At 69.0% G+C, this 110276-nt stretch carries 99 protein-coding genes and 18 pseudogenes; 58 read left to right on the forward strand and 59 right to left on the reverse strand.

The window, feature by feature from the left end:
• Positions 1–304 precede the first annotated feature (304 nt).
• Positions 305–682: a VOC family protein gene (locus tag IG62_RS0125480; protein WP_030807749.1), complete on the forward strand. Its 378-nt coding sequence runs from the start codon at positions 305–307 to the stop codon at positions 680–682.
• 165 nt (positions 683–847) lie between these two features.
• Here the strand turns inward: IG62_RS0125480 and IG62_RS48990 are convergent.
• Positions 848–1147 (reverse strand): annotated as a pseudogene (locus IG62_RS48990) (GNAT family N-acetyltransferase); the annotation flags it as partial.
• 172 nt (positions 1148–1319) lie between these two features.
• Here IG62_RS48990 and IG62_RS0125490 point away from each other — a divergent pair.
• Both IG62_RS0125490 and IG62_RS45105 read left to right on the forward strand, forming a co-directional pair.
• The gene (locus IG62_RS0125490; protein WP_030807754.1) at positions 1320–3005 is read left to right on the forward strand and encodes a ribonuclease J; all 1686 of its coding nucleotides are present in this window, start codon (positions 1320–1322) and stop codon (positions 3003–3005) included.
• A gap of 13 nt (positions 3006–3018) precedes the next feature.
• Positions 3019–3497, forward strand: a pseudogene (locus IG62_RS45105) (IS5 family transposase); the annotation flags it as partial.
• 467 nt (positions 3498–3964) lie between these two features.
• Here IG62_RS45105 and IG62_RS0125500 read toward each other — a convergent pair.
• Together IG62_RS0125500 and IG62_RS49650 are read right to left on the reverse strand one after the other, a co-directional pair.
• Positions 3965–4168, reverse strand: coding sequence for a cold-shock protein (locus IG62_RS0125500; protein WP_003973099.1), 204 nt, complete (start codon positions 4166–4168; stop codon positions 3965–3967).
• Positions 4169–5238: 1070 nt separating this feature from the next.
• Positions 5239–5769 carry an ALF repeat-containing protein gene (locus IG62_RS49650; RefSeq protein WP_267887915.1) on the reverse strand — a complete coding sequence of 177 codons (531 nt, stop codon included), beginning with the start codon at positions 5767–5769 and terminating at the stop codon, positions 5239–5241.
• Between the two features lie 6 nt (positions 5770–5775).
• Here IG62_RS49650 and IG62_RS0125510 point away from each other — a divergent pair, with 6 nt between their 5' ends.
• Both IG62_RS0125510 and IG62_RS0125515 read left to right on the forward strand, forming a co-directional pair.
• Positions 5776–6669 (forward strand): methyltransferase domain-containing protein, encoded by an 894-nt coding sequence (locus IG62_RS0125510; protein WP_078872229.1) that lies wholly within the window; start codon positions 5776–5778, stop codon positions 6667–6669.
• A gap of 803 nt (positions 6670–7472) precedes the next feature.
• A pseudogene (locus IG62_RS0125515) lies at positions 7473–7862 on the forward strand (IS701 family transposase); the annotation flags it as partial.
• 94 nt (positions 7863–7956) lie between these two features.
• Here IG62_RS0125515 and IG62_RS0125520 read toward each other — a convergent pair.
• Both IG62_RS0125520 and IG62_RS0125525 read right to left on the reverse strand, forming a co-directional pair.
• Positions 7957–8346 carry a cupin domain-containing protein gene (locus IG62_RS0125520; protein WP_030807769.1) on the reverse strand — a complete coding sequence of 130 codons (390 nt, stop codon included), beginning with the start codon at positions 8344–8346 and terminating at the stop codon, positions 7957–7959.
• Positions 8347–8401: 55 nt separating this feature from the next.
• Complete coding sequence (locus IG62_RS0125525; RefSeq protein WP_030807773.1) at positions 8402–9307, reverse strand: alpha/beta hydrolase; 906 nt, start codon at positions 9305–9307, stop codon at positions 8402–8404.
• Between the two features lie 225 nt (positions 9308–9532).
• Here IG62_RS0125525 and IG62_RS0125530 point away from each other — a divergent pair, with 225 nt between their 5' ends.
• Positions 9533–10201 carry a TetR/AcrR family transcriptional regulator C-terminal domain-containing protein gene (locus tag IG62_RS0125530; RefSeq protein ID WP_063755393.1) on the forward strand — a complete coding sequence of 223 codons (669 nt, stop codon included), beginning with the start codon at positions 9533–9535 and terminating at the stop codon, positions 10199–10201.
• Between the two features lie 195 nt (positions 10202–10396).
• Complete coding sequence (locus IG62_RS43400; protein ID WP_234326742.1) at positions 10397–10684, forward strand: transposase; 288 nt, start codon at positions 10397–10399, stop codon at positions 10682–10684.
• Positions 10685–10944: 260 nt separating this feature from the next.
• Here IG62_RS43400 and IG62_RS0125540 read toward each other — a convergent pair whose 3' ends face one another.
• The 5 genes and pseudogenes from IG62_RS0125540 to IG62_RS50245 all read right to left on the reverse strand — a co-directional run.
• Positions 10945–11934: a glycine betaine ABC transporter substrate-binding protein gene (locus tag IG62_RS0125540; protein WP_030807779.1), complete on the reverse strand. Its 990-nt coding sequence runs from the start codon at positions 11932–11934 to the stop codon at positions 10945–10947.
• Positions 11934–12263 (reverse strand): annotated as a pseudogene (locus IG62_RS46570) (ABC transporter permease subunit); the annotation flags it as partial. The pseudogene IG62_RS46570 and the gene IG62_RS0125540, both read right to left, overlap by 1 nt.
• A gap of 58 nt (positions 12264–12321) precedes the next feature.
• Positions 12322–12492: pseudogene (locus IG62_RS49915) on the reverse strand (polyamine ABC transporter ATP-binding protein); the annotation flags it as partial.
• A gap of 298 nt (positions 12493–12790) precedes the next feature.
• A pseudogene (locus tag IG62_RS50240) lies at positions 12791–12925 on the reverse strand (ABC transporter permease); the annotation flags it as partial.
• Positions 12926–12987: 62 nt separating this feature from the next.
• Positions 12988–13119 (reverse strand): annotated as a pseudogene (locus tag IG62_RS50245) (DUF6086 family protein); the annotation flags it as partial.
• A gap of 597 nt (positions 13120–13716) precedes the next feature.
• On the opposite strand from IG62_RS50245, the gene IG62_RS0125550 reads away from it, so the two are divergent.
• The gene (locus tag IG62_RS0125550) at positions 13717–14346 is read left to right on the forward strand and encodes a class I SAM-dependent methyltransferase (RefSeq protein ID WP_030807782.1); all 630 of its coding nucleotides are present in this window, start codon (positions 13717–13719) and stop codon (positions 14344–14346) included.
• A gap of 31 nt (positions 14347–14377) precedes the next feature.
• Here IG62_RS0125550 and IG62_RS45130 read toward each other — a convergent pair.
• A pseudogene (locus IG62_RS45130) lies at positions 14378–14632 on the reverse strand (ATP-binding protein); the annotation flags it as partial.
• Positions 14633–15467: 835 nt separating this feature from the next.
• Between IG62_RS45130 and IG62_RS0125560 the strand changes: the two are divergent.
• The 5 genes from IG62_RS0125560 to IG62_RS47380 all read left to right on the forward strand — a co-directional run bounded on the left by IG62_RS0125560 (position 15468) and on the right by IG62_RS47380 (position 22051).
• Positions 15468–17447, forward strand: coding sequence for a hypothetical protein (locus IG62_RS0125560; protein WP_051798566.1), 1980 nt, complete (start codon positions 15468–15470; stop codon positions 17445–17447).
• A 37-nt stretch (positions 17448–17484) separates the two neighbouring features.
• The gene (locus IG62_RS0125565; protein WP_030807789.1) at positions 17485–19032 is read left to right on the forward strand and encodes an ABC transporter substrate-binding protein; all 1548 of its coding nucleotides are present in this window, start codon (positions 17485–17487) and stop codon (positions 19030–19032) included.
• A gap of 15 nt (positions 19033–19047) precedes the next feature.
• The gene (locus IG62_RS49005; protein WP_234326731.1) at positions 19048–19578 is read left to right on the forward strand and encodes an NUDIX domain-containing protein; all 531 of its coding nucleotides are present in this window, start codon (positions 19048–19050) and stop codon (positions 19576–19578) included.
• Positions 19579–19737: 159 nt separating this feature from the next.
• The gene (locus IG62_RS0125575) at positions 19738–21153 is read left to right on the forward strand and encodes a DEAD/DEAH box helicase (protein WP_030807792.1); all 1416 of its coding nucleotides are present in this window, start codon (positions 19738–19740) and stop codon (positions 21151–21153) included.
• A 742-nt stretch (positions 21154–21895) separates the two neighbouring features.
• Complete coding sequence (locus IG62_RS47380) at positions 21896–22051, forward strand: hypothetical protein (RefSeq protein WP_158795103.1); 156 nt, start codon at positions 21896–21898, stop codon at positions 22049–22051.
• 141 nt (positions 22052–22192) lie between these two features.
• Here IG62_RS47380 and IG62_RS0125585 read toward each other — a convergent pair whose 3' ends face one another.
• Positions 22193–22654 (reverse strand): MarR family winged helix-turn-helix transcriptional regulator, encoded by a 462-nt coding sequence (locus IG62_RS0125585; RefSeq protein WP_030807795.1) that lies wholly within the window; start codon positions 22652–22654, stop codon positions 22193–22195.
• 78 nt (positions 22655–22732) lie between these two features.
• Here IG62_RS0125585 and IG62_RS0125590 point away from each other — a divergent pair, with 78 nt between their 5' ends.
• Positions 22733–23104, forward strand: a complete 372-nt coding sequence (locus IG62_RS0125590) for a VOC family protein (protein WP_030807798.1) — start codon at positions 22733–22735, stop codon at positions 23102–23104.
• 271 nt (positions 23105–23375) lie between these two features.
• Here the strand turns inward: IG62_RS0125590 and IG62_RS0125595 are convergent, their stop codons facing one another.
• Positions 23376–23789, reverse strand: coding sequence for a hypothetical protein (locus IG62_RS0125595; RefSeq protein ID WP_030807801.1), 414 nt, complete (start codon positions 23787–23789; stop codon positions 23376–23378).
• Between the two features lie 648 nt (positions 23790–24437).
• Between IG62_RS0125595 and IG62_RS0125600 the strand changes: the two genes are divergently transcribed.
• The gene (locus IG62_RS0125600) at positions 24438–24944 is read left to right on the forward strand and encodes a DinB family protein (protein ID WP_030807805.1); all 507 of its coding nucleotides are present in this window, start codon (positions 24438–24440) and stop codon (positions 24942–24944) included.
• A gap of 15 nt (positions 24945–24959) precedes the next feature.
• Here IG62_RS0125600 and IG62_RS46580 read toward each other — a convergent pair.
• The 3 genes and pseudogenes from IG62_RS46580 to IG62_RS47935 all read right to left on the reverse strand — a co-directional run.
• Positions 24960–25818 (reverse strand): annotated as a pseudogene (locus IG62_RS46580) (IS5 family transposase).
• A gap of 25 nt (positions 25819–25843) precedes the next feature.
• Entirely contained in the window at positions 25844–26629 is a 786-nt protein-coding gene (locus IG62_RS42265) for a DUF4253 domain-containing protein (RefSeq protein ID WP_030807814.1), read from the reverse strand.
• 109 nt (positions 26630–26738) lie between these two features.
• Positions 26739–26958 (reverse strand): annotated as a pseudogene (locus IG62_RS47935) (IS5/IS1182 family transposase); the annotation flags it as partial.
• Positions 26959–26966: 8 nt separating this feature from the next.
• On the opposite strand from IG62_RS47935, the gene IG62_RS47385 reads away from it, so the two are divergent.
• Both IG62_RS47385 and IG62_RS0125630 read left to right on the forward strand, forming a co-directional pair.
• Complete coding sequence (locus IG62_RS47385) at positions 26967–27119, forward strand: hypothetical protein (RefSeq protein ID WP_158795104.1); 153 nt, start codon at positions 26967–26969, stop codon at positions 27117–27119.
• A 584-nt stretch (positions 27120–27703) separates the two neighbouring features.
• Positions 27704–29176 carry an IPT/TIG domain-containing protein gene (locus IG62_RS0125630; protein ID WP_234326744.1) on the forward strand — a complete coding sequence of 491 codons (1473 nt, stop codon included), beginning with the start codon at positions 27704–27706 and terminating at the stop codon, positions 29174–29176.
• A gap of 242 nt (positions 29177–29418) precedes the next feature.
• Here IG62_RS0125630 and IG62_RS0125635 read toward each other — a convergent pair whose 3' ends face one another.
• The 7 genes from IG62_RS0125635 to dnaE form a co-directional block, all read right to left on the reverse strand.
• Positions 29419–31254, reverse strand: a complete 1836-nt coding sequence (locus IG62_RS0125635; RefSeq protein WP_030807820.1) for an ABC transporter ATP-binding protein — start codon at positions 31252–31254, stop codon at positions 29419–29421.
• A 47-nt stretch (positions 31255–31301) separates the two neighbouring features.
• Entirely contained in the window at positions 31302–31736 is a 435-nt protein-coding gene (locus IG62_RS0125640; protein WP_030807823.1) for a lasso peptide biosynthesis B2 protein, read from the reverse strand.
• A complete protein-coding gene (locus tag IG62_RS0125645) occupies positions 31733–31987 on the reverse strand; it encodes a lasso peptide biosynthesis PqqD family chaperone (protein WP_030807826.1) in 255 nt (84 codons plus the stop codon). The genes IG62_RS0125640 and IG62_RS0125645 overlap by 4 nt, the downstream gene beginning before the upstream one ends.
• 39 nt (positions 31988–32026) lie before the next feature.
• Complete coding sequence (locus IG62_RS0125650; RefSeq protein WP_051798570.1) at positions 32027–33904, reverse strand: lasso peptide isopeptide bond-forming cyclase; 1878 nt, start codon at positions 33902–33904, stop codon at positions 32027–32029.
• 34 nt (positions 33905–33938) lie between these two features.
• The gene (locus IG62_RS46590; RefSeq protein WP_107053056.1) at positions 33939–34049 is read right to left on the reverse strand and encodes a keywimysin-related RiPP; all 111 of its coding nucleotides are present in this window, start codon (positions 34047–34049) and stop codon (positions 33939–33941) included.
• 252 nt (positions 34050–34301) lie between these two features.
• Positions 34302–34430: a hypothetical protein gene (locus tag IG62_RS49655; RefSeq protein WP_267887916.1), complete on the reverse strand. Its 129-nt coding sequence runs from the start codon at positions 34428–34430 to the stop codon at positions 34302–34304.
• 570 nt (positions 34431–35000) lie between these two features.
• Positions 35001–38600 carry a DNA polymerase III subunit alpha gene (gene dnaE, locus IG62_RS0125660; RefSeq protein WP_030807832.1) on the reverse strand — a complete coding sequence of 1200 codons (3600 nt, stop codon included), beginning with the start codon at positions 38598–38600 and terminating at the stop codon, positions 35001–35003.
• A 345-nt stretch (positions 38601–38945) separates the two neighbouring features.
• On the opposite strand from dnaE, the gene IG62_RS47390 reads away from it, so the two are divergent.
• On the forward strand, positions 38946–39332 hold the full coding sequence (locus tag IG62_RS47390; protein ID WP_158795105.1) for a WD40 repeat domain-containing protein: 387 nt from the start codon (positions 38946–38948) through the stop codon (positions 39330–39332).
• 75 nt (positions 39333–39407) lie between these two features.
• On the opposite strand, the gene IG62_RS0125665 is transcribed toward IG62_RS47390, so the two are convergent.
• Complete coding sequence (locus tag IG62_RS0125665) at positions 39408–39698, reverse strand: hypothetical protein (protein ID WP_158795106.1); 291 nt, start codon at positions 39696–39698, stop codon at positions 39408–39410.
• Positions 39695–40309, reverse strand: coding sequence for a ParA family protein (locus IG62_RS0125670; protein ID WP_078872233.1), 615 nt, complete (start codon positions 40307–40309; stop codon positions 39695–39697). The genes IG62_RS0125665 and IG62_RS0125670 overlap by 4 nt, the downstream gene beginning before the upstream one ends.
• Before the next feature lie 595 nt (positions 40310–40904).
• Here IG62_RS0125670 and IG62_RS45150 point away from each other — a divergent pair.
• Together IG62_RS45150 and IG62_RS0125675 are read left to right on the forward strand one after the other, a co-directional pair.
• A complete protein-coding gene (locus tag IG62_RS45150; protein ID WP_267887917.1) occupies positions 40905–41243 on the forward strand; it encodes an ATP-binding cassette domain-containing protein in 339 nt (112 codons plus the stop codon).
• A 163-nt stretch (positions 41244–41406) separates the two neighbouring features.
• The gene (locus IG62_RS0125675; RefSeq protein ID WP_030807842.1) at positions 41407–43311 is read left to right on the forward strand and encodes a glycoside hydrolase family 5 protein; all 1905 of its coding nucleotides are present in this window, start codon (positions 41407–41409) and stop codon (positions 43309–43311) included.
• A 423-nt stretch (positions 43312–43734) separates the two neighbouring features.
• Here IG62_RS0125675 and IG62_RS0125680 read toward each other — a convergent pair whose 3' ends face one another.
• The gene (locus IG62_RS0125680; RefSeq protein ID WP_158795107.1) at positions 43735–44853 is read right to left on the reverse strand and encodes a hypothetical protein; all 1119 of its coding nucleotides are present in this window, start codon (positions 44851–44853) and stop codon (positions 43735–43737) included.
• A gap of 316 nt (positions 44854–45169) precedes the next feature.
• Between IG62_RS0125680 and IG62_RS0125685 the strand changes: the two genes are divergently transcribed.
• Both IG62_RS0125685 and IG62_RS49920 read left to right on the forward strand, forming a co-directional pair.
• Positions 45170–46189 (forward strand): hypothetical protein, encoded by a 1020-nt coding sequence (locus IG62_RS0125685; protein ID WP_030807848.1) that lies wholly within the window; start codon positions 45170–45172, stop codon positions 46187–46189.
• Positions 46190–46210: 21 nt separating this feature from the next.
• Positions 46211–46547: pseudogene (locus IG62_RS49920) on the forward strand (helix-turn-helix domain-containing protein); the annotation flags it as partial.
• A 12-nt stretch (positions 46548–46559) separates the two neighbouring features.
• On the opposite strand, the gene IG62_RS0125690 reads toward IG62_RS49920, so the two are convergent.
• The gene (locus IG62_RS0125690; RefSeq protein WP_030807851.1) at positions 46560–47123 is read right to left on the reverse strand and encodes an RICIN domain-containing protein; all 564 of its coding nucleotides are present in this window, start codon (positions 47121–47123) and stop codon (positions 46560–46562) included.
• Positions 47124–47283: 160 nt separating this feature from the next.
• Here IG62_RS0125690 and IG62_RS0125695 point away from each other — a divergent pair, with 160 nt between their 5' ends.
• Both IG62_RS0125695 and IG62_RS45160 read left to right on the forward strand, forming a co-directional pair.
• On the forward strand, positions 47284–48285 hold the full coding sequence (locus IG62_RS0125695; protein WP_158795109.1) for an ArsR/SmtB family transcription factor: 1002 nt from the start codon (positions 47284–47286) through the stop codon (positions 48283–48285).
• A gap of 148 nt (positions 48286–48433) precedes the next feature.
• Positions 48434–48747 (forward strand): annotated as a pseudogene (locus IG62_RS45160) (TetR/AcrR family transcriptional regulator); the annotation flags it as partial.
• A 471-nt stretch (positions 48748–49218) separates the two neighbouring features.
• On the opposite strand, the gene IG62_RS0125710 reads toward IG62_RS45160, so the two are convergent.
• Entirely contained in the window at positions 49219–49797 is a 579-nt protein-coding gene (locus tag IG62_RS0125710) for a dienelactone hydrolase family protein (protein ID WP_030807855.1), read from the reverse strand.
• A 408-nt stretch (positions 49798–50205) separates the two neighbouring features.
• Here IG62_RS0125710 and IG62_RS0125715 point away from each other — a divergent pair, with 408 nt between their 5' ends.
• Positions 50206–50880, forward strand: coding sequence for a hypothetical protein (locus tag IG62_RS0125715; protein WP_030807858.1), 675 nt, complete (start codon positions 50206–50208; stop codon positions 50878–50880).
• Positions 50881–51006: 126 nt separating this feature from the next.
• Here IG62_RS0125715 and IG62_RS50250 read toward each other — a convergent pair whose 3' ends face one another.
• A complete protein-coding gene (locus tag IG62_RS50250; RefSeq protein ID WP_158795110.1) occupies positions 51007–51183 on the reverse strand; it encodes a hypothetical protein in 177 nt (58 codons plus the stop codon).
• A gap of 152 nt (positions 51184–51335) precedes the next feature.
• Between IG62_RS50250 and IG62_RS42275 the strand changes: the two genes are divergently transcribed.
• Positions 51336–51572, forward strand: coding sequence for a hypothetical protein (locus tag IG62_RS42275; protein WP_267887918.1), 237 nt, complete (start codon positions 51336–51338; stop codon positions 51570–51572).
• Between the two features lie 149 nt (positions 51573–51721).
• Here IG62_RS42275 and IG62_RS49930 read toward each other — a convergent pair.
• A pseudogene (locus IG62_RS49930) lies at positions 51722–51993 on the reverse strand (transposase); the annotation flags it as partial.
• A gap of 464 nt (positions 51994–52457) precedes the next feature.
• Between IG62_RS49930 and IG62_RS0125730 the strand changes: the two are divergent.
• Positions 52458–52844, forward strand: coding sequence for a hypothetical protein (locus tag IG62_RS0125730; RefSeq protein ID WP_158795111.1), 387 nt, complete (start codon positions 52458–52460; stop codon positions 52842–52844).
• 110 nt (positions 52845–52954) lie between these two features.
• Positions 52955–54883 (forward strand): tetratricopeptide repeat protein, encoded by a 1929-nt coding sequence (locus IG62_RS0125735; protein ID WP_051798574.1) that lies wholly within the window; start codon positions 52955–52957, stop codon positions 54881–54883.
• Between the two features lie 449 nt (positions 54884–55332).
• On the opposite strand, the gene IG62_RS0125740 is transcribed toward IG62_RS0125735, so the two are convergent.
• Entirely contained in the window at positions 55333–56706 is a 1374-nt protein-coding gene (locus IG62_RS0125740) for an FAD-dependent oxidoreductase (RefSeq protein WP_030807870.1), read from the reverse strand.
• Positions 56707–56768: 62 nt separating this feature from the next.
• Positions 56769–57011 (reverse strand): transposase, encoded by a 243-nt coding sequence (locus IG62_RS0125745; protein ID WP_234326733.1) that lies wholly within the window; start codon positions 57009–57011, stop codon positions 56769–56771.
• A gap of 237 nt (positions 57012–57248) precedes the next feature.
• Here IG62_RS0125745 and IG62_RS0125750 point away from each other — a divergent pair, with 237 nt between their 5' ends.
• From IG62_RS0125750 to IG62_RS43415, 5 genes are all read left to right on the forward strand, one after another.
• Positions 57249–58067: an SAM-dependent methyltransferase gene (locus tag IG62_RS0125750; protein WP_030807876.1), complete on the forward strand. Its 819-nt coding sequence runs from the start codon at positions 57249–57251 to the stop codon at positions 58065–58067.
• A 69-nt stretch (positions 58068–58136) separates the two neighbouring features.
• Positions 58137–59918, forward strand: a complete 1782-nt coding sequence (locus tag IG62_RS0125755; protein WP_030807878.1) for a hypothetical protein — start codon at positions 58137–58139, stop codon at positions 59916–59918.
• Between the two features lie 753 nt (positions 59919–60671).
• Positions 60672–61097 (forward strand): hypothetical protein, encoded by a 426-nt coding sequence (locus IG62_RS43410; RefSeq protein WP_158795112.1) that lies wholly within the window; start codon positions 60672–60674, stop codon positions 61095–61097.
• Positions 61094–62278: a hypothetical protein gene (locus tag IG62_RS0125765; RefSeq protein ID WP_051798578.1), complete on the forward strand. Its 1185-nt coding sequence runs from the start codon at positions 61094–61096 to the stop codon at positions 62276–62278. Before IG62_RS43410 ends, IG62_RS0125765 begins: the two co-directional genes overlap by 4 nt.
• Before the next feature lie 38 nt (positions 62279–62316).
• Positions 62317–64266, forward strand: a complete 1950-nt coding sequence (locus tag IG62_RS43415) for a hypothetical protein (protein WP_051798580.1) — start codon at positions 62317–62319, stop codon at positions 64264–64266.
• 357 nt (positions 64267–64623) lie between these two features.
• Here IG62_RS43415 and IG62_RS0125775 read toward each other — a convergent pair whose 3' ends face one another.
• Entirely contained in the window at positions 64624–65286 is a 663-nt protein-coding gene (locus IG62_RS0125775; protein ID WP_030807891.1) for a hypothetical protein, read from the reverse strand.
• A 259-nt stretch (positions 65287–65545) separates the two neighbouring features.
• Here IG62_RS0125775 and IG62_RS0125780 point away from each other — a divergent pair, with 259 nt between their 5' ends.
• Together IG62_RS0125780 and IG62_RS43420 are read left to right on the forward strand one after the other, a co-directional pair.
• The gene (locus IG62_RS0125780) at positions 65546–65839 is read left to right on the forward strand and encodes a hypothetical protein (RefSeq protein ID WP_030807894.1); all 294 of its coding nucleotides are present in this window, start codon (positions 65546–65548) and stop codon (positions 65837–65839) included.
• 327 nt (positions 65840–66166) lie between these two features.
• On the forward strand, positions 66167–66556 hold the full coding sequence (locus IG62_RS43420) for a nuclear transport factor 2 family protein (RefSeq protein ID WP_158795113.1): 390 nt from the start codon (positions 66167–66169) through the stop codon (positions 66554–66556).
• A 332-nt stretch (positions 66557–66888) separates the two neighbouring features.
• On the opposite strand, the pseudogene IG62_RS50255 reads toward IG62_RS43420, so the two are convergent.
• Both IG62_RS50255 and IG62_RS50260 read right to left on the reverse strand, forming a co-directional pair.
• Positions 66889–66984, reverse strand: a pseudogene (locus tag IG62_RS50255) (NAD-binding protein); the annotation flags it as partial.
• A complete protein-coding gene (locus IG62_RS50260) occupies positions 66975–67256 on the reverse strand; it encodes a hypothetical protein (RefSeq protein ID WP_030807899.1) in 282 nt (93 codons plus the stop codon). The pseudogene IG62_RS50255 and the gene IG62_RS50260, both read right to left, overlap by 10 nt.
• Between IG62_RS50260 and IG62_RS49025 the strand changes: the two genes are divergently transcribed.
• Positions 67188–67631 (forward strand): hypothetical protein, encoded by a 444-nt coding sequence (locus IG62_RS49025; protein ID WP_420711107.1) that lies wholly within the window; start codon positions 67188–67190, stop codon positions 67629–67631. The genes IG62_RS50260 and IG62_RS49025 overlap by 69 nt on opposite strands.
• A 145-nt stretch (positions 67632–67776) precedes the next feature.
• Here IG62_RS49025 and IG62_RS0125795 read toward each other — a convergent pair whose 3' ends face one another.
• Positions 67777–68904, reverse strand: a complete 1128-nt coding sequence (locus tag IG62_RS0125795; RefSeq protein WP_030807902.1) for an NADH:flavin oxidoreductase — start codon at positions 68902–68904, stop codon at positions 67777–67779.
• A 701-nt stretch (positions 68905–69605) separates the two neighbouring features.
• Positions 69606–70115, reverse strand: coding sequence for an IS5 family transposase (locus IG62_RS50265; RefSeq protein ID WP_107053060.1), 510 nt, complete (start codon positions 70113–70115; stop codon positions 69606–69608).
• A gap of 431 nt (positions 70116–70546) precedes the next feature.
• Here IG62_RS50265 and IG62_RS0125805 point away from each other — a divergent pair, with 431 nt between their 5' ends.
• Complete coding sequence (locus tag IG62_RS0125805) at positions 70547–71548, forward strand: DUF1259 domain-containing protein (protein WP_030807904.1); 1002 nt, start codon at positions 70547–70549, stop codon at positions 71546–71548.
• A gap of 175 nt (positions 71549–71723) precedes the next feature.
• On the opposite strand, the gene IG62_RS43425 is transcribed toward IG62_RS0125805, so the two are convergent.
• A complete protein-coding gene (locus IG62_RS43425; protein ID WP_078872236.1) occupies positions 71724–72125 on the reverse strand; it encodes an oxygenase MpaB family protein in 402 nt (133 codons plus the stop codon).
• Between the two features lie 33 nt (positions 72126–72158).
• Here IG62_RS43425 and IG62_RS0125815 point away from each other — a divergent pair.
• Both IG62_RS0125815 and IG62_RS0125820 read left to right on the forward strand, forming a co-directional pair.
• Positions 72159–72347 (forward strand): annotated as a pseudogene (locus IG62_RS0125815) (IS5/IS1182 family transposase); the annotation flags it as partial.
• 53 nt (positions 72348–72400) lie between these two features.
• The gene (locus IG62_RS0125820) at positions 72401–72925 is read left to right on the forward strand and encodes an AAA family ATPase (RefSeq protein WP_030807907.1); all 525 of its coding nucleotides are present in this window, start codon (positions 72401–72403) and stop codon (positions 72923–72925) included.
• Between the two features lie 219 nt (positions 72926–73144).
• Here the strand turns inward: IG62_RS0125820 and panD are convergent, their stop codons facing one another.
• A complete protein-coding gene (gene panD / locus IG62_RS0125825) occupies positions 73145–73573 on the reverse strand; it encodes an aspartate 1-decarboxylase (RefSeq protein ID WP_030807909.1) in 429 nt (142 codons plus the stop codon).
• 1131 nt (positions 73574–74704) lie between these two features.
• Here panD and IG62_RS0125830 point away from each other — a divergent pair.
• The 3 genes from IG62_RS0125830 to IG62_RS0125840 all read left to right on the forward strand — a co-directional run bounded on the left by IG62_RS0125830 (position 74705) and on the right by IG62_RS0125840 (position 77154).
• Positions 74705–75067: a DUF488 domain-containing protein gene (locus IG62_RS0125830; protein ID WP_030807912.1), complete on the forward strand. Its 363-nt coding sequence runs from the start codon at positions 74705–74707 to the stop codon at positions 75065–75067.
• A gap of 490 nt (positions 75068–75557) precedes the next feature.
• Entirely contained in the window at positions 75558–76271 is a 714-nt protein-coding gene (gene folE / locus IG62_RS0125835; protein WP_158795115.1) for a GTP cyclohydrolase I, read from the forward strand.
• Between the two features lie 43 nt (positions 76272–76314).
• Positions 76315–77154 carry a RibD family protein gene (locus IG62_RS0125840; protein WP_051798587.1) on the forward strand — a complete coding sequence of 280 codons (840 nt, stop codon included), beginning with the start codon at positions 76315–76317 and terminating at the stop codon, positions 77152–77154.
• Between the two features lie 167 nt (positions 77155–77321).
• Here the strand turns inward: IG62_RS0125840 and IG62_RS49035 are convergent.
• A pseudogene (locus IG62_RS49035) lies at positions 77322–77521 on the reverse strand (IS481 family transposase); the annotation flags it as partial.
• Positions 77522–78450: 929 nt separating this feature from the next.
• On the opposite strand from IG62_RS49035, the gene IG62_RS49935 reads away from it, so the two are divergent.
• Positions 78451–79188, forward strand: coding sequence for a PP2C family protein-serine/threonine phosphatase (locus tag IG62_RS49935; RefSeq protein ID WP_324604646.1), 738 nt, complete (start codon positions 78451–78453; stop codon positions 79186–79188).
• A gap of 602 nt (positions 79189–79790) precedes the next feature.
• Here IG62_RS49935 and IG62_RS47400 read toward each other — a convergent pair.
• Positions 79791–79991 carry a hypothetical protein gene (locus IG62_RS47400; RefSeq protein WP_158795116.1) on the reverse strand — a complete coding sequence of 67 codons (201 nt, stop codon included), beginning with the start codon at positions 79989–79991 and terminating at the stop codon, positions 79791–79793.
• A gap of 586 nt (positions 79992–80577) precedes the next feature.
• On the opposite strand from IG62_RS47400, the gene IG62_RS0125860 reads away from it, so the two are divergent.
• From IG62_RS0125860 to IG62_RS0125870, 3 genes are all read left to right on the forward strand, one after another.
• Positions 80578–81402, forward strand: a complete 825-nt coding sequence (locus IG62_RS0125860; protein ID WP_030807920.1) for a M55 family metallopeptidase — start codon at positions 80578–80580, stop codon at positions 81400–81402.
• A 144-nt stretch (positions 81403–81546) separates the two neighbouring features.
• Positions 81547–83958 (forward strand): hypothetical protein, encoded by a 2412-nt coding sequence (locus tag IG62_RS0125865; RefSeq protein WP_158795117.1) that lies wholly within the window; start codon positions 81547–81549, stop codon positions 83956–83958.
• A complete protein-coding gene (locus tag IG62_RS0125870) occupies positions 83946–84206 on the forward strand; it encodes a hypothetical protein (RefSeq protein WP_030807925.1) in 261 nt (86 codons plus the stop codon). The genes IG62_RS0125865 and IG62_RS0125870 overlap by 13 nt, the downstream gene beginning before the upstream one ends.
• 24 nt (positions 84207–84230) lie before the next feature.
• Here the strand turns inward: IG62_RS0125870 and IG62_RS0125875 are convergent, their stop codons facing one another.
• The 4 genes from IG62_RS0125875 to IG62_RS45200 form a co-directional block, all read right to left on the reverse strand.
• Entirely contained in the window at positions 84231–84515 is a 285-nt protein-coding gene (locus IG62_RS0125875; protein WP_030807929.1) for a putative quinol monooxygenase, read from the reverse strand.
• A 156-nt stretch (positions 84516–84671) separates the two neighbouring features.
• Complete coding sequence (locus IG62_RS0125880) at positions 84672–85259, reverse strand: DUF2867 domain-containing protein (protein ID WP_030807932.1); 588 nt, start codon at positions 85257–85259, stop codon at positions 84672–84674.
• Between the two features lie 74 nt (positions 85260–85333).
• A complete protein-coding gene (locus tag IG62_RS0125885) occupies positions 85334–86122 on the reverse strand; it encodes a TetR/AcrR family transcriptional regulator (protein WP_078872239.1) in 789 nt (262 codons plus the stop codon).
• Between the two features lie 97 nt (positions 86123–86219).
• Positions 86220–86474, reverse strand: coding sequence for a hypothetical protein (locus IG62_RS45200; RefSeq protein WP_234326734.1), 255 nt, complete (start codon positions 86472–86474; stop codon positions 86220–86222).
• Between the two features lie 84 nt (positions 86475–86558).
• On the opposite strand from IG62_RS45200, the pseudogene IG62_RS50270 reads away from it, so the two are divergent.
• A pseudogene (locus IG62_RS50270) lies at positions 86559–86669 on the forward strand (IS5/IS1182 family transposase); the annotation flags it as partial.
• Between the two features lie 13 nt (positions 86670–86682).
• Here the strand turns inward: IG62_RS50270 and IG62_RS0125900 are convergent.
• Complete coding sequence (locus tag IG62_RS0125900; RefSeq protein WP_030807941.1) at positions 86683–87114, reverse strand: hypothetical protein; 432 nt, start codon at positions 87112–87114, stop codon at positions 86683–86685.
• Positions 87115–87389: 275 nt separating this feature from the next.
• Here IG62_RS0125900 and IG62_RS0125905 point away from each other — a divergent pair, with 275 nt between their 5' ends.
• Positions 87390–88034 (forward strand): LysE family translocator, encoded by a 645-nt coding sequence (locus IG62_RS0125905; RefSeq protein ID WP_030807944.1) that lies wholly within the window; start codon positions 87390–87392, stop codon positions 88032–88034.
• A gap of 48 nt (positions 88035–88082) precedes the next feature.
• Here the strand turns inward: IG62_RS0125905 and IG62_RS0125910 are convergent, their stop codons facing one another.
• The 5 genes from IG62_RS0125910 to IG62_RS0125930 form a co-directional block, all read right to left on the reverse strand.
• Entirely contained in the window at positions 88083–88715 is a 633-nt protein-coding gene (locus IG62_RS0125910; protein ID WP_234326735.1) for a hypothetical protein, read from the reverse strand.
• Positions 88712–89734 carry a hypothetical protein gene (locus IG62_RS42295; protein WP_051798589.1) on the reverse strand — a complete coding sequence of 341 codons (1023 nt, stop codon included), beginning with the start codon at positions 89732–89734 and terminating at the stop codon, positions 88712–88714. Before IG62_RS42295 ends, IG62_RS0125910 begins: the two co-directional genes overlap by 4 nt.
• A gap of 328 nt (positions 89735–90062) precedes the next feature.
• Positions 90063–90866, reverse strand: a complete 804-nt coding sequence (locus IG62_RS0125920; protein ID WP_234326736.1) for an ABC transporter ATP-binding protein — start codon at positions 90864–90866, stop codon at positions 90063–90065.
• Positions 90863–91855 (reverse strand): zf-HC2 domain-containing protein, encoded by a 993-nt coding sequence (locus tag IG62_RS0125925; RefSeq protein WP_051798590.1) that lies wholly within the window; start codon positions 91853–91855, stop codon positions 90863–90865. Before IG62_RS0125925 ends, IG62_RS0125920 begins: the two co-directional genes overlap by 4 nt.
• The gene (locus tag IG62_RS0125930) at positions 91852–92421 is read right to left on the reverse strand and encodes an RNA polymerase sigma factor (protein ID WP_030807953.1); all 570 of its coding nucleotides are present in this window, start codon (positions 92419–92421) and stop codon (positions 91852–91854) included. The genes IG62_RS0125925 and IG62_RS0125930 overlap by 4 nt, the downstream gene beginning before the upstream one ends.
• Positions 92422–92599: 178 nt before the next feature.
• Between IG62_RS0125930 and IG62_RS47405 the strand changes: the two genes are divergently transcribed.
• Both IG62_RS47405 and IG62_RS0125935 read left to right on the forward strand, forming a co-directional pair.
• Complete coding sequence (locus IG62_RS47405; RefSeq protein ID WP_158795118.1) at positions 92600–92749, forward strand: hypothetical protein; 150 nt, start codon at positions 92600–92602, stop codon at positions 92747–92749.
• A 352-nt stretch (positions 92750–93101) separates the two neighbouring features.
• Positions 93102–94040, forward strand: a complete 939-nt coding sequence (locus IG62_RS0125935) for a DUF5996 family protein (protein ID WP_030807955.1) — start codon at positions 93102–93104, stop codon at positions 94038–94040.
• A gap of 21 nt (positions 94041–94061) precedes the next feature.
• Here the strand turns inward: IG62_RS0125935 and IG62_RS0125940 are convergent, their stop codons facing one another.
• Both IG62_RS0125940 and IG62_RS0125945 read right to left on the reverse strand, forming a co-directional pair.
• The gene (locus tag IG62_RS0125940; protein ID WP_030807958.1) at positions 94062–94535 is read right to left on the reverse strand and encodes a VOC family protein; all 474 of its coding nucleotides are present in this window, start codon (positions 94533–94535) and stop codon (positions 94062–94064) included.
• Between the two features lie 428 nt (positions 94536–94963).
• The gene (locus IG62_RS0125945; protein ID WP_030807987.1) at positions 94964–95476 is read right to left on the reverse strand and encodes an Lrp/AsnC family transcriptional regulator; all 513 of its coding nucleotides are present in this window, start codon (positions 95474–95476) and stop codon (positions 94964–94966) included.
• 60 nt (positions 95477–95536) lie between these two features.
• On the opposite strand from IG62_RS0125945, the gene IG62_RS0125950 reads away from it, so the two are divergent.
• Positions 95537–96802 carry a trans-sulfuration enzyme family protein gene (locus IG62_RS0125950; protein ID WP_234326737.1) on the forward strand — a complete coding sequence of 422 codons (1266 nt, stop codon included), beginning with the start codon at positions 95537–95539 and terminating at the stop codon, positions 96800–96802.
• A 77-nt stretch (positions 96803–96879) separates the two neighbouring features.
• Positions 96880–97167: a hypothetical protein gene (locus tag IG62_RS42300; protein WP_030807962.1), complete on the forward strand. Its 288-nt coding sequence runs from the start codon at positions 96880–96882 to the stop codon at positions 97165–97167.
• Positions 97168–97254: 87 nt separating this feature from the next.
• On the opposite strand, the gene IG62_RS0125960 is transcribed toward IG62_RS42300, so the two are convergent.
• Positions 97255–98550 carry an MFS transporter gene (locus IG62_RS0125960; RefSeq protein WP_030807964.1) on the reverse strand — a complete coding sequence of 432 codons (1296 nt, stop codon included), beginning with the start codon at positions 98548–98550 and terminating at the stop codon, positions 97255–97257.
• Positions 98474–99085: an ArsR/SmtB family transcription factor gene (locus tag IG62_RS0125965; RefSeq protein ID WP_234326738.1), complete on the reverse strand. Its 612-nt coding sequence runs from the start codon at positions 99083–99085 to the stop codon at positions 98474–98476. Before IG62_RS0125965 ends, IG62_RS0125960 begins: the two co-directional genes overlap by 77 nt.
• Before the next feature lie 21 nt (positions 99086–99106).
• On the opposite strand from IG62_RS0125965, the gene IG62_RS49045 reads away from it, so the two are divergent.
• The gene (locus tag IG62_RS49045; RefSeq protein ID WP_234326739.1) at positions 99107–99595 is read left to right on the forward strand and encodes a hypothetical protein; all 489 of its coding nucleotides are present in this window, start codon (positions 99107–99109) and stop codon (positions 99593–99595) included.
• Positions 99596–99817: 222 nt separating this feature from the next.
• Here the strand turns inward: IG62_RS49045 and IG62_RS0125970 are convergent, their stop codons facing one another.
• The gene (locus IG62_RS0125970; RefSeq protein ID WP_030807970.1) at positions 99818–100471 is read right to left on the reverse strand and encodes a DUF7691 family protein; all 654 of its coding nucleotides are present in this window, start codon (positions 100469–100471) and stop codon (positions 99818–99820) included.
• Between the two features lie 529 nt (positions 100472–101000).
• Here IG62_RS0125970 and IG62_RS0125980 point away from each other — a divergent pair.
• The gene (locus IG62_RS0125980) at positions 101001–102347 is read left to right on the forward strand and encodes an MATE family efflux transporter (RefSeq protein ID WP_234326740.1); all 1347 of its coding nucleotides are present in this window, start codon (positions 101001–101003) and stop codon (positions 102345–102347) included.
• A 90-nt stretch (positions 102348–102437) separates the two neighbouring features.
• Here the strand turns inward: IG62_RS0125980 and IG62_RS0125985 are convergent, their stop codons facing one another.
• The gene (locus tag IG62_RS0125985) at positions 102438–105842 is read right to left on the reverse strand and encodes a non-ribosomal peptide synthetase (protein WP_051798592.1); all 3405 of its coding nucleotides are present in this window, start codon (positions 105840–105842) and stop codon (positions 102438–102440) included.
• Positions 105843–106438: 596 nt separating this feature from the next.
• Positions 106439–106597: a hypothetical protein gene (locus IG62_RS49050; protein WP_234326741.1), complete on the reverse strand. Its 159-nt coding sequence runs from the start codon at positions 106595–106597 to the stop codon at positions 106439–106441.
• On the opposite strand from IG62_RS49050, the gene IG62_RS49055 reads away from it, so the two are divergent.
• The 4 genes from IG62_RS49055 (at position 106568) to IG62_RS0126005 (ending at position 109940) form a co-directional block, all read left to right on the forward strand.
• Positions 106568–106819, forward strand: a complete 252-nt coding sequence (locus IG62_RS49055) for an NUDIX hydrolase (RefSeq protein WP_234326745.1) — start codon at positions 106568–106570, stop codon at positions 106817–106819. The two genes, IG62_RS49050 and IG62_RS49055, sit on opposite strands and share 30 nt — an antisense overlap.
• A gap of 434 nt (positions 106820–107253) precedes the next feature.
• Positions 107254–107520, forward strand: coding sequence for a hypothetical protein (locus IG62_RS49060; protein ID WP_234326746.1), 267 nt, complete (start codon positions 107254–107256; stop codon positions 107518–107520).
• Positions 107521–108350: 830 nt separating this feature from the next.
• Entirely contained in the window at positions 108351–109433 is a 1083-nt protein-coding gene (locus tag IG62_RS0126000) for a hypothetical protein (protein WP_030807979.1), read from the forward strand.
• Between the two features lie 51 nt (positions 109434–109484).
• On the forward strand, positions 109485–109940 hold the full coding sequence (locus IG62_RS0126005) for a VOC family protein (protein ID WP_030807981.1): 456 nt from the start codon (positions 109485–109487) through the stop codon (positions 109938–109940).
• 169 nt (positions 109941–110109) lie between these two features.
• Here IG62_RS0126005 and IG62_RS50275 read toward each other — a convergent pair.
• Positions 110110–110274: pseudogene (locus IG62_RS50275) on the reverse strand (hypothetical protein); the annotation flags it as partial.
• Positions 110275–110276: the final 2 nt, after the last annotated feature.

Consider the following 110276-nt stretch of genomic DNA (forward strand, 5'->3'; position numbering starts at 1 on the left):
CGCTGAACGGTCCTATCCAGGACGGCTCCGACGCCGTGATCACACCAGACACAGCCAGATCATCTCACCCATGACCAGCAGTTACGGGACAACCCTTAGTGCCCTGCATCCAGTTCGAAAACATCTGGCTGCGGACCAAGCGTAAGAATGCCGACGGCATGATTGTCGGTGGCACGGGGCAGGGTCTGATACCTGTACTTCCCGGCACGTCCCGGCTCGTCAAACGCTGGGCACTAGGGTCGGTCTCTGCGATCTTGGGCGTCGGGGGCAGGGTCCACTCCCGGCGGCCGCTTAGGATCGGCTCATGATCGCTGACCTGCAGTGTGTGGTGCTGGACTGTTCCGATCCGTCGGAACTCGCCGAGTTCTACCAGTCGCTGCTCGGTGGGGCCGTGAATCAGCAAGATCGGCGATGGTCACTCGGCGACGGCTGGGCGACGTTGCACACGCCGTCCGGCCTCGTTCTCGCCTTTCAGCAGGTAGCGGACTACCGGCCGCCCGTGTGGCCCGAACCGTCCCGGCCCCAGCAGTTCCATCTGGACTTCGGTGTCCCGGACTTGGACCAGGCCCAAGAGGAGGTGCTGGCCCTGGGGGCGACGGTATTGGATGACGGTTCTGGCAGGCGGGGCTGGCGTATCTATGCCGACCCGGCAGGGCATCCGTTCTGCCTCGCCCGGCACTGAGGGCGGATCGCCCGCTCAGCAGCTCACGTACGCGATCACGACCGGAGCCAGACCAGGAGGGCAGCAGCGGTCACGGTGCCGAGGTAGACGTATCCACGCTTGTCATAGCAAGTGGCGACGGCCCGGATCCTTCTGGCAGACCCCCGTGGAGGAAGGCGCCGCCCGCCGTCCAATACCGCGTCCTTGCACTTCGTCGGCGACGAACAGCAGGTCGAGCTCCGGTGGAGCGAGGACGAGCGAGTAGAACCCGAGGACCCGGCCTCCGTGCTCGTCGGCGCCGACGGCCACAAAGGCGCGGTGGGCCTCGATGTCATCAGGACCGACCCGTTAGCCCGCGACGGCGGCTGCGTACTTGCCCTCGTAGGCGCGTGAGCCACGCACGAGCCGCGTGAGCCGTTTGGCATCCCGCGCGACGGCCCTCCGTATCGTGATCGGCCGGCTGATCGGGGAAGTGCGTGAACTCATCGGAAAAGTATGTCGCATCGAGGTCCCGTCAGTATGTTCCTCGGCGGGCCTCGCCGTCTCACCCGCTAGCAAGGTCATCCCGGCAGCCGCTGTGGGGTGCCCCGCTCCGTCGGGCGGAGAGATCACACACGCAATGGATCATCTCGTTCCGCTCTCCGGGTACCGTCAAGGTATGAGTCATCCGCACCCCGAATTGAAAGCCGCGCCACCCCTTCCCGAAGGAGGGCTACGGGTCATCGCCCTGGGCGGCCTGGGCGAGATCGGCCGCAACATGACCGTCTTCGAGCACGCCGGCAAACTGCTCATCGTCGACTGCGGCGTGCTCTTCCCCGAGGAGACCCAACCCGGCGTGGACGTCATCCTGCCGGACTTCACCTCCATCCGGGACCGGCTGGACGACATCGTGGCCGTCGTCCTCACCCACGGCCACGAGGACCACATCGGCGGCGTGCCGTACCTGCTGCGTGAGCGGTCCGACATTCCCGTCGTCGGCTCCAAGCTGACGCTGGCGTTCCTGGAGGCCAAGCTCAAGGAACACGGGATCCGGCCGCGCACGGTGCGGGTGCGGGAGGACGACCGGCGCGGCTTCGGGCCCTTCGACTGCGAGTTCGTGGCGGTCAACCACTCCATCCCGGACAGCCTCGCGGTCGCGATCCGCACCGGTGCCGGGATGGTGCTGCACACCGGCGACTTCAAGATGGACCAGTTTCCTCTTGACGATCGCATCACCGACCTGCGCGCCTTCGCCCGCCTCGGCGAGGAGGGCGTGGACCTGTTCCTGACCGACTCCACCAACGCCGAAGTGCCCGGCTTCACCACCTCCGAGCGGGAGTTGAACCCGGCGATCGAGCAGGTGTTGCGGACCGCGCCGCGCCGGGTCATCGTCTCCAGCTTCGCCAGCCATGTGCACCGCATCCAGCAGGTTTTGGACGCCGCCCATCAGCACGGCCGCAAGGTCGCCTTCGTCGGCCGGTCCATGGTCCGCAACATGGGCATCGCCCGTGACCTGGGCTATCTGAAGGTCCCGTCCGGTCTCGTCGTCAGCACGAAGGAGCTGGAGAAACTCCCCGATCACAAGATCACTCTGGTGTGCACCGGCTCCCAGGGCGAACCGATGGCCGCGCTGTCGCGGATGGCCACCCGCGACCACATGATCCGCATCGGCAAGGGGGACACCGTCCTGCTCGCCAGCTCGCTCATCCCCGGCAACGAGAACGCCATCTACCGGGTGATCAACGGACTCACCCGATGGGGCGCCCACGTGGTCCACAAGGGCAACGCCAAGGTGCACGTATCCGGGCACGCCAGCGCCGGCGAACTCGTCTACTGCTACAACATCGTCAAGCCGCGTAACGTCATGCCCGTGCACGGCGAATGGCGCCACCTGCGGGCCAACGCCGACCTCGCCATCCGCACCGGCGTCGACCCCGACCGGGTCGTCATCGCCGAGGACGGCGTCGTCGTCGACCTCGTCGACGGGCGCGCGTCGATCACCGGCAAGGTCCCCGCCGGCAACGTCTACGTGGACGGCATGGAAGTCGGCGGCGCCACCGAAGCGTCCCTCAAGGACCGCCTCACCCTCGCGGAGGAAGGCGTGGTCACGGTGGTGGCGATCGTGGACGCGGACACCGGCGCCCTCGCCGAGGCCCCCGACTTCCTGGCCCGCGGCTTCGTCCACGACGACACCACCTTCGAGCCGGTCATCCCCGTCATCGAGAAGACCCTGGCGACAGCGGCCGAGGAAGGCGTCGGGGACCCGCGCCAACTCGAACAGCTCCTCGCCCGCGCCGTGGCGAACTGGGCGTTCCGCACCTACCGCCGCAAGCCCCTCATCATCCCCGTCATCATCGACGCCTGAGCCACGGCCCGGCAGCACGACCTCCGGTGCTCACCAGCACGCCACTGGGGCCCGTCAAAAGGGGCCCCGGCCGGCGAGCTGGCCGACCATGCCCTCGGACGCTCTCGCGGCGGACTGACCACCAAGATCCACCTCGCCGCCGACAGCCGCTGCACGCCGCTGGCCTTCGTCCTCACGCCCGGCCAGGCCGGTGACGCACCCGCATTCGAGCAGGTCATGACCCGCTTACGGGCGCCCCGGCCAATCGGCCGGCCCCGAATCACGCCGGACGTGGTCCTGGCGGACAAGGCCTACTCGTCCCGGGCGATCCGCCGTCATCTGCGACGACGCGGAATCCGGGCGGTGATCCCGCAGCCCTCCGACCAGGCCGCCAACCGCAAGCGGCTTGGCCGGCTCGGCGGCCGACCACCGTCCTTCGACCGCGAGGCCTACAAGAAGCGGAACACTGCCGAGCGGTGCATCAACAAGCTCAAGGTGCGACACGAAGTCGCACACGTTAAGCGGGAAAGCCACGAAGGAAGGAGGGATGTGCTGACCCCGGATTAGTGTCCGTATCCCTTCCCGCGCTCACATGCGTCGCCGGTAACGGCGGGGTGCGAAGCTGAGTGTTCAAGCCCACGAGTTTTCCGACCACCGGGGAACAACAGCCGAGGGAAAAGCTGGACGGGTGAACCGCGTGAACCCTCTATGGACCGGCGGCAAAAGAAAGCAGATCTGGCTGGAGGAAATCTCCGGGAGCGCAGATGCTGAAATGAGTGTCGCGATGGGGACTTGAGATCCGAGCGTCGGCCGCGGTGCAGCTCTTCAGGATTCGCCTGGCTCCTCAAGGAGCAGCTGCGCGTGGTTGGACTGCGGATTCCTCCGCGTCGTCCCGCGGGTGAATCCGCTGCGGGAGATGCGTGCAGCTGGGGCCCGCACCCCGAAGGATGCGGGCCCCAGCTACAGATTGTGCGTGAGCGTCAGGCGGGAACGATGTTCTCGGCCGTCGGGCCCTTCTGGCCCTGCGCGATGTCGAAGTTGACCTTCTGACCTTCGAGCAGCTCACGGAAGCCCTGCGCAGCAATGTTCGAGTAGTGGGCGAACACGTCCGCGCCGCCACCGTCCTGCTCGATAAAGCCGAAGCCCTTTTCCGCGTTGAACCACTTCACGGTACCAGCAGCCATGTCACATCTCCTTTGGGGCAGTACATCGGAATCCGCACCGTACGGACACCGTGTCGCCGCGATGATTACCCCGCCCGGAAAATGACCGGATTCACAAAAGTGCTCCCGACCGACAGAAGCCGGGTCGGGGGCACTCGAAGTTTTGGGAACCACAACTGCAACTGAGATCGACAGTAGCACGCTGGAACAGCCTGCGCACGTTACATAATTCCCCTCCGCCCATTGCAGCAAAAACTCTTCCTGCATCATCCGTCAAACTCTCACCTCGCGGGAACAGATATTGCTTCACTCAGGTGCGATGTTTCGGAAAGAGCGGTGTCGTCAGCCGCACCCCGGGCCGCGAGGGCGGAAATCACCTACGCGGCTGTGCGCAAGATCGCCTTCAGGAGGCGCCCCCATCAGTTCGTCCCGGCGTGCCGGCGCTGCATCACGACTCCTCCCACTGACCGCCTGAGGACCTGCATCAGCGACGGGTTGCCACGTCGGGCCGTCCAATGGGCCGTTTTGGCCGCACGCTCCTGTTGAACCAGCAATCACCGCAGCAGTCTCGACGGAATCATGCTTGCGCCCCCCGCCTATGGGCAGCTACCGAATCCCGTCTGTGTCGAAAGCGTGAACGTCCACGAACACACCTCCCGGGCGACGAGCCACTGAGCCAGGTAGCGGCCCAAGCCGGTCGCCCGCTCAACAGCCAGCCCTGGACGCTGCGCGCCGTCGTAACCCACCGCGCACAGAGGATTCGCCAGGCCATCCCGGCGGGCGCCTGTTCGGCCGCCTTGGCTGATTCACCGGCGTGCTTCGCTGCTTCTTCCGCGGCTGCCGCGGCGTTGTCGGCATGCGTGGCCGCAGAGTCCGCAGCTTCGCGTGCTTCGTCGGCGGCGTTGGCGGACCTGCTGGCCAGAGCCTCGGCGGCGTTGGCCGCGCGGTCCGCCTCGTTGGCGTGCCGGCGGGTCTCCGCGGCCGCCGCCTTCGCCTCACTGGAGTGGACGCCTGCGGCCTCTGCGTAGGAGTTGGCCTCATCGGCCGCGTCCGCCGCGGCGTTGGCGTTGCTGCTGGCGCTGCGAGAAGCCTTAGCGGCCGCGCCCGCGGCCAGCGAGGCGGCACCGGCCTGCTTGGCCGCCTGCGCGGAGTCCCGTTCCGGCCAGGGTGGCCTGCTCGGTCAGCTGGGCGATGGTGGCATGTTCCTGGTCGCGATTTCGCGCGACGAACTGCCCCACTTCGAGAAATTCGGCGATGTCGTCGGGCGTGCCCTTGAGCGCGACCTTGCCGGCCGCCTTGACCGCCGGGCCGCCCGAGTTGACGAGCTGCGAGACCTCGACCTCGTTGTCCGTCGCGCGCGCCGTGTACTGCCCCTCCGCGAGGAACTTCGCACGGTCCTCGGGGGTACCTTTCAAAGCTGCCTTGCCGGCGTCCTTGACCTCGTTGCCCTGCTGGCTCCGCTGGCCCCCGACTTTAGGTCGTGATCGAAGGCGTCCGGTACGAAGTCGAACCCGCCATAGCCAACAGTCCGGCCAGCGCGCTGTCACGCGCCTGGTGCGCCGGCTGTGTGAGACATCCCTCTCCCGGCGTCGTGGCGCTGGTGGCCTGGGAAGGTTGACCATGTAGTCATGACCTCCTCGCCCCGCCCGCCGCACGTCGATGGCCGACCGGATCCGAGAGACGGGACTACCGCGCTCGGTGCAGAGTCCGCTCCCGCCCGCGGGTACCTGCTGGACAACGCGCGCGCCGAGGCGGGCGAGCGATTCGTTTGGCTGGCCGAGCTGTTCGACGGTATGACGCGCGGGCACTTCGATCGACTGGGGGTCAGGGCCGGCTCGCGGTGCTGGGAAGTGGGGGCCGGTGGCCCCGGCATCCCGGAGGCGCTCGCGGCGGCCGTCGGTCCGACCGGGCACGTGCTGGCCACGGACATCGACCCGTCGTGGCTGAAGGCAGGCGACGGGTACGAGGTGCGCCAGCACGACGTCGCCGCTGATCCGCCCCCGGAGCCGGGGACGTTCGATCTGGTGCACGCCCGGCTCGTGCTGGTCCATGTACCCGACCGGGCTCGCGCGTTGGCCACGATGACGGCAGCCCTACGGCCCGGCGGCTGGCTGCTGATCGAGGACGCCGATACCGCTCTGCAGCCACTGGCATGCCTGGACGACAGCGGCCCTGCGCAGCGGCGGGCCAACCGGCTGCGCGACGCGGTCCGGGAGCTGCTGGCACGCCGCGGCGCGGACCTGCGCTACGGCCGGACACTGCCGCGGGCCCTGCGTGAGGCCGGCTTGGTAGATGTCGCCGCGGCGGGCTCTTTCCCGGTTGGCGGGCCGGCCTGCGACCGGCTGGAGGCGGCGACCATCCGGCACGTGCGCGGCGAGCTGCTCGCGGCCGGCCTGACCAACGACGCCGAAATCGACGCACACCTGGCCGCCATCGACGCGGGCGAACTCGACCTGACACTCGCGCCACTGATCTCGGCCTGGGGACGCCGTCCAGCCGAGCAGCCTCCGACACTCGGTTAGGTGCGAAGCGGTCAGCTCGGCCGCACCTCTCCGGAGAGCATCCAAGGGCCATCGTACGTGCGCCTCTGCCGACCGCGCCGCAGCCCATCTGGTACGGGCAGACCAGGTGAGCGGTGCGGCGGCACCGTATGGCAGCGGGTGGGGAAGTGATCAACCACCGGGCGGAGATTCGTGATCGACCTTGAGCGAGACGTCGGGACGCATTCCAGCCCGTAGCACAGCCCCCTCGTACGCGCGCGGCAGACGCGACCACTTTGACCTCGGGGTGTACAACGGGCCCCCAGATTCTCGCGGATGGTCTGAAACATGGCCTCTTCCCGCTCATTCATCGGTGCTGGCGGCAGAGGCAGCGATCGGAACACGTCAGCGCTGACGGGCTGAGACCGCTCAGTCCGAATGTCGGCCACCATGGTATGTCCGGCCGTAACCCATCCGTCGGCCGCCACAACCACCGGATCCCGTCCGGGGCCGATCCCGGCCGTGCAGTCGAACGAGCCGTCCATCGGCATCCAGCCGCCGTCTGTGGCAGCGTTCAACAGCTGGCTCAGAATCCGCTTCTTCGCCAAGAGCGCGCGCACAGCAGCTTCGTCCGTCGTTCTCTCGGTGGCGAACTGGCCACGACGTCCGCGATCGTGGGCAGGAGACGCAACCGGTCTTCCGGGCCGGCGACATCCTTGTCCATCGGCGAGGGGAACGCTGCGCCATCCCCGAAGTCCTTGATGTTGGCGCTGACGAAGTACACCGACTGGGCCTCCGCCCGCCTGCCGGCCATCGACGTCTTCGACGGCGACGCACCGACGCACGAGCGGTGGATGCTGGCCCGCCGCAGCCTGGCCAGGCCGGACGAGATCCCCTACTACATGGCTTACGCGCCCAACGGCACCACGGTCGGCGACTTGGTGCGGGTCGCCGGCTCACGATGGGCGATCGAGCAAGCCTTCCAGGCGGCAAAGAATGAATGCGGCCTGGACCAGTACGAAGTCCGCCGATATCCGGGCTGCTACCGGCACATCACCCTGGCCATGCTCGCCCATGCCTTCCTGGCCGCCCTTGCGGCCAGGGCCTCCGAAAAGGGGGCCGCAGAAATGACACCACCAGCACCATCCCCCTCACCATGGCAGAGGTCCGGCGACTCCTGGACGTTCTCCTTCCCCGCCCCGAGCCCCGCAACGGCCCCACCGCACACGCCCTGAGCTGGTCTCACTGGCGCAGACGTCACCAGGCCGCCGCCCGGCACTGCCACTACCGAAGAAGAACCAGCTCAGGCAACGATTTCTCACTGGAGTGCTAGTTGCGGGTCCGCTCCTCAAGGCGGCTGCCTTGTGGCAGGGTGACGCTCAGGATGTCGCCGGGGGCGAGGAGTTCGATGCGGTGCCAGCGTCCGCGCGGCACGATGGCCGCCTTTCCGGCTGCCAACTCGACCTCCTCCTGCTCTGCTTCTGCCTCCAAGGGCCGGAAGCAGAGGCGTATCCGGCCGGTGAGGCAGGATACGACCTCGTCCGCATGGGGGTGGATTTCCCAATGATCGGCGTGGAGGTCGGCGTCGGTGGCCACGTGGAACGCCATCACCTGCCAGCTGTCCCGGTCGGGGTCGAAGGTCGGCTGCTCGGCGTGCACCTGGCCGTCGGGGCGAAGGTGCAGAAAGGACTCGAAGAGATCGATCGTGGTGATGGACATGTTGGGTTTCTCCTTCACTCGGTAAACGTTTGTTCCTGGTTCCTGGCCGGTTGCTTCAGGCCAGGGCGCGGCGCAGGACTGCGGCGAGTTCATCGATCTGCCGCCGGGACACCTCGGCGGACACCGCCGCTTGTGACCCGTGGAAGGTGCCGGCCCACTGGTGCAGGTCGACGGGAACGCCTGCCTGAAGCAGCCGCAGCGCGTAGTCGATGGCTTCGTCGCGGTTGGGGTCGAACTGCGCGGTGGCGATGTGGGCGGCCGGCAGGCCGCACAGGTCCGTGGCCCGTGCTGGGGCGGCGTATGGCGAGACGGGCGCCGCGTTCGTTTTCGGGCCCAGGTAGTGCCGCCATGATGCGGCGACCTTCTCGCGCGTCATGAACGGAGTTGCGGTGAAGTGTCGGGCAGACCACGACTGCTGACGGTCGTCGAGCGCGGGCTGGTTGAGCAGTTGGAAGCGAATCGGTGGGCCCTGCCGGTCGCGTGCCTGCAGTGCGGCGGCGGCAGCAAGTGTCGCGCCGGCGCCGTGGCCGCCGACGGCGATCCGCGCCGGGTCGATGCCCAGTTCGGCGGCGTGGTCTGTTGCCCAGGTCAGCGCGGTAAAGGTATCGTCCAGGGCAGCCGGATAGGGGTGCTCGGGGGCCCGGCGGTAGCCCACTGAGATCACCACGGCGCCGGAGCCGTGGGCGATCCGGACGGCCCATGGGTGCTCGGTGTCCAGATCGCCCATGACGAATCCGCCGCCGTGCAGCCAGAGGATCGCACCCCGGGCCCCGCGCGGGCGGTAGATCCGCACCGGCACCGGCGGATCGCCGTCCACCGTGTGTTCTTCGATCTCCAAGCCGGTGGTGTCGGGGGCGGGCGCGGTTGCGGCCAGTCGGGCGAGGCTGTTGCGCGCGGCGACGGGATCGCTCAGGTCCGCCCGGGGGAATGCCGGGACAGCGGCTTCCAATTCGGGATCCAGGCCGGATAACCGTGCACTGGCCACTGCATCGGGATCGTCGGGCAGTCGGGTTCGACGCTCGATCGGCTGGTTCATTGGGGCCCCTCCTTGAAGAAGCTGACACACAAGAAAGTGAACGACGTTCACGGTGAACGATGTTCACGCTAGGGATAGGGTGGACCTCTGTCAAGCGGAAGGCGACCACCGAGCACCGGTAATCGCCTACGAGAAGAAGGGATCGTGCGCATGCTGCGCCGGGCCAATGTGGTAGCTGGAGCCCTCGACCTCCTCGATGCCGAGGGGCTCGACGGCCTGACCATGCGTAAGCTCGGCGTCGCGCTCGACGTCCAAGCTGGTGCGCTCTACCGCCACTTCCCCAACAAGGAGGCACTTCTGGACGCGATGGCCGACCAACTGCTGGAACGGGTCGACGCGCCGCTACCGCCCCACCTGCCATGGGTCGATCAGCTGGAGCTTCTGGGTGAGCGGCTGCACACAGCGCTGCTGAGCCGCCGCGACGGCGCTCGGGTGGTCTCCGGAACCTTCGCCCCCGGACCGCACACGATGGCCGTGAGCCGGCGTGCGGCGCAGGTCCTCGCCGAGGCCGGATTCCCGCCGGAGCGTGCCTGGGAGATCACCTTCGCGGTGTTCTACTTCATCCTCGGCCACACCATCGAGGAACAGGCCCAGTACCGCATGCCGGCCGGTGACAACTGGACGGCACGCCTGGCGGCCGCCGGGCTGGACACCCACGACCCACTGGCAACGGGACTAAGGACACTGGCCGCCGCTGACCCCGGCGAGCGGTTCTCCTACGGCCTGCGCGTCTTCCTCGCCGGGATTCAGCAGCACGCGCCCGAGGATGCAGCCGGAGCGAGCACTGCAGAGAACTCCCCTGAATTCCCGCTCAGTTGACAGACGTTCTTTGAGGCGGCACTGCTCGCGTACCTCTTCCTTGGCCATACGCCCCTACACCCGCGGTCGACCCGGCGTGGCGGCACGGGCTGGACCTGCATCCACCACGAGTGGCTGCCCAAGCAGCGGTTCGACGACGCAGACACCCCATTCGCCTTCGACAACGGATACGAGGAGGTCCTGGCGTTGGAGACGATGCGTGACCGTTTGGACCAGCGCATCACCAGAGCGGCCGCCCGTCCCGAATGGTCCCCGACCGTCCGCCGACTGGCCTGCCTGCGCGGAATCGACACACTCTCCGCGTTCGGCCTGGCCGTTGAGGTCGGTGACTGGCACCGGTTCACCGGCGCGACCATCTGCGCCTGCCTCGGGCTGGTGCCCAGCGAGCACTCCTCCGGCCCGAACCGGTTCCAGGGGCCGATCACCAAGACCGGCAACAGCCACGCGAGGCGCCTGCTGGTGGAAGCATCCTGGCAGCGGTAACGTTCAGTAGCGCGCGAGGGCAGCAGGGCAGTGGGGATCTCGCGGCCGACGTCGGCCGGGAAGCTGGCGGAGCCGATCCCCGCACCCCTGACGTGAGCCACCGTTCCTCGGCAGCGGACGATTACCCGATTGTGCGCACGAGCTTCGGTTGCGACCCGTCTCGCCCGAGTGGGCGCCCCAGCAGTACGCCAGTATCAGCGTCTACGCAAGCGGCCGGGCGCTCTCCTCCTGCTCCTCGGACGCTCGTGCGAATCCGTCTGTCAGCCTTCCCGGATGAAGCCCTCCCGCACCAGCCAGTCCTTCGCCACCTCGTGCGGGTCCTCCCCGTCCACGTCCACCCGCGCGTTCAGCCGCTGGGCCTCCGCCCCCGTAAGCCGCTTGGTGATCGGGGTGAGGAGGTCGGCGATGGCGGGGTACTTCCTCATTGTGGCGCTGTTCATCTCGGGTGCCGCGTTGTAGTTGGGGAAGAAGTGCCGGTCGTCCTCCAGCACCTTCAGCTTGAGTGCGGGAATGCGGCCGTCGGTGGTGGCCGCCACACCGAGAGCGCAGGCCGCGCCCTCGGCGACCTGGGTGTAGACGACGCCGTCGTCCATCTTTTTGAAGTTCCCGCGCCGGAGGGCGAACCCGTACGTCTTCGCCACGCCCGGCAGGCCGTCCTCGCGCACCGAGAACTCGCTTCCGCCGCAGATCGTCGCCGCGCCCGGGTCTTTCTTCGTCAGACGTGCCACGTCGGAGAGTGTGCGCAGCCGGTACTTCTGCGCATTCGCCTGGTTCGCGACCAGCGCGTAGGTGTTGTTGAGCGGGGCGGCGGGCAGCCAGGTGATGCCGTTGCGGCGGTCCTCCTCGCGTACGGCCTCCCACTGCTCGTGCGGGTCGACGACCCGCTTGGTGTGACCGAGGTAGGTGATCCAGGCCGTGCCGGTGTACTCGTACATCCCGTCCGCCGCACCGGACTTGACCGCCTCGCGGGCACCGATCGAGCCCTGGATGTTCGTCCGGTCCAGGACTTCCGCGCCGGCCGCTTTGAAGACCAGTCCCATGATCTGGCCAAGGATGATCTGCTCGGTGAACTCCTTTGAGGTCACGGTCAGTTGGGCGCCCTTAAGCGGTCGGCCCTTCCCGATGGAGCCGGGCTGCACCGAGTCGGCCAGCGGGCTGCCGCTGGTCAGTCCGCAGCCGCTCAGCCCTGCGGCGGCGAGCAGCAGGGCGCCCGCGCCCGCAACGGCCGTCCGTACCTGGGCCAGGCGCATCAGTCCACCTCCAGGCCGCGTGGGCGTTGCAGCAACTCGACGAGCGTCCCCAGCCAGTCCGTGATCAGCGCCATGGCTACCGTCAGTACGGAGCCGAGCACCAGCACCGGCATGCGCTGGACGGTGAAGCCGGAGGAACCCAGGTCCCGGAGTCCTCCTCCTACGCCGAAGGTGGCCGCCGTCGTGGTGCCGACGTTCAGCACGAGCGCGGTCCGTACGCCCGCCAGGATCAGCGGGACGGCCAGGGGCAGTTCGCCCCGGAACAGCATCAGCAGTGGTGACATCCCGATGCCGCGCGCCGCCTCCACGAGTGCCGGGCCGGTGGCCTGCCACGGTGTTGCTCATCTCCTCGACCCGGTCCCGCGCCCTCGCGCGGGGCTGGCCGGCCATCTTCGGTACGAGCCCGATGTTCTCGGTGACGGTCATGTTCGGGAAGAGCCCCGTGGCCTGGATGGCGTAGCCGATGGTGCGGCGGAGCGCCACGGGTTTGATGCCGGTGACGTCCTCACCGCCGATGGTGGGCTGCCCCGAGGTCGGCTCGACCAGCCAGTTGATCATCTTCAGGGTGGTGCTCTTGCCGCAGCCCGAGGGCCCCACAGGGATCACGGTTTCGTCGGCCGCGTCGTCCCGGGTCACGCCCTCCACGGCCGGGGCTTGGCTGTCCGGATAGTTTTTAGTGAGGTTGTCCAGCCGGATACGCGCGCTGGCGGCGGCCGGCCGGTCGGGCCCGGCCGATCGGGCGGATCGGGTGGATCCGCCGGGGCCCGCGGTGCCGGACGTTGGGGAGGTCGGTTCGACGATTTCGGCAGAGTCAGCCACGGATCCCCCGTGAGATGGTGAGCCGTCCGATCAATACCTACCCGGCGTCGAACGGCTGGGCTGGGACGACGATTCCGAGTGTCCCCGACAGTACTTCGTTGAGCGTGTTCGCACTGCCCAGGCTGGAGATCCCGCGGAAGATCTGGTTGCCGAGCCCGGGCCCTGAGACAAAGGGCACTCGTCAGCCTGCATGGCTCCGATGCCGGACGGCATACGCAGTTCGGCTTGATAGACGCCCACCTGGCTCATAAACAACCGGGAGACCCCGTTGGACGGGTTCCACAGGGTCTGGTCATCCAGGTCGTAGTACTGAATCAATGAGGCCTCCTCCTGCTGGTCATACCCCGGCCAGCGCCGTGAGCACATGACATTATGGTCAGTCAGCCCTGCACGGAAGCGGGCCAGAACAGTCAGGTTCTGGCTCAACTTCTACGGAGCGCGAACCCCGTGTGACGGTTGCTCTTGGTGATGGCTCTGAGGGGTCGCCCGAAAACAGCCGTCCGCGGCCAGGTCGTGGCTGGCAGTTCTGCGCGGTGAACGAGGTCATGCTCCGCCTGGAGGAACTGCTGTTTCTGTCCGCCCCAGAGACCGCGGTGGCGTCGGGGGAAGACCACGACGAGGCGATCCGCATGAGGCGATCCGCATGGGGATCAGATGCCGGACCGCCGGCGCTCTGTGTCCTGGATGTGCTGCCTGGTCGAGCCGCGTGCACGGCTCCTATCTGCGGTTTCCCGCTGATCGGCCCAGTGCGGGGCGGCGCGTGGTGCTGTGCCTGCACATCCGGTGGTTCGCCTGCGCGGATCCCTCGTGCGAACGGCGAACCTTCGCCGAACAGGTCCCGGTGTCGGCGTATGAGCTGAAGTGCAGAGCCGCGTACAGATGAATGTGCAGAGCTGTTACGGCCTGTCCCCGGCACGGGGCCGGAGAAGCTGCGAACGTGCGCGGATGCTAGCTTCCTTCCCCGTGACGGAGTACCAGGACGAGTCCAGGGTGGCCTACGACGGGGTCGTTGAGCTGTATGCGTCGCTGTTCGCTGATCGGTTGGAGACGCAGCCGTTCTCACGGAACATGATCGGCACCTTCGCCGAGCTGGTGCGCGGGACGGGGAACCCGCGGGCAGCGGACGTTGGGTGCGGTCCTGGACATCTCACGGCCATGCTGCACGACCTGGGGCTGGACGCCTTCGGGCTCGACCTCTCCCCCGGCATGGTCGACCACGCCCGGCGGGCCCATCCGGCGCTGCGGTTCGACGAGGCGCGGATGGAGGACCTGCCGGTCGAGGACGGCGCGCTCGGCGGCGTGCTGGCCCACTACTCGATGATCCATACCCCGCCTGAAGAATTGCCCGCGCTGCTCGCCGAGCAGGTGCGTGTCCTGGCACCGGGCGGCCTGCTGCTGGTCTCGTTCTTCGCGACCGACGGACCGGAGCCGGTCCGCTTCGACCACAAGGTGACTCCCGCCTATAGCTGGCCGGCGGACCGGTTCGCCGAGTTGCTGGCCGAGGCCGGGCTCGCCACATTCGCCCGGCTGCTCCACGACCCGGCCTCCGAGCGGGGTTTCCTCGACGCCCACTTGCTGGCCCGCCGCCACTAGAGAGTGCCCCGTGGTCTTTGGGCGGCAGCGCCTAAGCGACTTCGGTCTCTCGCTCGATGGCCTTGAGGCGGTTCTTCAGGCGGTAGCTGGGGCCGTTGATGGAGATCACGTCGCAGTGGCGCACGAGGCGGTCGAGGATGGCGGTGGCCAGGACCTCGTCGCCGAACGCCTGTCCCCATTCGCTGAAGGCTCTTGTTCGAGGTCAGGATGATCGAGCCCTTCTCGTAACGCTTCCAGATCACCTGGAAGTCAGGTTCGCCTCGGTTCGTTCCAGCGGCCGACCGCCCGCGGATGCCTCGCCAGCAGCGTCCCGCCGTCCGTGCCAGGGCAGTGGAGTGCAGCATGGCCTGCGACTTCGTGGCACGGATCTCGACCAGCTGGCGGGGACGAACCTTGCGGGCGGACACCGAGTAGAAGTTGCCGCCGAAGGCGACCAGGCCGTCCTTGCCGACCGGCCGCAAGTGCCGCTCGGCGGCAGTCGGGCACCGGAGTCGACCGCTGGGCTCGCTGGCGCACCACCCACCAGCCGACCAGACGTCTTTCGCAGCCCCTGCCAGGACTGGCCAACGGCCAGCCCACAGGGCCCGAAGTGCACGCTCAACGGACGTCTCACCCCGAAAGCGAGCGTCTGCCCAGGCTGTGCCGCGTCGAGGAATTGATTCGGCTCACATTCCGCACCCTCAAAGAGGGAGGGCCGTAGCGTTCGTACATCACTCTCCTAGCATCCCGTCGACTATGGCAGCTGACTGCTGACACCACCGCCGAGGCGACAGGCGGCCGGTTGCACGGGACGATCGCGTACGCCGTAGGCGATGTGGTGCGCCTTCCAATGAAGTGGTGACTGAGTGATAACGGACCCGGACCGTTGCCGCTCTCAGTCGACAAGATCAGCCTTGTCGTCCAGCGACACGACCGACATCAGATGGCGTGAAACCACATTCTCGATGTGCCGCTGGAGGGGGCCCTAATAGGGCGACACAGCCTGAGCTCAAGGGCAGTTCGCTCGGCGGCACCTTGGGTGAACCGGTGGCACGTTGCGCGTACGCGTGCCAACCTTCTGTAATCAGCCAGCGCTCATGGCGCTGGCCGGAACAGGGGGATGAGCCGTGGCGGAGCGTCCGTTGGGCATTCAGGGGATCGAGGCCCTCTACGAGGAGTGCCGCACCCGCGTACAGGACAACAGGACTACGCCGACGGGGCCCGGGCTCCCCGCGGTCGTCCTGGTCGGACCGCACGGCAGCGGCAAGACCAGCACCCTGAAATGGCTCGGCTACCTCGGCTCGCGGCGTCCCCATGTGTACTTCGACTTCGGCTCCGCCGCGCGCCGCCCCCATGAGGTCGCCGGCCGCCTCGCCTACGGGCTGTCCCACCGTCTTCCTCGGCAGGCCCCGCTGCTCTTCCCGCGGCTGACGCTCGGCCTGTTCGTGGTGGCGCCCGAGCTGTTCCTCAACCCGACGGACCCCGAGCGGGCCAGGAAGCAGCTGCGCCAGGCGCTGCGCGGGCCCCAGGAACCCCAGCCCGCGGCCGAGCGGGTCGTCGCGGTCGCCGGGCTGCTGCAGGACCTCAACCTCCTCCGGATCCCCGGCATCAGCCTGCTGGCCAGCCTCATCCGGCAGCCGCCCAGCATGCCGCTGCGGGTGACCCGGCACACCGGATTCGCCTGGTACGCCGGTCCGCTGGCCGCGATGGACGCCCTGGTCGAACTCAACCAGCTCAGCAAGAGCGAGGATCCGGTGGACCGGGCCGAGGTGGACCGGCGGCTGTGCCAGGCGTTCCTGGCCGATCTGCGCGGCGAGTACGCACGACGCCAACGCGACCGCAACTGCGTCGCGTTGCTGGACAACATCGATGCTCCCGGCGGGCGGGAGTTTCTCGACCTGCTGATGGAACTCCGGGACGCCGCCGGCGAGCCTGATCCGCTGCTCGCCGTGGCCGCGGCCTCGAACGTCGGCCGGGTGCCGGGAATGTTCGCGAACGGACCGGCGGGCGTTCAGCTCCGCTTCCCCGAACAGGCCGGCTACACCGACTGGTCACGGTCCGTCCCCGACCCGCCGCCGAACCGCTCCTGGCGCTGGTACTGCGTCCAGCTGCGCGGTCTCACGGCCGGGGAGACCGCCCAGCTCGGTACGAACATCACCGCGCGGCTGCCGGATGCACCACTGCTCGCCCACCGGTTGACCGACGGGCATCCCTGGAGCGTCCGGCAGCTGCTGACCGCCTCGGCCCGCATCGTGGGCCGCGAGCGGCCGGAGGCGCTGTTGCGCGCGGTGCTCTCCAGCACCACACCGGCCGCGGCGGACGCCGACGAGGGACCGTCGCTGGAGGCGGAGGCGCGGGAGTATCTGCTCCGCGATCTGACCGACGACCAGCGTCGTGCGCTCGTCGAGTGCTGTGCCGCCCGCGAGTTCGACGCGGCGTGCGACGCGGGGCTCCTCGAGCGCTTCCAGCTGCACACCCGCGATTCGCTGGCCCGGGTCGTCGCGACCCGATTATGGCTGACCGACCCCGTCTCCCAGGATGCCGAGACCCGTGGCGGCCGCGGCTCCGGATATCTGGAACGGGTCCACCCGAACCCGTTGCGGGGCAGCTCGGTGCTGCACCCGTGGCTCCGCCTGCTGCTGTTGCGGGAGCTCGCCGCCAGCCCGGACCGCTGGAACGCCGTCCACGGAAAGCTGCGGACCTGGCACATCGAGCACGGCCACCCGCTGGAAGTGCTGTACCACTCACTGGCGCTGCACCGGGTGGACGATGCCATCGAGCACCTCGCCCAGCGCCTGGTCGAACTCTCCGACACCAATGTCTGGCTGTACGAGCTGTACACCATCACCGCCGCACCGCTGCGGGAACCGGTGCTGCCGGAGCAGTCCGCCACGCTGCGGGCGGAGGAACTGGCCGCGGAGCTCGCGCCGCGCGCGTTCGCGGCGCACACGCCCCTGACCCTGCTGGTGCTCTCGCTGTGGCTGGCGGCCGATCCACGCAATCGGCTGCCCGGCGCGAACCCCGAGCTCAACCGCACCATCAACGCGATGTTCCAGGACCTGGCCATGCGCTCCGTTCCCACCCGGATCGGGCTCATGCACGAGGCCGCGAAGTACGTGTGAGCGCACCGGAGCATTTCCTCCCCTAGGAGCTGGCACCATGCATCTGACCCCGCAACCGGCCGACCCACTGCCCCCGTGGTGGAAGGGGTGGCAGGGTCTCGGCGCCCTGGCGCTCTCCCTCATCCTCCTCGCCGGCGGACTGTGGTACTTCTGGCCCGCCGAGGAGGACACCAGCTGCGCGGCGGGCGTTCCCGGGCTGCACTGGGCCGGCGAGGGCACGCAGCGCGAGTGCGTCGGCCTCATGGACGAGACGGCGTACACCTTCGATCCGCAGCTCAAGGGGATCACCGACCGGATCGTGCAGGAGAACCAACGGGTCCGTCAGCAGTGGGAGAAGCCCGACAAGGGCAAGAGCCGCGTCCCCTACGTCAAGGTCGCCGTCCTGACGCCCATGACGGACAGCGACACCAGCGCGCTGCCCATGAAGGAAATACTCACCAGCCTGGAAGGCTCCTTCATCGCGCAGTGCCGGGCGAACGGCTGCCCTCAGCTGCCCGCGGCCAGGTCCCTCGGCATCCAGGGCAAGACCCCGCAGATCGAGCTTGTCCTGGCCAACGAGGGCCGCGACGAAACCCATTGGCAGCCGGTGGTGAAACAGCTGTCCGAGCTGACCAAGGGCGAGCATCCGCTGGTCGCGGTCACGGGTATGGGCGTCAGCATCCCGGAGACCCAGGCGGCGGCCGACGAACTCAGCCGACTGAAGATCCCCACGATCGGCGCGGTGCTGACCGCCACCGATCTCAACTCGCCACGTCTGTTCAAGGTGTCCCCGTCCAACGTCGACTACGCCAAGGCACTCCGGCGCTTCCTGACCGGATCCCCGCTGGCGAAGCAGCGCGGCTACCTCGTCTTCGACAGCCGGGACGACAACTACGTAAAAACCCTGCGCAAGGCGTTCGACGACGTATTCGGCGACTACATCGGACGGCGGCGCGCTTCGTTCGTCGGCACGACGGGGCACAAAGCCGCCGGCATTCCGAAGCTCTTCCAACGTGCCGTCAACAACATCTGTCTGACCAAGACGCAATTGATCTTCTACGCCGGGCGCGACCGCGATCTCGCCGACTTCGTCCGCGCCCTGTCCACGCGCAGCCAATGCGGTCACGACAAGCCGATCACCGTCATGACCGGGGCGACCGGCACGTTCGCCCAGGGCTCGTCGGTGCGGGGTCTGCTCCATGCCAACAAGATCACCGTTGTCGACGTCTCGGCGACCAGTCCCGACCAGTGGACCAGCGGCGTCCACGCCCCAGCCGGCTTCAAGCCCTTCCTCCAGGCCCTGCGGGATTTGAAGTTCGATGACTCGGTGATGGACGATGGATACGCGATCATGCACCACGACGCCGTACTGACCGCGGTCTGGGCCACCCGCAATGTCACCGGTCAGACGGCCAGCGAGGCGCCCGACGTCCAGGACGTGTACAACGAACTCACGAACCTGCACGACGCGAGCACCGTCCCTGCGGCGAGCGGAGAGCTCAGCTTCGACGACGCGTCCAACGGCTGGCCGCACAACAAGCCGATTCCCGTGATCCAACTCCCCGATCCCCTCAAGGATCCCGAGCCGCCCTACCTGGTGCCGTGACGGGCGGGGTGGTCGATGAACAGCGAGGTGCCGGGCCGGGTGGCGGCCTCGGCCCCGGAGCTGCTGGCGGTTGCCCAGCGCTTCCATGCCGAGAGGCTCCCCGGCCGGATGTCCATCCGGATCACCCGGCAGCTGCCCACCTGCTACCTGAGCTTGGTCGACGCCGATACCGAGACCGGAGTCTGTCGCACGGCCCCGTTCGGCTTGCCCGTCACCTGGGGGTGCACGCAGCTGTTCGCCCTGGCCTCGGGACGCGCCGCGGTGTTGCGCGCCCGGTTCCGACGGATGGAGAGGGGTGGGTCCTTGCCCCAGAGGGTCACCAAGGACGAGGTGCTCTGTTACGTCGTGCGCGACGGAAAGCTGCTGGTGTTCCGGCACACCGACTTCAGCTACGAGGAGGTGGGCATCCAGGTTCCGGCCGGCAGCCTCCGGGAGGGCGAGACGCCCGAGGCGGCGGCGCTGCGCGAGGCTGGCGAGACCGGCCTAATGGCATCAGCCCGTACCGGTTCGACCTCCGGCGCCGCCACGTCTTCCACCCGGAGCTGAACGAGAGTCTGTGTCGCGTCACCGACCACTTTGTGTTAGCCTCAAACTTTTGGACGGCTGTGACGGCTGGCAAGTCCGCCAGTCCGGTTCCCATTGTTCGTCGGCTGCTCATTTCCTGCCGGGCCTTCCTCGGTACGTTCCGCATACGGAAGGCTCTTCATGAACCACCCGGACCACCTCGCCACCTCGCACGGCGACCTCGACCAGCCCGTGCCCCTTCCCCCGACGGTGCCCCCGGTCGCCTCCTTCGCTGACCTGAAGTTGCCGGCCGAGGTGCTGCGAACGCTCACCGAGCGCGGCGTGCGTGAGCCCTTCCCGATCCAGGCAGCCACCTTGCCCAACGCCCTCGCGGGACGCGACGTCCTGGGGCGCGGGCGCACCGGATCGGGCAAAACCCTCGCCTTCGGCCTGCCACTGCTGGCACGGACGGCCGGGCGGCGCGCCGAGCCGAAGCAGCCCCTCGCCCTGATCCTGGTGCCAACCCGGGAGCTGGCCCAACAGGTCACCGAAGCACTCGCCCCGTATGCCGAGGCGCTCCGGCTGCGGATGGCCACGGTCGTCGGCGGCATGTCGATCGGCCGGCAGGCCGCTGCGCTGCGCGCCGGAGCCGAGGTCGTCGTCGCCACCCCCGGCCGCCTGCACGACCTCATCGAGCGCAAGGCCTGTCACCTGGGGCGGGTTCGGATCACCGTCCTCGACGAGGCTGACCAGATGTGCGACATGGGCTTCCTGCCACAAGTCACCGAGGTGCTCGACCAGGTGCTCCGCGACGGCCAGCGGATGCTGTTCTCCGCCACCCTGGACCGCGACGTCGAGCACCTGGTCCGGCGCTACCTCCATGACCCCGTCGTCCACTCGGTCGACGCGTCCGCGGGCGCGGTCACGACCATGGACCACCATGTGCTGATCGTCCATGGCCCCGACCGGTATGCCGTCGTCACGGAGATCGCCGCCCGCGACGGCCGCGTACTGCTGTTCCTGGATACCAAGCACGCGGTTGACCAGCTCACCCGGCACCTGCGGGTCAGCGGGGTGCATGCCGCGGCCCTGCACAGCGGGAAGTCCCAGCCGCAGCGCACCCGGACCCTCGCGCAGTTCAAGAACGGCCAGATCACCGTCCTGGTGGCGACCAATGTCGCGGCCCGTGGCCTGCACGTCGACGACCTCGATCTCGTGGTCAACGTCGATCCGCCCACCGATCCCAAGGACTATGTGCACCGCGCGGGCCGCACCGCCCGGGCCGGTGAGTCCGGCCGCGTCGTCACCCTGGTCCTCTCGGGCCAGCGCAGCGAGATGAGCCGCCTGATGGCCGAGGCCGGCATCGAGCCGACGACCACCAAGGTGCGCTCGGGTGAGGCGGAGCTGAGCCGGATCACCGGGGCCAAGGCCCCCTCCGGCACCCCGCTCGACGGTGGGCCCGCCGCACGCCGGGTCAAGAACACCAATGCCCCTTTCCGCGGCCTGGGCACCAGCAAGGACGCCTCCCGCGGCACCGGCGGCAAGTCCCGCAAGGCCAGCGAGGCCCGTAAGCTCGCCGAGGCCCGCAAGGCGGCCCGGGTGCGCCGCGGCGGCTGAGAGCCGGCCCTGATAGCCGGATATTCCTGATCACATGATCGATAGCCACCAGCCCTGCCTGCAGCCCTCCTGTGAGTACGCCTACGAGAGGAACGCCCTCGGGGCGTGCCCGGTCGCGAGTGGGTACCCGCCGAGGCAAGAGCCGAGAAGGGACTGCGCCCAGGAGTGCGTGGTCAAGGACCCAGAACTCTCGCGCGACCGCGTGTGGGCACTGGGGATCGTGCCCGCCATCCGCCCGGCGCAGCACTCGCCGCGGAACCGGACCAGACACCTACAGGTGGGGCTGTTGAGCGCACCTTCGCTTGGCTCCCGGATTCCCACGCTCCGCATCCGCCGAGCAACAGGAGCCGACCGCCGAACCGCGCGACAGCGCCCCTGACGCACGGTGCCCGCCCACCACGTGGGACACCTCCTTCCGAGGCGGTGTCTCCCACCCGTGCCATTGACGTACCAGATACAGCGGCAAACAACGGCCAGCAAGGGACAGAGAGGCGACCAGGCGCACCCGCCCCACATGCGATGTCTTCCCTGGCCAGGAAGGCCCAGTCCCCGAAACCGCGCTCACTGGTGCGGAATTCCGTGCCCATTAGGTCGGCGGGAAGGACTCCGCTGAGAACCGCGCCCGTGACCGGCGAGGCTTCCGCAACACCTTTATGTTCGGCGTCGGAGAGCTGACGACGCACACGGCCGGTCTGCCTCGCGGTCTCCGCAGTTCGGCGAGTTTCACCTGGTTCGCCCCGCGGTGCCGACCGCGCTGGTGCATGCACCGCAGGGCGTCGTCGCCGGGTCGGCATCGGCGGCGACGCCGTACGGGCTGTTGGGGCGCGTCGGCGCTGCGGACAGGGTCGTGGTCGGCATCGAGCAGCGGGCTCTTATCGAGGTCGATGGTCAGATGTGACTGGGCGTTTTGATCGGCCAGTTGAGCGCGTGGGCGGGAGGGGCTGCACGGATCGGAAGCGCGCAGATCACGCTGCGGTGACGGCCGCCCAGGTGCCGCTCTGCTCACGGCGATGCTCGGGCTTACCGCCGCTTTGGCGGATCAGTCCTCCAGGGCTACGGCGATTCGGTCGAGATCGGTGAGGAGCGCCGTGACGCGCTGGGGTGGGATCGCCTCGACCATGCGCTGTTCGACGGCGTACACAGCGTCCTGGACCGCGGCGAGACGTGCCTGGCCCTCTTCGGTGAGGCGAGCGGGCCGGGCCCGGCCGTGGTCGGCGGTGGCGGGGCGGGTGATCAGCCCTGCTTCCTGCAGGCCCCGCAGGACGACGTTCCCGGACTGTCGGGTGACGAACGTCGCGCGGGCGAGGTCGGCGTTCGACATGCCGGGGTGCTGGGCCAGGAGTTCGAGGGTGGCGTACTGCGGCACGGTCAGTCCGTGCTCGCGCAGCACTTTGTCCATGGCGCCGCGCAGGGCGGCCTGGGCGCGTTTGAGCAGGTACCCCACATGGTGGGTGACATCGTCCGCCGGGCGGAACGGCTCCGTCGAGACACTCTTCTTCATGTCAGCATTTTGACATGAAGGACGCGGCGCCCTAACCTTCCATGTCAAAGTCCTGACATCAAACAGTGAGGGAAGCTCATGCCTGTTGCCATCGACGGCCCCGACTTCATCGCCCTGCAGGTCCACGACGTGGAAGCTGCCGCGGCCTTCTGCGAGCAGCACCTGGGGCTGCGTCGAGCCGCGGTCTCACCCCCGCACGCGATCGTGTTCGACACCGAGCCGATCCCGTTCGCCGTCCGCGCGCTCCTCCCGGGCGTCAGCCTCGCCGACACCGCGCAACCGGGCCTCGGCGTGGTGCTCTGGTTCCGCACCCCCGACGCCCGTCAGCTCCACGACCAGCTGGTTGCCGCCGGCATCAAGATCGTCGAACCCATAACCAACAGCCCCTTCGGGCCGAAGTTCTCCTTCGAGGGCCCCGAGGGCTACACACTCACCGCACACGGAGGCTGATCGAAACCGCCGATCCTGCCGAACTCCCCCGCCCAGGCGGCACCCGACGCGGCGGCGGACGCCGTTCGCGGGGGCGACTTTTCGCGCCAGACGACACCAACACCGCGAGTAGTCCGAACTCTCGGCACACGCACCTGATGTCGCGCCACTCATTCAGGCACCACCTGGCACGAAAAGTCGCACGAGGCGCCCATGAGCCATGCCCAACCAGCCCAACACAACGCTCACCAGCCAACCAAAACGCGTCAGCCCATGTCCGCGCGCCTGTGTCTCAGTTCCGTGGCACGTCCTCAGAAACGACATCAGCAGCCATCCGTTCTGCCCACTCGCGCTGAGTCACGGCGTGCTCCATGCGGCTGGCGATGTCCTTCTTGGAATCCGGGCCCAGGGTCTCCGGGATCTTGTCGAAGGTGTCGGGAAGGACGTCGAGCAGGCCCCAGACCTGTTCGCCGGTCCTGACCCGTAGCAACACCGGGCATCTCCACTGTGGCGACACCTCGGGACGGTGGCGGAGCTGATGCACGACTGTGGGGAACAGGTAGTGGGTCGCCTCTGCGGCCAGATGCTCCTGGAGCCAGTCGACCGGGAGCCGCTGGCTGAAGCCGCATGTGGCGGCCTCTTGTTCCAGGGCGAGGAGCTGGTCGGTGTCGACAGCGCGGACCGTGCGGGGAAGAGCTGGGGCCATCCCGAGATGATGGCAGGCGGGTGCCTTGCCACTGCTCAAGGGCTGGATACGAAGCCAGTGGAGAGGTCCAGCTCGAAGGGTGAACCGGGGTGCGTCGGTCTCCATCCTCGGGCCAGGGCGATGCGGAGGTGGTTCGCGACGTCAGCAGGCCGGACCGGGGCGGCCTGCCTGCTGAGCCAGTTACCGGGGTGTGGTTGATCAGTGATGACCACCAGAATTGCCCCGTGTTGCTCAGCGCGCTCGGCGGCGTAGGTGCAAGGCGACCAGCACAGTGCCTGACTGTAGGTCGGCCGCCGACGGAGTCGCCACCGGTAGGTCACCCCGTCCACGACGATGCGTCGGCTCCCCCTCTTCCCCAGTGCCACTGCCCCTCCTCGGCTCCAGTTGGAGGTTAGCGCCCTGGTGATGTCGGCTGCCGGGCATCTTGATCACACTGGACTGCCGGGACGGACTTCCGGATGTTCAGCGACCATGCGTTTGCCGGGACATCGCACTCATGCATCCAGGGCCTGTCCGGCGGATCATGCCGGGCAGGCCACCGGTGCTGAATCGGTGTGCGACCCGCTGGAGAAGGAGCTGGGCGGAGCAGGTTGGGTCCGTCGATAAATACCTCGACATCGGTCGCGGTGATCGGGGACGCTTCGCGCGATGACCAGAATCGACGACACGCCGCCCTCGTGGGACGAACGCACCCAGCTCACCACGTTTCTCGACTACGCACGTGACACCGCCCGCGCCAAATGCGATGGCGTCTCTGCGGAGAACGCACGCAAGGCGCTCCTGCCGGGCTCACCACTGATGACCATGAGCGGAGTGATCAACCACCTCCGCTGGGTCGAGTACTACTGGTTCCAAGTGGTCTTCCTCGGCGAGGAGGACCGGGGCCCTTGGACCAAGGAGGACCCCGATCGCGAGATGCGTATCGCCGTCGACTTCCCGCTCACCCAGTTGCTCGACGAATACGCCGAACAGAGCGCCCACTACCGCGAACTGGTCGCCGGGAGCGGCCTGGACAAGCAGGCCCGGCGAGCCGTCCGCAACGGCCTCCACGTCGACCTGCGCTGGATCCTCCTCCACCTCACCGAGGAGACGGCCCGCCACAACGGCCACCTGGACATCCTGCGCGAGATGCTCGACGGCACGACCGGCGACTAGGCCGTTTCGTTTGGATCACCGGGCGGACCAGAGGAAGATACCTGCGATGTGGAGTCCGGCCAGGTAGATGGTCGCGGTCTTCTCGTAGCGGGTGGCGATGCCTCGCCACTGTTTCAGACGGTTGATGCACCGTTCGACGGTGTTGCGCTGCTTGTATGCCTCGCGGTCGAAGGCGGGTGGCCTGCCGCCGCGGCTTCCGCGACGAAGCCGATTACCCTTCTGGTCGGCCGGAATGGGGATCACCGCGCGGATCCCGCGCTTGCGCAAGTGCTCGCGGTTCGCGCGGGAGGAGTACGCCTTGTCGGCCAGGACCAGTTCCGGCCTGGTGCGGGGCCGTCCTCGTCGTCGAGGAATGCGCAGGCGGGCCATCACCTGCGTGAAGGCGGGTGCGTCGCCGGCCTGTCCGGCGGTGAGATGGAAGGCCAGAGGCCGGCACTGGGCATCGGACGCGAGATGGATCTTCGTGGTCAGTCCGCCGCGGGACCTGCCGATGGCGTGGTCGTCCGGCTCGCCGGCCGGGGCCCCTTTTTGCGGGCTCCGGCCGCGTGCTGGTGAGCGCGCACAATGGTGGAGTCCACCGAGACGGCCCAGGTGAGGTCGTCATCGGCATCCGCCTGCGCCATCAGCGTGGTGAACACGCGCTCCCACGTGCCGTCGATGGCCCACCTCCGCAGTCGGTTATAGACCCCGCGCCAGTTGCCGTACTTCTCCGGCAGATGGACCCACTGCGATCCGGTCTGGAACTTCCAGGCGATTGCGTCGATCACTTCACGGTGATCCCGCCATCGGCCCCCACGCCTCGGCGTGTCCGGTCCGGGGGCAACGGCTCGATCCGCGCCCACTGCGCTTCAGTCAACGGCACACCCAAACCAATGAAAGAGGCAGCCCCGCCGTCATGCCTAATCCCACCAGAACGACCAGGAAGCCTGGTTCACAAGGTCCGTCGCGTACTCGGGGAACGGCGTGGGCGGGTCATCGACGATGTTGTCCGCAGTCGACAGCACGTGCTCCAAAGCGAGCAGGTTCGCGTGATGTGCTTCAACAGGGGGTCTCGCGACAGAGACATGCAGCTCACTGCGGAACACCGCAACGATCTGGGCACCGAAGCGGTCCTCCCAGCTCCGCAGGAGAGCACACAGTAGGGGGAGCGGTGCCTCCGCAGACCAGCCGATCAATGCCAGAGCATCGCTGCCACGATCGGCAGGGACGAGCACGAGGCGGCACTCGTCCAGCCCGAACTGCCCGGTCTCAATGAGCCAGGTGAGCAGGCTTGCCGCGGCCTCGTCTGGCGTGGGGGCTGCGGACGTAGCTGGCATCTGCGGTGCCAGGCCCGGCCACTGTTCGAAGGGCGGTCCGGGGTCGTGTGGCCACGGCTCACTTCCTTCGGGCACCGGCGCCGGCGTCGGGTCCGTCCAGAACGGCAGCCGCCTACGGCGGTACTCGGCGAAGTCCGCAGCCAGCACCTCCTCCAGGCGGACGGCGTCGACATGTTCCAGGCTGACCGGTCTTCCCATGGCGTCGGGCCAGCACAGGAGCGGAACCAGGCCGTGTTCGCTCTGATCACTGAGCAGGCGGGGCCATAGCTGTTGAACGTTCTGCGGGAATTCGTCAGAGACCCACATACGCGCAGGACCACGAGACAGGAACCGGCCGGGAGGCAGACCATCGGGTAGGGCAAAAGACATGGTCGCACCATAGACCGCGGTACCGACAATGCAGCCGTCCGCAGCATCGAGGGACGTCTCCGCTATCAGTGATCCAAACGAAACTGCCTAGATCCGGCGGAGACCATGGGCGGAGCCAGAGTCGGATCGCGGCGACGGCGACGGTGGTCGTGGAAGATGCAGCCGCACCTGTCGAACCTCGTGGCCACGGCCCGGGAGTTCTTCAACGCGTTGATCGTCCGCTCGACTTCGTTCCTTCACTTGTAGATCGTCTTGTCGAAGCCTGCGGGTCGGCCGCCCTTGCTGCTCCTTCGTTGGCGGTTGGCCCGCTGGTTCTTCGGTTCGGTCCGAGGTCGTCGTGAACGCACAGGCGCCGCCGACCCGAGCGGCGGCAACCGCTTCCGTGTGGGGGCAGCAGCACCCGTACCGCTGGAACGGCGCCAACGTGATGCTGACCGCGCTGGACCTGACCCGCCGCCTCTACCTGATCAAGCCGCCGCCGAAGCACTGACGTACCAAGCCTGGTCACCGGGGGCAGCCGCGTGCTCCACCTCTCGCTGAAGGAGGCGCCACTGCACCAGTACCTCGGCGCGGTCGCCCCCGGTGCCCTCGGCGGCACGCGATCCCGCGGGGCTTGCACATAATTGCGAAGTCGCAGGTCAGAGCCTCGATTGAGTGACTCCCTGGAACGCCTCGCCTCTTCCCGAATTCGGGAACAAGTGGGCCGTCCTCGCAGGTCGGCGAAGTAGCAGTGCGTTCCTGATGACGTAGCACCTTCTGATCTCAACGCTGGGCCAATTGCCAAGAGCACCGCGCAGAGAGGCGGCGTGGAGGAAAGCCTCAGTATCACCTGGCTCGGCGAACCGGCCCCCACGTATAGCCAAGGGCCAACAAGGTGAACCTGGTCAACCTGACGGCAGGAAAGGCGCCGGACGTCGCAGAGGGGAGGTCTGATTGTGCGCGACCCCATCGGACGGTCGGTTCGGCACAGAGCTGCCCTGATGCTGCCGAAAGGCCGTCCCGCCTCCGCACCGGCGAAACATCCAAGGAGCAGGAACGACGATGGCACCCGATCCGACAATCGCCCAGGTGACCATGACCCTGGCCGCCTTTGCAGCCACCGGAGCCACCCCGCGTCCGTCCGGGGAAACCCTGGAGCAGCAGACCCAACGAATCATCACCGGCATCGACGCGCAACTGAGCGATCGCAGCCTTGCGACGCAGGGCGCGTGGGAGCTGGTGTGGCTCGCCCTGAGCCAGGCCAACGCCAATATGGCCTACCTCGCACGGAGCACCAACGGCTCGAACGAGTTCGCCGTGGTCGCTCGCGGAACGGACGCCGATCTGACCGACATCCTCGAGGACCTCGACGTCGGCACGGTCGTCCCGTTCCCCGAAAGCGGATCGCCGAAGCCCATCACCGTTTCCAAGGGAGCGATGGATGCTTTCCAACGGGTTGTCAAAGCCCGCTCGATCGCCTCGCCCTCCCCGAACGTCACGCTCGCTCAGGCGCTGGCCGTCGCGCTCAAGGCGGCGCCCTCCTCGCCGCAGCCGACCGTCTATCTGACCGGTCACAGCCTGGGCGGTTGCATCGCCACCATGCTCGCGCCGTACCTGCAGGCACAGACCTTGCCGAAGCAGCCGAGGTTCGCGGTGATCACCTATGCCGCTCCCACCGCCGGCACGCAGAGCTTCGTCAACTACTTCAACTCCGTGCCGTGGATCCTCAACGAGCGCCAGAACAACGCCTACGACCTGGTACCGCACGCGTGGGCCGATCTCGACACCACCGCCGGCTGGTACCCGAGCCCGGGACCGCAGGCGACCGACGAAGTGAAGCTGCTCATCGGGACGATCTCCAAGCGCACCAAGGGCAACGTCTACGTCCAGCCCGGCACGCTCTACCCGATGAACACCGGTTACACGAGCCTTGCCAAGAACCTGGTCAACAAGACCACCCAGGACTTCCTCGGCCAGGTCGCCTTCCAGCACGCCAACTCCACCTACCTGGACCTGGTGGGGGCGCCTGCCGTCCCCTCGCCGCCGGTGGTGACCGACATGAGCCCCACCTTCGGCGCCGCAGGCGACACGGTGACCATCAACGGCAAGGATTTCAGTCAGGACAGCAAGGTCGACTTCGGCCACTTCGCCTGCGCCGACCGCGACACCGTCATCGACCCCTCCGGCCTCAAGATCACCACCAAGGTCCCCAACGGAACGGGCGTCGTCCCCGTCCGCGTCACCAACACCCTCGGCACCTCCCCGGCCGTCGCCATGGGGCAGTTCGCCTACGGCGGACCCGCACCGGTGGTGGTCAGTTCGGTCAGCCCGACCAGCGGAAAGGTCGGCACCCCGGTCACCATCAACGGCTCGGGCTTCGCCAAGGGCGCCACCGTGCACTTCAAGGACAAGGCATCCGACTCGGTCACGTTCGTCTCGACCGGCCAGATCACCGCAACCGCGCCCGGTCAGCTCGACGTCCAACAGACCGTGAACGTCACCGTGACGGTCGGCAAGGCCACCTCTCCCACCAGTCCGGACGACGAGTTCACCTACACCGGACGGTAGCGCCCGCACGCCCCGTTCCCGTAGTGACCCTTCGAGCAGCCCAGGCCCTGGCCGCCGACCGGTCGAACCGTGCCCGGGCGAGGGATCGTCGCAGGGCCGTTCGCCCTGCGGCGATCAGGCCACGGAGCTGTGCGGCACGGCGAGCAGCGCCCGGCGACCAGGCGCCCGGAGCCCCCGGAGAGACGTGCTTGTGCCGGCCGCGCGCCATCGGTGTGGGGCACGCGAAGCCGCACCCCCTGCCGTCACCGTGGGCCGGGCGGGGCAGGGGGTACGGCCACGGCGGGCGGCGTCGCGCCGGTCGTGCGCAGCATCTGGCCGGCGGCCAGGCGGCGGTAGACAGGGCTGGTGGTGAGCAGCTCCTCGTGGTGCCCGGCGGCAGCGGTACGGCCGTCTTCGAGCACCACGATCCGGTCGGCGTGCTGCACCGTGGAGAGCCGGTGCGCGATCACCAGCACTGCGCACTCCTGGGCGACGTCCTTCATCACCCGGGTCAGCGCGGCCTCGTTGAGGGCGTCCAGGTGCGCGGTCGGCTCGTCGAGCAGGAGCAGTGACGGCCGTGCGAGCAGGGCACGGGCCAGGGCGACCCGTTGCCGTTCACCGCCCGACAGGGTGTTGCCGCGTTCACCGAGCACGCCGGACAGCCCTCCGGGCAGCCGTGCCACCACTTCCTCCAACTGGGTGAGTTCGACGACCCACCGCACCTCGTCGTCGTCGGCACCAGGGACCGCGTAGGTGAGGTTGTCCCGCAGGGTCCCGTGCACGACGTGGGTGTTCTGGTCGACGACGGCGATACGGGCCCGGCACTCCGCGCGGCCGAGGTCGGAGGCGGGCCGGCCGTCGAACAGCAGGGTCCCGGCGTCCGGTTCGTAGAACCTGGCCACCAGCGCGAAGAGCGTGCTCTTGCCCGCCCCCGACCGGCCGACCAGGGCGACCTGCCGGCGGTGCGGGACGTCGAAGGAGACCCCACGCAGCACCGGGCGGTGCGGGTGGTAGCCGAAGTGGACGTCACGCAGGACGAGCGCGGGCGCCGCGTCGCTCCCGGATCGCTCCGCCCGCCGCGATGCACGCGCACCCACGGCCGTCTCCTCCCGCTCAACGGGTTCCACGGGCAAGGTCAGCACCTGCTCGATCCGCTGGTAGGCCCCCATGCCACGTTGGATCTGGCCGACCGCCCGAAACGCCGAGGACAGTGGCAGGACCAGATAGGACGCGTACAGGAGAAAGGCCACCAGGTCGCCGAGCGAGTTGGCCCGGCCGTTCACCCGCAGACCGCCGATGACCAGGACGAGCAGGAACGAACCCTGGACGGCGAGTTCGACCGCCGGACTCATCATCGACGCCAGTTTCGCGGTCCGCACGCCCGCGCGGTACGCCGATTCGACCCGCTCCCCGATGCGCCGCGCCTCGCGGTCCTCGGCGCGGTGCACCCGCACCATCGGCAGGGCGCCGAGTGCGCGCTCCAGGTCGGCGCAGATCGCGCCGACGGAGTTCTGCATGCGCTCCGAGGCCGCCCGGATGCCCTTCAACAGCGAGGCCACCACGCCCGACGCGGCGGCGATGGTCACTGCGACCAGGAGCAGCAACAACGGGTCGAGCCACACCATGAGCACGAGCGCGCCCGTCCCGACGAGCGCACCGGACACCAGGTCCGACAGCGCCTGGGCCACCACCTCCCGCAGCAGGGTGGTGTCGGCGGTGACCCGGGAGATCAGATCACCACTGCGGTGCCGGTCGTACTCCCTCATCTCCAGCCGCAGCAGCCGCGCCACCAGGCCGTGGCGCAGTCCGCGCACCACGCCCTCCCCGGTGCGTTCCAGCAGGAAGCGTCCCACCGCGCCGGTCGCGGCTTCGGCCCCGAAGAGCGCGGTGAGCAGCACCAACAGCGGCCAGGGGACGGACCCTTGACCGCTCCCGTCCACGATGTGCTTCGCGACGAGCGGCTGGACCAGCCCGAGTCCGGAGCCGACCATGGTGAGCGCGGTCGCGACGGCGATCGAGGATCGGTGGCCCGCGGTGAGCCGGACCAGGGTGACCACCGCGGCCCGCGTGGACCCGCCGCCGCCGGGCGGGGCAGGCATCTCCCCGCTGCGGACCTCCTCGCTGGTTCCCTCTCCGCTGGTTCCGGTCATGCGTCCGTCCGGCTCACCGGCCCGACGGCCATGAGGCGGGTGAAGTAGCCGTCCGGTACCCCCTCGGCCACCGGGCGGCCCTCCGCCTCGATCCAGGCGTGCGCGGTGAACGGGGGCACCACCCGCACTCCGGTGCACCACGTGGGCCAGGTTCCGCGCAGTCGGCAGAGCAGGGCGGCACCCAGCGAGCGCGGCAGACAGCCGCGAGGGCCGGCGCACCGCAGGCTCGCCGCACACATCGCGTCCCGCGCCTCCACCGCCTGGGCGGTGGAGGCCGGAGTTGCGCCGCGGCGGACGAGGGCGAGGACCACCCGGAGCCGGCGCGGCGGCAGGAGGGTCAGTGCCAGGGCGGGCAGCAGGACGGTGCGAGCGGCCAGCCGTCGGGTCAAGGGGACGCCGGCCGGCCGGTCCAGTGCGCTCGGGGTCGTCATGCGGCCAGCCCGGACGCCCGCAGTTCCTGCACCAGGGCCGCGACGTCCTGTGCCGCCTGTGCCCGGTCGATGTCGAACCGCGCGACCAGTGCGTCGACGGCGTCCCCTTCCTCGCCGCCGTCCAGCAGGGACCTGATCACCAACGTGCCGGTGGGGTTGAGCTCCCAGTAGTCCCCGCTGCGCTCGTCGAGAAGTACGGTGCCGTAGTCGGTCTCCGCCGTGGAGACATCGGCGTTGAACCGCAGTGCCATGGTGAGAACCTTTCCGTCGTGGCCCGGTGAGAAGGCGCACTAAGAGGCGGGCGAGACCGCGTCGTTGAGGGGGCGTGTTCCGGCGGTACGGGCGAGACCGCGCAGCCACACTTCGCAGGCGATGGTCGAGTACAGGATCGCGTCGCGCAGTCCGGGTGCGGAGGGGCGTCGGGCCAACTGCCGCAGCGCGTCGCCGTCCACCAGACCGAGCTGTTCCAGTCGGGAGTCCTCCCAGAGCGCCATCAGGTCGCCGCGGTGTTCCCGCAGCCCGTTCGAGGCGTCCATCGAGGCCTCGGCCTTGTTGCCGCGGCGCAGGCACACCTCAGGTACGACGCCCTGCATGGCGGCGGCCAGCAGGGGTTTGTAGCGCCAGGGCGTTACGCGCTCGGCGGGGCGGACCGCAAGGCATGCCTCGATCACCCGGTCGTCGAAGAAGGGCGACGCCATGGGAACCCCGGCTCTTGCGGCCATCCGGTCCCACTGCCGGATGATGCGGGTGCAGGAACGGATTTGTTCCAGGTCGGTGTGCAGCCCACGGTCCCGGTGCAGGGGCGTGGCCTGCCCGGCCGCCGCGCGCAACGCCTCCCCGGCCATCCGTTCCGCGTCAGGACTCACCCAGTCGAACAGCCGGGGCGCCATGCCCCACCCCAGACTGCTGGCCACGGACGGCGGTTGGGGACCACGCAGCCGACTGCCGGCGTCGGCCAGCCACTTTCCGTACGGCCGGGAATCGGCCAGCGCGCGTACCGTGCCGCCGAGTGGCCACTCCCACAGGGCCCGGAACCCGCGCAGCTGGCGCAGGGCGAAGAGCGGCCGTGTCCGCAGCAACCGGTGGTAGTAGGCCTCGGAGCACCACGCCACGTGGTCGCCGCCGATACCGGTCAGATGCAGCCGGCTGCCCCGTTCGGCCAGCCCCGGCAGGTGGTGCAGTACCCGGGACCGGTCCATCACGCCGATGGTCGGTTCGTCCAGCAGATCGTCGATGTCGAGCAGGCCGGTGTAGACCAGCGGTGAGTCATCGGCGTCCCAGATGACGTGTTCGAGGTCGGGGAGAAAGCCGGCGGCCTGTTCCGCCCAGTGCAGGTCGGTGTCTGCGGGATCGCGTCCGGGCCAGGTACTGGCCACCACCCGGGCCGACGACCGTGCGGCCAGGAAACAGATGGAGGTGGAGTCCAGCCCGCCGGAAAGATCGCAACTGACCACGCCACCCTGCCGGGTGCGGGCATCCACGGCCGTGGCCAGCGCTTCCCGTACGGCGGGTGCGCCGTCGGCGAGCGAGCGCGTGGGCTCGGGCGGCGTCCACCAGCGGGACCGCCGTACGGTCCGCCCGTCCGCCGCGACGATCAACGCGTCCTGTGGCGATACGGCCGTGACCCCCGGAAACATCGGCGCCTCGAACAACGGATGAGGAACCGGCCACAACAGCCGAACGGCCAGTTGTGCCGCGTCCGGACCGGAGCCGAGCGCGTCCGCGAGGACGTCCGCGCTGGTGGCCGCGACCTGGATGCCGTCGACGGCGGCGTGGAACACCAGCCGGAGACCCGACGCCGTGCCCTGCACCCTGAGCTGCCCGTCGAGCGCGCCGACGAGATGGAAGCTTCCGGGAAGTGTGCGCGCCAGTTGGTCCAGCTCGGCAAGGTCCCTCAACTTGCCGGCGTGCCACCGAAGTTCGGCGGAATCGATCGGGCAGCATCCGACGACGGCGAGTGCCGCACGGCCGGCGCGTGCGGTGACGATCTCGTCGTCATGCCAGTGACCGACCAGCCAGGGCCGGCCCGAGTCATGGGTCAGGATGCGCGTTCCTGGACGGGAGAAGGAGCAGGAGCGGGCCACGGCGGCCGCATCCGCGCGGTCGGGAAAGACCGCGAAATGCGCGTCGCCGGGGCCCGGTCCCTTGCTCTGGTGCGAGTCAGCCATGGATTCGATGCAACGATCCGTCAGCTGTCCGCGGTCAGTTCTTGCTCAGGATCAGCCGGTCGTTTCCGGAGCTGCTGAGGAGTCCGGTCTTCTTCCGGAACGTCCCCAGCCGGACGAGGGTCGGTGCTTCGTATGCCTTCTTCATGACGTCTCCTCCGTCTTGCTTGCGGCCGCCTCCCTGGTACGGCCGTGAACCGGACACGCCGGCCCACGGCCGTCCCGGCGTCCAGGCCCATCGGGAGCCTGGACGAGGAGGCGGGGCGTTCGCAGACGAAGCTAGTTGCGGGCCGGTGGCCCTCTGCAACCCCCGAAAGGTAAGTATGATTTTCGGCTTAACGACAAGATGGTGGGTGCATCGAACCGCCCTGTTCATCGCTTCGTAAAAAGTGAATCCAAGTCAGCGAGTAAATTCCGCGGCAACGAAACGTTTTGAACTGGCTTCCGGAACCCGACCCTCGATCCGGTCGGAGAGAGGGCGCACGGTAGCCAAAGGTGCGCCGGCGGCCGCGCCCTCCTCGATCTCCACCGTGAAAAAGTGGCCAACGGACACCGGTGCAGTTCTCTCTCGGCCGAGGCAACTTGGTGGCTCAAGCGGGGCAGAGATGACCTCAACCGCCGGACGTATCGGCAAAGCTCAGCCCCACAGGACGAGTTGAGGCCTTTCCGTAGCGGCTCTCGGCGGTGGGACGCCGCAGCGCCGCTGCGCACCCATGATCTGCGCGACGCGGCGGAGGTGCCTGCCCCGCCTCTGGCCCTCACACATGCGCTGCACCGGCGCATGCAGGGTCTTCCCTGAAGCTCGTTCATTGAGCTGTTGACTCGCCGGCCCCGACGACACCCCTAAGACCCGGCGACCACACGCGGAAGTGTGGGTTCGGTGGAGGGATGTCCCACTGCCTTGATCACCTGTGGTGGCCAAGGTGGCGCGGCGGACCCGCAACACGTTCGATCCCGGTGTCGTTGGACCCGTGTGACGATCACCGCGATGACCGATGCGCTGGAGCGCGACCCCCGCGTGCTCGTCGCCGCATACAAGGCCGCGTCGCACCGGAACGACCGACGCCCGGGGAGGAGTGGGAGGGAGCGCCTCTCTCTGTCACGCCATGCCCTGCCAGGCATCTGGGCCGAAGCTGCCCTTGATGTCAGAGGCGATCGTGGTCGCATTCACAGTGGATCGCAGTTGGTAGACGATGGTCTTCTGCACCCCTCGCACCGACAGGTGGACCGGATTCTCCCCCGGGTGTGCCCCCACGATCCGCCTGAGTTCCTTGAGCGCGGGCTCGTTGATGCGGTGGTAGGGGAACTTGAGCAGGACGGGCGCTGCGCCAGTTCGCTCCGCCGAGGCGACGTCGAGCACCTGCATCTCCTGACCGAAGATGCTGATCGTGCCGTCACGGTCGTTGATGCGGCCCTGCACGGACACCACGCTGTCTTCGACCAGAGCGCCCATGACGAGCTGGTAGGCAGCGGGGAAGAACAGGACCTCCATCGTGCCGTCACGGTCGGCGAGGTTGACGATCGCCCACGCACTGCCTTGTTTGGTCATCTTCTGTTGGACGCTGGTGATCAGACCCGACAGGCGCACGATGCCCTCGGTGCGGCCGGAGGCCAGTAGCTCAGGAATGGTGATGTCCCGGTTGGCCGAGAGGATGTGCTCGGTGCCATCCAGAGGATGCGCAGAGACGTACATCCCGAGCATCTCACGCTCGGTGGAGAGCAGCTGCTTGCGCGGCCACTCGCTGTCGTCGATGCTGAGGTCGATGCCGAACCCGGCCGAGTCATCACCGCCTTCCCCACCAAGCCCCGCGAACAGGTCGTCCTGCCCGTAGGCGGCAGCCTTCTTCAACGGCACCACCGCGTCGATGGCCGTCTCGTGGATCGCAGTCAAGCCCTTGCGGGTGTTGCCGAGCGAATCGAAGGCTCCGGCCTTGATGAGCGATTCGACCGCCCGCTTGTTGAGCGCCGGCAGATCGGCCTTGTCGAGGAAGTCGGCGAACGAACTGAACTTCCCCTTGGTCTTGCGGGCCGAGACGATCGCCTCGATGACGTTGTCGCCGACGTTGCGGACCGACCTCAGGCCGAAGCGCACGTCGTCGCCGACGGCCGCGAACTCCGCGACGGACTCGTTGGCGTCGGGCTGAAGGACGGTGACGCCGAGCTTGCGGGCGTCTGCCAGGTAGATGCCGGCCTTGTCCTTGTCGTCTCCGACGGATGTCAGGAGGGCGGCCATGTACTCGGCCGGGTAGTTCGCCTTTAGGTAGGCGGTCCAGTAGCTGACCAAGCCGTATCCGGCGGTGTGACTTTTGTTGAAGGCGTACCCGGAGAAGGGCAACATGACGTCCCAGATGGCCTTGATGGCCTCTTCCGAGTAGTCGTTGGCCTTCATGCCGCCGTGGAACTTCTCCCACTCCGCGGCCAGCACCTCGGGCTTCTTCTTGCCCATCGCGCGGCGCAGCATGTCGGCGCCGCCGAGCGTGTACCCGGCGAGGGTCCGGGCGATGGCCATGATCTGCTCTTGGAAGATGAGCAGGTGGTGGGTGGAGCCCAGGATCGGGTCGAGGACTTCCTTCAACTCCGGGTGGATCGGGTCGGGCTCCTGCTTACCGTTCTGCCTCAACGCGTAGTTGGTGTGCGCGTTGGCGGCCATCGGGCCGGGCCGGTACAGGGCGAGGGCCGCCGCGATGTCCTCGAACCGGGACGGCTCCATGAGCTTCAGCAGGGCGCGCATGCCGCCGCCGTCGAGCTGGAAGACACCGAAGGTGTCGCCCCGGCCGAGGAGTTCGAAGGTCTTCTTGTCATCGAGGGGGATGACGACCGTTTCTGTGTCGCCGTCCATCGGATCGACGCAGGCGAGCTTGACCCCGCGGTTCTCGCGGATGTTGTGGATGGCGTGGTCGATGACGCCCAGGTTCCGCAGGCCCAGGAAGTCCATCTTGACCAACCCCATGTTTTCGCAACTGGGGTAGTCAAATCCGGTGATCTTGACGCCGTCCTTGGCCCGCATGTGCAGCGGGATGCGCTCGGTCAGCTTGGTCTTGGACAGGATGACCGCGGCTGCGTGCACACCGGTACCACGCGTCAGGCCCTCGACACCTTTGGCGGTGTCGATGACCTTCTGGACGTCCGGCTCGTTCTCGTACATCTGCCGGATCTCGCCGCACTCGCCGTACCGCGGGTGCTCGGGATCGAAGATTCCATCCAGAGGGATCGACTTGCCCATGATGTCTTCGGGCAGGGCCTTCGTGATCCGCTCCCCGTGCTGGAACGGGTAGCCGAGGATGCGCGAGCTGTCCTTGATCGCGTTCTTGGCCTTGATCTTGCCGAACGTGTTCACCATGGCGGTGTAGGCATCACCGTATTTCTCGGTGACGTAGCGCACCATCTTGTCGCGCTGGCGGTCGTCGAAGTCGAGGTCGACATCCGGCGGGTTGATGCGCTCAGGGTTGAGGAACCGCTCGAAAAGCAAGCCGTGCTCCAGCGGGCACAGCTCCGTGATGCGGGTCGCGTACGCCACGATCGAGCCGGTGGCCGAGCCACGGCCCGGACCGACCGGCACTCCGTTCTCGCGTGCGTACTTGCAGATATCCGCGACGACGAGGAAGTAGGAGGAGAAACCCATCGGACCGATGACCGACATCTCGGTCTCGAACCGCTCCATGACCTCGGCCGGGGTCGGGGCGCCGTAGCGCCTGGCGAGACCCTTCAGGCACTCCTTGCGCAGCCATGACTCCTGTGTCTCCCCCTCCGGCACGTCGGGGAACTGCGGCATCTCATCGACGTTGTCGAAGACCTCGTCGTACGACTCGACGCGCTCCGCGATCAGCAGCGTGTTGTCGCACGCCTCAGCCAACTCGGAGAACAGCCCGCGCATCTCGGTAGCGGTCTTGAGGTAGTAGTCGTTGCCCGAGAAGCGGAACCGTTTCTCGTCGGCCTTGTTCTTGCCGACACCGATGCACAGCAGATTGTCGTGCGCGTCTGCCTGGTCCGCGTGGATGTAGTGCGCGTCATTGGTGGCCAGGAGCGGGATGCTCAGCTCGTTGGCCAGTCGCATCAGGCCGTCCCGGACCTGCCGCTCGATGGACAGGCCGTGGTCCATCAGCTCCAGGAAGTAGTTCGCCCGGCCGAAAATGTCCTGGTAGGCGGAGGCGACCTCGCGCGCCTTGTCGTACTGGTTCAGGCGCAGCCGGGTCTGGATCGCGCCGGAGGGGCATCCGGTCGTCGCGATGATGCCCTCGGCGTGCTCGCTGATCAGTTCCATGTCCATCCGCGGCTTGCCGGCCGGGAACTGGCCGGTGTACGACGCCTCGGTGGACAGGTAGAAGAGATTGCGCAGACCCTGGACGTTCTCGGCCCACATGGTCATGTGGGTGAAGCGGCCCCCACCCGAGACGTCCTTCGATCCCTCTCCGTCGTCGGACATGGCGCGCTGCCCGCCAGGGCCCCAGAACTCCTGCTTGCGGTTGCGGCGCGAGGAAGGAGCGACGTACGCCTCGATCCCGATGATCGGCTTGACGTTCTCGAAGCCCTTGGACACCTGGTGGAACTCATACGCACCGAACATGTTGCCGTGGTCGGACATCGCCACTGCCGGCATGCCCTGACGGTCCACTTCAGCGAACATCGGCTTCAGCTTCTGGGCACCATCGAGCATCGAGTATTCGGTGTGATTGTGCAGGTGAACAAAGCTGTCGGACACCGGTCAGGCACCTCCGAGGCAGGTCACGGGAAGCCCCTCACCCTACCCCTCCGCCCCATCTCAAACGCCGAGGCGAGGAACTCAACGCACCGACGACAAAGGCCAGTTGGTGGCCCTTTGGGGCGTCCAGCGACCCCCATAATCGTTTCTGTGTCTCTTCATACGTGAGGTCGCCGACGCCTCGGACGGGCTGCCGCGCTCCACACGAGGATGGCGCTGTCGTCTGCGGCTGGAGCCCACTTGGAACCCGGGCCGGATCCTTCCTGGCGGGAAACCTGTATGCGGACGACTGCCCCGAGGGCTGGCGGCCTGGAGGGCGCGGTAGCGAGTGCCCTGCCCCGGCGCATGGACAGCCACGCACGACAGCGCCTCGCAGTCTTCGCCGGTACACCACGCGATATCAGCGGTCCCCCAGAGCCCGTCTCGGCGCTCTCCTTCTCCCCCGACGCCCACACGCCGGCAGTAGTCGGAACACGCGGCACAACTCAACTGTGGGATGTCACTTCCAATGCCCAACACGGTCACGTCGCACCCGGCGCTGGCGACACCATCCTCGCGCCGGCCCTCAGCCCCGACAACCAGACTCTGTACTCGGCCGGAGACCACGTCACACTGCAGAAAGCCGACGAGATCCTCGACAAAGTCGCCGCATACCGCCACCGAATCTCCGGCTCAGATCACGAACTCATTCACCGGAGGTCCGAGGGGTCTTTGCATGACGTCGATGTGTGACACCTCGGCGGGACACCGTCCACCACGGCGTGAGCTGTGGCGGGGCGAACCAACGGTTCACCCTGAGCCACTTGGTCAGCGGCCCGAATCCGGGTCCTCACGCGGGACGGACGCAGCCCGGTCTCCGGGCCGAGAGATACAGCCGGCGGTGACGGCCATGGTACGCAGGAGGGTCGTGCCGGCGAGTACGACCGAGGTGACCGGCCGTCCCAGCCATCGCATCAGATCGCCTCGCAGGTGGGGATCGACCTCGACGGTCACCCGGAGGTATCTGTTCTGCAGCGTGGTGACATTGGCGGAACGGGGCGACGAGACGTCCTGCCCGCGCCGCAATGCAGCACGGTAGCTCTCCTTGCGCTGGCTCATACCTCATCCTGACGCTTGATCAGTTCCTCTGCGAAGTCCATGTATGCCGAGCCCTTGGCCTGGACCGGGTTCCCGAAGGACTGGGCGTACAGGTCGAGCCGAGCAATGTGGGTGTTCAGCACCTCGAAACCCCGCTCGGTCAGCGCCTCGCGAGCGTCCGCATCGGGCCCGGTGCGCGTGGCATCGGGTCGGTTGGTGCGATTGAGCAGGACCGCCGTACGGGCCGGCTCGGCGCGCAGGGACTGCACGTCCGCCATCTCGCCGAGGATGGGCGCCATCCGGTCCAGTTCGATGGGGGCAGGAGTCACGGGCACGATCCACTCACTGGCGTACCTCATGATGCTGCGGGCGATGCGGGGATGGTCCTCCAGCTGAGGCGCATCGAGCACGACGGCCTGCCGGTTTCCGAGGAAGTCGTTCACGCGACGGTGGACGTCCCCCACCGGCAAGGCGATCACCGGAAACGGAAAGCCATCGGCCAGCTCGCTCCAGCGCAGCGCGGAGGCGGCCGGGTCGCCATCGACCAGCAGCGGCGACAGTCCCGACTCATGAAGCGCGTGGGCCAGCCACACAGCACTCGTCGTCTTTCCGACGCCCGGCTTGAGGTTCACAAAAGCGCAGCTCAAAGACACAAGAACCGACAATAAGGGGCACTATTGCTCATTCTCGGTCGGCGCGAGGGTGTGGCTTCGTGGTTCACCCGCAAGCAGTGAGAAACGTCGGCCCCCCGTGGCGCTCGCGGCTGACCGTGTGCACCACCGGTTGCATCTCGTCGGAATGGTTGCAGACGCCGTGGGGGGCTCCGTCTCAGTCCGGGATGGCGGCACCAACAAGGTCGGCTGTGACGAAGCACGCCGTTACCGCACAGTCCTGACGGTCCTCGCGGTGTTGGTCGCTGCCACCGGACTCGAGTGGGTCTCTTCCAGCCTGGAAGGCGTTCACCGGCACAAAGGCGAATGAGGCGCAGCCGGCATTCCTCCTCCCCCGCGCCCCGGACCAAGCCCTCAATGAAGGACTCGGCCGTGTCTCCCCGACCCGCCGGGAAAGTATCCGCTCCCCGGCGCGAGGCCCTGGCCCTGCCGCCAGCGGCTGCGCCTGCAGGCCCGGCGAGCGACGACATCGCCGACGACCTCAAAGAGGCGTACTGTCGCGCCACAAGATGTCAGCTACACCTCCCCCGGCAAGGACGCCCCAGCGCTCGATGGCATCTCCTTGAGCCTGAGTGCCGGCGAGACCGTTGCCTTCGTCGGCCGCAACCGGTCGGGGAAGAGCACCTGTTCACGGTTGCTCGCCGGTCCTGGCGTGGAGCAGGGCCCCAATGTCCTGGAAGGGGCGGAGCCGCCAAGGGGCGCGGGCCCATGCGCCGCACGGAAGGCGGCTCCGCAAAATCCCTCGGACACGCCAGCCGCGGCCGTCCCGCAGCACTGCAGCCACGGCAGCCCCAAGGAAATCACTCCGTGTGGCGGCTGCTCTACGGCCCTCAAAGGGCTGGTGGGCTTCGCGTGCCGCGGAAGATATGGGCGGATGCCCTACGTCCCGGGCTGATCCGTGCTACGCAGTCCCAGGGCCGCACCACGTCGGTGCCTTCCCGAGCCGGGGCAGCACCACCGCTCCACCACCCGCCACCCCTTCACGTATCTTCCCATCGGGCCGCGGCGTTCGGTGACTGCGTGCCCACGCTACGGCCCACGAACCTCGGAGGGACCCTATGAGAAGACCCCTGCTGCCGGCGATACTCGTCGGGGCGCTGTTACTCGGAGTGCTCGGCGCGTCCGAAGCAGGCGCGTCGACGGCCCCGCGCCCCGCCCCGCCGTCGGTCGGCAAGCCGAAAGCCCTCATCGATTCGTGGCGTCCACCCCTCAGCACCCGGGGCCGCTACATCGTCGACGCCGACGGCAATCGCTTCAAGCTCAAGTCGGCCAACTGGCATGGTGCCCAGGGCTCCTGGAACGGATCCGGAGACATCACCGACCCGGCGAACCACCACGACGGCGAGAAGTCCGACCAGATGCCGCTCGGCCTGGACCGCGCTCCGATACCGAAGATCCTCGCTGGATTCCACGAACTCGGCATCAACAGCATCCGGCTGCCGTTCTCGAACGAGATGCTGCACGACAAGCGCCCCGTCCCCGACTCCTCAGTCGCCGCCAACCCTCAACTGCGCGGCAAGACCCCGCTCCAGGTCCTCGACGCGGTGGTCGACGCCACCACCGCGGAAGGCTTCGCGGTGGTGCTCAACAACCACACCAACACGTCGCGTTTCTGCTGCGGCCTGGACGGCAACGAACGCTGGAACACCAGTCAGTCCACCGCTCGATGGGAGGACGACTGGATCTCGCTCGCCCGCCGCTATAAGGGCAACAAGCGCGTCGTCGGAGCCGACCTCTACAACGAGGTCCGCCGGACCGTCACTGACGACGCCAACTGGAACTGGGGTGACAGCCACGACTGGTGGGCTGCCTCCCAGCACCTCGGCGACCGTCTGCTCATCGAGGCCAATCCCGATCTGCTGGTGGTCGTCGAGGGAATCAACTGGCAAGGAATCCCGGCCGACGGACTGTTCCACTGGCGGCCGACGCTCGAACCGGTACGCACTCTGTCGCACACCCTCGTCGCCTCGAACAAGCTGGTGTACTCGGCGCATTTCTACGGCTACACGGGACCGAACCACACCGGCGCGACCGGAATGGGCGAGACCCACGACCCGCGCTACCAGGAACTCTCCCGCGAGGATCTCTTCGCGACCCTGCAGCGCCAGGCGTTCTACGTCACCGAGGCCGGACGCCACTACACCGCGCCTCTGTGGATCAGCGAGTTCGGCATCGGCAGGGAAGAGACGAACCCGCAGGCCCGAGCCTGGTTCGGTAACTTCGTCGACTACCTGATCGACCAGGACACCGACTTCGCCTTCTGGCCCCTGGTCGGATGGACCGGCCACGGAACCTGGCCGCTGATCAACTTCGACACCGCCGGACGGCGTTCCGGCATCCTGGACGGCGGTGACTGGCGCACGGCCGACTGGAAGCGTCTGGTGGGCGCGCCCCAGAAGACGGGGCAGATCGCCGACTCCGACACCTGGGACATGCTGAACCTCGACCACGCCGACGCGGTCCAGTCGGCGCGGGTACGGAAGCATGGGGACTGGGACCCGGGAGCACGCAAGGGGGTCTGCCCCGACGGACAGCGCCTCATCGGTCTGGCACACCGTGACGGGCGTGGCCTGTGTACCGACGCCGGAGCCGCCGGGCTCGCCGGGCCCGACCCGGTGCTGAGCGTCGTGCACGACGAACGCCATGTCCAGCAGGGCGACTGGGCGCGTGGCTACACCAAGTACCAGTGCGGGCCCGGCCAGTTCATGATCGGCTACAGCGTGCGCGGCCAAGCGGTCTCGGGCGTGTTGTGCGCCGAGGCGAGCAGTGCACTCAGCACGGACGGCCGTACCGTCTGGTTCGACCGAAGCGACGACCGCCCGGCCGGGGGCCCGGGCGGCGAGTTCGCGCAGGGCACCTACAAGGGTCAGTGCCGAACCGACGAGTTCGCGGCTGGCATCGCCTTCACCCACGCGTGGGTGAAGGGCGGGACACCGGACGCCCTGCTGTGCCGCAAGCTCTGACCGATACCACTACCACCCGCGGGCGATTCGAGCACCTCGGACCCGCTTCACCCGGATGCAGAGGACCGTCTGCTCTCCGACCACCGGCGTGAGGCGGGTCGACCGGCGTGAGGCGGGTCGACCGGTCAGGGATCGTGGACGGCGCCTTGGTCCCGGTCCAGGACGGGCCACCTGGGCGGCGACCTCGTCATCCCGGGTGAGGTCAGCGACGGCCTGGATCTTCTCATCCGACTGTGCCGGGACGGCCCACCCGCTGCCCGACGACCCGCTTCGCGGCGTCCGCCGCCGGGCGCACGACGAAGCTGCGGCACCTCGCAGCGTCGTCGGTCGCTCGCATACGCCCGGTATGACGACGCCCCTCCGCCTTGCGTTGCACCGCAGCTCACTTCGCGCGCTGATCCACCGGGGATGGCAGTACAGCCCTTAGCCCAGAGCGCATGTCCAGATCACGGGGTGCGGAGCGCCGGCGCCGTCGTATGGATCGCCGTCGTAGGCCCAACCTCCGGCCCTGGCCTCGTCATTGATGGCCTCGGCGCCGGCCGGGCCATCGGGGGCGAGGCTGGGGAGGGCTCGAACGGGGCCGGAGCCCGGCCAGATCTGGGCCTGGTCGATGGGGGTGGTCGGCGGGATGCCGTGCGGGAACATCGCGGTGCCGACGGCCACGCCGCTGCTGGGGCTGATGTCGTTGAGCCAGCCCTTGCCTTCGTGAGCGGGGAGCCCCCGTATCTGGACGCCTTCCTTGGTGTAGGGGGCGTCCCAGTAGGTCTCGGCAGCCAGGTCCTGGTGGTGGTAGGTGCGTTCACCGACGACGCGTCCGTGGTTGTCGATGGCGGACGGGTACCAGTCCGTGTCGGTGTTGATCTCGATGGGCTTGAGATCCCGTCCCGGACCTGTGGTGCCACCGGGCCAGACCAGCCCGACGCTGCCGCTCACCTCGCTCACGCCGTCCCAGTACCAGGAGTATCCGATCACCGTGCCACGGGAGTTGATGCCGCGTATACGTACATGGGTGTGCCCGGGTTTGACGGTGAGGGTCCGGGTGAGGGTGGCGCCGGTCCAGAGATAGGCGGTGTCCGAACTGTCGTTGCCGCCCGCGACGGTCCCGAGGTCGTTGACGTCGGCGGCATAGGTCCCGCCGGGGAGGATGCGTACAGCCGAGGCACCGGCACGGTAGCTGAAGGCGGCGACACCCACCGGGCCCCGGATGCTGCCCACCATGAGGCCGCGGTGGTTGACGGCGGCGACCGAGCCGCTGTCGTACCCGGACGGGAGCGGGACGCGGTGCACGGCGCTTCCCGTCCAGTAGGCGGGCAGCCCCGCGGACTGCCCGACGGACAGGCCGCCGGTGCCGAAGTCGTTGACGCTCTCGCTGCCCCAGGATCCGGCGCCGGTGCCCGGCAGCCGGTCGAGGACATGAAGGGCAGGGGTACAGCGGGATGCCGGACCGGGGCCTTCCGCGGCGGTCGCCGGGAGCACCGTGGTGAGCAGCGCTCCCAGTGCGAGTGCGGTGGCGGCCATGGCTCGGCTGCGGCCTGGTCTCATGGAGGAGCCCCCTTCGTCACGACGGGTTCGGTCCCGCCGGCCGCTCATCATCGGCTGCCGGTACCGGCGGACGAGGATGTTCCATGCGCAATGGCCTGATCACGCCGAAGTGAGAGGTCGTTTCCCTTGGTGAGCGTCCAAGCGCGTTTCCGGAAGTTCTGGAAGTTCTGTCGGTAACTGGGCAGGAACCAGGGGCTGGTCAGTCGGCTCCTCAGCTCGACCGGCCGGCCGCGGTGGGGCCTTGACGCTGACGCAGCGGCAGCTTGGACGATGACGCCGTACGGCAGACACAGTCACCCCGCTGGAGGCATTCGTCATGTTGCGCGGCAAGGGCATCCATTACGACACCGGCACCTTTCCCAACGGCGACACGTCGCGCCCCGTCTTCGACGTGCGGGACGTCGAACGGGACATGCGTGTCGTCGCGGAGGATCTGCACTGCACCGCTGTCCGTATCACCGGGGGCGATCCGGACCGTATCGAGACCACGGCGCGGTCCGCGGCGGAGGCGGGCCTGGAGGTCTGGTTCTCGCCGTTTCCCTGCGAGCTGTCGAACGCCGAGATGCTGCCGCTGTTCACCGACTGCGCCGAGCGGGCGGAGCGGCTGCGGCGCGACGGCGCCGAGGTCGTCCTCGTCACTGGCTGCGAACTCAGCGTGTTCGCCCGCGGCTACCTGCCCGGGGACACACTGAACGAGCGCATTCCGGTCCTGGCGGGCCCCGGCCGCGAAGCCGCGCTCCAGGGCATCCCCGACAAGGTCAACGCCTTCCTGGGGCAGGTCGTCGACACCGTGCGGCCCCTCTTCGGCGGCCATGTGAGCTACGCCTCCTGCCCTCTGGACGGCGTGGCCTGGGCCCCGTTCGACATCGTCGGCCTGGACGCCTTCCGTAGCCTGCGCAACGCGGCCACCTTCCGCACCGACCTGCGCAAGGAATGCGGCCACGGCAAGCCCGTCGCCATCATGGAGGCCGGCTGCTGCACCTACCGGGGAGCGGGAGAGCACGGCGGCGCCGGCTGGTACATGGCGAGGGAGGCCGACGGCGTCACCCTCAAACCCGGCCTGGTACGCGACGAGGGCGAGCAGGTCCGCTACCTCGACGATCTCATGACCGTCTTCGAGGGTGAGGGCGTCGATTCCGTCTTCTGGTTCAGCTTCGCCGGATTCAGCACACCCCACCGGACATCCGGACCGGACGAGGACCTCGCCTCCTACGGCATCGTCAAAGTCCTGGACGAGCACAGCGGCTATCCCACCGACCAGCGCGCCTACCCCGACATGCCCTGGGAACCGAAGCAAGCGTTCCACGCACTCGCCACCCGCTACAGGGCCCACTGAGCTTCTTCGAAGTGGTCACCGATACTGGTGGAGTACGACCCGGCCACGGTGCGCCGCTGGATCGGCCGCTTCCATGCCTGCGGGCTGACCGGTCTGGCCGACCGGCCCCGCAGCGGGCGGCCGAGGCCGGGCGGCCGGCGGCTGCCCGCGCGGACCGCCGCGATGCTCGCACGGCCGGGGCCCTGGACGGTGTCCCGCCTGCACGTCCTGCACCGGCCTGCACCGGCATCTGCGGCGGCCGCGTGTCAGCCGACGCACGCTGTACCGGCGGGTGCGGCAGGTGGCCGTCGGGCGGCGGCCCAAGCTCGTTGCTCGCAGATGCCCCGCCTGCCGCTGCCCGGTCCCCGACCTCGTTGAGGAGCGCCCTCTGTCAGCCCTGCATGCTCCAGATCTGCCAGTCGTCGGTGTGCCAGGGACAGGTGACAGTGCCGCGGCCGTAGCCGAACATCAGGTTTCCCTGACCGGCGTCGAGACACGCGGGATTGTTGCTCACCCCGTATGGGTTGAAGAACTGGAAGCTGTTGCCGGGGTTGGGGGCAGTGTTGCCGACCCAGGTCAAGTTCCACTGGTCATCGGGTTTCGTGTAGTCACAGGAGCCAGTCCGGAGCTGGTCCCACTGTCCGTCCCACACCGTGTAGTGGTCCCACCTCATGCACTGGCCGGTCGCTACGGACTGGATCTGCACCCGCGCGTAGTAGTTGTTCACGTCGGAGTCGTAGGAGAGCACGTTCCATCGCTGGTTCGAGCTGCCGTTGCAGGACCCGAGATTGACGGCGACGTTGGCGCCGTTACCTTGCAGGCACAGACCGGTGTGGTGGTTGATGAGCTGGACATTGCGCTGGTAGGTGTTCGCGTGCGCGGTGCCGGTGCTTGCGGCCAAGGCTATGGTCGCGACGACCGCTGCGGTGAGCGCGGACTTGATCTTGGTCTTCACGGGAGCTTCTCCTATCGACCGACTGTCCGTCAGGTCCTGGGATGCTGGTGCCCGTGGTCCGCCGAGTGGCATCGGGCACGGAATCCAGGGAATCGGATGACATGTCCGCGGTCGAATGATTCGATTTTTTTCGAAGACGATCCCGTTACGGGGGCTGTTCATGATCCGGATCAATCTGGGCGCGCATGGTTTGGGCAGAGTCCGGTTCGCCATGTCGCCTCTGGACGCGGCCAAGGATCTGCTCTTCGCCCTCGCCCGGTCCCCACGTGTGCTCAGGGCGGGCTGGCGGAAACAGGCGGTAGAGGCCCTGTCGGAACGACAGTTAGGGCTCCTGGCTGTTGTCGCCGGCGGGGGGCCGGGCGGTTACGCTCCCGACTTCCTGCGGCCAGAGCCCGCGGGATTTCAGGCGGACCTGGACACTGCCTTGCACCAGGTGGCTACTACTCCGAGCGAGCGGATCCGTTACGAGTTGACGGCGGCCATCGGCGGCCACTCATGGGGCCAGACCGTGGGCCAGAGGCCGCCTCAGCTGCTCCTGACGGCTATGGACCGGGGCGAGGAGTATGTGGCGCAGCGTATCGCTGTGGAGCTGGAGCAGTTCTGGTGTGCCGTCCTGGCGCCCCACTGGCCCAGCATGCGGGCCCGGTTGGAAGGCGATGTCGCCGCCTGGGCCTCCGTGATCGCCCGGCACGGAATCGCGGACACCGTCAACCGGTTGGCCCCCAACCTGGAGTGGCACGACGGCACCCTGAAAGTCCATTCACTCGCCACCAGTTCCCACCGTCTGAGTCTCGATGCCGACGCCGCGATCCTCGTACCCAGCGTCTTCGCGGGGCGGGCGATCTTCTGTGCCGCCGAGCCCCCGGGCGCGCCGGCTCCCCGCACACCACTGATCGTCTATCCGGCTGCGCAGAACGACTGTCTGCCGCCCTCGCGCGGTGACGAGCTGATCGGCACGACACGCATAAAGTTGCTGGCCGAGCTCGCCCAGCCCCGCACCACGGGAGAGCTCGCCCAGCGTCTTTACCTCAGTCCTGCGACCATCTCCTACCACCTGCAGATCCTCCACCGCGCAGGGCTCGTGCAACGCACCCGCCGATCCCGAACCGTCCTCTACCAGAGGCTCGCGACGAAGCCTCGCCTCGCCGACGGTCTCGAATGACCACGATGGGGTCATCGGGTGTCGAGTCGGCCACAGCGGGCGCGCCGGAGTGGCACCAGTCGGCGAAGCCCTCGGCCACGCGCCTCACACCCGACCAGGCCGCCCGGCAGATCGCAGAGACTGTCCAAGAGGGCAAGCCCGCGGGCTCTGGGACGCGGTCACCACCCGCCGGCTCGCCGAGCGCATCGAATACAGCCAGCCCGTCCTCTACAGCCACTTCCGCGGCAAGCGCGAGATCATCGGCGCCAGGAGGACACCCCGGAACCTCTCAAGGACGCCTTCGCCGCGCTGCTGGAGAGCCTGGGCGAGGTCGCCGGGGACGGCGTCCACCCGGCGCTGTTCACCGAGGTGTTCTGGGCTTCCCTGCACGGCCTGGCGACCCTGACCCGGGCGGGACGGCTGCCGCCGGAGGACATCGAGCCGAGGGTGGAACTGCTGGTGGACCGGCTCGCCATGGTCTGACACACCATCCCAGCGGGCACGCAGCCGGGGCCCTCGGGCCCCGCCGCTGCCTGCCTACCTGCCTTCCTGCCTGCCTGCCTGCCTGCCTGCGGCAACGCTTCCGGTCACTCGCGTGCACACGGCGCAGCCGCAGATCGCCGGGCCCGTACCCCAGACGGGCACCCACCCCGGAAGCTGCAATGCTCATTGCTCACGACCCGATACGCGCCCTAACGCCGCGTCATTCGCCGGTGCCCTCGCCGTCCTCGCCGTCCTCGTCGTCGGCGGCGAGCACGACGGCCGCCGAGGAGTCCAGCCCGCTGGACAGGTCAGCCCCCACCGCCCCGCCAGCGGAGCGGACACAGAGCTGGACGGCGTCGGTGAGCGCCCCCCGAACCGCTCGGCACCTTCCGCCGTTGCTGTCGCTCGTCCTGGTGGTCCCGAGGGGCGGGCAGGGGGACACGCTCAGGTTGTTGATCCCGGTTCGGTTGGCTATTTGATGTGGTCGAGGAAGCCAAGCACTCGGTGGGTGGCCTGCGTTGCAGCGTGCTTGTCGTGCGACGGCAAGCTGCTGTCGGTGAACAGATGCCTGTCGCCGGAGTAGAGGAACAGCTCAGCAGCCGCCGCCGTATCGACGAGCGCGCGGGCCGCGTCCACATCACCCTCGCCGGAGAAGAACGGGTCTGCCTCCATGCCGTGGACCTGGACTGGGACGTCCTGGGGCCAGGCAGCGCCGAACTCCGAGACCGGGACGCATGCCTCCAGCAACAACGCGCCCTTCGCGCCCGGGCGGGTCTGGGCCAGCTTCTGCGCCGGCAGGACGCCAAGTGAGAACCCGAGGTAGACGAGCTCCGCAGGTAGTCCCTCGGCGACGGCGGTTCCGCGCGCGATGACCGTGCCGAACCCGACCCTCTCGGCGTAGTCGATGCCCTCCTCAAGGCTGTCGAATACCTGCCCCTCGAAGAGGTCTGGGGCATGGACGGTGTGTCCGGCCCGTCGCAGCTGCTCGGCGAACTCTCGGACGCCAGCGGTCAGTCCGTGCCCGTGGTGGAAAACCAGCACCTCAGCCATGTCGCTCCCCTCGTGCCGCGGTGCCCGGGCGGCGCCGCAGTCCGAGTATGACCCGCAGCACTGACAACCACGGATCCCCGGCCTGGCAGGGTCAGGTCGTTGATCCAGGATCAGCGATCTGCGCTTCGAGGTCGACCATGCGGCGGTCCTGAAAGCACAGGTTGGCGCGGGCGACCTTGAGCCGCTCGTCGAGGATGCGGATATCGGCGGTGACCTGGCGGACCGTTTGTTTTTGTTTGAGTGGGCGTTAAGTCCGATTCTCGTTGCAGCGGTAGGCACGCCTGAGCAGCCCACCGCCAACGGAGTGCGGACCCCGGCCCGCCGTCCGACCGTTCGATCCGATCGCGAGCGGCAGCGGCCTTCTCGAACCGTGGTGCGGCGGTCGGGCGCGCACGTTACCGTGCCCGGATGACATTCGGCGATCATGCCCAGTCGGCCCCCCGCACGAACGACGCCTGGGCCGACGCGCTGGCCCGCGCGGTGCAGCTCGCGGTCGCCACGCTGCGGTCGGCTCCCTCGGAGGCGGAGGTGTGGGACGCGAAGGCCGGTTCGCTGGAGTGGACGTGCTGGGAGACGGCCGAGCACCTGGCGGACGACCTGTTCTTCTACGGCATGCAGATCGCGACGCCCGGACTGCCTGCCGGCACCTATGTCCCCCTCGCGATGCGCCGCCGACGGCCCGAAGGGCCGGTCAAGATACTCCAGGCCGAGCGGGAGCCGGGCCCGTCCGGGCTGCTGACGGTCCTGGAGGCGTGCGGTGCGATGCAGGTCTCCCTGACTCGCACCACTCCCCCGTCGGCCCGCGCCCACCACGCCATGGGTGCCTCGGACCCGGCCGGTTTCGCGGCGATGGGCATCGTCGAGACCCTTCTCCACACGTACGACATCGCAGCCGGTCTCGGCTTGGAGTTCACCGCCCCCGACGACCTGTGTGTGCTGGTCCTCGGACGGCTCTTCCCGCATGTGGAGCGCGACGAGGAGCCGTGGCCGACGTTGCTGTGGGCGACCGGGCGGGGTGAACTCGCGGGGCGGGAGCGGCTGGAGAAGTGGCGCTGGTACGGGGAGGTGCGTGAGGCGGAGTGAAGCTCGCTCCCGATCAGAGCCCCGCCTGGCTGGGCCCTCCTCAGCGGACGCCAAGTCCGATCTTCCTCGGTTCGTGATCGCTCGATCGTGGTACTGATCGTCACGTCGGCAACCTGTTGGACATGTTCATGCCGAGATGCGAGGCGTGGAGCGACAGCCGTACCCCAGCGACATGTCGGACCAGCAATGGGTGTTGATCGCGCCGATGATCACAGCCTGGAAGCAGGACCGGGTGAAGCGGTCGGCGACCGGCGACCCCGGGGCGGCATGGTCCGGGCACGCCTCGGCCGTTGAGATCAGCATGTGGACTTCGAACGGACCATGGCCTGGCTCGCCGGCTGCTGCCGCCTCACCGCCGCTACGAACAGAGAGCCGAGCACTTCCTCGCATTCACCAGGATCGCTTGCACTCTCCTCTGCTACCGCAGACTCACCAAAACGAGACGACTTCTCAGCTTGAGCTTTCACCTCCACCCGGTTACCAGGAGGCGCTGGGTGTTCAAACACTTCCACCACCCGATCGTCGGCCCGCTCACCCTCAACTACGAATCCCTCACCCTGCCCGCCGACCCGGACCAGCGGCTGAGTGTCTACACCGCCGAGGCAGGCTCCAGCTCCGAAGAGGCGCTTCAGCTACTGGCCGCGTGGATACGACAGCCCGAGACCTCGCACGGGCAAGACCCAGATCATTAGACGCCCGCTGGTCCGCGAGGAGCGGGCGGCCATAGTGGCTGCGCCACATGAGCCGGGATGGCGTTGGAGCAGTGCGACCTCCCCATTCGTGCCGCGCAGGCAACTCCCAACACGCAGTCAGAGGTTAAGACCTGAGCTGAGCTTGGCGTTCATCCGCGGCGGGTTTGGTGTTCTTTGATCGACCCGGCGCGATGGACCGTCTTGCCGACGTCGTGGCGCTTGGCCTGATGCTTGTTCTTCGATCCGAGAGGCCGGCCCGGGCCCGGCGTGGACGGTTGCGGTGCGGCCGCCGGACGGGCCGCCGTCGCGTGAGTGTTGCGAAACCCTCGGCGGACGCGGGCGGGAGTGAGGCGGCGGGGTCCGACGGGGCGTTCCCAGGGGCGGCGCAGGTCCTCGCGAGGGGACGGGCGAGGTGGAGCTGAGTAACGCTCGTCCCGTAGGCGCAGCGCCCGCTTGCCGAGGCCACCGCAGTCCACCTCACCGCGGAGGAACAGGAGTCCGTACACGACGACCTTGAGCGCCTCAGGCAGCTGCTGGGCTGAGGGTTGGGAAGGTGCTGGTCGCAGCCGCTCGTTGAGGACTGCGACCAACACGGTCGCCTCCTGGCGGACGGCGAGCTTGTTGTATCGCGTCGCCACGGCTCGGTGGCGCTTGAGACGACTGATCCCGCACTCGACGGCATGGGTCGGGCGCCGGGGCAGTCGCGGCTCGGGGAACCTGCCCGGCGGCCCCCTACCGGCTATGGGCGACCACGTACGTCGCCTGCCTGAGCGACCACCGAGGAACACAGCCCCGGCCCGCTCCCCCGGGCCATTCCGCCGCAGAGGAGCATTGAATTAGCCGGATCACGGTGTCGAATCCCGTACGTGGAGTCAAGATGGGGTCATGGCAGGGTGGCGGCGCTACTTGTGGTGGGCATCGGCAGTTCTGGGCGGGGCGGTGGCAGTGGGCCTGACCGTACTGGCGGTGGTGGGTGATCTGGACACTGCGGGTCAGGTGGCGAGTGTCGTGGGTGCGATGACGGGTCTGGCCGCGCTGGGCCTGTCAGTACATGCCGCGCTCCGGCCCGCGCCGTCGCCCGGCCCGCCCGTGCGCGCACAGGGCGGTTCGAACGCCGCCGGTGGCAGCATCCGCAGCGCCTCGGCACGGGACACCGGTACGGTCCCGGCCGGGCCGGACGCGGGTGGCGGTAATGGCGGGATCTCGGCGAGCGGCGGCTCGAACGCGGCCGGTGGTGACATCGACGGCTCGACCGCACACAGAGGTGGGTGATGATGCTCTTCGGTCGCCGCAGACGCGGCGCGGCAGGGCAGGGGAAGCCGGACGCGACTGCGGACCCGGGTCAGTCCCCGGCCCCGGACCCGACAGGGGTCACGGCAAGCTTGGGCTCGAACGCCGCGGGCCGGGACGTCGTCAACTCCGTCGCCCAGAACATCTTCATGGAGAACGGCGTCGTACTGCCGCCCGAGGCGTGCGGCCCGATCACGGAGGTGCAGGCTCCGGCAGGCCTGTGCAATGTGCCAAGAACGGGACTGTTCGTCGGCCGCACCGACGCCCTCGACCGCCTGGACACTGAATTCGCCGCCCCGGGCGGCGTTGTGGTCCAGGCCGTGCACGGGCTCGGCGGCATCGGCAAGTCGGCCCTCGCCGCGCAGTGGGCCGTCCACCACCACACCGGCAACCCGCGCTGGTGGATCACCGCCGACAGCAGGGCGGCCGTCGACTCCGGCCTCGCCGACCTGGCCCGCGCCCTGCAACCGGCTCTCGCGGGCCTGCCCGGCCTGCCCGCGCAGATGCTCACGGAGCGGGCGGTGCAGTGGCTGACGTCCCACGACGACTGGCTCCTCGTCCTGGACAACGTCGAACAGCCCGACGACATCCGCCCGTTGCTGGACCGGGTCGCGACGGGCCGATTTCTGATCACCACCCGTCGCGCCACCGGCTGGCACGGCCTGGCCGCGCCTGTACGGCTGGATGTCCTCTCCGACGAGGAGGCCACGGAGCTGTTTCTCCGCGTCCTGCACCACGCGGGCCGCACGGAGACCGACGGCAGCGCCGAACTCTGCGCAGAACTCGGTCACTTGCCCCTGGCCGTGGAACAGGCCGCCGCGTACTGCGCCGAAACCGGCACCGCACCCCGCGCCTACGCGGAGATGCTCGCCTCCTGGCCGGCGGAGATGTTCGCGTCCACCGCCGAGGGTGGTGACTCCGCGCGCACGGTGGCGCGGATCTGGCGCCTCACCTTGGACCGTCTGGCGGACACCCCGCTCGCGGCGGAGATCCTCCGCATCCTCGCCTGGTACGCCCCGCATGGCATCCCCCGCGCGCTCCTCGACGGCCTGGCCCCGCCTCCCTTACTCACCAGGGCTCTCGGCCGTTTGATCGCGTACAGCATGGTCACGGACAACGGCGACGGCACCCTCACCGTCCACCGCCTGGTCCAGGCCTTGGCCCGTACACCGGATCCGGACGATCCACACCGGCTGGCCGACGACGTGGAGAGCGCACGCGACCGGGCAGCCACCGGTCTCAAGAAGGCGTTCCCCAGCGACATCCGGTCCGCCGAGACGTGGCTGTCGTACCGGACGCTGATGCCCCACGTCGAAGCACTCGCCGAAAACGTGGCCATCAAGGACGACAGCGAAGCGACGGCCGGTCTCTTCGGGAAGGCCGGAATGGTTGCCGGGGCTCAGTCGGGGCCCACCGGACGTTCCGAGTGGTGGCTGCGGCGTGCCGTCATCCACTTCGCGCGGCAGTCGGGTGAGGAGTACCCGGACCTGGGCCGGGCCGGTGCCCGCATGGCGGCGGGTGATCTGATCGGGGCGATCCCACTCCTCGAAAAAGTGACGAGCCACCGGATACGAAGCCTGGGCGAGGACCACCCCGCTGCGCTGAACCTCCGCACCAAACAAGCCCTCGCCTACGCGGTGAAGGGTGACATGGACAGGGCGGTACAACTCTTCGAGAGCGTGCTGTCCGATCGTGTGCGGCTCGTGGGCGAGAGCCATCCCGACACTCTGAAGTCCCGCAACAACCTCGCCGTCGCCCACCTGCAGGCCGGGGACACGGCGCGGGCCATCCCACTCCTCGAGAGCCTGCTGGCCGACAGGATGCGGGAACTGGGTGAGGACCATGCCGACACCGTGAGCACCCTCAGTAATCTGGGGTACGCCTATCTGGAGGCCGGTGACACGGACCGGGCTGTCCCGCTCCTGGAGAGTGCGGTGGCGGCGCTCACACAGATGCTGGGTGAGGACCACCCAAGGACGGAACTCGCACGGGAGGACCTGCTACGCGCCCGAGCCGGCTGAATCCCCCGCCCGGTGAAGCCGGCGGCCGTCCAGATGTGGCCCCGGGTGAACCATCGTGCCCTCCCACCGCCATGGCGCCGCACGCCCGTTACGGATCCCACGCGTGGCCTCGCTCAAAGCACCGGTGGACCGCGACGCCTACAAGAGCGTCCACCCCTACTGCACCGCCTTCCTCGCCGATAACGTGCGCACCGCCGGGGTGCGGGTGCGGCCGGGGGCTCACCGGTGGGTGGCCGATGTCGAGACGGGGGTGAGGGTGAGGGAAGGTCGATACGACTCCACGCGTAGCCGATGAGCATGTGCCGGCATCCATCGCCCGAACCATTCATCGACGTTGATTGTCGACGCGAGTTGTCGACAGTGCTCACCTGCGGGTTCGTGAACACCAGGGTGAGTGTCGGCAGACGTTGCCGACACTGAGCGTCGGAGGTGAGGTACCAGGCAAGCGCTCAGCCTGGAATGAGTGCCTCCCACTGCTCGCGAGTCGGGCCGTCGTGCGTTGGCGAGAAGTCCGGGTGGTCGGCCAGCCAGTCGGTAACGGCTCGGTCCACTTCGTCGGTGCCGTAGGCATCGTCGGCCGGTTGCAGGAGATGGCGTACCTGGGCACGGGCTCGCATGACGACGGGATCATCGAAGGCGCAGGCAGCCAGGGCGGCAGCCCGTCGATCCGACGGTGGCGAACTCTCTCCCAGGCGTTGCTCGTTGGCGCGGTCGGCCGTCACCTGCGCGTCGAACAACGGGCGGAGGGTCTGTGCTGTCCAGGCGTGGTAGCCGATGGGATCCGCGGCGACCTGGTCGACATGGGCAGCAAGGTGCTGGGCGGCGCGCAGGCCGAGGGCAGCGCCATGGCCCGAGGTGGGGTTGGTGTGGATGAGGCTGTCCCCGGCGTTGACCAGGCCAGTGACGACAGGTCCGTCATCGTCGACGAGGGAAGTCCAGCGATTGTCCAGGCCGGCCATCGCCAGGACGTCTGACTCTGGTTCGGGCGCCAGGCCGAGCCAGGCAGCGGTGGCGGGGAAGCGGCGGGCGACGGCCTCGAACACGGCAGGGTTGGTGAGCGCCCCTCGGGTCGGATCACCCGTGGAGAGCACCAGGTGCGCCGCGAAGATGTCGTTGTCGGAAGGGAAGACGCCGGCCAGCGCGAACGGTGCGGCCGAGCCGGTCTTCACCCGCCCGGGGTCACGCGGGCCGTCGGCACGCAGGCGGTACCAGCGGCACAGATAAGCGATCCCGGTGCGGTGGCTGTCGACCACGGGCGGGCGGCAGCCGGCCGCGGTCAGCCAGGCGGGCACGGGCGAGCGGCGGCCGGCCGCGTCGACGACGAGGTCCGCCCGGTGGACTTCCGCGCCCACCTGCACGCCGGTGACCCTGGGTGGACGGCCCTCCCGGAGGGTGAGGGCGCGTACCCGGCAGCCTTGCCGCACTTCGATGGTGGGTTCCCGCCGAATGGCCGCGGTCAGGGCGGACTCCAACACGATGCGGCGGGTGCGCAGGGTCACCAAGTCCTCATCGCCGGCCCGGTGCGGCGGATGCTCATCGAACCAGTCGAAATCGTGGTGTTCCCGGGCTCCGCGTGCCAGCAGGTCCATGTAGACATCAGGGGTCTCGTTGCGCAACACGGTGCGGACGGGCGCGAGAAGCGAGTGGGGATGGTTGGCCTGCGGGACTCGGGGCCTGTCCCAGTGGAAGAAGTCCCGGTTCAGGTCGTCTCCGGCCTGCCGTGCGTCCTGCTCGAACAACGTGACCGTATGGCCCCGTCGGCCAAGCATGAGCGCCGTCCCCAGCCCGCTGATACCCCCACCGATCACCGCAACCCGCGCCACCGATCTCCCCTTCGCGTCGTGTTGCGGAATGAGCCTACTGCTGGACCATCTGCAGTTCGAAGTCAGCGTCGTCCGTCGCAGTGCGGGGGGCGGGGCACGGCGGTGGCCGGTACCAGGTCCAGCCGCTTGTCCATGTCCAGGCGGAAGGTGCCGTACGGGTGGACGTTGGACCAGAACATAGCGGTCAGCCCGCGCCGGTCCTCGTCGGTGAGCTTCTTTGCCCATACTGGTTCGGCCAGCACCTGCTGGAGCAGCGGTGTGCTGACGTGCACGAGTGCGGACTGCAGCAGGCGCAGCGCGAGCATCGACCACCGCCACCCGCGGCCGCCACCACCTGAGCGCCCGGGCGCCGAGCTGGACAGCGCAGAAGAACCTCTTTATCCGCATGCTGGGCCAGCTCCACCACTGCCTCCTGCAGCGAAAGCTGTTCGATGAAGGCACAGCCTTCCCCGTCGCGCTCGCGGTTGCTGCTTGACGAGTTGAAGCCCTGAGGCGTCTACGATGGCCGCCAGACAACCCCCGCCGACAGAAAGGAAGTTGTGATGGCCGAGGGTTTTCCCGACGTGGACCAGTCGAAGCCGAGCATCGCCCGGGTCTACGACTATCTCCTCGGCGGCAAGGACAACTATGCCGTGGACCGCGTCATCGGGGACACCTTCACACACGACCTGCCTGGCTCAGTGGCCATCGCGCACGCCAACCGGCAGAACCTCATCCGCGCCGTGCGGGAGATCGCCCTCGCGGGCATCGAGCAGTTCGTCGACATGGGCAGCGGGCTACCGACCGCAGACAACGTCCACCAGGTCGCCCAGCACCACGCCCCCGGCGCCCGAGTGATCTACGTCGACAGCGACCCCATCGTCCTCGCCCATGGCCGCGCCCTACTTGAGGACAACGGGCACACCCGCGTCATCCAGGCCGACGTCCGCGACCCGCAGAGCATCCGGGAGCACCCGGAGATCACCAGCCTGATTGACTTCGATCGACCCGTGGCCGTGATCCACAGCGCCGTCTTGCACCACATCAACGACGATGAGGGCCCCCACTCGATCGTCCGCTACTGGCAGGAGCAAGTCGCCTCAGGCAGTTACTTTTTCATCTCCCACTTCCGCAGCGGCGGCAATCCGGAGACCGCCGAGGCCGAGGCGTTGCTCCAAGCCACCTTCGGCCGCGGACGGTGGCGGACAGACGAGGAGATCCGCGACCTCTTCGGCGATCTGGAGATACTGGAGCCAGGTATCGTGCCGAGCTCCCTGTGGCGGCCCGATACGGCGGAGCATCAGAGCCGCATCGGGCCGGCAGAGCACGAGCTGACGGTCTGGGAACGGCTCATCGTGGGGGGCCTGGCAAGGAAGCCCTGACAGAGCGCCGCGCGGTACTACGGGAAAGGGCGGGCAGAGGAAGGATCGGACACCCCCTAAGGTGCGTCCATGGGGGAAATCGATCAGGAGACCGTGGGGTTCGACTGGCATTCGGTGGTCTACCGGGATTTCGACGTCGAACTCGACGCTCCGGGGGACCGCAGCAGTGCTGCGCTCGAGGTACTGGAAGATGACCTGGGGGTGCCCGACGCCGCGGAGGGCTTCCACCTGTGCGGCGAGTGGGCGCAGCGGCTGTCCAACGTGATCGGCATGGGCCTGTCCGCACTGTTGGAACGGCTCTCCCACCCGGACCTGACGGTGCGCCGGATTCTGCCGGTGGTCCTGGCCTACGCGGACGCGCTGCCCGACGACGTGGTGCCGGCGCTGCTCCACCACAGCGAGAGCGACCCGGACGCGCCGGTCCGGCTCGGGCTGCTGCTGGCTTCGGGCCGGTACGCCGACGACCCTCGGGTGGGCGACCACCTGCGGCGCCGTATGCGGGAGGGAGACCCGGCCGAGGCGCTGGGGGCCGCCCTCGGTCTGGCCCTGCCGCCGGTCCCGGTCACCGACGACGAGGTGGTCGAAGCGCTGACCCTGTGCGCCGATGAACAGGCCGGTGCGGCCCTGGCGGAGCTGGCCTGGTGCGACCCGCAGTGGAACCGCGAACCGTTGCCGCGCAGCGCCGTGGACCGGATCGACGGCTGGCTGTGGCGCACCCCTTATGTGCGGGGCCGCTGGCTGGCGCGCATGCTGCCGAGGCTGCGGGAGGGGCGGCTCGACGCCTCGGTCGCACCGGTGCTGATCAAGGCGGCGGACCGGCTGTTCAAGGAAGACAGCTGCTACGCGGACCACGCGGCCGCCGTCGCGGACCTACTCGGGCATCCCGACGCCGCGGTGCGGCGGGCAGCCGTGCGCACCCGCCACCTCTTCGCCCACGACGGCTACGCCGGCGCCCTGCTGGGCGTCTTGGACGACCCGGACCTGTACACCCAGGCCCTGATCTCGCTGCTCCGGCGCGAGGACCCCAGATGCCTGCCGAGCCTGCGGGAGAGGATCCGGCAGGGCACCCTCGACTGCGGGCTGCTGCACTATGCGGAAAACTTCGCCGACGAGCTGTGGCCCGCCATCGGGGCGCGCATCGCGGAGGAGGACATTCCGGCCGCCGAAATCACCGCGTTGCTGACCCGGGTCCGCCGCTGGTACGCGGTCGGAGACCGGATCGCCATGCCGGTGGCCACCGCGCTGGAGCGGCTGAACGCCCGCATCGAAGCCGGGAAGGACCCCGAGTCCGACGATCACGCTGCTGCCCGCGAGGCCGCCGCGTTCCTGCGCGACTGGCGCGCCCGGGCGGCCGACGAGCAGAGCTTGGAGGGCAGACTCGCGCGCATGCGCCACATCGTCGGGCTCTCCCACGCGAAGGACCACGACGTCGTACGCAGGGAGCTGGACGCCCTGACGCGCCGACTCGGCCCCGACCACACCCCGCACCCCAACGATCCGCGCTACGACATCAGGGCCTGCGAGTGGATTGGCGCACGGCCGCACGCGGCCCAGCCCGCCGTCCCCACACTGCGCGAGCTGCGGGACAGTGCGGCGGCGCCCGGCGCGCTGCGGGCCGCCGCCGCCCACGCACTGTGGAAGATCACCGGCGACGCCGACGGCGCACTGCCCGTCCTGGTCGAGCAGATCCGCCACGCCCCCTTGCTCGTACTGGACTATCTCGGGTCCTTCGGGGCGGCGGCCCGACCCGCGCTGCCCGCGCTCCGCCTGTGTGCCGACGACGGCGACAGCAACTTCGCCCTCCTCGCCCGGAACGCGGTCCGGAGGATCGAAGAGGCCTCCGTGCACTGAACACAAGCCCTTGCACCGGCGGCGTCTGCTGGGCGAGTTCGCGACGGGTCGCCTCGGACGGCACCGTCGTGGAGAGGTGCTTTCCGTGCTCGGTGAAGGTCCTGGGTGAGGGTGTCGATCCGATGCCGCGCACCCCCTGGCCAGATACGCAAAGGCACCTGGCACCTGGCACCTGGCACCTGGCCAGAAACCTGCCTGACAAGCAGTGCTGCCGCTGCCCCCTCCTCCCCAGCGAGGGAGGAGGGAATTTCTTCACCAGTTCGGGAGAAGGTTCGAGCAGAGCACAGCGAGCGTGGGCAACACGCGCAGCAGCAAGCTAGGCGATCAGGTGCCTGATCCGGCTGCCGATTCCTGGCAGTCGCTGCGCTGGGATGCGCAGCACGAGAGAGCCCCGCGGCGAGTGAGCGGCACCGCCGGCCCTCGGCGAGCGTCAGGTAACACAGTGGGACCTTGCCACTCACCGAAAGGTGGCTTCCTACAAAGGACTGGGCATGTATGGGGACGACTACCCCGAGGTCAGCGTTGAGTCACGTGTGGAGAGCGCGTGCTGCCGGGCCCGACGGCGCCGCTGTTTCTCCTCCGGCACCGCCGCGTAGCCACCGTCCGGCGGCCCGATGGTTCGGTAATTTCCTGATGAAGAGTCAAACACCCTACACGCGGGGCGCGTCGGTGCCATCGTGGACAGGGACATGAGCCGGCCGGAATTGGGGGGTGGCCGTGGATCGGTTCGGTAGGTGGCTGGTGGCGGTCACCGTGACGGCAGTTGCTTTCGCAGCGGGCACGGGGCTCTGCGGAGCGCTGCTGCTGCCGGTGGTGCAGGACCCGGCTGTGCGGTGGACGGTGGCGTGCGGGGCAGGAGCGGCGCTGGCCGCACTGGCGGCCATGTGGGGCTACGGCTACGCCGGCAGCGCAGGTGCCACCCCGGGTCCGGGCGGGCAGCCGACCGTGCAGGCGTCCGGGGCACGCGCGGTGGCCATCCACGGCAGCAACGCCGGTGCCGTCACCACCGGCGACGTGCATGTTCCGCCCGCCCCTGGGCCGCCCGGCCACTCGACCCCGGCGTCGCAGGGAATGCCCGGGGCCGCTCCCATCGCCTCGGGAGAGCGGGCCATCGCCATCGGCGGCGACAACGACGGTCCGCTGTCAACGGGCGACACCCGGAACGAAACGCCAAGATGAGACCGCTGTTTCGCAAGCGGCGGCGGTCCGGCAAGCGGTCCGTCTTCATCGGCGGCAACAACTCCGGCTACATCACCACCGGGGACACCAGAGTCGAGATGCCTCCCGTCGTGCGCATGCCGTTGGTCGTGCTGCTCGTCTCCGTCCTGGGTGTCGGTGCGGGCTGGCTCTACTTCGACTGGCTCTCACCGAAGCTCGCGCCGAATTACCGCACCCAGTTCCTGATCGACACGGCGGACGGCCCCGACCCCAAGGGCATCGCGGCGATCTCCACGTCACTGCGTAAGACGGTCGGGAACTCGGGCGATCATGACGCGCTCGCCCTGCGCACTTTCGGCGGCGAGTGCGGTGCCTCCGACAACACGTCGCAGGTGGTCGGCTTCGACGTCGGCAACCAGCAGAAGATCACCCAGGAAGCGGGCCGGGTCCGGGCGGACGGCAAGCCGACGCTGATGCGCGGAATCGTCCAAGCCGTCGAGGACTTCTCCCAGCCGTTCGATCGCAAGGCCCGCCAGGTCAACCGGATTATTGTGGTGACGCGGCACGGTGTCGACGCCTGCGAGGACGACGTCTCCTTCGTCGAGAAGGAGATTCGCGAGCGGGTCGGTGCGGCCGGACTGTCCCTGCAATTCCGGGTGATCGGTTACCAGGTGCCGGAGGGGCAGCACCGCACTCTCGACCGGATGGCCACGGCCGCCAAAGCTCCGCCGCCGGTGTACGTGAAGAACGCGCCCGACCTCACCAGGACCCTCGACGGGTTCTCCAACGTGGAACCGGTCCTCAAGGGAGCCCAGCGGATCGTCAGCACGCTCAACTCCACAGTCAACCAGGTCAACACGGCCGTCCGGGCGACCGAGGAGGGGCATCTGGACGCCGCCGACAGCACTCTGCGGCAGGCTCGGCAAGCGGTCAACAGCACCGGCCCGGAGTTCGACGACCTGACCGGCCGGACCAAGAGCGCGGATGCCCAGCACGTGCACGACAGGGTAGTCCGGCTGCGGGAGAAACAGAGGCAGGTCGTTGACGCAGCCTTCCAGCTGCTCAGCACCGCGCGGGCCGGCACGCCGCTGGATCCGCGGAGGAAAGCGTTCCAGCGGGCCGCCGCACACTACAACGACGAGGTGAACGGCATGAACAAGCTCCTCGCCACCCTTCGCCGAAAGCTGGCCGAGCCCTCATGAGGGGCAGCTCCCTCCCGGGGCGCAGGCGATGGCCTCGCGTGCTGCTGATCGGGGGCGCCGTTGTCACGCTGCTGACCGGCGTCGCCGCCTTCCTGGTCCTCCGGGCCGTCCCGGACTACCGGACCGCCTTCCTCGTCGACACCTCACTGGCCAAGAACGACACGGACCTTCCCGATACCGCGGACGCCGTCGGCTCGGCCGCGCAGAACGCCGCCGACGAAGACTCCCTGTCGTTGCGCCGCTTCGGCGGCAGCTGCGGCGACCAGGGGAACACCGCGTCGGTCGTAGGCCCGGGCACGGGACATGCGCAGAAGATCAACACGTCCGTGCACGCGCTGTCGGCGTCCGGGAAGCCCACCCTGGAGAGCGGACTCCTCGCCGGGATCGACGACTTCTCCGGCTACTACCCGTTCCGCGGGAGAAAGCGGAATCGAATCATCGTGGTGACCTCGCACGGCATCGATGCCTGCACGGCAGATCAGACCGCGCTCAAGCAGGCAGTCGGCCGGCGGGCCAAGGACAGCGGAGTGCAGCTGGACTTCCGGTTTGTCGGCTACAAGGTCCCACGGAAGGAACAGCAGCCGCTCGCCCAGCTGGCCGAGGCCACGAAGGCCCCCAAGGTCCAGTTCGTCTCCACACCGACGGAGCTCACCGCAACCCTCAACAAACTCGCCCTGCCCGAGTCCCCAGAGGTCCAGCCCGTCGACGTCCCCTCCCCGACGGCAACGTCGCCGTCCAGTCCCGCCGCGTGGCTCCGTTTGTCCACCTCGACATTGAAGGCGGGCGGCACCTGCACGGCGAAGGCAGGCGGGATGGAGCCGGGCGAGCCGGTTGTTCTCACCTGGACCGGCCCGTCGAGTGGCAGCATCGGGACGTTCACCGCGGGACGGTCCGGGGAAATCACGACCCGGTTCCACCAGCCGGGCAAGCCGGGTTCCTACACCCTCCGGGCCCAGGGGACACGTTCCGGCCGGAAGGCGTCGGCGCCGTTGCGGGTCCTCCCGGCCGACCTCACCACGCCTCACACCACACCCCAGCTGACCCTCAACCCCTCCACCCTCAAGGCCGGCCAGCCCACCACAGCCACGGCTTCCGGCTTCCAGCCGGGGGAAACCGTCGATATCTACCTGGGCCCCTGGGGGCACAGCGGCAGCTACGCCCACGAGCGGGCAAACAGCTCAGGAGTCGCGGTCGGCCGCGTGGGAGAGGGGTGGGGGCTCGCGGAACCCGGTGGCACCTACGGCGTCACCGCTGTGGGCGCCGCGTCCGGCCGCCAGGCCCATGCCGAGCTTCGGTACGAGAAAGAGAAGCAGAGCGGCCCTGTGAGCGCGCACGCCAGCCCCGACCCGGCCACGCCCGGCCGGACGGTCACGGTGACCGGCACCGGCTTCGCACCGCACCGTGCAGTACCGCTCCACGCTGTTCGCCGACGCGACTACCGCAGCAGACGACGGTTCCATCGAGTTCACCGCCTCCATCCCTCAGGGCACCGCTGCAGGCAGGTACACCATCCGCGTCTACCAGATCGCCTCGGGAACCGACCTCGTGATCCCCCTCGAAGTGCAGCCGGCCACCCCAAGTCATCCGCCCACTCCCCCACCGACCGACGCCTCGCCGTCAGGAACTCCTCCCGGAACGATCAGTCAGCCCCGCGCGAGGGTCAGGTCCCGGCTTCGGTCGCCGCGCACCCGGTAGACGCTCTCCTGCACACTCCGGTAGTGGTGCCCGGCGGGAGCGGAGGTGAGCCGATCTTCGAGGGATCGGTTTTGTCCCAGCAGAACGCATTTTGCTCCGCCATCGCATCGTCGATTCGGGCGCGCGTGCTCACCACGCGAGCTAGGGACTCTCGTTTGGATCATCGGGCGGACCAGAGGAAGATGCGGGCGATGCGAAGTCCGGCCAGGCAGATGGTGGCGGTCTTCTCGGAGCGGGTGGCGATGCCTCGGCCTGCATGCCTGAAGTGCAATTTCTGCGCTACCCAGACGTGAGCGTATGGGTAGCGCGAGACGACAACGGGGTCTTCACGTCCGGCCAGATCGGACGCGATACGGACGGGACCGTCCCCTCCGATATCGCTGCCCGAATGCATGTGGCCATCGAGTCCCTGCGGACGATCACAGGGGTTACGCCCCTGACCATGCCTGCCCGCGCCCCACCCAACCCCACCCCTGTGATGAGGATTCCTGCAATTCCCCAGGGCTGCTCGCGTTCCCCACTTGGTTGCGCGGTGAACGAAGGTGCCGGATTCGCCCGCCAGTTGAGGGTTCGGACGGCTGCTCCCAGTCAAGGGCGCCTACGGCGTCAGGTATCCGCTCTGACCGCCGGTACGGAGTGGCATTGCCCCTCTACCGCTCGGCGGTGCCGTCCTCACCGTCAATCTCGTAGATCCGCCCTTGAAGCCGTTCACCGGCCCAGTCCAGCCCGACGCCCAGGTCAAACCAGTGCCGGTCCTTGCGGAGTTCGGGCTGTGAGAGGTTCACCGCCGCCCAGGAGAACACCCCCAGGAGGATGGAACGCCCGTGCTTCGTTGTGCGCACGGACAACGCAAACGGCGCGGCGAGTGCCGCGCGGGTGACCACCATGACTTGCTCGTCCTGAGAATGTCGACGCCCACCCGTGAGAAACCGGGGCGTTTCGAGGATCTTGACCCACTCGACCACTGCGTCTGCCACCTGGGCGCGCAAGGACTCTTCGATGCCCTTCCGGACGGCGATCGCGGGATCATCGCCGAGCCAGCCAAGCCAGTGATCAGGACCAGTGAGCTTGCGGAAGTCGTCCTGTGGCACCCCGTGACGGAGATTCTCCTGGTACTCACCTGTCAGTTTCCCGCTGCTGTCCACCAACCACGCGCCGCGGATCGCCTCGGGAGGTACGTAGCCGTTCGGGTCGTCGATATACGTCGGGTCGATCTCGGCGACACTGCCACCGGGATTCTCCGCAGCCGCAGCCAGTAGCGCCGGCTCGTTCGGTATGCCCTTACGTCGGCTTCGCGAGCCAAAACGCCCCACGTTCCCACCCCCACCGTTGCCAGCCAGTTGACCGCGATTGTGCCGCACCCGGTCAGGACCGCATGACGGGGAGTGGGGGACGGCGACGGGTGGGTGAGGAATCTCAGCGAGCAGGTCTGTCCCGCCCCCAAGCAAGGGGGGAGGATTTTCAAAGAATTGTTCCCACACCCCCGGCGGGGTGGCCGCTGGCGCCCTGCCCGGCGCAGAGCCGGGCCGCCGGACGCCTGGCGACCGCCGGGAAGGTGACAGGATCGGTTCCATGAGCACCGAGACAGACTGGGTGTACCGGGTGGAGGAACCGCACGGCTCCGAGGGCTGGCGCCCCTACGGCGACCGTCCCGAGCGGTGGCAAGGGACTGTCACCACCGACGATCCCGAGGAGGACGCCGAGTACGTCGCCGCCCTCGTCGTCACCGACCTGGTGTCCGAGTGGAATCGCCTCGGCGCCGTGCAGAAGCACGTGCGCGTGATCGTCTGGCAGCACGAGGAAGGCACCGACCCCGAGGACGCGGCTTTCACGGTCGAGATCCAGCCGGACATCGACGGAGAGTGACGCCCCTGACGGCGGATCCGGCACAGGGCCGGACGGGACACCGGTGCGTTGCGTGCTGCGTACCCAGCCCGACTCTGTCAGCGGCGACAAGGTATAGAGCCCCGCTGTGACCGGCCCGCTACTTGAAGGCGCGGACCAGCAGGCCCGCGGCCCAATGCCCACGCAGCGCAGGGGGCCGCCCACCGACGGACGCATTCCCTCGATTGCCTCCGCGCCGGCGCCTTCCGCTCGCTATATCGGTCCGGCTCGCCGCTCGCGCTCCGTGAGACCAGCATGGAATGGGAGGAGGCAGACACGACCGGCTTCCGGAGAACGGAGGAGGCGACGATGGTCACCGACAATCGCGAACTGATCGTGGGGGCCTACGACGCCTTCGGAGCCGGCGACATCCCCACGGTGCTTCAGGCTTTCGCCGAGGACATCACCTGGCACATTCCGGGACGTAGCCCGCTCTCCGGCGACTATCGCGGGCACCAGGAACTCGTCGGATTCTTCGGGCGGGTCATGGAGCTGTCCGGTGGCTCTTTTCGCATCCAGATCGACGACGTGCTCACGGACGCATCGCGGGTCGTGGTCCTGTGCACGGTCAGCGCGGAGCGCAACGGTCGAACCTGGTCCTCACCGGAAGTACACGTCTGGGAGGTCGCCGGCGGCAAAGCCGTCGCCTTCCGCGAGTTCCAGGGGGACCAGCAGACCGAGGACGAGTTCTGGTCCTGACGAGCGGCAAACCACGCCCAGCACGGATCCTTCGCTACATCGTCTGGCGAAACCGTCACGCCTCTACGCCGAGGGCTCCTCCGTACCCGGATCAAGGCCTGGGTGCGGAGCCTGGCAGGTGCGGCACCCTCGGTCCGGATGCGGGAGTCAGGCGGCGGTAGGGTCGGAGAGGCGGGCGCAAACCGGAGCAGGGCACGCTGGCCTTTCCAGCCGAGCGCGCCGGCGACCCGGCCGTCTGCGTGGTAGACAGCGACGAACCTGCGCGAGCGCAGGTCACGGTGCAGTCGCGCCACCAACTCCCCTTCCTCTGAGCCGACTTGCCGGCACAGCCGGGTGGGCTCGATGTCGACGAGGGTGACGTCCAGGCCGAGGCCACGTGCGGTGGCGGCGATCTCACTGCCGAGGAATCCGGCACCGATCACCACCACCTGGGTCCGGCCAGCAGCTGGGCGCGCAGCGTCAGCGTGTCGTCGAGGGCGCGCAGCACATGCACCCCGGCCAGATCGTGACCGAAGGGCAGACGGCGGGGGCGCAGTCCGGTGGCGCTCGTGCCCGCGGTCGTTGACGTGTGCACCCACTGCCCGACATCGCGGCCGGCGGCATCGCCGACGAGCGGGGCCTCGTCGCCGCACTGGCCCTCGGGGCCCAGTCCGGATGGCTGGGCACCCGATTCCTGACGGCATCCGAGGCGGCCACGCACGAGGTCTACCGTCAAGTCGTGATCCGGGCGACGCCCCAGGACGCGGTGCACACGCGGTGCTTCGACGGCGCTGGCCCAACGCCCCGCATCGTGCGCTGCGCAACTCCACACTCCGCGCCTGGGAGGCCGCGGACCGTCCAGCCGCGCCGAACCGCCCCGGCGAAGGCGCCGTGGTGGCCCGGAGCGCCGACGGACGGGCCTGGTCGTGTTACGACGACATGGTCCCCGTCCTCGGCATGTCGGGCGACGTGGAGGCTCTCGGCCTCTACGCGGGCCAGCGCGCCGGGCTCGTCCATGACGTCGCCCGGCGGGCCGCATCGTGGCGGGCATCGCCGCGGCCGCCCCGGCCCCCATGAGGCAGACGCGGGGCCCTGACACGGTCGGCACGCCGTCCCCCACATCGCTCCGGCGGTGAGCCACGCTGCGGGATCGCCGGCGGACTCACCACCACCCGTCCTCCGAACGGACCGGCGACGGGCCCGAACCCCCGCCACCGGCACGTACCACCGGACAGGACCTGCTAGTGCAGCGTCTTCAGCGCCGCCGCGTCGTACGGCTTCAGCTCCTCGAACCGGTTGGCCAGCACCTTCGCCGCCCACTCCGGGTCCTGGAGGAGGGCGCGGCCGACGGCGACCATGTCGAACTCGTCGCGCTCCAGCCGGTCGAGGAGGTTGTCGATGCCCCGCACCGGGGCGCCCTGGCCCGCGAAGGAGCGGAGGAAGTCGCCGTCGAGGCCGACCGAGCCGACGGTGATGGTGGGCCGTCCGGTGAGCTTCTTGCTCCAGCCCGCCAGGTTCAGGTCCGAGCCGTCGAACTCCGGGAGCCAGTAGCGGCGGGTGGAGGCGTGGAAGGCGTCGACACCGGCCGCGGCCAGCGGGGTCAGGATCGCTTCCAACTCCTCGGGGGTCTCGGCGAGGCGGGCGGTGTAGTCCTGCTGCTTCCACTGCGAGTAGCGGAAGATGACCGGGAACTCGGCGGAGACCCGCTCGCGGACCGCGGCGACGATCTCCGCGCCGAACTTCGTGCGGGCCACCGGGTCGCCGCCGTACGCGTCCGTGCGGCGATTCGTGCCCGCCCAGAGGAACTGGTCGACGAGGTAGCCGTGGGCGCCGTGGATCTCCACGCCGTCGAAGCCGATGCGCTCGGCGTCCGCGGCGGCCTGCGCGAACGCGGCGACGACGTCGTCCAGGTCCTGCTGGGTCATCGCCCTGCCGGTGGGCTCGGCGCCCGCGGTGACCAGGCCGGACGGGCCGACGGCCGGAGCGTCGGCGAAAGGCGGCTCGCCCTGATTGCGGACCATGCCGATGTGCCACAGCTGCGGCACGATCGTGCCGCCCGCCTCATGCACGGCTTCGACGACCTTCGTCCAGCCCGCCAGCTGCTGCTCGCCGTGGAACCGCGGCACCCGGTCGCTCTGTCCCGCCGACTCGTGGCCGACGTAGGTCCCCTCGGTGACGATCAGCCCCACACCCGCGGCGGCGCGGCGGGCGTAATACGACCGCACATCCTCACCGGGGACGCCGTCCGGGGAGAACATGCGCGTCATCGGCGCCATCGCGATGCGGTTCGGGACGGTCAGGCCGTTCAGCGTGACGGGCCGGGACAGGATCTCGGCCGCGCGGGAGGCGGCGGACGCGGTGTCGGTCACAGGGGCTCCTTCTAGGTACCAGGCGGTATGTGCACATGCACTCAATGCATTGCAGGCATCAACCTTCACCCCCTGCGACGGCATTCCGCCTGCCCGGCCGCCCGCCCTGTGATCCCGGCCACGTACCCGAGGCTGACCTCCGGATGCAGTACCGCCGGTACCGGGCCGAGGCGGGGAGCCAGCTCCATGCCGGGCGTTCCGGCCCGAAGACCGCGCGACACAAGAAATCCGGGTCTCAGATGAGGCGCGCACACTGCTCGACGTATTGCCGTGGCCGCCCGCCGGGGTGACGCCAACCGTCCCCGTACAGCCTCCTATGTCATGTCGTGGCCGGACGCCAAGGCGGGAACAGCGCGTGCATCTGGCCGGCTTCCACCGGTCACCCCCGCACCAACGGCGCCTGTCCATGGCGCCCTTGGCTGCGTTCGTGCTTCGGTCCACCGAAGCATCCCCGAGGACAAGAGGTAGCCCCACGCATGCGACGGCTTACGGCGCAGCCACACCTTGCTCCTCCCGACACTGCTGGCCGTCGCGACGGCGGTAACGGCCGGCGCCCACGCCCCCGCGGCGCTCGCTGTCGGTACGCCGGCATCGACCGTCAGCGATACGTTGCCGACGTCCACGCGCCAGACGTGACCGACATCCCGCCGCCTGAGCCAGGCCCGGATGGCCTTGGAGCTGCAAGCAACCCTTGTCGCCGATTACCTGGTCGAGTCGGACGCGGGGCCGGCCCGGTCCAAGGCGGGCACCCGTATCGTGTCCATCACGGCGGTGAACTGGATGCAGTCGCCTGTGTTCCCGCCTGTGACGGTGAAGGCGAGCGGGCGGCCCAGGCATCGCAGGCCAAGGGAATGTTGCTGGTCAGGCCGCCTCGGGAGCGTCCGAGTCCCGGGGGCGGAGCTCCCTTTTCGGGCCCCATCGGCATGCTGATACGCGCGGACGGCGATGGGGTCGACCGACACGAGCCAGTCGATGTCCCCGGCCGCGTCCGCACTGGCCTGGGCGGCCTGGAGCACACGCTCGAACGTGCCGTCCAAAGCCCATCGACGGAACCGGGTGTGCAGCGTGGCCCACGGACCGTACCGCTCAGGCACGTCCCGCCAAGCGGTCCCGGTACGGCACTTCCACACGATCCCATTGAGCACGGTACGGTCGCCCAACCGCTTCTGACCCGCAAGGACTCGGGCAGCAGCGACGGGACGAACTCCCAGTCGACATCGGACAGTTCATAGCGGCGTATCACCCAGCCGTGATCCACCACGCAAGATCATTTGAAGACACCGCCTGGAACGGAAGGAAGGCGATCACGTTTCCAGGCATGTTTCCCCAGGTTGCCGTTCGCGGGGACCTCTCCAACGTTGAGTTCCGTGCGTGACAGTACTGCGAGACTGCCGTGGATCTGACGCCAGACCAAGTTGCAAGCAAGGTGGAGGGAAAGCGACCAGCGTGGCCATGCCACCACCGCAGTCACACAGGCATCATCACTACAGCGCATGGGCCTTGGACTGGACTGGCCGTTCGTAGGGTCGCTGAGGGGCTGTGGCAGCCTGGGGGATTTCTTAGTCCACTTGGCCCCAAGCAAGGATGGTGACGGCAGCTACTCCACCTCGTCGTGCTTCCATGCCGTCACGGAGGTGTTGACATGACGGCTGAAGGTAGACAGCAGGACAGCTACCCGCACGCAGGTGCGCCGCGGCGGCGTGTGCTGGCCGCGGCCGCCCTGGCTCCGATGCTGGCCGGGGCACCGTCCCCCGCTCGGGCCCTGCCCCCAGGGACGGCCGAGGCGAACAGCCGCGGCCTGATCAAGCCAGTGTCCACTGCTCGGTCGCACTGGAAGAGTGTGGCCAAGACGCTGGGCCGGACCGGCGATATGAAGCGAAAGCTGATGTACCACACCGCCTTCCCACGCCGGGACCTGCGGGTGCACTCCCGTCACATCGCCGTCAAACCGGAGCTCGCCCTCGGCTCGCACGTGTCCTTCGTCCGCTACGCCGACGAGAGCACGATGGCGATGGGTGATGTGGTGGTCACCGAGCACGAACTGCAGCCGTTCATCGATGCTCTGCACGAGCACAAGATCGGGCTGACCGCGATCCACAAGCATCTCCTCTCCCAAAGTCCCCATATCTGGTGGATCCACATCCACGCGCACAGTCACCACCCGATGGCTGTGGCCCGCGGTCTCCGCGCGGCATTCAACCTCACCGGCACCCCGGCCCCGCTGCCGGCAACCCGGCGACAGCGCGTCGACCTGGACACCGAAGGAATCGATGCCGCGCTGGGTGCGAAGGGCTCCGTCGATGACGGCATCTACAAGTGCATCTTCGTCCGCCGCGAGACCATCACCGACGGCAAACTGGTGCTTCCCCCCGGCCTGGGGTCGACCAGTGCGTTCAACTTCCAGCCGCTCGGCGGAGGTCGAGCCGCGATCAGTGGCGACTGCGCCATGATCGCCAAGGAAGTCCAGGACGTTCTGGCGGCCCTGCGGCGTGCCGGGGCCGAGCTCGTCGAGCTGCACAACCACGGTTTGACGGACGAACCTCGCTTGTTCTTCGTCCACTTCTGGGCCGTTGGCGACGGCGTCAGGCTCGCCCGGGCCCTGCGCCCAGCGGTGGACGCAACCAACGTGGTGCCCGCCGGCTGAACACCGCGCAGACAGCAGTCTCGACCTGCTCGAGGTAGCCCGGCCCGGCGTCGATCCCGGTGAGCATGGCGGTGACGAACTCCTCGCAGGTCACCTGTCCGTCGTTGTCAGCATCCATGCCGGTCCGCAGGTGCTGCCACCAGGTCTCGGAGGCGCGTAGGCCCGGGCTTCGCGCTCAGGGGTGAGTTCGAGCGGCAAGCACACGTTGTGCCATGGCCTGCAGATCGTCCGTGGCCGGGAACAGGTCGTCGGGGAGGCCGAACTCGCTACCCACCGCACGGAATTCTCCGTACATCTGATCCCGTTCAGGCGGCGCCAGCGGGCGTCCGGACAGCCCCCGCATCGCCGTCACGCACTCGTACAAGGTGACCAGTACCCACACCCGCACCGCCGGATCCAACGCCGTGAACGGACTGCCCTGCGCGTCGGTCCCGGCCAGACGGCGGTGCGTACGCTCCAGAAGGGCAACCTCCCGGCGTAGCCCTTCACGGTCGGAGAAGAACAGCCGCTTCCCGCTGTCCATGGTGTGCTCGATACGCCGCCACGGGTGCGCGCGGTAGGTGGAGAAGTTCGCCATGCCGGCGGCGACCGCCGGATCCGCGGTCTCACAAGACGCGGCAGTCGCGGCGGGAGGCCCACCGGGTTCGACAAGACGATCTACAAGCGCAGGAACGAAGTGGAACGGACGAGGAACGCCCTCAAGAACTTCCCGGGCCGGGCCACGAGGTTCGACGAGCGCGCCTACGGCTTCCACGGCACCGTCGCAGTGGCCTCGATCCGCCTGTGGCTCAGTCCGTGATCAGGCAGAAAAAGCAGTGGTCGTCCGCCCGGCTTCCCTGACACGATCTGGGTGTGACCACGTTGTTCCTGATGGTCGGCCTGCCCGGGGCCGGAAAGACCACGAGGGCTCGACAGCTCTCCGAGGAGCACGGCGCGCTGCGCCTGACACCCGACGACTGGATGATTCCCCTGTTCGGCGAGGCGGAGGCGGACGGCAAGCGCGACGTGCTGGAGGGACGTATGCTCTGGCTCGCCTTGGAGGCGGTCAAGCTGGGCACCAACGTGGTGGTGGACTACGGCTGCTGGTCCCAGGATGAACGGTCCGCGATCCGCTGGCTGGTGGAGGCCGAGGACGCGCGCTTCCACATGGTCTACCTCCCGGTAAACGATGAGACCCAACGCGCCCGGCTCGCCCACCGCTGGGCGACCGCCCCCGAGGAGACGCTCCCGATGACCGAGGCCGACATCCTGCACGGGCGGGCTCACTTCGAGGCGCCCGACGCGGCTGAGCTGCGAGGCCGCAGGGCCGCCGGCCCGCCCCCCGGCTGGGCGGACTGGCGGGAATGGGCCGCCAACCGGTGGCCGTCGTTCACGTGACCGTTTCGGCCCCACATGGCGTGACTCGCCTCCGGAGGCGGGGTCCTCGGTCAGCCACGGGCGCACCCTGAAAACTCGACAACGCAGCCGAGCCGGACGTACCCCGCGCCAGCCCGTGAAGCTCCGCCGACAGGCCTGGCGGGGGGGACCCTTCAAGCGGCGGCGGCCACCGCCCCGGGGACGCGCCGTACTCGGCATCCCGGGGCCCCGGGGTCAGCCTCAGGCCCCTCGGGCTGCCGAGGCCATCGGGCTGCGCGACGTATCGCTGCCGGGCACCGGCTCGGAGGCATCGGCACCCAGGGCGACGATCCGGTTGTCCGCGTCGACATGCACGACCTTCGGACGCAGCACGCGGGCCTCTGCATCGTCCACCTGGGCATAACTGATCAGGATGACCAGATCCCCGGGGTGCACCAGATGCGCCGCCGCCCCATTGATACCGATGACACCCGAGTCCCGCTCGCCCTCGATGACATACGTCTCCAAGCGGGCCCCGTTGTCGATGTCAACGATATGGACCAGCTCGCCGGGCAACAGGTCGGCAGCTTCCATCAGTGTGGCGTCGATGGTGACCGACCCCACGTAGTGCAGATCGGCCTCGGTCACCGTGGCTCGATGGATCTTGGACTTGAACATCGTACGAAACATGGAGAAACTCCCGGTCTGCCTGCTCCCTGCCTGCTTTTGCAGGTCAAGGGCCGTCTCCGGAGGTTACCTCGATTCGCATGTCCGGTCAGCTGTCGCCAGGTGTTCGAGGACTCACACTGAGCTGAGGCTTGCTTCCCTGCCGAATCCAGGACCTGTTCGGGGAGAGCCGGGGCGGACGACCGCGCTTGACGGTACCGTCCGGGAGCTCAAGCAGCAGGACGGCAAAGACATCTGGCTGCTCGGCGGCGCCGAGCTGGCGGGCTCCCTGTACGCCGAGATCGACAACGCTGATCCTCAAGATCGGCGCCCTGACCATTGGCGACGGGATCCCACCGGTCTCCCGCAAGGCCGCTTTCGATCCGCGCACCTGGACGCTCGCCGACCACACCGTCCTCAAGAGCGGCCCGGTGTTCCTCACCCACACGCGCGTCAACGGCTGAGCACTCCAGGCAGCGGGCGGCGCTTGTCCGCGGCCGGGCTCACGGACGCGCTCAGAGGGTCAGGCGAGCGCCGCCGTGGCCGCAGCCAGGCCGTGGACGGCTGCAAGTCAAGGCGGCAGGGGGACACCCGAGCCTGCCGCGTGCGGCACGACCGTCTCGGCCGTCGGCATCAGTGGCAGGACCAGCAACTCAGGGCTCGGTCTTGCCTGGCCCTGAGGTCACGAGCCAGGCCGTCTCTTTCTGATCATCGACCGACATACTGGGTGCCATCCAAAATACGGCCGGAAGCAGATAGCGTGAAATCCGACGTTTCAAGAATCACAACGACATCCAGACTCTGGGATGCTATTTGAAGCACGGAGAGCTGCAGATGGATGGGACTGTCCACGCGGACGGAGGGGACCCCTATCCCTACCCATGTCACTACAGACGCACTTCTGTCGACCCTGAGGCCTAGACGTTTATCTCGGATCATCTCGCTGACCAGATGACGATGGCGGCGAGGTAGAGGGCGGCGGTCTTGTCGTAGCGGGTGGCCAGGCCGCGCCCCTGCTTGAGATTGTTGATGCAGCATTCGACCGTGTTGGTGACCTATCCGGGACCGGACAAAGTCGTGCGGCTCGAGATTGTCTCCCGTTACTACGTGTGACCCCGCAAGAAGCGGAGTGCCGGACTCAGGAGGAGGCGCGTCATGGCACACAAGAGGACGGTGAACGTCCGCCGCGTCTACGAGGATCCAGGGCAGGCCGACGGCGCCAGGGTGCTGGTCGACAGGATTTGGCCCCGGGGAATGACCAAGGAGAAGGCCCACCTTGACGAATGGTGCAAGCAGGTCGCACCGTCCACGGAGCTGCGCAAGTGGTACAGCCACGCCCCCGAGCGTTTCGCGGAGTTCAGCCGCCGCTACCGGACCGAACTCCAAGATCCCCAGCACGCAGAAGCGCTGGCGCACTTGCGCAACCTCGCCGACAACCGGCCCTTGACACTGCTCACCGCAACCAAGCACCCCGATATCAGTGAAGCCGAGGTGCTCGCCGAGCTGCTCCGGGGCTGACAGCGTGGGTCGGCTGAGCTTCGCGCTCGTCGCGGCAGATGACCATCCGCGGGGGCACCCGCATCGTCGAGGAGGGCAGCAGGGCCGACCGGCTTTGGAGCACCCATGCAATTCGATCACCCTTGAGGTGAACGTCTCCGGCCGCCCTCGGCTGGTCATGGCTGACCCCGCCGCACGCCGGGCAGCTTGGTGCCGAGCACAGAGCCCAGAGCAGGCACTGAACTGCGATGCGGCGGCAGTGCGCACACAGTGTTACGGAGGACCCGGTTCCGGGCAGACGCACACCCGCGGGTTGACCGAGGCTTCAGTCCCCCCGGAGCCGCCTGCTGGATCTGTACGAGGCCAGCCAGCAGTGGACCGATGCTCTGACCAGCACCTCAGTGAGCTGGCGCGGGAGGCATGCCTAGCTCACCCAGCGCTCGCACAGAGAACGGTCGATAATGGAAGCGGCCAGCTCCAGTGAGACATGCCTCCCACCTTGAGGCTGCATATGAATGATGCACCCGAGCAATTCCACGGTCCCCCACCCGTCGCTGGGATGGTCGGCGAACGGCTCGTACGCATCACGGACGAGATCGAGTGGGCGGCCGTTTCCCCGCGGCAGATCACCGCCGGCGAGTGGCAACGGTTCGAGGAATATCTGAAGGAGATCTTTGAGGCGCTTGGCCTGGCCGCTGAGTCAGCGGCTACAGCCGACACGCCTCGGCGCTTCCTCCGCGCCCTCTTCGACGCCACCAGCGGGTACGAAGGCGACGAGAAGCTGGTCACCGCGTTCGAGACCGAATGCCATGGCGGTTCGGACTGCCGAATCAGTCAGATCGTCGAAGGACCGATCCCGTTCTTCTCTCTGTGCGAGCACCACAGCCTGCCCTTCTTCGGCAAGGCGTATGTCGGCTATATCGCCCACGAGCACATCCTCGGACTGTCCAAGCTGACGAGACTGGTGCGGCTGTTCGCCCGCCGGTTCTCGATGCAGGAGCGCATCGGCCGCCAACTCGCCGAATCACTCCAACAGATCCTTCAACCGCACGGCGTCGCGGTCCACTTGGAAGCGGTGCATCTGTGCACGCAGATGCGCGGCGTACGGGAGATCGAGTCCAGCACACGCACCACCCACTGGCGTGGCACTTACGACGAGGATCCGCAACTGCGTGCCGAATTCTTCACGCTGTGCGGCCAACGGGGACCGGCCGGACTTGGCTGAGCACACCACCTCGCACCCCGCCGGCGGAACACCTCCAGGAACTGTGGAGCCGCTGGAGTTGCTGTACGAGCAGGCCGGGCAGCCCCGCTTCGGCCTCCCTCCGGCGCTCGCCACGGCCTACGGAGGTGATCTGGGCTTCACCTCGCCATGCGTGTACGCGAACTTTGTCGCCTCCCTTGACGGAGTGGTCGCCCTCGGTCCCGAATACCCGTCATCCGGCTCGGCGATCAGCGGGCGTGAGCCTGCGGACCGATTCGTTATGGGACTGCTGCGTGCATGCGCCGACGCCGTACTCATCGGGGCCGGCACGCTCCGAGCCACGCCCCGCCACCGGTGGACACCCGACCACGTCTGTCCACAAGCCGCCCCTGCCTTCGCCGAACTGCGGCGGAGCCTGCAACGCGCCGCTCAGCCGGAACTGGTCGTCATCAGCGCGAGCGGCGACTTGCCCACCGAGCACCCAGCCCTGCAGTCAGGCGCACTCGTGGCCACCACGCTGGACGGCGCCCGCCGACTGGGCGGACGTCTTCCGGCCGCATGCACGCTGCTCACCGCAGTCGAAGGATCCACCCTCCGCATGGATGACGTACTTGCGGCTCTCCACACCCACGGCCACACTGTGGTGCTCACCGAGGGCGGGCCTCACCTCATCGGTCACTTGCTCGGTGAGAGCTTGGTGGATGAAGTGTTCCTCACGACGTCCCCAGTACTCGCGGGCCGTGCCGACACCTCCCGACCCGGTCTGGTCGCCGGGCTCGAACTACTGCCGAACCGGCCAGCGTGGACCGATCTGATCAGTGCACGGCGACGGGGATCGTATCTTTTCCTCCGCTATCGCCTCCGGGCCCCCCGCGCAAACGACGGCCCAGCAACGGCCGATTGATGCCGAGGAGCCGACGCCGAACTTCCCACTGCGGGCGGGCGATGTCGCCGTCCACCAGCGAGGTTGGATGCCCAGTTCACGACAGGTGTGGCCCCAGGTGTTCTTGGTGTAGGCCCAGCGTTGTCGGTCAGCACGCGTTCAACGGTGACACCGCGTGCGGCGAATCAGGCGGTGGCGCGAGTCAGGGAGTCTGCGCAGGTCGGGGCGGTTTCGTCGGGCAGTTCTTCGGTGTAGGCCAGGCGAGAGTGGGCATCGAGCGCGGGTGCAGGTAGGCGTATCCCGCAGCGCCTCGGCGGTTCTTGTGCGGGCTGGAGGCGGCCCGTCCGGGGGATTTGTGGCCGCCACGGTCGAGGATGCGGCCGAGTTTCGGACGGCCCGCCGCAGTCGTCCGATGCGTGTGTCCGCCGTGGGCGGATGACCTGTTGTTCCACTGCGGGCATGTGTGCGGCGGGGCTGGCGGTGGGGGCGGCTGGAGCGGTCTGGTACCTCGACCGCCGCGTGGCGCCAAGCCGCTCAGGCCGTGACGAGGAGCGGACTGTATGCCTCGGGTCGGCGGATCGCCAGCAACGGGCCCAGCTTCAGCCAGTCGCGGCCGGCGGTCGAGGTCGGCCACGAAATGGCGGCGAACTCGCGGGTCTGGGGACTGGCGGGGTCACCTCCCACGGGAACCTCGACGACGCCAGGGTCGCGATAGCCCGCGGCATGTGCTGGCGCGGGGGTTGTGTGCAACATCCACGACAGCGGCTCACCACAGCCACATAAAGCTTCGAGGGCCCCGGCGTGGTAGCCCGCAGGGCGATTGAGTGGAAGCCGCGACCTCGCCGAGGGAGGCTGTATCCATGCGGACACTCTTCCGCCCGAGGACACCTCTATCGGCAGTGGGCGGTCACAGTCGGTTGCTCTTCAGACTCGCACAGTGCGTACCTTTCCTGATCGTGCTGCTCGGGCTGGGTATCGAGCTCTCGCCCGCGCACGTCGTGTATACCGGCCCCCTCCTCATCGCCATGCCGGCACTGGCGTCACTGACGATGGGCCCGAAGGGCACGCTCGCGGCGGCTGGCGGGGCTCTGATCGTGAGCGTGACGACCACCACTCTGCACCAGGCGTGGGGTGGCCAGCAGATCTACAGCAATCTCCTGGCTTTGTTCGTGGTGTCCGCGGCCAGTGTCATGACCAGTAACGCTGTGCGCACGCGCAGGCAAAGCGAACTCGACCGGATCCATCGCATTGCCGCAGCGGCGCAAAGAGTCCTGCTCCGTCCCGTCAGCCCGTCTGGGCCAGGTGCACGTCGCCAGCATGTACCTGGCCGCCGAGGCGGGGGCACAGATCGGCGGCGACCTGTACGAGGCCGTTTCCACTCGGTACGGGGTCCGGATGATCGTGGGGGATGTCCGAGGCAAGGGGCTGCCAGCTGTGCGCTCGGCAGCAGCCGTGTTGGGCGCGTTCCGGGAAGCAGTGCACTACGAGAGCGATTTGGTGGAGGTGATGAACCACTGCTCCGCAGCGCTGCAGCGGGACTGCGCCGTGCCGACCGCGTTCAGCCAAGAAGAGGAGGCTGATATAGGGGAGGACTTCGTCACCGCGCTGGCGGCTCAGGTGGTGCACGGATCAGTGATCCAGGTTGTCAATTGCGGGCACCCTCCTCCGCTGGTGCTGCGCCAGGGCAAGATCGAAGCGCTGCACCCTGCCTCGCCACGGCCGCCCCTCGGCCTTGAAGACCTCATGAACGGTCCCACTGCTGGGCCGGATAGCTATGCCTTCACACCCGGTGACCGTCTCCTGCTCTACACCGATGGAGTCGTCGAAGCACGCAACATGGACAACGAATTCTTCCCTCTCCACGAAGCGATGGAAGCAGCCCCTGCCTGTACACCGCCGGAGTTCCTGGAGTGGCTGCATCAGGTGTTGATCCGCCACACCCGGGGGCAGCTGACAGACGATGTGGCGGTACTCGTCATTGATCTATTCAGGGATGGCACGGAGTCCAAGGCAGCTGAAAACGCAATTACTTCCGGACCTCGACCGTCGAGGTGATGGACAGCCCAACCGCCCACGTCCGAGGGGTCCGCCTCGGCACGCGCCGCCGCCAGCGACTCGGCCGGTGCAAGGGCTTCATCGCTGAGACGTCCGAACCGCCGGCGGTACAGCCGAAGCGCAGGCCGGCCAGTACGAGAAGAGGGCTTCCCGACGCAGCCCGCCGCCCCAACCTCCATGCAGCGCACTCCCGACCGAGACGCTCCTGGCTGTATGCGAGTCAACGTGCCCTTCGTCGGCATCGGGTGCCGACTCCCCCCGACAAAGCCAACTCACCAGCCCGGACACATCTTTGTGCATGTCCCGGACAGTCCCGGACATGTCCCGGACAGCGTTGAGTGCTGACATCCCAAGCCCCAGGGGAGCAAGGTGGGAATGTCCGACCCGACGGGAAGCCCGAGCACTGGTAACCCGTCCAACATCCGTCATCACAAGTGGAGTTCACCTATGAGGATGCGATTAGCCGTCGCGGCGGCTGTTCTCGGTGCTACCGCCGCTGTCGCCGTCCCAGCGGCGGCGACAGCCGCCCCGTCAACGATCTCTTCGTCCTGGTACGACACCGGAGAGACATACAACAAGAAGGCCGCGTGCGACCGCGGCGGTCAGTCGTGGAAGGACAGCAGCACCAACGTCATACCGTGGCGCTGCGACTGGACTTCGACCAGCAGGTTCCACCTGTACCTGCTGCTCCGCTGATCCAGGTAGTTCAAACGGTCCATCCCTCCGTAAGGGGGGCGGACCGTCGTCGCGTTGGCGGCCGGTGAGGTAGGGGGCAGCAGACGGGTGTGCTGGTCCGCTGCCATCGAGCTTGCTTGCCGGGGGATGCGACCAGGTTCCTCTACGGAATACTCGACGGAATACGACTTACTTGCCTGCATCCGCCGACGTCATCCGTCACGCGCGGCAGTGCGTGGAGCTGACCACGCCGGAGTCGCACAGACTGCCTGGACGTGCTCAGCGCTCGCGCGTGTGCGGGCGCACGGGGCGTAGCAGTGGCTGACGCCAGTCGCCCAGCGTCGTGAGGAGAAACTGGCGGGCGACGGGGCGTATGTCGTCCCACGCCGGATCTGTGGCCAGGGCGTTGGCCCAAAGGCTGGCGCGGGAGGCAGGATCGATCTCGCCGAGGCGACGTCCGATGGCCTGAAGATCGCGCGGATCGTCGCCGGAAGTCCCGGGCTGATGTGCTCGACGTCGGCTGCTGCACCGGCATCACAACCCGCCAGTTCCAGGCCGCCAGCTGCGCCATGCTCGGCGTCACACCACCCTGGCGGCGACCGCCTGGCGGGGTTCCGCGCCAGGGTGGGCGCCTGGCCGGGGAGGGCCTCTTTCCCGCAGGAGCCGTGGGAGTCAGAGTGTCGGCGGTGTGCCCATCGCGTCCCGGGAGCGGCTGTGAAGATCTTTCTCTCGTCCGACATGGAAGGCACCGCAGGAGTCGTCGACTGGGACCAGTGCCGGCAGGGCGGCCCCCGGTACGCGTACTTCTGCGGCCTGCTCCAGGAAGAGGTGAATGCGGCGATCGAGGGCGCGATGGCCGCCGGTGCGACCCGTTTCCTGGTCAACGACTCGCACGGGTCGATGGCGAACCTCCGGCCGGACGCCCTCGCCGGCCGGGCCCGGTACCTGTCCGGCCGCCACAAGCCGCTGTACATGATGCAGGGCCTCGACTCCTCCTTCGACGGCGTCTTCTTCGTCTCGTACCACGGCTCGATGGCCGGCGCCCCGTCCACGCTTTCCCATACCTACAACCCCCGGGCCCTCGCCGGCGTACGGCTGAACGGCACGCCTGTGGGAGAGAGCGGCATCAATGCGCTGGTGGCGCTCGGGCACGGGGTGCCGGTCGTACTGATCACGGGTGACCGGACCACCGCCGACGAGATCGGGCCGTTCTGCCCCGGCATCTCCGTAGCGGTGGTCAAGAACTCGGTGTCTCGCTTCGCGGCGGACAGCATGCATCCCGAGGAAGCCCGTGAGCTGATCAGGGAACAGGCCCGCGAGGCCGTCCGGGGCCTGCCGGAAGCCCAGCCACCCCGGATCGCCCTTCCCGCCACCCTCACCGTCCGCTTCCGCAATGCGGACCTCGCCGAGATGGCGACATGGATCAACGGGGTGATGCGCGACGACGAGCTGACCGTGCACCTCACCGAGGACGACCCGATCCGGCTCTACCGGACGTTCGTCACCGTGGTGCTGCTGACGCGGGGAATCGCCGAGTAACCACGCGAGGCGAGCCGGAATTCCGCGCCTTTCCTGCAGTTGCGATCAACTTGCCGCGATGGAACGCTGGCAAGGGAAATCTGTACGTCTGTACGGTCGAGCGACTCCGTGGCTCAGGTAAGGGAAGCTGCCATGGTCCGACCGGTGACCACGGCCGAATGTGCGGCCGAGGTAATGCTGATAGCGCTGGCCCAGGTGCCGGAAATCCAGCTTCGGGGAGCGCGTCCCACCACAGACCTGGCTCTGCGTCTTTCCCACATACAGATCGTGATCAGCCACAAGCTCGGTCAGGACCCCGCCCTTGTACGGGCCCGGCAGGAGGCCCACGCCTCGACTCCGGATTTCACCCGCCTCACTCGGCTGCGGCTCGCGCAATCGCTGGAGGAGGCGGTGCGCGAAGATACCGAGTTCGCGGAAATTCTGGAGATGCTTCTTACGGAACTGCGGGATGACGCTCGTCCGGAACGCACCGCGGAAGAAGAGGTGTGGCTGGCACGGGCGGTGCGGGGCGTGTGGTGGGAGGAGGAATCGAGGAGTCAGCGGCACCCTCTCCAAGGCGCACCGGAAAAAGGAGTGAGGCCATCGGAGCCGATTTCGCCACCCGCCGCCAGGCCAACGGCGGTAGGGGCAGGCCAAGTTGAGGAAATACCGGAAGCCGAGATTACCGAGGCAATACGCGAACCGGCACGCTACCTCAACGTTTTCGTCGCCCGCCCCGGTGAGGAGGGGGCGGTCTTCGAACTGGTGACATCAGCGGATTACGACCTTCTGCTGAACATCGGCCACCACCTCAATGCCAGTCTCCTGCAGGGGGCTGAGGCCATGTGGCCCGAGGAGTTGGTGCCCGAGGGTGGGGTGTGGCTGCGGGCGAGCCTTCTGCTGGAGGGGATCCGGGAGTCGGTCACGGTGCCGTTCTTCCTGCCATCGCAGGGCGAAAGCTTCACCTGCGGGTGTACGCCGGGATCCGCACACCGCCCGGGCTGCGCACGACAGCGGTGGATCCGCTTTGCGATGCACACGCCGGAGATGCCTGCCGTGATCCGGGGTGAACTGGTCGTCTACTACCAGGCAGCGGCCGTAGTGGCGGTCGGTCTCGAACTCCCGGTCGGCTGGCCGGGGTTGGCGCCGAGAGCCTCGGTCATCGGGCGCTTGAGCACGACCTTCAACGACCTCGGCAAGCTCGCCCAGCGCACGGCTTCCGTGTTGCGGTCGGCGTCGGCGGAACGGGTCGTGGTCAACGGCGTCGGCTTCCTCGACAACCCCTTTGCCATCGGCGCCACCGCCGCGGACACCTCCGCCCTCAACGCCCGCACGGCCCTGTTCGACAGTCATGCGGAGGTGAGCGGCGGAACCCTGCGCTCCCGCTACGACAGCACGTTCGGCAAGAGCCACGCGGCCTACGAGCAAGACCTCCGCCGTCTGGCCCGTGAAGGCGCCGGGCTGTACGCCAGGCTGTTCAGCTCACCCACCGGAGACCACACGGTCGCCTTCACCCTGCCGGCCCTGCTCCGCCACGAAGCGCAAGTGCGTGGCCGTCCACCGGTACTGCAGATCCTCGACGACCGGCTCGACGAACACGCCATGTTGTGGTCGATGGTGTACGACCTGCCGGTCGGTGGGGACAGCAGCCGCTACGAGCCGTGCCCCGCGGTGCGTGCGTACGGGCCGGAAGGCGGTGGCGGGCCCGTGCCGCCCGTATGCCCGTGGAGCGAAGAACACCTGGGGCGCGGCAACGTGCTGTGTCCGTACGGGTTTTGGGGCCTGTCCTGCATGGTGGAACAGCCGCCGACGGTCCATCGCGACCTGGAGACGGTGGTCTTCCCGGGGCCCGCCGAGGACATCGCGCTCCTGGCCGCCGTCGGCGATTCGCTCAACGAGCACCTGACCACCACGCACTTCGACCGGCTGCGCCAGGGCCCGCCCCGCTGCCAACTCGCCACCGCCACCGGCCCGGAGGTGGCCGACGCCCTCGCGCCGGAGGCCATGGACATCGTGTACTTCTACTGCCACTGCGGCTACGACGTCCGCACGGACACGGCCGCCGCCGACCGCTACCTGGACCTGGGCGGCATCAGGATGGAACCGTTGGACATCGGCATGTGGGCGAGGACGGTATGGGACGACCCGCACTGGCCCCGGCGCCGCCCCCTGGTCGTGCTCAACGGCTGCCACACCACCGAGACCACCAGCGGAACCACTCAACAGCTTCGTGCCCGCGTTCACCCTGCTGGCAGGCGCCTCGGGCGTACTGGGCACCGAGGTGACTCTGGAACAGGGACTGGCCGGTTGGGCGATGGAAGAACTGCTGTCCCGGCTGCTGAGCGGCGCCACGGCCGGGGAAGCCCTGCACGGTACCCGCTGGGCCATGCTGCGCAGGGGGAACGTCATGGGGCTGGCCTACACCGCATATTGTCTCGCCAATCTCACGCTGCGGCCGGCGAAGGCCAGGCAGGAGTAACCGTGGCCAGCTCAGAGCCTTCTGCTTCGGCGTCACGGTCGGCTATATCGCCTATCGCACTCTGGTCCGCACCGAGAGGTCGGCCGTGTCCGACCTGACCACGGTGGTCTCCGCCGTCGGCGGCGCGGCGGTGACCGGCCTGTTCCACCCCCAGCAGGGGGATGTGTTCGGCTGGTACTCCATCGGCCTGCTCTCCGGTATGGCCGTGTTCTTCCTGCTCTTCCTCCTCATGAACGGCAAGGCGGCCACCGCCGCCTTCATGGGCGCCCCGGAGACCCGCCGGGACCGGACGGACACGACCCACGACGGGACGCCGGGCCCGCCGGACGGGCGCCCACGTCGCTAGTCTGCGGCTCGCGAAACGCCGCCGTCACCGCGCCACGAGGTGCTGGATCTCGCGGGGGCGGGCTTCGCGGGCGTCGTGGGCGAGGTCGAGTGCCGAGGCGCCGACCGTGGCGAGCGATGCGTTGCGGGCCTCCTCGGACTCCCATTGAACGGTGGAGATCACCGCGTCACCTGCGGCGGAGACCCAGCACTCGGCCGACAGACATCCCGGGGTGTTCCGGAAGGCCTCGGCGACCTGATGGACGCGGGAGACGAACTCGTCGAGGTGGGCGGCGTGCGGGTAGTGGCTGGCCACCATGGCGACCTTCATGTGCGCTCCTTGCGGGGTGTTGTTGGCGACGCCACGGCTTCCGGCCGTAGCGGTGTCTGTGAGGGGCTTCCGGGACCGAGCGGCACTGGGCGGGACTGGGCGGGGCTGGGCGGGACTGGGTGGGACTGGGTGGAGCGGCGGATCAGGGCGGACGAGTCAGGGCGTGGGCGTGTTGCGCCGCCAGTTCTGCCCGATGCTGCGCATCATCCGCGGGTACACGAGCGTGTAGCGGAAGGGCGCGATCGCGGCCATGTAGGCCCTGCCGAGCAGGCCGTTGGGCTTGACCAGGACGGCCATCTGGCCGCGGTGTCCGCCGCTCCCGTCCGGCACCCAGCCGATGTGCAGCACGCCGTGCATGGTCCGGTTGGCCAGCTCGGCCGCCCACTCGTCGTCGGTCAGGTAGAGCGGGGTGAACAGGCCATCCCGGAAATCCTCCCCGGCGGGCCGGTCCCTCAGATCGGACGGCAGCCGGTCGCGCAAGCTGGTGACGCGGGCGCCGAGACCGGCGTCCGAGGCGTCCCAGCCCAGCAGCGCGCCCAGCTTCCAACGGATCGCGAAGAGGACGCGGGACACCCAGGAGGATTCCCCCGAGTGCCGACCGTCGGCGAACTGCCGTACGAGCCGCGGGAATTCGTCCGGCCCGCCCGGTGTCGGCAGCGCCCATACGTCCTCGACACGGAAGTCATGGGCGATCTCGTGGATCCGCCAGGGGCGGGAGGTGTGCGCGGTGGTAGCCAGCTTCATCGGTGCGTCTCCTTCAGTGGGAGCGACGGGTCCGTCTGGTGGGTGGCGCAGGTGCGTCAGTCGGCGCAGGTTCGTCAACTGGGGTGGGGCGGCGGCACGGAAAGGCCGAGGATTCCGGCGACGGCCGCCGCCACGAGGGACTCGTCGTGGGCGACCTGCCCGGCCACCGCGATCGACGTCCCCTCGATCGCACCCACGACGGCCCGTGCGACATCACCGGCCGGCGGGCCGTCCGGGATCGACCCCACCGCCCGTCCGGTCTCCACGAGACCGGCGCACCGTTCGATCAGCACTCGATAACTCCGCTCCACCGCATGCCCGATGGGATGGTCCTGGCCGGAGAATTCCAGGCGGAGTGCTATGGCCACACGGGCAATGTCGCGTCGGCAGTAGACGGTGTGCGCCCGTGCGAGCGTGAGCAGCGCCGCGCCCGGGTCCGCCTCCTGCTCGACGGCGTGCCCGACTTCCTGCTGCCAGGTGTTCAGGACCCACTCGATCACGGCCAGGGCCAGGTCCTGCTTGTCCTTGAACTGGTGGTAGAGCGCACCGCGCGTGTACCCCGCCTCCCTGGCCACCTGCTCCAGGACGAGGTTGCTGTAGCCCTGCCGCGACAGCCCCCGGGCGGCGGCCTCCAGGAGCGCACTGCGCGTACGCGCCCGCCGCTCGGCCTGAGTGGAACGGCGGGGGGCGGCGCGCTCCGGATGGCCGTCAGTGCTGGCCGGGTCACCCGCGCTGCCAGGGCCGCCCGTGCTGTTCGCTCCGGCCGGTTCGCCGGATCGACTCCGTCCGTGCGGCCTTCGTTTGCTCGCCCCGCTGGCCCCGCTCACCCTCGGCCCGTTCGGTCCGTCGTGACGTACATGCATGTATGTATGTTAGCGACCGAGGGGCGGGCTGGGGGCTGTTCCGTCGTACGCCCATGCCACCCAGCGAGCTGCCACGCCGGCCCGGGGCCTGGTCGATTCAGGCGGTGAGGAGGGGGCGGAGGTGTGCGTAAGCCCAGGCGTTCAGCGTGGTGGGTGTCGTGGTGGTCACGTCACGGGACTGCTCCGGCACGAGGCCCCGCGTTCCGGCGAGCATGCCGACGATGCCCTCCACCGCCTTGGGCGGCAGACCGGCCGAACGCAGCGTGGCGCGTCGTGGGACGGTTGTCGTTCCACGGTCGATGTGGTGACCGCCTTCGGCTGTCGTCGGCTGTATGTCGTCCCCCTTCGTCACCGGTCCCGACGCCGCGACCTGCCGCGTTCGAGCCAAGCAACCGCACGAGCGGCTCGCGGTCCGTATCCATGAACCCACTTCTGTTGCCGCTTGCCTGCGTTGAAGAGGCATCGCGCGGCCGCCACGCGCTACGACAAGCTGGCGGTCCGCTACCAGGCGACCGTCCTCATCGCTGCCGTCAACGAGTGGCTGTGACCGGCACCCGTCGTCAGAGCTCGTAGTCCTGGGCCATCTCCTCCCAACGAATGCTGCGAAGTGCAGGGTCGGCGTCCTCACCCGACGGGACATCCAAGTGGGTCTGGAACCAGACCACAGTGAGGGCAGAACGGTGCAGCACCGGGTCGAGCTCAGGAGCGACCGCTGTCGAGCGGAAGGCGCCGATGCAGGCCACGGAAGGCAGGATCTCGACGGGGCCGAAGGCGCCACCGGTCTGGTTCGGGTACCCGCGAGAGGGTGGAACCAGATGGACCGGCGTGGAGGGAAACGAGCGTTCGGCCTGCCGCTGGAGGCCCCTGACCTTCATCTCGTTGACGGGCTTACACGGGTAGCCCTCCAGCATCCCCCCGTAGGTCGAAGACATTCGCAGCTCGGTGAGCTCAATCGAACGGCCGGACGAGAGGGCTATGTGGCTCAGCGACATGCCGACACCCTATGCGCACGATTCACTTCCGAGACACGGCCTTGGACCTGTCCGACCGATCAGGCAGAGATCGCCGACGCGATCGTGGGCGATCCGTCCGCAGTCGTTGATGTCATCGGCCGGCTGGAGTCAGGGTGCTCGGAGACACCGAACGGCAGGGCCGTATCCTGAGGCAGGCGATGCAGGCACTGCCGATGCGTCGCAGCCGCCCGTCGCAGCCGGACGCCGCCCCACTCCGGATACCAGGTACCCGGCAAACGATCAGGAGTTGACCGGTGATCAGTCTGGCCGCAGTAGGGGGAGTGGCCCTGGTCGAACTGGGCATGGCCCTGACCCCGGGACCGAACATGATCCACCTCGCCTCTCGCGCGATCACCCAAGGCCGCAGGGCGGGCCTGGTCAGCCTGAGCGGGACCGCCGTGGGATTCCTGTGCTACCTACTGGCCGCGGCCGCGGGCCTGTCCGCGTTGTTCGCCGCCGTGCCGCTGGCGTTCACGGTGGTCAAGCTCGCCGGGGCTGCCTACCTGGCCTACCTGGCCTGGGGCATGCTCAAGCCCGGTGGCCGCTCGCCCTTCGCCCCGGCCAAGGACCTGCCTCCGGTCTCTGACGCCCGCCTGTTCTCGATGGGGCTCCTGACCAACCTGCTCAACCCCAAGATCGCTCTCATGTACGCCGCTCTTCTGCCCCAGTTCATGGAGCCGCAGGCGGGCCCGGACTGGGCGCAACTGCTGCAGCTCGGTGGTGTGCAGATCATCGTGGGGCTCTCCGTGAACGCTCTGGTCATGCTGGCCGCAGCACCGGTGTCGGGGTTCCTGACCGCCCGGCCCCGCGTGATGACCGCTCAGCGGTTCGCGTCAGGCGGCTTGCTCGGCGTCTTCGCGCTGCGCACCGCCCTGTCCCGTACGCCTGTCTCGTCCTGAGCCATGCCCGCGCGCCTGTGACCCCGGTCCCATACGTCAGACCTCGTGTCAGGCCCGTTGGTTCTCCGCCCGTGCTCCGTGGACCGCATGGAGCACCGCGCCCGTGACGAAGACGCCGGCCGCCGGTGCCCATGCGGCGGGTTCCGGTCCCGGCTGCATGGCCCAGGCCCATACCGTGGCGGCCCGGCCGGAAGCGGCGCCGCTTGCCAGGTAGACCGCGCTGAGATAGGTGACCGTCGGCAGCCAGCTGAGCCGGGCGCCGATGGCGGCGGCGGACGCCGCGGCGATCCCCACCGCACCCAGAAGGTTGCGGACCATCGCAAGGGCGCCGAACGTTTCCACATGCCCCGGCACGGCGAGCGCCAGAGTGACGGCCGCGAGCGCGGTCAGTGCCAGCAGGTGGGCCAGTCGCCGGGGCCACGCGGGCCGCACCGCGGTCCGGTCCAGCTCCGGTGAGTGCTGGTGCAGGCTGGTGCCGATGGCCGAGGCGGCGAGCATCGGCGCGAGGGCCACGAACGGCACCCTCTGGTACGGGTCGAGGTAGGCGTTCAGGTGGTGGGCGCACACGGCGGCCAGGAGCGCGGTGCCGAGGAGGGTGGCAACGGTCAGGGGCAGGGCGCGTGAGCGGGCGTAGAGGGCGTATCCGTAGGCGGGTGCGTATGCGGGAATGCGGCGGCTCACAGTGCGGGCCCCCCGTTTCCGTCGCAGCTGCCGGCGGTCGCGAAGTAGCGGCCGAGCCAGGCGCGCCGACGGGCGTCGGGCATGGCCGCGAGGCGGGTCAGCGCCCGGGCGTCGGCCTCGGCCCTGGCGACCGCCGCCTGGTCTCCCCACTGCCGGGCACGCGCCGCCTCGGCCTCCCGCCGGCGCCGGCTGAGGCTGTTGGAGACCAGCCAGTCCCGTACGGCGGCATCGGTGCGGTCGGCACGGGTGACGTCGCACTCGCGCGACACCAGCCCGGCCGCGGCCTCCCAGGCGAACCGCTGGGGATCGGCCAGTTCACCGCGTACCACGCTCTGGCCGAGGTAGAGCTGGGGCAACTGCGCCTCGTCGTGGTGGGGAGCGCGGTGCAGGTCCTCGAAGCGGACGGGGACGTTCGCGACCCCCGCGAGCCGGCCGGTGACCCCCGACAAGGCACGGGAGACCTCCGGCAACAGGCCGCGGTCCAGGGTGTTGACGCACACGCGCGGGGACGAGTCGTCGCACACCTGCGCCTTCTGGAGCGGGTCCGGGTGCCACATGCCCGCTCCGGTCCGCACGACGGGTACGGCGGCGGCGACCGCGACGGCCAACGGCAGCAGGGCGGCGTACCTGCGGCGGCGAGCGGTGTGGACGACGACGGCGGCCGCGGCCAGGCCGCCCGTCCAGGCAGCCATCGCGAACGGCTGCCACCAGACCGGCAGGGCGGGGAGGGCGGGAGCCGCCGCCGGGCTGAGGAAGCGGACGGCCGCACTCTGGTAGGTGGGGAAGCCGAGCACCACATACGCGCAGACCGCGAGCGCAGGTGCGGCGAGCCGCCACCGCACCAGTCGTCCGACGACCATCCCGGCCGTCGTCATCGCGGTCAGGAACACCGCGTCCGCCAGCGGCGGCAGGAGCAGCGGCCGGCCTGCCGAGACGTACGGCCAGCTGGCCAGCAGCGCTCCGGCCACGGCGGCCGTGTGGCCGGCGAGGACTCCGAGCACCACCGGCCAGGCCGACACCAGGAACTGTGCGAGCGGCCCCTGGCGCCGGAGAACCGCAGCTCCGCCGTGCGCGACCGGTGTTCCCGGCCGCCCTGCCAGCACCCCGCGGCTGCGGCCAGGGGCCCGGCGAGCAGGGTGGTCATGGTGTGGACCTGTAGTTGTGTGCGGCCCCAACTCCCTTGCCACAGAGCAGATTTGGCGGCCAGTGGCAGGAGGAGGGTGAGGAACTTGGCGAGCGCGGCCCAGCGGGCCGGGCCGCTGCACAGCTCGGCGTACAGCGGGTGGGGAGCGTGCCGGAGGCGTCGCGGCGTGCGCGCGGCGGCCGGCCGGACGAGGGGCGGCGCGGTCATCGGCGTACCCCCGCGGTGGAGGCGGTGCCGGCGCGGTGGGCGCGCAGCGCGATCGTATAGCCGCGTTCGATGGAGTTGCCCCCGATGCCCGCGCCGTCCGCCTGCGCACCGAGCTCGGCGAGCGAGGCCGGTGTACCTCGGTAGGCCACCCGCCCGGACTCGATGAGGGTCACCTCGGTGCACGCCGCGGCCACGTCCTCCACCAGATGGGTGGAGACGATCACGGTGGCTTGCGAGCCCAACTCCCGCAGCAGTGAACGGAACTCGACCCGCTGCTCGGGATCGAGACCGGCAGTCGGCTCGTCGAGCAGCAGCACGGCCGGATCATTGACGATGGCCTGCGCGATACCGACCCGTCGCACCATGCCGCCGGACAGGGTCTTCACCTTGGCGTCGATACGGTCCGCGAGCCCGACCCGTGCGACGGCCCGCTCAACCGCCGCGCCGGCCCGCGCGCCCGGCATCTCCTTCAGCCAGGCCACATACGCGACGAACTCCCGCACCGTGAAACCCGGGTAGTACCCGAAGTCCTGCGGCAGGTAGCCGAGCCGGCGGCGGGCCGCCGCCAGCTCCCGGTGGCCGGACAGGTCGTGGCCCAGGAGCTCGACGCGTCCGCCATCAGCGCGGGCGACCGTGGCCAGGACCCGGATCAGGGAGGTCTTGCCGGCGCCGTTCGGGCCGAGCAGACCGTGCACTCCGGGGCGGAAGTCGAGATCGACGCCGTCCAGGGCGACCGTTCTGCGATGCCGGACGGTCAGTCCGCCGACTCTGACGGCGCTGGTGGTGTCCGTGCTGATCACAGGTTCTCCCGAGGGTCGAGACGCGAGCCCTGGCCGGTGCCCGGGCTGATGTCGAAGGAATGGCGGCGCAGGGCGAGCAGGCCCGCGCAGAGCGCCCCGGCCAGGGCCCAACCGCCTTGCGCGGGCGCGCCGGACAGGTACTGCGCCAGCTGCTCGGCGAGCGCGGTCATGGGCAGGATCCCGCTGCCGTCCCCGCCCGCGCCGCGCGAAGCGAGTACCGGCAGGAGGACCGCGAACGTCCAACCCGCGGCGACGACCCCTGTGGCGGTCCGGCACCCGAGGTACGAGCTGAGCGCGAGCGCGCCCAGCGTGAGGGCCAGGCCCGGCAGCAGCCAGGCTCCGGCACCGGGCACGCCCGCGGGGCCCGGCAGGACGGCACCGACGGTAGTGAGCAGCGGCAGGCTCACCCCGAGGACGGCGGCGGTCCGGGTCAGCAGTAGCCGGAGCCCGCCGGACGGCGTCGAGGCGCTGATCTCGTACAGCCGGTCGGCATGCGGCCCGTAGGAGAGTGCCACGCCGGTGAGCGGCAGCACGGGGGCGAGCAGCAGCAGCACAGGACGGGCGCCGTTGAATCCGGCTCCGTACGCCAGCCCCACGGCCGCGGCGCACACCAGCAGCAGCGCGATCACCCACGGTCCGCGCAGCGCCGGCCCGGCGGCCCACAGGGCGCGGGCGAGGCGTCGGGGCAGCGTGGCGGACGGGTCTTGGTGCTGTCCGGCCGCGCCGGCCGGTTCCGTCTCCACGATCGCTCGGAGCACCGAGGCCCGTACCTCTGCCAGTACCGCCGCCGGGCCCTGCGTCGTACGGACCGCCTCCGATACCGCGGCCGCGCACCGGGCGCATGCCTCCACGTGCTTCTCCAGGGACCATGCGTCGGGCTCGGGGAGGGAACCGTCCGCGTAGCGTGCGCTCATCGCCGCGTCCACGTGCCATGCCTGGCGGGCGTGGTCCCGCCCGCGGTCTCCCGGGCGTTCCGCTTTCCACGTCATACGAGATCTCCCAACGGTGCGCCGCCATCGGACAACTGGGACAGGACGCGGCGCAGTTCGCGGCGCGCCCGCATGGCCCGGGTCTTGACCGTGCCCTCCGGTACCCCGAGCAGCAGCGCGGCTTCGCGTGTGGTCAGGCCGTCCACGACGGTGGCGCGCAGCACCGCACACAGCTCCGGTGAGATCCGGTCGAGGGCGGTGCCCACATCCCCGTATTCGAGCCCGGTCAGCACCCGGTCCTCGGCGGACGGTGCGGCCGCCGGCGGCTCGTACGCGACACGGTCGGCCCGCGTGTGCGCCCGCTGCGCGTCCACCAGCCGCCGCGCCGCGATCACCCACAGCCAGCCGCCGGGCTCACCACCCCGGTACGTTCCGGCGGAGCGCCACACCGTGACGAAGGTGTCCTGAAGGACCTCGCGCACCGTCTCCGGATCCGCGCAGCGCCGCGTCAGCCGCGCGTGCAGCCAGCCGGCGTGCCGGTCGTAGAGCGTGGCCAAGGCAGTCTGGTCGCCCCGGGCCACGGCACGCAGCAGTGCCTCATCGTCGTCATCTCGGTCGGCCCCCATGGGGCGGAACAGTCTCACGCCCTCTCTATCGCTCGACGGGCCGCCCCTGGTTCACGCCGGGCGCACCGGCGGCGGCGCGTTACTCGGGGCGTATCGGCGTCTCTCAGAGAGGAGTCCGGATGGACATCGAGCAGGCCCGCGCACACGTATTGCCGCCATTCGAGCCGCGGGCGAACGCGTGACCGCGGACGAGTTGGACCGGCTGTGGGCGATACGGGAGACCGTGCGGCCGGAGGAGTTCCTGGGCTCTTGGAAGCCGTCGGCTCGGCCGGTCGGGCGTGACTGGTGTGACGATTCGGCCGTACGTGCCGCGCTCTACCAGGTGTGACGATCTGTGACACCCCCGCTGATGGCGTCATCGGACCTGTGGGCTCTTTGGCCGGTCACGCTGCGATCCTTTGGTCACCATCGTGTCAGGAGTCCGTGGTCGCCCAGCGGTACAGGGTGTCGCGGTACACGTCGGCGAAGGCCCGGTCATGTCCGGTGCGCTCCCGCTCTTGTGGTCGAGGACCGACCGCCCCCGTCACCTCCTCCCTGGCCGGACGACGACGTGACCTGGGCGGCGGCCCGTGCGGCCGCCGGGCTGAACTGCTCCCTCGGCGGCGTGCTGGATGTCCCCTGCGGGGTCATGATGGGACTGCCCGGCCGCCGCGGAAGCGCCGGGCAGGAAGGGGCAGGCGATGGAGCAGTTCCCGCCGGTGCCGCTGGCGGAGTGGCGGGACACCAAGGAGACCCTGCACCGCTTCGCGCAGATCGTCGGCAAGATCCGCTTGGCCGCGAGCGCCCGGCGCAACCACTGGTGGAACGTCCCGTTCCATGTCACCGGGCGCGGTATCACCACCCGTCCGATGGGTCAGGTCGACGGGAATCCGATCTTCACGATCGACTTCGACTTCGTCGACCACCGGCTCGCCGTCATGACGCTGGACGGCGAAGAGCGGTCCTTTCCGCTTCCGGGCCAGTCCGTCGCATCCTTCTACGACCAGACCTTGGCCGCTCTGGCCGCACTGGGCGTCCGGGTGGACATCGCTCTTCCCCGGCCCTTCGATCTGCCCGACGCCGACCGGCCGTTCGCCGAGGACACCGAGCACGCGAGCTACGACCCGGTGGCCGCAAACCGCTACTGGCGGGTGCTGAGCCAGGTGGCGTCCGTGCTGGAGGAGTTCGCGGCGGGCTTCTCGGGAAAGGCAAGCCCGGTGCACCACTTCTGGCACACGTTCGACATCGCCCACAGCCGGTTCTCCGGGCGCCGGGTCGACCAGCCCGGGCAGGTCGACCCCGTCACCCGGGAGGCGTACTCCTCGGAAGTAATCAGCTTCGGCTTCTGGTTCGGCGACGACACCTTCGCCGAGCCCGCGTTCTACTCGTACACCGCCCCCGAGCCCGCCGGCCTGGCCGAAGCGCAGCTCAGCCCGGCGTCCGCGCAGTGGGTCGCGGGCGCCGACAGCCACCTGGCCGTGCTGCGCTACGACGCGGCCCGCGCAGAGCCCGATCCACGTGCCGCCGTGCTCGCCTTCTACGAAAGCGCCTACCAGGCCGGGGCCGAACGCGCTGAATGGGACATCGCGGCGCTTGGGTGCCCCGGTGGAATCACGGACCCGGTCCGTCGCATCGGATGAATTCGGTCAGCGGTGCAGTGGTCAGGTTTCGGTGTCGGTGCGCGCCAGGATGCCCTTGAGCAGGCCCGTGGACTGGCCGACCTCGATGAGGTAGCCATCCGGGTCGTGCATGTAGCAGCGCAGCTCGGCGAGCCGGTCGATGGGCGGGGTGAGGAACTCGGCTCCCTTGGCGCGGGCTGCCGCGTAGAAGCCGTGGATGTCCGCCACCCGTACGTTCAGGAAGCTGGAGACGCTGTGGCGGTCCTCCGGCGGGCGCAGGACGACGTCGGGTTTGTCATCGGTGGGCCCGCCGCCGGGGTTCATGATGATCCAGCTGTTGGCGACCTTGATGATGCAGGGGTTCTCCTCCAGCACCACCTGCCCGCCCAGCACATCGGCATAGAACGCCCGCGAGCGGGGGACGTCGCTGACCGTGAGAAAGTGCGTGAGCAGGAGGCCCTTGGCCGGTGCGGGAAGGTCGTCGGCTGAGGCGCCGGCGGCGATGAAATCGGACATATGGCGAGCGTAGGGCGGAAGCCTACGCCCGGCATTCCCATCCGGCAGGGCCCGCCGGGCACAACCCCGCCGGCACGACCGGCCGCCGAGCGTCGCCAACCTACTGATTCCCACCGTGGCGGGAAGCTGGCAAAATACCTCTGACCTGCATAGATGCAGAATGACTTCGGTCAACACACCGTCGATGCCCGCGCGCTCGCAGACGCACCGCAGGCGAATCCGACCGCCACCGCACCGCTTGTGGACCTGGTGGAGCGGGACAGGATGCGGAGCCGTCGCGGCGTGGACAGTCACAGGGATGCTCACCAGCCCCCAGGTGACGGTCCGCTTCGCGATGGTCTGCCTCATGACCCCATCGCACCGCCCATGCCAGCTGATCGCACATGGGCCGAGCTGACCACAACCTCGCAGGTAAGCGGGTCCGCGTTCTACTCCACGCCTGCCGTCATGGGGGCGGGAGCGCCGTCGGGCTGGGGCGGCAGCAGCGGGCCGCAGTCCCACTGCTGGAAGATCAACCGGGTCTCGACGCGCGCCACTTCGGGCCGTGAGGTGAACCCGTCGAGGACCAGCCGCTGAAGATCCGCCATGTCCGCGACCGCGACATGAACGAGATAGTCGTCGGGCCCGGTCAGATGGAAGACCGTAATGGACTCCGGCAGTGCCCGGATCCGCTCCACGAACGGCCCCACCAACTCCCGCCGATGCGGCCTGACCTGCACGGACAGCAGTGCCTCCAGGCCCCGGCCCAGCTTCGCCGGGTCCAGCCGCAGCTGATGGCCGAGAATCACTCCCGAGCGGCGCAGCCTGGTCACCCGGTCCAGACAGGTCGAAGGCGCGACACCGACCTGCGCGGCCAGATCGCGGTACGTCATCCGTGCGTCGTTCTGCAGCAGCCGTAGCAGATGGAGATCCACCGGATCGAGTACGACGGAATCGGTCATATGCCGAACGTAACACGGGGTTCGGCGCTCCGCCCCCGCTCGGTGTTCAGAATCCTGCGCATGGACTCCGGCAGCTTTGACGCATATGACGTACCGGCCGACCCGCAGGGAACCGGCCAATCTCCCGACGGCACCGGTCGTCGTGTCCCGGGCGTGCCCGCACCCCGGGCGCTCGCCACCGAGGCGGTGCACGCCGGGCGGGACGACCTCGCGCGGCAGGGGGTGCACGCCCCGCCGATCGACCTGTCCACGACCTACCCCTCGTACGACAGCCGGGGGGAGGCCGCCCGGATAGACGCCTTCGCGGACGACGGTGCCGAACCGGAGGGCCCGCCCGTCTACGGCCGCCTCGGCAACCCGACCGTCGCCCGCTTCGAGACCGCCCTCGCGCGTCTTGAGGGCACCGAGAGCGCGGTCGCCTTCGCCACCGGGATGGCCGCGCTGAGCGCCGTGCTGCTCGTACGCAACGCGATGGGCCTGCGCCATGTCGTCGCCGTACGACCGCTGTACGGATGCAGCGATCACCTACTCACCGCAGGGCTGCTGGGCTCCGAGGTGACCTGGGTCGACCCGGCGGGCATCGCGGACGCGCTGCGCCCCGACACCGGCCTGGTGATGGTCGAAAGCCCGGCCAACCCGACCCTCGCCGAACTCGATCTGAGAGCCGTCGCGCACGCCTGCGGTTCCGTCCCGCTACTCGCCGACAACACCTTCGCCACCCCCGTGCTGCAACGCCCCGCCGAGCAGGGAGCCCGTCTCGTCCTGCACAGCGCCACCAAATACCTGGGCGGCCACGGAGACGTCATGGGCGGCGTGGTGGCCTGCGACGAGGAGTTCGCCGGGCGGCTGCGCCAGGTGCGGTTCGCCACGGGCGGAGTGCTGCACCCGCTCGCGGGTTATCTGCTGCTCCGTGGTCTGTCCACGCTGCCCGTACGGGTTCGAGCCGCGTCCTCGAACGCGGCGGAGCTGGCCGGCCGGCTCGCCGCAGACCCGCGCGTCACCCGCGTCCACTACCCGCGCATCGGAGGCGCCATGGTCGCCTTCGAGGTGGCCGGCGACCCCCACGACGTCATCGCGGGCGTCCGACTGATCACCCCGGCCGTGAGCCTCGGCAGCGTCGACACCCTCATCCAGCACCCCGCGTCCATCAGCCACCGCATCGTGGACGCCGACGACCGCCGCGGCGCGGGGGTCAGCGACCGGCTGCTGCGGCTCTCGGTGGGGTTGGAGGACGTGGAGGACCTGTGGGCCGACCTCGGCCGGGCGTTGGGGACGGAGCCGGAGCCGGGCAGGGCCCTCCAGGAGGCGGCGGTCGCGAACAGGTAGAACCGCATACGACGACCGGCCTGGCCGATACGACCAGGCCGGTCGTCGCGGTCGATGACGCGCTGGACCTGTTCGCGGTGCTGATGGCGAACCGGCTGATCAGTCCCGCGCGGCGGGCCTCGGAGCGGGAGCGCCTCGCGATGTTGCCGCAGTTGGAGAAGGCGGCGCGCATCCTGGAGGCGGTGCGTCGCCTGCCCGCGCTCTCGCGCCGCCGGGTCAAGGACCGGCCGCTGCTGCCCCGCGAGGTCGACGCCGACCTGGTGCCCGCGCTGTGGAAGCGGGCGGTGTTCTCCAACGCCAGCCGCCCCGGCCAGGGCCTGCGCCCGTTCCCGGACCCGAACTCCCCCGGGGACGCCGAGGATTGACGGCCGGCACACCCGGCCGACCCGGCCAATCCTCGCGCCCCGCAGAGGCCTGGCACCCGACTTGTTGTGACGCCTTCGCGGCAGGCGTCACAACAAGTCGGGTGCACTCTCCCGGGCGGGATCCTTGGATGCCGGGTGGTCCGGACCGCCGGCCGGGGCAGTGGCACGCAGCGCCGCTTCGACCCGGCGGTTGTTGGTCATGGATGCCGTGACGGCCGTCATCGCCAGGAGGAGGACGGCGGCGGCGTAGAGCGGGGTACGGATGTCGTAGGTGGTGGCCAGCCAGCCGCCGAGGAAGGCCCCGATGGGGGCGGCGCACATGGCCAGCATGCGGGAGGTGGAGGCGACCCGGCCCATGAGGTGGGCCGGGACGATCGCCTGCCGGAGGGAGGGGCCGAGCACCATCGTGGCGCCCATGCCGGCCCCGCAGACGGCGAGCGCCAGCCCGGCCACGTACGGGTTCGGGGCAGCGGCAAGGCCCAGGATGGCCAGCCCTTCGACCGCGGCCGTGCAGGTCAGCGCGGTGCCGGTGCCGAGTCGTCGGCCAAGGTAGGAGGCGATGCCTGCACCGAGCAGACCGCCGGTGGCCTCCGCCGTGAGGAGCAGGCCGAAGCCGTAGGCGTCGATGCCGAGGCGGTCGTGCGCGAAGAGGGCGAGGACGGTCTCCACGGCGAGGAAGGCGACGTTCCCGACCGCCGGGCGGAGCGCGAGCCCGAGCAGCAACCGGTCCCGGAAGACGTACGAGGCCCCGGCCCGCGCCTGCCGAAGCAGCGACTCGCGGATCTCCGGCACGGGCCGGGGTAGGGCGGGCAGGGACCGTACGAGCAGTGCGGAGAGCAGGAACGACACCGCGTCGGCGAGCAGCGGAACCGCCCGCCCGAGCGCGAGCAGCGCACTGCCCGCAGGCGGCCCCGCGAAGCCGGACATGGCGGTCTGGGCTCCGCGCAGACGAGAGTTGGCTCGCTCCAGGAGTGCGGGGTCGCGGCCGAGCAGATCCGGCAGATAGGCCGTGGCGGCCGTGTCGAAGAAGAGCCCACCGAGGCCGAGCAGGAAGGCGACGGCCGCGAGCAGCGGAATGCTCAAGCCGTCGAACGCGGCCGCTGCCGCCGGTATCGCGAGCAGCACCGCACGCGCCGCGTCCATGACCCACATCGTGCGCCGGCGGTCCCAGCGGTCCACCAGCGCACCGCCGAGCACCCCGAAGAGCAGCCACGGCAGCGTCCCCGCGGCCGTGACGACGGCGAGCGCCATCGGATCCCGCGTCAACGTCAACGCGAGCAGCGGCAGCGCGGCATGCGACACCCCGTCACCGAGCGAGGACACCGTCTGCGCGGTCCACAGCCGTCCGAACCCGGTCGGCAACTTCCGGACGCCTGAGGTCACTTGGCGCCCCCCTCGGCTGCTCGCACGGTGCCGGGTGAAACAGTGCGAAGACGAGTGACGCGTCCGGCAGCGACGGATCGGACAGCTCCCGGTACTCGTCCGCCAGTGCCTCCAGCCGCGCCCCCAGCTGCGCGAACTGCTCCTCGGTGAGCCGCAGATGCGCCATCCGTACATGCCGCTCGCCATCCACCGGCGACGCCTCCAGGTCCGCCACCGCATGCCGCATCAGCACATCGGGCTGCCCCACCCCGGGGTCCGGCAGCTCGATCGACCGTGCGGCCATCGCGTAGTACCGCTCGGTGACCCCCCGCACCTTCCGCGTCCGCACCACCTTCACCAGGCCGGCCCGCTCCAGCAGCCGCACGTGATAGCTGGAACTCCCCTTCGCAAGGCCCACCCGCTCGGCGATCTGCGTAATCGTCGCCGGCTCGAAGCGGAGCACGGCCATGATCCGGTGACGCGTGAGATTGGAGACGGCGCGCAGCTGCTCGTCCGTGGTGACGTGAAACGTCTCGGGAAGATCATCGGTAGGCATACGAGCAATGGTCAACGACTCTTGACCATTGAGCAAGGGGATTTCGCGCGGACCTCCAGAATCTGCTGTCCGGCGCGCGAGACCTTCCGTCAAAGCCCCCGCTCGCCGCCGATCCGGGGAACCGTCAAAAGACCTTCGTTTTCGGAAGATCGGGCCGCCCGTGACCTGCTGCCCGACCCGGGCCGCTCGATCACCTCGATCGCCAAGCTGCTCGGCGTCTCGCCGGCCACGCTCTACCACCACATCCCGGACCTACGCGAGCTGCGCGCCGCGCAGTGTCCCGCCAGCTCGAAGCCCCCACACAGTAGGCAGATCAGATCAAGATCAACCTCAGCGGCACTTTCTGTACCTCAACTACTCACACCCGCGTACGCATGCCACGCCGCATGCCCAGGTCGGTGGATCGCGGACTTCGAGGAGTTCACCGAGCTGCTGTCCGGCTGGGCCGAAGTGGCCGAAGAAGCCCAACGACGCCAATGGGGCTGGTCGGAGTCCCCATCTGAGGTCTGAGGTCACGCAGCTCTGGCCGGGTGGCCGTCTCCCGGGACCGCGTCTGCCGTTGGTTCAGTGGCTGGCTGGACCGCAATGGGCACTGCCGGCCATGGAGAACGGCCAAGACCAACTCGGACGTCGGTGTACCGGCGCGTTACGGCAGAGTGAGCTCCGGCCGGCGCCCGCGGCACTTTGCGATGAGTAGCCGCGGGGCGCTGCTTGTGGCCGTGTCTCTCCTGGTCAGCCCTTGAGGGAGAAGAAGAGTGTGTCCTGTGTGTACCAGTCGAGGTTCTTCATGCCGTACTCCCACGATTCGTGCTCGACATCCAGCTTCTCGATGAGGGCTTGGACGTCATAGGTGAAACCGTCGTCCATCCTGTCCAGGACCGCGCGGTAAGCGTCCGCGGCGGGCTTGGCCTTGGCCAGCGGGAACATGCCGATGTGCGGGCCGTCCACGGGATACGGGATGTGGAAGGGGATCTCTTCCGGCGGGCCAGAAAACAGGTAGTCGTGCAGCAGGAGGTCTGCGCTCACGCCCAATCGGCGCAATTCGTCGTCCAGCAGCCCGAAGAAGGTGGAGGGCTTCGAGTACACGCCCAGTTCGTCGGGGTCGGAGCCATTGCGGTCGATGATGAGCTGGAGTGCACTGTAGTAGGCGGCGGCCGCGTACTCGGCGTCTGAGTCGGCGTGGCCGGCTATGAGGTGGTCGAGCGCGTCCGGGATGGACAGGCCCCAGTCGATGCCCTGGTGGTCGAGGTCGAGTTGCCTGGCCTGCGCGAGCTCGCGCATGACACCGAGGTTGCGTTCCTGGTCAGATGTGAGGTTCCCGGCGGCCCCGAGAAAGGCCACGACGTCTGCCTTGTCGGCGCTGTTGAACGAGATGATTCGGCTCATGATCGCCATACTGTCAGCCAGCACTGACATCGGAGTCCGTGCCCGGGAACTGGAACGCCGCAGCCGACCGCCCGGCTGGGTGGGCATCTCGTGCACTCTCTCCCCCGCCGCGGTCGCCTGCCCTGCTGCGACGGATCGGCATCTGCGGAGCGACGACCGACTCACGGAGTGCGTGCGCGAGCTCGGTGGCACACCGGATGAGGCACTGCGGGACGCGGAGCTGCGCGTCTGCCTGCTCGGCGTCCTGCGGGCCGACCCCGCCGTCGTCGACGGCTACCGGGCCACCGCCGGCGCGCAGCTACACCGGAGGCCCTGCGCGGTCTTCCACGGCCTGGTCGACCCGGCGGCCTCACCGGACCGGCTGGGGCGGTGCGTTCCGACAGCCGTTGACCGTCCACGCCTTCACAGCAGGCCATTTCTCCGTCTTCGACCAGGTTGAAGAGGTAGCCGATCGCATGGACAGAGAGTTCGGACGGCTCCAGCCGCGCGAGCCGGAGCATGGTGAGCCACTCACAAGGGAGCAGTTTCAGTGACAACGACCAACGGACGGCCGACGGCCACGACACGGATCAGGCAGATCGCCACAGCCGCGCTGTCGCTGTACGTGTCGATGATCGCCGCCTCGGCGGCCGCTCTGGTGGACACCGCGGTTCTGGGCCACCACGCGACGGCGGCACTGGCGGGGCTGGCCGTGACCACGGCCGTCTACGGCCCGGCCACCGCGGCGATCGCCGGCGCGCAGCGCGGTGTGATGCCCTTCGTGACGGAGCACCAGGACGAGCCGGAGAAGCTGGTCCCGGTCCTGCGTAACGGGATGTGGCTGGCCGTTGCCACCGGTGGTCTGGGCGGCCTCGCGGTGGCGGCGGTGCCGTGGATCGGCCGGATCGGAGGCGTACCGGAGGCGACGCTCGATCAACTCGGCGCCTTCCCCGCGCTGTTGGCGGTGTCCACGGTGTTGATCGCAGTGTCGACGACGGCGGGTTCCGCGCTGATCGGACTCGGCCGGAGCCGCCTGGTGATGCGCGCCGGGCTGGCCGGCACGGGGGCGGCCGTCGTGCTGTCGCTCCTATTGGTCGGCGGACCCGGTCCGCTGCCCTCCCTCGGTCTACCGGGCGCCGGTATCGCGATGCTGGCCTCCAGCACGATCAGCGCCTTCGTTGCGCAGGTCGCGTTGCGGCGGTCTCCGCAACTGGCGGGCCGTACCTTGAGGTTGGGGCGCCCGCAGCCGTCGCAGGTGATCGGGCTGGCTCGGGTCGGCCTTCCGCTTGCGGCCACTGTGCTGATCAAGTTCGCGGTCCTGGGGGTGCTGGCCTTCTCGGCCGCCCGGATCAGCACGGAGGCGGCTGCCGTGCACAGCGTCGCGGTTTCGCTGGTGAACCTGATGTTCACCGCGGCCGTGGCGGTCGGGCAGGCGGTCGTGCCGGTGGTGGCGGAGCGGCTGAAGGAGCAGGACCTGACAGGAGTACGGGCCGGGGCGGTGTCCGGGTTGGCCGTCGCCGCCGGGGCGGTGCTGCTGCTCAGCGGGCTGCTCACGGTGGCGCGCGGGCCCGTGCTGGCGGTGTTCAGCGCGGACCCCGGGGTGCGCGACAGGCTGGTGGAGCTTCTGCCGCTCGTGCTGGCGGCCACCCTCGCGGACGCCGCCCAGGCCCTGTTCGGCTTCGGGCTGATCGGGGTGAGGAGGACCCGGCCGAGCATGCTCTGCTTCGCGGCCTGCTACGGCGTACTGGCCCTGCTGGCCGGACCGATGGCGGCCGACGGCGGCCTCACCGCGCTGTGGGGCACGCTGGCGGCGGTCAACCTGGTCCTGATCGCGGCCCAGGCCTGGTGCTTCCGCCGCTACAGCGCCCTGGCGGTGGCGGAACCGGTCCCGTCCTGACCCGTCGTCCCGTCCGCCCTTGAACCCGCCCCGGTCTTCGGGGCCGGTCCGAGGGCGGACTGCCGTGCACCCGTTGAGGCGCAGGCGCGTTCAGTGCGCGGGCGCCGGCCGGCCGGGCGCCGGCCGGCCGGCGAGCTCCACCGCTCCGATGGGTGTGTCGGGCTGTTCCACCGCGGCCCGCAGCAGAGCGAGCAGGCCGTCCGCCAGCCAGCGGGCCGTCGTCTCCTCGAAGAGGTCGGCCGCGTACTCGATCCCGCCCGTGATCCCGCCCGGATCACCGGTGCCGCTGTCCAGGTCTTCGGTCATGGTGAAGGTCAGGTCGAACTTGGCCGTGTCGGTCGCCAGTTCACGATGGCGCACCGTCAGGCCCGGCACCTCGGGCAGCCGCGGGGGCTCGACCTGGAACGCGAGCAGGACCTGGAACAGCGGGTGGTAGGCCCGGGACCTGGGCGGGGCCACGGCTTCCACGACCTGATCGAACGGTGTTTCCTGGTGGGCCAGGAACTCCAGGTCCGCCTCCCGGACCCGGGCCAACAACTCGGCCATCGACGGGTTGCCGCAAGTGGCGGAGCGCAGCACCAGGGTGTTGGCGAAGAAGCCAACCAGGTCCTCCAGCGCGCTGTCGGGCCGCCCGACGACCACCGTGCCGATCGTGATATCGGTGCCCGCCCCCGCTCTGGTCAGCAGTGCGGCCAGTGCCGTGTGCACGGTCATGAAGACAGTGCAGTTCCGTCGGCGGGCCAGCGCTGCCAGTCCCGCGTGCAGGTCGGCCGGGACCTCCAGCGGCACCCATCCGCCCGGTCCTTCCGCCGCCCTCCTCGGCCGGTCGGTGGGCAGGGCGGCGTCCGTCGGCGCTCCGGCCAGGGCCGTGCGCCAGAACTCGGACCGTTCCTCGGTCCGGGCTTGCAGCTGTTCGCGTTGCCTGAGCACGTGGTCCGCGTACTGGACGGGCAGGGGCGCCCAGTCGGGAGCTGATCCGGCCAGCCTGGCCCGGTACGCGGTCAGCAGATCGCGCAACAGCGGACCGGTGGACCAGCCGTCGGCCGCACTGTGGTGCAACACGATCAGGAGCGTCGAGCGCTGCGGGCCGTCGGCCGCCACGGTGCGCCACAACGAGGCCCGCAGCGGGAGGTCGGTCGCGAGGTCGAAGACCTCCCGTGCGGCCAGCCGCAGTTGCCCGTCGAGCGCCTCTTGGGTGACGTGATGCTCGGGCAGCGCCAGGTCGACGTCCGTGGCCGGCACCACGTGCTGGTACGGAACACCGTCCTCATCCGGGAGCAGGGTGCGCAGGGCTTCGTGCCGGGTCACTACGTCGACGAGTGCGGCCCGCAGAGCAGGGGCTTCGAGAAGCCCGGTGAACTCCACGGCCAGTGGCACGTTGTAACGGGGGCTCGGTCCCTCCAGCAGGTCGATGAACCAGAGCCGTTGCTGGGTGTGAGAGAGCGGGATACGGGCCGGACGCTGCGCTGGGCGCACTGCCGGGCGGGCCGAGGGGCCGGTCTCCGCGTGCCCCGAGCCTGCCAAGCGCTGGGCGAGCCCGGCCACCGTCGGGGCAGCGAAGACGTCCCGCAGGGTGAGTTCGGCGGTGAAGAGGGTGCCGAGACGGCTGATCAGCCGCACCGCGAGCAGGGAATTGCCGCCCAGGTCGAAGAAGCCGTCATCGGCGCCGACCGGGCCGCTGTCCAGCACCTGTGCGAACAGCCCGGCCAGCGCCTCCTCGACGGGGCCCTCGGGGGCACGTCGTCCCGCGCGCGGGGTGAACTCGGGTGCGGCCAGCGCGTTGCGATCCAGCTTGCCGCTCGGGGTCATCGGAAGCCGGTCCAGCCAGACGAACGCAGCGGGGACCATGTAGGCGGGCAGCGCGCGCTCAGCCGACTCCCTGAGGCGCGCTGTGTCCTCGTCACCGGGCCCGGACCGGACCGGCTCTCCAGTCCGAGGCGCGGGGACGAGGTAAGCCACCAGCCGGCGCCGCTCCGGGTCCGGACCGTGGGCCACGACCGCCGCATGGCCGACCACCGGATCACGCAGCAGGACGGCGGCCACCTCGCCGGGTTCGATGCGGTGACCGCGGATTTTGATCTGGTCGTCTGCCCGGCCCCGGTATTCGATCCGCCCGTCCGGACCCACCGCCGCAAGGTCGCCTGTGCGGTACATCCGAGACCCCGGCGAGCCTGCCGGGTCTGCGACGAAGCGGGCGGCCGTCAGGCCGGGGCGGTGTAGGTAGCCGCGGGCCAGGGTGGGGCCCGTGAGGTACAGCTCGCCCTCGGCTCCCACCGGGGCCAGTCGCAGCTCCGAGTCGAGCACCCGGGCGCCGGTGCCCGGCAACGGGGTGCCGATCGGCGGAGCAGAGGCCCCAGGACCGACATCGGCGGTCAGGGACCAGATGGTGGTCTCGGTCGGCCCGTAGAGGTTGGTGACCCGCGCCGCCACCGACAGGAGCCGGTCCGCCAGATCCCTGGACAGGGCCTCGCCGCCCACCAACGCCCGAACTCCCCTCAGCCGCTCCGGGTGCACGCCCAGCAGCCCCTGCCACAGCGAAGGAGTGGCCTGAACGACGTCGACCCCGGCGGCCTCTATCAGCTGCGCCAAGGCCAGGGGGTCGCCGGCCTGTTCGGGGTCGGCGAGAACGATGGTGGCGCCGGCCAACAGGGTGCCGAAGATCTCCAGGCCTGCTATGTCGAAGGAGACGGTAGTCGCGGCGACCACCCGGTCCCCGGCCGAGATGCCCAGGCGAGCCGTCAGCGCGGCGAGCGCGTGGCCGTAGGCATTGCGGCTGATGACAACGCCCTTGGGGCGTCCGGTCGACCCCGAGGTGTAGAGAACGTAGGCCGCCTGGCCCGGCTCGACGGTGGGAGGCGTCCACGGCATGGCGGCGTGGCTCGGCTCGGCGAGCGCGTCCAGGAGCAGGGTGGGTACTTCGGTGGACGCAAGGCGACGGGAGGAGGCGGAGTCCGTCAGCAGCAGACACGGCGCCGCGTCCTCCAGCATCAGGGCGATGCGTTCTCGGGGCAGCCCCGGGTCGACCGGCAGGTACGCCGCCCCTGCCTTGAGCACGGCGAGGAGTGCGACCACCAACCCGGGCCCGCTCGGCAGCGCCACCGCGACGAGCCCCTCCGGGCCCGCGCCCTCGCCGCCCAGCCGGGCAGCCAGCCACGCCGCACGCTCGTCCAGGTCGCGATAGGACAGTACGTGTTCCGGCATGACCTGACTGCACGTCAGCACAGCGGCGGAGTCAGGCCGTTCGGCGACCCGGCGGGCGATCTCCTGGACCACGTCGATCGCCAGGGAGCCGTCCGGGTGGGCACCGGCTACGGTGTGCCGAGGCGCCATTGTGCCCCGGTCGACGACTGCCATCGCCGCCTGCCAACCGAGTCCGGTCCGCACGGCCTGCCAGCCCGGCGGAACCTCTAACTCGTCCGGCCACAAGCAGTACTCGGCGAGATCGTTGACGAGAATCGAGTAGAGCCGTGTCGGGTCGCCGAAAGGGCTGGGCATGACATCCGCCTTCTCGCTGGCTACAGAGGAATCTGTGACATGTGAAATGTTACATGTGCCATTCCGGCTCGCCCGGGCCTCTGACGCTCGGCCCTGTACTCGTACAGCGACGACGAACAGCGCCGACGGGTCGCATCGCACCGCCAGAGCAGCCAGAACGCGTCATGGCAGGCACAGCATCGAACGCCGGCCAGTACTCGACGCCTGGGACCGGGTTGGCGTGCCCGTGGCCGGCTCAAGCGTCCAGTCGCACCCCAAGGTCGTGGCCGAAGGGCAGCCAGCCTGCCTGTGCACCCATGATGTGGGTGCACAGGCAGCCTTGTTTCCCTACGTGCGACATCCGGTTCCACCAGCCGATCGAACTGAATTACGCATAGTGGCAGTACTGCAATCCCCCTGTCCGAGCACCAGCGCAAGGTCTACGCTCCCGCTGGTACGCGCGGGGGTGCGGGATATTCCTCACGACAACTGCCGACACCGCCCCTGCCAGCCGACGCACCCCTCGCCCCAACAGCCCTGTGCCGACCGGGGGCGGCCAAGCCGTGCTCAACATCATCGGCGTACACCTCTATCTGGAGAACCCCGATGGCGAAGTGCTACTCGGGCTGCGTCACCCCGACTCCGCCTACGCAGGAGCCACATGGCACTTCCTCGCCGGCCACTGAGAGCAGGAATCCGCCGTTGCCTGCCTCGTCCGCGAGGCCCAGGAAGAAGCCGGTCTGGTCATCGATCCACGCGACGTCGACTACGTGCATGCTGTCCATCTCGTCGATACGCCTGGCACACAGCCACGCATGCAGCTGGTCTTCCGCGCCCAGCGCTGGAGGGGTAACCCGGAGATCCGCGAGCCCGAAAGGTGCACCCGATGGGGCAGGTGGCACCCGCAGGCACTTCCTCGGCCCCTCGTGCCGTACACCCGTGCCGCCATCGACGGCATCCAGGCGGGTCGCCTCTACACCGAGATGGGATGGTCATGACCGGTACTCCCCCAGGCGGCCCCCGACCGAGCACGAAGGCCGTCCCCTTGCCACATCAGTTCCCGTCCGCCACCGCCGTTCCTGATAGCGGCGAAGGGTCTCTCGCCCGCAAGGTGGCCGCGGCGCGGGCCGCGATGGTCGCCCGGCTGGAAGACAACGGCGACCTCAGGCCGGGGCCAGTGCGCCAGGCCCTGCTGGCCCTCCCGCGCGAAGTCCTCATGCCGCAGGCCTACGTTCGGCGCAGTCAGCCCGACGAGACCCCACCGCATTGGGATCGGCTGGACTGGTCGACGCCCGAAGACCGCCAGGAGCTGCTCGCTGTGCTGTACAGCGGGCAGAGCGTGCTGATCCAGCACGACGGAGAACCCCTGCTCGGGCGCATGCCAGCCCCGCGGTCCGGTGGGCGCATCACATCGATGTCCAGTACGGTCGGCATGACCGCAGACCTACTGCACCAGTTGGACCTTCAACCTGGGCACCGCGTTCTCGACATCGGCACAGGCGCCGCTATGACCGCGGCCATCGCCTGCTGGATCTGCGGCGACGGGGGCGTGGTCACACTCGACCGGGACCAACACGGATCACCTCAGGTGCCGGCGGACACGTCCAGCACAGCCGCAAAGCCCCACCCGCCGACCAACCACGCGCCCTCTGGCTCGCCGTCGACCATCTGCGGCCGGGCCTGGTACGGACCTGGGTAGCTGACCACCTGGTGATCGGCGCCCCGGCGTGCGGATCATGGCTCACCGCCCGCCCCGACGGATCCGGCGGCTGGACGCTGACTGCCTGCGGCCCCCGGGACATCTGGAACGAGATCCAGACCATCGCCGCCCGCTGGCGAGCAGCCGGTTCCCCGCACTCCTACCGGCTGCACTTCGGAGATGACGATCAGTGGGTGAGCGCAGGCAGCGGCAGCAGGGAGCTGGCCTGGCCCCTGCCCCAACCCCACGACACGGGAACCCAAGAGAACCCGGCCTGCCCATCCCCCGTGAGACCCGACTGACCGGCTTGCTCTCCCGGGCCTGGTGACGATGGGCGCGGTGCTGCCGCGGGGGGTGCTCACCGCCGTAGACCTGCGCGATCGCGGGGCCGAGGGCCCGGTTCCTGCGGGCAGCCATGGCTCAGGGTGGAGGCGTTACGGGTCTTCCATCGGGACGCGGCTTCTCCGCTGCTGCGGGCCCGGATCAGCGGGCTGCTGTCGGGAAACGCGGCGAGGGCCGTGCCCGCGGTCCGCTCCGGAACGACGGGCGACCCCTTGGGTTCTGTCGTCAAAAGTCGCGCCCGTGCCGGCGGACAGCGCGGAGACCTGACACTTCGCCCACCGCCCCGGCAGGCCGGCGGCTGCTCATGCGATCATGCGATCGGCTCTCGATCGGCCATTGCACAACCAACGGATCAGACAGTCGAGCGATCGAGCCATCGGGCATCGGGCATCGGGCATCGGGCATCGGGCAACGGGCAACGGGCATCGGGCAACGAGCGAGAACGGGAGTGCGGTGTGAGCGGGGTTGGGGGGCAGGACGGGCCGTCCGTGTCCGACGAGGAGTGGGAGCGGTTCCTCCGTGAATCAGTGACGGGTGTGGCCGGGGCACCCGTGGAGCCTTCAGCGCGCGCCCGTGAGGTGGAGCGGCGGCTGCGGGAGCGCTCCGGGCAGCCGGAGGGCTGGCGTACGTACTCGCCGGCCCGGCCGCGGCGCAGGACAGGCTGGTACGTGACCGGGCTGGTGGCGGCCGTGTCCCTCCTGATCGTGGGGCTTTTCCCGCAGCAGGTCGTCGGCTGGGTCGGTGGCGACGACGGCGAGCAGGAAAGTGCTCCGTTGGCCGCCGAGTCGGAAGGCCCGCGGGAAGCGCCCGGCGCCGAGCCGGATCTGCGCCCTACCCTCGCCGAACCCTTCCGGGGTTCGCCTGCCGCCCGCTGGGCCGACGGAGCGGCAGGGATCACGGTGCCACCGGCCAAGGCGACCGGCTGGATGGACGCCGCCGAGGTCGAGCGGGCGCTGCGGCAGAGTCGGGACTTCCTGGTGGCCGCGGGGCTCGACTCCCGCGTGCTGCGCGGCGAGCGGCCCACGAAGGCGATCGCACTGCTGAACCCGCATCAGAAGGACGTCCAGGCGTATCTCCGTACCTCCCTGTCGTCGACGGCGCCCGCTCCCAAGGCCAACCCGCTGCTGTTGTTCAGCCGCTTCAGGCCGGAGCAGGCCCGGCTCGTCGGTGACGTGGTGAAGACGCGCGGTCGGCTCACGTATCGGGAGGGGAAACGGGGGGCGGTCGAGGTGACGGCGGACGTCACCTTTGTGTACCCGGTCACTCCGGCGGGCGACGGCGGTCGGAACGCCGAGGTCGTCCGTACGATCGTGCGGCGCGAGGTGGTGATGAGCTGGGACGACCCGGCCAAGGTCATCACCGAGCCGGGCACGATGTCCCTCGTCTCGTACGCGCTCGACATGACCAACGGCGGCTGCTCCACCCCGACTGGCTACTTCGTGCCGCCCTTCGGCACGGCCGACGAGCAGCCCGCCGAGGCCCACCAGGTCGATCCGTACGACCGCAGCAAGCCGATCGACACGAGCAACGGCACGACGGGCAAGGGCTGTGCGACCGCCACCCGCTCCTAGACCTGTTGCGAAAGTGGATCTTCTGTCAGACCTGCCTGGGATGCTTTGAGCATGGAGATGACAGTGCAGCTGACGATCGACTGCTCCGATCCGCAGAGAATGGTGACCTTCTGGGCCGAGGCCCTGGGCTACGTGCCTGAGCCTCCGCCGGGTGGGCACGCCACCTGGCGTGCCTACTGGGCGGCCATGGGGGTGCCCGAGGCAGAGTTGCCGGCCGGTGCCGGGGACATTCCGGAGTCGATCATCGATCCTGCGGGACATGGACCGAGGGTGTGGTTCCAGCAGGTTCCGGAGCCGAAGGTCGCCAAGAACCGGTGGCACTTCGACCTGAAGGTCGGTGGGGGCCGTGACGTCCCACTGGACATCCGCATACAGCGGGTCAAGGCTACGGTGGCACGGCTGGTCAAAGCTGGTGCCACCGTGCTGCGGATCAAGGACGAGCCGGAGATGGGGCTCTACGCCGCCGCCATGCAGGACCCCGAGGGCAACGAATTCGACGTCGTCTGAGGGCCGTTGCGACGGTGCTGGTCACAGCCACTCGTTCACGGCTGCGACCAGCACAGTCGCCTCGTAGCGGACGGAGAGCTTGTCGTACCTCGTGGCCACTGCCGGGTGCCTGGCGGACGTCATTCGCCGGGGTCGCCTTGGGGACCGCGATGTAACGCCGGCCGAATCCCCGCAGGTTGTGGTAGCCGACATGCGCGTCGACCGTCACCCAGTGGCGCGCGGCGAGGACGAGATGCGCTAGATGTGCTGTCCGGGGACGTTGGTGACAGGCGACACGCCTTTCAGGGCGCTTGAAGAAGGTGAGGGCCTTCTGGCTCGGTGGGGATTGCGACATCT

Source organism: Streptomyces sp. NRRL S-337, assembly GCF_000720175.1.
Classification (GTDB): domain Bacteria; phylum Actinomycetota; class Actinomycetes; order Streptomycetales; family Streptomycetaceae; genus Streptomyces; species Streptomyces siderophoricus.

Bases quoted from the DNA above. Each gene is read 5' to 3' on its own strand.
- IG62_RS0125480 (WP_030807749.1), top strand. From the start codon at position 305: ATGATCGCTGACCTGCAGTGTGTGGTGCTGGACTGTTCCGATCCGTCG.
- IG62_RS0125490 (WP_030807754.1), top strand. From the start codon at position 1,320: ATGAGTCATCCGCACCCCGAATTGAAAGCCGCGCCACCCCTTCCCGAA.
- IG62_RS0125500 (WP_003973099.1), bottom strand. From the start codon at position 4,168: ATGGCTGCTGGTACCGTGAAGTGGTTCAACGCGGAAAAGGGCTTCGGC.
- IG62_RS49650 (WP_267887915.1), bottom strand. From the start codon at position 5,769: ATGGTCAACCTTCCCAGGCCACCAGCGCCACGACGCCGGGAGAGGGAT.
- IG62_RS0125510 (WP_078872229.1), top strand. From the start codon at position 5,776: ATGACCTCCTCGCCCCGCCCGCCGCACGTCGATGGCCGACCGGATCCG.
- IG62_RS0125520 (WP_030807769.1), bottom strand. From the start codon at position 8,346: ATGTCCATCACCACGATCGATCTCTTCGAGTCCTTTCTGCACCTTCGC.
- IG62_RS0125530 (WP_063755393.1), top strand. From the start codon at position 9,533: ATGCTGCGCCGGGCCAATGTGGTAGCTGGAGCCCTCGACCTCCTCGAT.
- IG62_RS43400 (WP_234326742.1), top strand. From the start codon at position 10,397: ATGCGTGACCGTTTGGACCAGCGCATCACCAGAGCGGCCGCCCGTCCC.
- IG62_RS0125540 (WP_030807779.1), bottom strand. From the start codon at position 11,934: ATGCGCCTGGCCCAGGTACGGACGGCCGTTGCGGGCGCGGGCGCCCTG.
- IG62_RS0125565 (WP_030807789.1), top strand. From the start codon at position 17,485: ATGCATCTGACCCCGCAACCGGCCGACCCACTGCCCCCGTGGTGGAAG.
- IG62_RS49005 (WP_234326731.1), top strand. From the start codon at position 19,048: ATGAACAGCGAGGTGCCGGGCCGGGTGGCGGCCTCGGCCCCGGAGCTG.
- IG62_RS0125575 (WP_030807792.1), top strand. From the start codon at position 19,738: ATGAACCACCCGGACCACCTCGCCACCTCGCACGGCGACCTCGACCAG.
- IG62_RS0125585 (WP_030807795.1), bottom strand. From the start codon at position 22,654: ATGAAGAAGAGTGTCTCGACGGAGCCGTTCCGCCCGGCGGACGATGTC.
- IG62_RS0125590 (WP_030807798.1), top strand. From the start codon at position 22,733: ATGCCTGTTGCCATCGACGGCCCCGACTTCATCGCCCTGCAGGTCCAC.
- IG62_RS0125595 (WP_030807801.1), bottom strand. From the start codon at position 23,789: ATGGCCCCAGCTCTTCCCCGCACGGTCCGCGCTGTCGACACCGACCAG.
- IG62_RS0125600 (WP_030807805.1), top strand. From the start codon at position 24,438: ATGACCAGAATCGACGACACGCCGCCCTCGTGGGACGAACGCACCCAG.
- IG62_RS42265 (WP_030807814.1), bottom strand. From the start codon at position 26,629: ATGTCTTTTGCCCTACCCGATGGTCTGCCTCCCGGCCGGTTCCTGTCT.
- IG62_RS0125630 (WP_234326744.1), top strand. From the start codon at position 27,704: ATGACCCTGGCCGCCTTTGCAGCCACCGGAGCCACCCCGCGTCCGTCC.
- IG62_RS0125635 (WP_030807820.1), bottom strand. From the start codon at position 31,254: ATGCCTGCCCCGCCCGGCGGCGGCGGGTCCACGCGGGCCGCGGTGGTC.
- IG62_RS0125640 (WP_030807823.1), bottom strand. From the start codon at position 31,736: ATGACGACCCCGAGCGCACTGGACCGGCCGGCCGGCGTCCCCTTGACC.
- IG62_RS0125645 (WP_030807826.1), bottom strand. From the start codon at position 31,987: ATGGCACTGCGGTTCAACGCCGATGTCTCCACGGCGGAGACCGACTAC.
- IG62_RS0125650 (WP_051798570.1), bottom strand. From the start codon at position 33,904: ATGGCTGACTCGCACCAGAGCAAGGGACCGGGCCCCGGCGACGCGCAT.
- IG62_RS46590 (WP_107053056.1), bottom strand. From the start codon at position 34,049: ATGAAGAAGGCATACGAAGCACCGACCCTCGTCCGGCTGGGGACGTTC.
- IG62_RS47390 (WP_158795105.1), top strand. From the start codon at position 38,946: ATGGACAGCCACGCACGACAGCGCCTCGCAGTCTTCGCCGGTACACCA.
- IG62_RS0125665 (WP_158795106.1), bottom strand. From the start codon at position 39,698: ATGAGCCAGCGCAAGGAGAGCTACCGTGCTGCATTGCGGCGCGGGCAG.
- IG62_RS0125675 (WP_030807842.1), top strand. From the start codon at position 41,407: ATGAGAAGACCCCTGCTGCCGGCGATACTCGTCGGGGCGCTGTTACTC.
- IG62_RS0125680 (WP_158795107.1), bottom strand. From the start codon at position 44,853: ATGAGACCAGGCCGCAGCCGAGCCATGGCCGCCACCGCACTCGCACTG.
- IG62_RS0125685 (WP_030807848.1), top strand. From the start codon at position 45,170: ATGTTGCGCGGCAAGGGCATCCATTACGACACCGGCACCTTTCCCAAC.
- IG62_RS0125695 (WP_158795109.1), top strand. From the start codon at position 47,284: ATGATCCGGATCAATCTGGGCGCGCATGGTTTGGGCAGAGTCCGGTTC.
- IG62_RS0125710 (WP_030807855.1), bottom strand. From the start codon at position 49,797: ATGGCTGAGGTGCTGGTTTTCCACCACGGGCACGGACTGACCGCTGGC.
- IG62_RS0125715 (WP_030807858.1), top strand. From the start codon at position 50,206: ATGACATTCGGCGATCATGCCCAGTCGGCCCCCCGCACGAACGACGCC.
- IG62_RS50250 (WP_158795110.1), bottom strand. From the start codon at position 51,183: ATGCTGATCTCAACGGCCGAGGCGTGCCCGGACCATGCCGCCCCGGGG.
- IG62_RS0125730 (WP_158795111.1), top strand. From the start codon at position 52,458: ATGGCAGGGTGGCGGCGCTACTTGTGGTGGGCATCGGCAGTTCTGGGC.
- IG62_RS0125745 (WP_234326733.1), bottom strand. From the start codon at position 57,011: ATGCTCGCGCTGCGCCTGCTGCAGTCCGCACTCGTGCACGTCAGCACA.
- IG62_RS0125750 (WP_030807876.1), top strand. From the start codon at position 57,249: ATGGCCGAGGGTTTTCCCGACGTGGACCAGTCGAAGCCGAGCATCGCC.
- IG62_RS0125755 (WP_030807878.1), top strand. From the start codon at position 58,137: ATGGGGGAAATCGATCAGGAGACCGTGGGGTTCGACTGGCATTCGGTG.
- IG62_RS0125765 (WP_051798578.1), top strand. From the start codon at position 61,094: ATGAGACCGCTGTTTCGCAAGCGGCGGCGGTCCGGCAAGCGGTCCGTC.
- IG62_RS0125780 (WP_030807894.1), top strand. From the start codon at position 65,546: ATGAGCACCGAGACAGACTGGGTGTACCGGGTGGAGGAACCGCACGGC.
- IG62_RS43420 (WP_158795113.1), top strand. From the start codon at position 66,167: ATGGTCACCGACAATCGCGAACTGATCGTGGGGGCCTACGACGCCTTC.
- IG62_RS0125805 (WP_030807904.1), top strand. From the start codon at position 70,547: ATGACGGCTGAAGGTAGACAGCAGGACAGCTACCCGCACGCAGGTGCG.
- IG62_RS43425 (WP_078872236.1), bottom strand. From the start codon at position 72,125: ATGGCGAACTTCTCCACCTACCGCGCGCACCCGTGGCGGCGTATCGAG.
- panD (WP_030807909.1), bottom strand. From the start codon at position 73,573: ATGTTTCGTACGATGTTCAAGTCCAAGATCCATCGAGCCACGGTGACC.
- IG62_RS0125830 (WP_030807912.1), top strand. From the start codon at position 74,705: ATGGCACACAAGAGGACGGTGAACGTCCGCCGCGTCTACGAGGATCCA.
- folE (WP_158795115.1), top strand. From the start codon at position 75,558: ATGAATGATGCACCCGAGCAATTCCACGGTCCCCCACCCGTCGCTGGG.
- IG62_RS49935 (WP_324604646.1), top strand. From the start codon at position 78,451: ATGTACCTGGCCGCCGAGGCGGGGGCACAGATCGGCGGCGACCTGTAC.
- IG62_RS47400 (WP_158795116.1), bottom strand. From the start codon at position 79,991: ATGGCAGCGGACCAGCACACCCGTCTGCTGCCCCCTACCTCACCGGCC.
- IG62_RS0125875 (WP_030807929.1), bottom strand. From the start codon at position 84,515: ATGAAGGTCGCCATGGTGGCCAGCCACTACCCGCACGCCGCCCACCTC.
- IG62_RS0125880 (WP_030807932.1), bottom strand. From the start codon at position 85,259: ATGAAGCTGGCTACCACCGCGCACACCTCCCGCCCCTGGCGGATCCAC.
- IG62_RS0125885 (WP_078872239.1), bottom strand. From the start codon at position 86,122: ATGCATGTACGTCACGACGGACCGAACGGGCCGAGGGTGAGCGGGGCC.
- IG62_RS0125900 (WP_030807941.1), bottom strand. From the start codon at position 87,114: ATGTCGCTGAGCCACATAGCCCTCTCGTCCGGCCGTTCGATTGAGCTC.
- IG62_RS0125925 (WP_051798590.1), bottom strand. From the start codon at position 91,855: ATGACGTGGAAAGCGGAACGCCCGGGAGACCGCGGGCGGGACCACGCC.
- IG62_RS0125930 (WP_030807953.1), bottom strand. From the start codon at position 92,421: ATGGGGGCCGACCGAGATGACGACGATGAGGCACTGCTGCGTGCCGTG.
- IG62_RS0125935 (WP_030807955.1), top strand. From the start codon at position 93,102: ATGGAGCAGTTCCCGCCGGTGCCGCTGGCGGAGTGGCGGGACACCAAG.
- IG62_RS0125940 (WP_030807958.1), bottom strand. From the start codon at position 94,535: ATGTCCGATTTCATCGCCGCCGGCGCCTCAGCCGACGACCTTCCCGCA.
- IG62_RS0125945 (WP_030807987.1), bottom strand. From the start codon at position 95,476: ATGACCGATTCCGTCGTACTCGATCCGGTGGATCTCCATCTGCTACGG.
- IG62_RS0125950 (WP_234326737.1), top strand. From the start codon at position 95,537: ATGGACTCCGGCAGCTTTGACGCATATGACGTACCGGCCGACCCGCAG.
- IG62_RS0125965 (WP_234326738.1), bottom strand. From the start codon at position 99,085: ATGCCTACCGATGATCTTCCCGAGACGTTTCACGTCACCACGGACGAG.
- IG62_RS0125970 (WP_030807970.1), bottom strand. From the start codon at position 100,471: ATGAGCCGAATCATCTCGTTCAACAGCGCCGACAAGGCAGACGTCGTG.
- IG62_RS0125985 (WP_051798592.1), bottom strand. From the start codon at position 105,842: ATGCCCAGCCCTTTCGGCGACCCGACACGGCTCTACTCGATTCTCGTC.
- IG62_RS49050 (WP_234326741.1), bottom strand. From the start codon at position 106,597: ATGCACGTAGTCGACGTCGCGTGGATCGATGACCAGACCGGCTTCTTC.
- IG62_RS49060 (WP_234326746.1), top strand. From the start codon at position 107,254: ATGACCGCAGACCTACTGCACCAGTTGGACCTTCAACCTGGGCACCGC.
- IG62_RS0126005 (WP_030807981.1), top strand. From the start codon at position 109,485: ATGGAGATGACAGTGCAGCTGACGATCGACTGCTCCGATCCGCAGAGA.